The sequence below is a fragment of the Neisseria sp. genome (assembly GCF_030523955.1).
Taxonomy (GTDB): domain Bacteria; phylum Pseudomonadota; class Gammaproteobacteria; order Burkholderiales; family Neisseriaceae; genus Neisseria.
On record NZ_JAUNHL010000001.1, the window covers coordinates 1 to 115343 of the forward strand.

Genomic DNA, 115343 nt, shown 5'->3' on the forward strand with positions numbered 1-115343 from the left:
TCTGCTGGTAAGGGGGGGGGAGTAAAGTTTGGAATTCTTATTTTAACTCACTATAGTACAATTGAAGCTAGGCATAATGAAACCGCAACACCCCAAAAAATTTTCCAAACCAAGTTCTCATTCATATTTAATTTCCTTCGATTTTTGATTTAAAACATCACTCCCCAAACAACCCCTCCACATACCCCACCGACCGATCCCGCTCCAACAACTTCGGCTGGCAAACTTCCACCAGCGAGCAGGCTTTGCAGCGTTTGCCGTACACCGGCGGCGGGGTTTGCCCGCTTGCCAACAGTTCGTGCACTTGGGCGATAACGGCCAGCGTTTGCGCTCTAAGGCCGTCTGAAAACACCACCGGCACGCGGTGGCGGGTTTGCATATACCACAGCGCGCCTTCGCTGATGGTTTGTCCGGTCATCTCCTCCAAACACAGCGCCTGCGCGCAAAGCTGGATTTCGTCGAACGGCTCAGGTTTGGGCTTGCCGCGTTTGTATTCCACCGGTTTCAGACGGCCTGTCTGAATATCGTGCTCCACCATATCAACAATGCCGCTGATGCCCAGCCGCTGCGCCGACACATGCACGCTGCGCTCGAAGCGCACACCTTTGCGCGTTTCCGGCTCGCCCGAATCCACCCGCTCGTGCAGCGAACGCCCCTGCGCGGTCAGATAGTTCTCCGCCCACGCCTGCTCGTTGTGAATCAACGCGCATTGGCGCGGGCAGAAGGCATAGTGTTGCAGGGCGGAGAGGGAAACAGTGGGCAAATCCCGCTCCCCCGCGCCTGCAAGCGGTGGGTTTGCTGCGGAATTTTGTAAATTTCCCGCCATTTAGAAGCCGTCAATCTCGGTAGGAACCAAGCCGTCAAAATTATTCAATTCATAGCTACCGTCAGCATTGACTTTCAGGCTGCCGTGCACTTTGGCGGACGAGTATTGCCCTGCTTTGCAGTTGTGTTCCCACCAAATCAGTTTCAACACCTGCATGCTGCCTTCAGGGCGGGCGGATGAGGCATCGCCTTCAAACAATTTGGTTAGCACGGTTTTAATTGTTTCGGCATCGGCGTCGGAAAAGCCGGTACGTTCGGCGAGTTGCGGCGACATGGCGCCGAAGGCGACGTAAATGCCTTTATCTATACGGTATTTCATACCCATTCTTGCTTTTTTTCCTTCAGCATCATCGCTATCAACACTTTTCACAATTTGATTATCAATGATGCGTATTGGTTGAACACTAAAAGCAGATTGAATAGTAACCGGCCCTCGAATAGGAATAGAGACACCATCTTCATTCTGACCTTTCCCAAACGCAAATACCTGCCCAAAGGCTCGCACATCAAACCATTTTGCACATGCTGCACTTTTCGTTTGATCCTTTTTCTTATTCTTATCTTTATCACCTTTTTTAAATTCAAAAGCACTCTTACCTAAACCAAATTCTTCTGATTCAGCACGATTTTTTAAGCTCGTCATACCGTCAGTTTTCTTTTCATCTGATTGTACGAAAATAACTTCCCCATTTTCTTGCAAGCGATCACGAATTTTTCTCTTCAGGCAAACATCTGTTATCTCACCGATATTAAAAAAATCGGCACGCGGGCGGTTGCCGTTTAAAGGATCTCCGTTGGGATTGGCATTTTGTACACCGATAATTAAGGCGAAATCAATTTTTTTGGTTAAGCTCATGTTGTTTTCCTTTCAATGTTAAGTTATTCAGCAGTTTCTGTTTTCTTTTGTTTAGCAGCTCTTCGTGCGGCAATTTGGCGGTCGATTTCCATTTTTTGGCAATGATAACCAAGCAGAAATTCACCGCTTAATTTATCATCGCACATAAAGTCATCGTTTTCGAATAGATCCATAATTTCTCCAATGTCTTGTTTATAAAAATCTTTTCCCAAATTGGTCAAGTAGTTTTTATACGGCACAAGTTTGACACTTTCAATATTTAGCCATGTGCTATAAGGGCGCTGCGCAAATTGTTGAAAATAGCGCTCTGCATTGGTTGCTCGAGTAGGTACTTTTTTGCCATTTTGCAAATATAAGGCATACCACTCCAAATTTTCTGCTTGTGCAAGTAAGCGCCCATATAAATAGTCGCGCGCCTGATTTGTTTTTTCTAAACTCATAGAGTAAGTTCTCCTTTCTGATAAATCTAAATCGTGATGACGGGCGCGCCAGCCTTTGTATAAAGCGCAAGCGACGCCAATATTGCGTTGCCAATTAGCTTCACGAATTTTTTCCCCATCTTCTGGGCGGTGGTTTGCATAAGGATTGCAGGCCGTCTGAAAACTTTTTTGCACCAAATCATAAGGAATCGGCACATTTTTTCCGCCGGCAATTACGGGAAGTAAACGGGCGTAGAGTTGTTTTTTTGCTTTCTTACTCTTATCCTCCAATTCAGATTTGCTAAGAATTGTATCTGCAATACGCTCTATGGATGGGGCTACAAATAACCAAGGTTTACCTTCTTTAGGCTTATAACGTTGATACCAAGAAAAATCGTCTATCCAAGCATCCAGATTGGCAAAATAATCATCAGGTAAGCACTCTTGATAGTAAGTTAATGCAGCACGCCCCTTCCCTGGGCTTGTTCCATCTAGAACAAGTAAGGATATCTGCTGATTGGCTTTCAATTTTGCTCTATAACCATGAAGCCTTTTCTTCATGATCTTTGCTGCATCAAAACCAAAATCAGCAGCTTCATTAATATTATCCTCGGCAAATAATGCAGCATAAATATCTGTTTCAGCCCGATACGGCAAAGACAAGACTTTATCCTCATCAGCATTCGCAAATCTGGTTGCCCATACGACAGTTACTTGGTTATCATTGCGTATACCTTGACGTTCGATTAACCAGCGTAATGCAGCATGCGCCTTATGTGAAACTTCGGCAGATATGGCAACTGCTTGATTAGCCTCTTCAAAACGACCTAAATAAGTAAAACCTGTTTTGTCATTAGAAGAAATCAGTTTCGCTTTATCGCCTGAATAAGTTAACTTAGCAGGGTGGCTCTCGCGGATTTTCTGTTCTTTACCAGTTACTGAACAAAATCGACTGATCAGAGTATCTTGATAATATTCGCTCCAACTTTGTTGAACCTCTTTATCTTTCCAAGTTTCAGAAACCAAATCATGTGTTTGCACCGACCAAATAACTAAAGCTTTGCGAATTTCGGGATTTTGTCCCAACACATCCAATAATTTAGGTTTATCTTGTATATCGCCGTCTTTCTTACTCCAAGATTCCAAAAGTTTTCCACCGCTGTCTATCGGCACCACTTTTTCTTTAATCAAATCCGCTAAAACCGTTCCTTTATGTACATATTTCTGTATAGCCAGAACTTTAGAATTACTTGTATAAGCACACCACTTATCCAGTTGTTCAGAATAGAGATTAAAAATAAGATCTTCCTTTTTCTCTTTAACTATTTTCTTTTTGCCGTTTTTCCCTTCTACTTCCCGCACTATTTCTGCTGTATAGGTAAGCGCCAAATCCTTAGCGATATATTGCAAACTATCTGCTAAAGCGTGTGGAGCCAAGCCGCTTGTACGCCCTTCAGAATCCTCCGTTACAGGCAGCATCACTATTGTTTTGTCTGGCAATACTTCAGCGGAAATAAAATCACCATCACCACTCAAAACAATTTTAATATGCGCGGTTTGCGGACTATGCCATAGTGGTGCAAGAGTTTCTTTATCTAAGTCTAATAAATCAGCACTTTTTTCAACTTCGTTATATGTCTGATACAATTTCTGCATCCAACTCATAATCCCAACTCCTTGGCTTCGTCTTCCACCGGCTTCACGTTTTCGCCGCGCTTAAACGGCTTTTCAGGCTGCATTTCGCGGATAAAGCGGGTTTTCAGACGGCCTGCCTCATCGTTTACACTTGGGAATTCAATTACGCCGTGTTGCATCTTGGCTTGCCAAAAACGGCTAACCAGCTCGTGTTTGCCCGTTTCTTCGGGATAGCCGAAGCTGTGGAACATCAGTCCGAAATCGAGATTGTCGATGTCATCGTAAAAACCTGTTTTTCCATCCCGGCTTAAACTGCCGAACTCACATGGCTCCACATAGCCCTGACAATCGCGCGTGCCCAAGAAAATATCCTGCCGTCCGCCGCGATCCAACATCCGACGGGCAATCGCCATATGTTTGCCCAGATTGCGGTCGTCTTTGAGTTCTTGCCAGTATTCGTTCCAAGTAAAATGTGCTTGGACTTGGTATTCCACATCTTGCAGAAAGGTGTAAATCGCCAGCGTATGATCGATACCTTTTGGTGATTCCCATTGTCTTGGTTTGGTGGATTTACTTTGTGTGCGAATCGGCTTCATGACACGGATTTTGTCGATGTGCCAAATCAATGTGGGTTTCCAGTAAATGCTTTTTAAAATGCCTTTTATCGCTTCATACGTCGGCACTTGGTAGCTGAATTTTTCGCCACCGATTTTGGTAACTGGGTCGGTAAACAACGCCTGCCGTCCCCATACGCGGAAAGTGATTGTGCTGTTCATATTGCTCCTTTTATGAGTCGTAAAACGTCATACCACCGGTTTCATCCACCGACAAACCGTATTCATCGGTGTAATGTCCGTCTTTCAAATAATAAATGCCCGAACCTGCCTGCACCTCTTGCAGGGCTTGCTTTTCTTGCAGTTGTTTCCACTCATTTGGAAACACATTCACACTGTAGCGCTGCGCTTTGGCCAGCGTGCGGTACATTTCTTTCGGGTTCCATTCGCCGCAAAGCGAAGCAATCAAATCCCTGCCTTCGCCATACGGCACAATTACGGCACGGGTCGGCGCGTCAATGGCTTGGAAAGCCCGTCCCGCACTTTTGAATGACTGCATTAATAAAGGATAAAAATCATATTCTCTTAAAATATTATTTTTTAACCTACCGCTTTTTTTATCTGATGCACCTTTATTGCGACAATTATCACTTAATAAATTCAATAAATGATCTTCCCCCTTTGTTCCTATTTGATAAACCATTTCATCTCTACGGTTATAAAAATACAATTCAAAATACCGCTCCATTGCTTTAGGCTGCAATACACTCTCCCCCGCATGCTCATAAAAGACTTCCCCTGCTTTATCTTTACCTATCGCAATATCAGGTAACGTTTTTTTGAGATTATTTGATTCTTGCAGATTAAGCACATAAACATTCCCTTTTTTACCTTTCCCTTTTTCGCCATTCCGATTACAACGTCCTGCAGCCTGGGCAATGGAATCCAATCCCCCCAAAGCGCGGATCACACACGCCATCGAAATATCCACACCGGCTTCGATTAACTGGGTGCTGATGCAAATCACCGGCTGTTTGTTTTTCAGACGGCCTTTGATCGCGTCAAAAATGGCTTTGCGGTGCGCCGAACATTGGTTGGTGCTGAGATGAAACAGGGCTTCAGGCGGCACGTTTTGCTTTTGGCAGTATTGGTACAAATCACGTGCCCATTTTTTGGTATTCACGATAAACAGGCAGCTTGATGCCGTCTGAAACTGCGTCAATAAAAATTCACCCGCTGCGGCCAGCGACCAGCCGCCGGCTTTGGGTTGATAGTGGATTTCCACGCGCGACAAGTCATCGAACAGCTTGTTTAATTGATCGTTTTTACCCATGATTTCGGCATTTTCTGCCAATTTCAATTCGCCGAATTCCGATTTGGGAAGCTTATCCAATAGCGGTTGGGTAGCGGTACACAATACCGCGCTGGACTTGCCGAATTGGGTTAACCAATTTAATGTGTTACAGAACAAATGCACGCATTTCACCGGCAAGGTCTGGATTTCGTCAAAAATCAGCACGCTGCGGGTCATCGGGTGAATATGCCGCGCACCGCGTGTGCCGCCGCCGAACCAGGCATCGAGAAATTGCACCATGGTGGTAAACACAATCGGCTTATCCCAGTTTTCGGAAAGCAGCTTGTCTTGCCAGTTTTGTTTTTCGGGGTCGAGGTTGGAATGGTGTTCCAGCACCCAGTCTTCGCCGAGAATCTTGCGTACCGCTTCGGCATTCTGATCGATGATAGATGTGTAGGGAATGATATAGATAATGCGGTCAAGGTTATGCTTTTGCGCATGATGCAAAGCATAGCGCAGGCTCGCCAAAGTTTTACCGCCGCCGGTCGGCACGGTAAGCGTATAAATGCCTTGCGCATCGGCGGCACGTTTCAGACAGGCATCAGATATCTCGCGGCGGATTTGGTCAATCGGGTAACGGATTTCAAAATCGGCCAAATGGGTTTCCAGCTTATCGATCGCTTCCTGCCAATTGGGCTTTTGGGTCAAGCGACGCAAATCCTTTTGCGCTTCGCGTTCAAAATCCGCACTATTGATGCGGTCGGCATCAATCAGGCAACTGAATAAAAATCGGGTTAGACAGCCGAGATAAAATTCTTCAATTTTATGAGAGGTTTTAATTTTTCCTGCTGAACGTTCTTTCTGAAAAGAGTCAGCCATTGGACGCACAATGGGCTTGAGTGCATTCACAAGCTGGTCGATCAAAGCCTTATCTGCCAAACCTTCCGCCTGCCGCTTGACCACTTCGTCGGCATTTTGCTCACACTCTGCCAAATGCGTCAGCGCGTCATCTTTTGAAAAGCGTGTCCGCCACACCGCTTCTCCTTCGGAATTTAAGCAGTCAATCAACCCCGCCCCATGGTGTGAAGCAATACACAAACCCAATATTTGCCCGACCAATTCGCCGATGCCGTTTTGCGCGCCAAACTTTTTCAGACGGCCATACACCCATTGTGCGCCCGCCGTGGAGTGGTCTGGCTTGTTGCCTAAACCTCCATCATCGTCCGTACCAACATCTTCATCGTAGTCATAAAACTCCAAACCGTTATTCTCATAAATTCTTTTTTGAAATTTCTTTGAATATTTGCCAAAGTCGTGCATCAAGCCAAGCAATTCGCCTGCTGCGGACAAATCCAGCTTGGCCGCCAATTCTCTGGCAATCGCGGCGGTTTCGGTTAAATGGGTGGCAACAGATTGTTCCGATTTATCCGCTTGGCGGACATGCGCAATAAAATTCGTCATGTTTATCCATCCGTTTCATTACACACAGCCGCCCGAAGGCGGCTGATTTTTAAACGATGATCACTCACCAATCTTAGTTTCAACACACGCACGCCCGCAGGCGCGCGACACAACAACCGTTTTTCAGACGGCCTTTTTCTCAAATCTTAAAAAATCCTCCAGTCTTTTTGCTTCATCGACTTCATCGTGGGCAATCAGCAGATATTTCCACGGTTTGCCGCCGTGCTGCGCGGCATAGTCTGCTGCCTGTTTGCACCAAGCCGCTGCCGCTTCGGCTTTAGCCAGCACTTCAGGGCTTTGCATATCGGCACGGGATTTGGTTTCTGCCATCAGGATAAAATCATCGCCTTCCACTACAAAATCGGGAATATATTCTTTCTGATCGGCGCCTTGTTTGTAATAAATCTGAAATTGCCCTTTGGCCGGTTTGAACCATTTCTGTGCATCACGCTCCAGAATCACAGCAAAGCGGCGCTCGGTGTCGGAATCGAATTTTTGCAGCGGATACAGGCACTTTTTAAACCCGCCGAACAGCATTTGCTTGATGCGCGAAACATCTTGCACCGTTTCGCGCACCGAATGCACCGGCTCGTTTGCCGAAGCGGTGTAGTGGCAGGGTTTGAGCGCGGTAAATCCGCGGCTGACATGCGCTTCATAATGCGTGGCTTTTTCCCAGAAATGCGCCGTCATCTGCGCATGAATTTCCCGTGCAATCAGGCGGCGGTTTTTATCCAATACATCCAGTGCTTCGGCTTCGGAAAGATAACTGCGCAAATGCCGCACCATCTGCCCGGCCAGGTCATACAAAAGCTCGGCTTGGGTGAAGTAATCAATATCGTCAAAATCAATCAGCGCGTGCACGATATAGTCTTCGGGGCGTTTTTCCACCAAGCCCAACTCGGCGGACAGGCTGCTTTGCTCATCGGTATGCAGGTTGTGAATCAGAATCTCGCGCGCACCCGGCTGCAAATGCAAATTACTCACATCCAAAGTAAAGGGGTGAAACCCCGTGCTGACTTCCCCACCCGGCATTACGGTGATGCGCGGAATATCAATGGTTTGCGCCACCAACACTTGCGTGGTTTTCGCCACGATTTCCGCCACATCGGGCAACTCGTCCGCCAATAATTCACCCTGCGCACCCTGCAACTGCTGTTTCACCTCTTCGGTGATTTTTGCCTGAATATCCGCCTGCAACAAGGCTTGCGAAGTCGGCGCTTGTTGCGGACAGGCTTCGTATTTGGCTGCCACCTCCATTACCTTGCGGGCAATTTGTTTCTCCGCCTCATTGGTAAATACCGGCTGATCCGCTTCTGCCGAATACGCGCCAACTGTTTCAGACGGCCTATCCGCCAGCCCCAAACGGCTTTCTGCGCCGCTGGGCACGGTAACGCTCACTTTTTGCTCGTCCGCCCCGGCAGGTTCCAAAATCACCTGTTGCAGGCGCAGTACCGAATCGCCTTTGTTGGCTTCGTCAATAATTTCCTGAAAACGGTCGTGCGCCACAATATTGAGCCTGTCCACCACTTCCACGCCGGTGCGCTTGCCATAAGGCAGGCGCAAGCCGCGCCCGATGCTTTGCTCAATCAAAGTGCGCGCATGGGCGGCGCGCAAAGGCACAATGGTATAAAGATTGGTGACGTCCCAGCCTTCTTTAAGCATATTGACGTGAATCACGATTTCGGTCGGCTCGTCCACGCTTTCCACCGCCAAGAGCCGCGCAATCATCTCTTCTTCGTCTTTGCCCGATTTACTGGAATCCACCTGAATCACCTTGTCCGCATAGCGCCCGCCGTAAAAGGCATCGGATTCCAACAATGAAAGCAGCCCTGCCGCATGCGTGGTATCGCGGGCAATCACCAGCATAAAGGGTTTGACTGCCGGCACGCCGTTTTCCCGCGCAAAGGTTTGCAGCTCCACCTTGGTGTTTTCATGCAAGCGCACACCGTCTTCCAGCTTGATTTTTTCAATTTCCTCGGGCGTGTAATTTTTCGCATCAAAATTGCGCTGCGTTACCACCGCAGGCATTTTCACAAAACCATCTTCCATCGCCCGCGCCAAAGGGTAATCCATCACCACGTTTTTAAACGGAATCGGCGCTTTGGCAGATTCCACAAACGGCGTGGCGGTCAGCTCCAAACCCAACAGCGGATTCAATTCATTAATCGCCCGCATCCCCGCCTGCGCCCGATAACGGTGCGATTCGTCCATCAGCAGCACCAAATCGGGCAAGTTAGCCAGATAATTGAAATAACTGTCTCCCAATACTTCGCGCATCCGCTTGATACGCGGCTCCTTGCCGCCGCGCACTTCGGAATTGATTTTGGAAATATTGAAAATATTGATGCGCACCTCGGTAAAGAAATCCGCCATGCCGATGCTTTGCTGCTCGTAGTTATCGCCGGTAATCACGCGCGGCGGGTTCACGGCAAATTCGCCAATGCCTTTGAACACATATTTCGGCGTATTGGGTGAAAAATCGCCAATCAGCTTGTTGTAAATGGTCAGGTTCGGCGCCAGCACAAAAAAGTTGTTGATACCGTGCGCCAAGTGCAGATAGGCGATAAACGCCCCCATCAAACGGGTTTTGCCCACCCCCGTTGCCAAGGCAAAACACAACGACGGAAAATCGCGTTCAAACTCCTGCAAGGTGGGAAATTCAACCTTCAGCGTTTCGAGTACCGCCGCGACATCGCGCTTATGTTTCAGCATCTCGGGCGCGGCATCCAGCGCTTGTTTTAATTTCGCCAGACTTTGTGCCTGCGGCGCGCGTAAAGATAAACGCCCGTTGATATGGTTTTGAATTCTTGTGGTCATGCTTTTATCTCTTGTCTTTATTTGAACTATCCGGAAATTCCGGAAACTTGCCCGTCTTCATCCTGCCAATCCGACAATTCGCTTTCCAGCTGTTCCACCGTCGGCAAATTGGCTACCAACGGTTCCGGCAAGGCTCGCACCAATTCATATTCGGCAATGCCTATCGGTTTATCGATACCTGACAAAGCATATTCGGCCACCAAACGGTTTTGTGTTTTGCACAACAACAAACCAATGGTGGGGTGATCATCAGGGGCTTTAACTTGCGCATCCACCGCCGCCAAATAAAAATTCAACTGCCCAGCATGCTCGGGCTTAAATGCCGTGGCTTTTAATTCCACCACCACATAGCATTTCAAACGTGTATGGTAAAACAGCAAATCAATAAAAAATTCATCGCCGTTTACCTCCAAACGATATTGCCGCCCCACAAAAGCAAAACCACTGCCCAATTCCAGCAAAAACCGGGTAATATGCTGCACCAATGCCTGCTCAATATCGCGCTCATGCGCTTCTTCCCCCAAACCCAAAAAATCAAACAAATAAGGGTCTTTCAAGATTTCTTGTGCCAAAGCAGAAGTTGGCGCAGGTAAGCGGTTGGTAAAATTGGTAACTGCCTGCCCTTGCCGTTCATGCAAGCGGTTTTTGATATGGATTTCCAAAGTGGCGCGTGACCAAGCCTGTGCTATAGCCTGCTGTAAATACCACTCTCTTTGTTGTGGTATTTTCACCTTATCAATCAAAGTACAAAGATGGAACCACGGCAATTGTGCAGCAGCCTGCTGCACAATTTCAAAATCCGGCCAAGCCTCGGCAAACGCACGCATATATTTTAGATTGCGGGTAGAAAACCCCTTCATTTCCGGAAACGCTTCACGCAAATCTCGCCCCAAGCGGTCAATCACCTTGCTGCCCCAGCCTTGTGCCGCTTGTCGCTCCAGAATATCCCGCCCGATATGCCAATAAAGGGAAACCAGCTCGGCATTTGCCGCCAAAGCCGCTTTTTGCCGCGCCGCCAGCACCCGCCCTTTGATTTCGGTAAGCCATTGCCCGTAATCGGCGGGCAACAACGGAGTTTCTTTACGCATCGCCCGCATCCCCCGCAAACAAATCCTCCTGATTGTCGGCCGCACTTTTGCCTTTTGCCGCTTTGGCGCGGCTTTCAGGTAGCTTTTCAGACAGGCATTCAGGCTCCGCTATCGGCAGGTTGGCGACGTTCAAACAGTAATCGTCATGCCCCCATTCACAGCGCGCCAGCACCATTTTCGGGATTTTTTTCAAAGAAAGATTCGGGAAACGCTCCGCCGCCTGCGGCGCGCGCAAAGACAAACGCCCATTGATATGGTTTTGAATGCTTGTGGTCATGATCCGTTTTCCTTATCCGTTTGTTTTAACAGGCGGTCAAAATCGCTTTCAAACAAGCGGTCTTGCACAATGCGGTATTTTTCAAATTCAGTTTCAGCGTGTACCTTAGCAATTTCCGCCGTTACTTTTCCCGCATCCTGCAATACTTCCCGATTGGCTGCCTCAATAAACCGGTTCAAGCGCACCTCCCAATCCTGCATGGTCATCGGGATGTGGCGCATAGCCATATCCTCGGCGATATCCAGGTAGGCATTGACCAAGCGAGAAAGCTGTGCCATTTCGTTTTCGCTCAGATAATTTTTGGCGACCGCCACATCAAATTTCTGAACCTTGCCATGCGGTGCATCCTTCCAAGACTGCAAACCCATATGCGGCTTTTCGGCATCAGCCCTGTGATAAATGACCTCTGCCGCCGTCTGCCCGTGAATCGCCCAATGCAGCTTGTTTTGTACCGTAGCGAAAAAGCGCTTAGTAGCTTGCGCCGTTACGTCATAATCCACCGCCGTGGCATAAATATCGGTAATTTTCTGATAAAACTTCCGTTCGGACAGGCGGATTTCCCGTACCCGCTGCAACTGCTCTTCAAAATATTCCCGGGTAAATATCGAGCCGCCGTTTTTCAAACGCTCGTCATCCATCACATAAGCTTTGATGGTAAAACTTTCCACAATTTCGGTTGCCCATTTGCGAAACTGCACCGCCCGTTCGGAATTGACCTTATAGCCCACAGCAATAATGGCAGACAAATTATAGTGTTTGGTGTGGTAGTTTTTGCCGTCGGCGGCAGTTATCCGAAAATTTCGGATAACTGAATCTGCTTGCAACTCACTGTCGGAAAAAATTTTTCCCAAATGATAGTTCACCGTGCGGACATCCACATCATAAAGCGCCGCCATCATCTTCTGCGTCAACCAAACATTCTCATCGGCATACACCGCCTGCACACCGCCTTCCTTATTAGCCGCCACAAAGGTCAGATATTCCGCTGCCGATGAACGGGTGATGGAAATATCCCGTTTTTTTGCCGCTTTACTCATCCCCCGCTTCCCCTGCAAACAAATCCTCCTGATTGTCGGCCGCACTTTTGCCTTTTGCCGCTTTGGCGCGGTTTTCAGGCAGCCTTTCAGACGGCATCGGTTCAGGTTCCGCCATCGGCAGGTTGGCGACATTCAAACTGTAATCGTCATGCCCCCATTCGCAGCGCGCCAGCACCATTTTCGGGATTTTTTTCAAAGAAAGATTCGGGAAACGCTCCGCTGCCTGTGCCGCTGTAATGCCGCGCCATGCCGCACAACAGACGAGCAAGCTTTGGTTTTCGCCCACCTCGTCCGACAGCGCCTGCAACTGCTCGGCAGACAAGGTTTGCGTGGTTACATAAATAAAATCGCGCTCGCTGGAATAGCCATGCTGCCACCACAAGGTTTCAGACGGCCTATAAGTAAAACCCTCCAGCTTGGCAAGCGCTTCGGCAAGCATTTCGGGATTGTATTCAGGGTTAATAATCGGATTGCCCCACGCATCGTTCACAATCAGGGTCGGCGCCAAACGGTAATAACGGAAACCGCCGCCGCCCTGCCAGTTCACCGCCTTGGAAGTCCCGCCCTGATCCGTGCCGTCAATCACCTTTTGCAGACGCGGAATAATATGCGTATGGCAATGCTCGCCCAGCTCCACCATAATCCAGCGCCGCCCCATTTTATGGGCAACCGCGCCTGTGGTGCCGGAACCGGCGAAAGAGTCTAGGACTAGATCGCCGGGGTTGGTGGCTAGATGGATAATACGTTGCAATAGTTTTTCAGGTTTTGGAGTATCGAATACATCTTTGGAATTAAATTGCTTAACCTCTTTTTTAGCGTCTTGATTATTTCCAACGTCAGTATGTAACCATACCGTTAAAGGAACCAACCCCTGTTTTACTTCACTCAAAAAAGTTTTAATTCTTGGTACATTTCCACCATTTTTGCCAAACCAAATTCTATTATCTGATACTAATTCATCAAATTTTTCTTTGGATATTGACCAACATCTACTTTCAGCAGGGCGAACAACTTTTCCAGATGGTGTTGTAATAGGGTAATCCGTGCTTTCAGAATAAGTTCTTACACTCATATCAGAAGAAGCCCACACGCCCCTAGGATCATCATCAGGATTAGAATACCTACTATCTGTTGAATCACTTCTAGCTAATAAATTAGGTCGCCAAATTTCTTTATTTTTAGAATACACTAAAATATGATCATGATTGTCAGACAGCCATTTCGCATCATTTTGTGGTGAGAACTTTTTTTGCCAAATCGCATTGGAAATAAAATTCCCCCGCCCAAACACTTCATCGCACAACACTTTTAAATAGTGCGCTTCATTGTCATCAATAGTAATCCACAGCGAACCGTCATCCGCCAGCAAGCGCTTGATAATCTCCAAACGGTCGCGCATCAGCCCCAGCCAAATCGAATGCTCCAGCCCGTCATCATAATGGGCAAACGCACTGCCGGTGTTATACGGCGGATCGATAAACACACACTTCACCTTGCCAGCAAACTCCTGCTCTAACGCCTTAAGGGCTAGCAAGTTATCGCCAAAAATCAACCGATTATCAAAAATCGCCTGCTCCGAACGGGTGGGCGCATGATACGACTTCGCCGCATCCTCCAACAAAATCCGCGCCTCCAACTTAGGGCGCTTGTCCTTGCCTATCCAAGTGAGTTCTAGTTTTTGGTTTTTCATTACGATACATCCGCTTTTAAATCATTAATTACCACAGGCACGATACAAATACTAACGGACACGCCCATTAATTGAAGTCGGTTATAGCAACTTCTCAAATTTATTTTACTAAATAGTGGCAAATCCAACGCTGTCGTTTTCGTATCATTACTTGCAATCACATATACCACTTCAAATTCATTTGCTTTTGGTTTTTCATTTTTAGCGGGTAATTTATGCGTTTTCGGTAATTTCTTATTAACCAATGCGCGGAAATTGCCATCCGACAGAATCAGTTGAGTAGAAACTAAGCCTTGAGAGAACAAATGACTTAATACGCTTGATCCGCCATATCTTTTAACATGAATAAGTTTTTTATCGTTTGTATAAATATCGCAAAGCTCGATCCTACTACTTCCCCCTCCATAAGATATGTTTTTCTTATCCATTAATACAAATCTATTGCCGTCACTATTTACAACTTTTTCATTATATTTATCTTCGGATTTTTCAGAATACTCAGGCAAAGATATTTCTGATGCGGGGATATTTCGAATACCCTCATCTAAGTTTTCCAAAAAATCACCATCAATTTTATACCACTTCCCATTTGTTAAAGAGTACATCTCCTCATTAAGTTCAAGTTCACAATAAATACATTGATAAATTTTCCATGAATATGCTGGCTGGTCATTTGCAGCATTAATGCAATAAATATACTGCTCTCTCATTTTTTTGATAGAGAGTTCTTCGCTATTCTCTCTCACATAAACCAAATAACCTTCCCAACTTATATCATCATGAAGCTCTCCCCTTTTGGCTTTTTGGTATCTAAAACCTGAAACATTTTCCCAGTTAATAACTTCAGGAATAGAAAGCCATGTTTTTGAAAAGTCATTTTTAGTAATTTTCTCAATCAGCTTTGTGTCTAATCCATTTTTAATAGATGCATTTCTAACTTCCGACAATCTATCTATCCAAGGAAAGCTTTGCTTGTAAGATTCAGAATCAAACAAATTTATCGCTTTATCTAAAAGCACAGGAAGATCTTGCAACTCAAATGGCAAAGAAACTTTAAGCGCATCTTTTCCAGAAAGGGTTTTGCAAAACTCTTTATCTTTTGGAGATCCTGTTGCTGCATACATTAAATCTTGCTCAACATCCAAACCAAAATCAGCGAAACTTGTGGAAGTGCTAGCCTGGTTTCTCTTATGAACCGGTATAGATTCCAACGTATGAACATCAACACTTCTTAGCTTTTCCGGATCTACTGCATTCACAACCACTCGTAGTCCAAAATTTTCTTCAAAGCAATCTGGATTAAGAAGATGGCGACCATATCCAAATGTGAGAGCAAAATATCTACTACCTCTTTTCATTAAGAGAACTGCCGCGCAACCGGAATTTGATAAATGGCTTAAATCATCATGCGTATGAGGCGTAAATATATTTACCCATGATGGTGGATGCGCAAGATTCTGTTTGGAATACAAATCTAACTCTTGTTCATCATCTAATTTCAAGACAGTTTTCTTTAAATTGCCTATGCCCTGAATAATCTGATCTTCCTGTGTTATAGACTCTTTTAATAAAATAACTGAAAGGCTATGCGTTTTCTTTTTCATCACACCATCTCCCACTCAATAAAAAACAATTCTTCTTCATCCACCTCTTGTTTCAACTGCTCTTCCAGCTCTTCAATCAATCGGTTGCGTTGGTTTTCAATTTCATCCTGTTTGTCAAACAGTTCGCGCCGCTGTTTGCTGCGTTTGTTTTCCAGTTCGCGCTGCTTTTTCTGCCAAGCCAGCTTTTCTTCCAGCGTGACGGCGGTGGCTGCGGTGCGGCGGGCTTCTTTGATTTCGCGGTCGGTTTCTTTGATGTCTTGCTCCAAGCCGTGCTTGAAGTCGTCCATCCAGTCGTCGAGTTTTTGTACTTCTTGCTCAAAGTAGCCCAGATTGCGGTTTGTTGCGTCGTTTTGCAGTTGTTGGCGGCGGCGGTCGATATCGGCGGATAAGGCCGTCTGAATGTTTGTTTGTGTGCTTGCATCGAGCACTCGGGCGGGCAGTTTTAAGAGTTTTTCGGGGTCGTCGGCTGCCAAGGCTTCGCCGCTGTCGGTAACGGCGGCAATCAGCAGATGCTGTTCGGTGTCGTTTAATGCGCTGATGCTGATGAGTTTGGCGGCAAGCTGCCCGCTTTGGCCGCGATAGGCTTCCAGCGTGCTGATGCGGCTGCCGTGTGCCTGATAGTCAAATTGCAGGCGCACGCTTGGGCAGGCGCGGTTTTTGGCTTGGGTGATGATGGCTTGCGCCAAGGGGTGGTTGATGCGGTAGAGATGGGCTTCTCCGTTTTTGCGCGGCAGCTCGTAACGCCCCAATGCAACGGTGCCTAGGCCGTCTGAAAGGTTTTCAGGCAGGCTTTTGAGCGTAAACCCTTCTGCATCAAAATCGGCGTGTTCTGCCAATTCGCTTTGGGTTAAATCCAGCAGGATACGTTCGTATTTTTTGAGTGCATCACGGCTTTGTTGGTCGCGGATGTGCAATTTGTCGCGCACTTCTTCGTCGAAGTTTTCCATCAGGGTTTGGCGGGCTTTGACCATGTTTTGGTTGATTTCGCCTGCCAGCTCGCGTTGCAGTTCGTTAAAGGCGGCTTTGATATCTTCAGGCTGCCTGCAATGCCGGTAAATATCGGCAATGCGCCGCTCGATGTCCACGCCGGAGCCGATGGCACCCAATACTTCGTCGCTGGCGCCGAATACGCCGTTAAAGAGTTGGAATTTTTGCTCCAAGAGTTCGTACACGCGGGCGTCGGCTTCGTTGCTTTCATCCACAAAATTGACCACCACCACATCGTGCTTTTGTCCGTAACGATGACAACGTCCGATGCGCTGTTCGATGCGTTGCGGGTTCCACGGCAAATCGTAGTTGATGATGAGCGAGCAAAATTGCAGGTTGATGCCTTCTGCGCCCGCTTCGGTGGCGATCATAATCGTGCCTTGCTCTTTGAAATATTCCACCAGCGCGGCGCGGGTGTCGGCGGTTTTGGAGCCGGTGATTTTGTCGCTACCCTCGTGGCGTTTGAGCCAGTTTTTATAGATTTTTTGCGCTTTTTCATCGCTGTTGGTGCCGTTGAACAAAACGATACCTTCGCCGTTTTCGCCTGCGTAAGGCGTTTCAGACAGGCATTGCAGCAGATAATCTTGCGTGCGCTTGGATTCGGTAAAGATGATGGCTTTTTGTGCGGCGCCCAAACGGGAAAGTTCGGCAAAGGCGCGCTCAAGCGCGGTTAATAAGGCACGGCTTTTGGCGTCTTCGCGGATATTTTCGGCGAGGTGTTTGAAGTGTTTGAGTTCTTCGATTTCATCGGCAATGGCTTGGTATTCGTCTTTGCTCAGGATGTTCGGCTCGGTTTCTTCTTCCCATTCTTCGGCGGTTTCATCGAGGCTTTCATAGTCTTCATCGAGGATTTCCACCAAATCTTGTGGCTTGGATTCGTCCAACACGCCTTGCAAGCGCTTGCTCATGGTATCCAAGGCACCTGCAATGGCGCGGCTGCTGGAAGCAAGCAGTTTCCACAACACCAAGGAAATCAGCTGCCGCTGACCCTCGGGCATGGCTTGCAGATTCGGGCGGCGCAGATAGTCGGCAACCAATGAAGAGAAGGCTTGCTCCTGATCGGATGGCGTGAATCTTTGCACGATGGCAAGGCGTTGGGTATAGGGCACGTAGGCCTGAACCTGCCGACGCAAGGTACGTTTGCACACGGGATTTAAGCGCTGGCGCAGGATTGCCAGGGTTTGCTCGGTGGCTCTGGCGCCGAACTGGCTGCGGAAGCTCTCCACATCGCCGAAAATGCGCCCGTCAATCATGCTGACCAAGCCGTAAAGCTCAAGCAGGGAGTTTTGCAAGGGTGTGGCTGTGAGCAGCACTTTGCTGGATACGTTTTCCAAGGCTTCTTTTAGGGTTTTACCAATGACGTTGTTTTTCTTATAGACGTTGCGCAGGCGGTGCGCTTCGTCCATCACCACCAAATGCCAACCGATTGCCTTGATGTCTTCCGCCTTGGCTTTGGCAAATTGGTAGGAACAGATAACCGGCACATTTTGGCGGAAAGGGTTGCCGCCTTCTTTTTTCAGGGCGTTATAGCTTTTGGCTTCCAAAATCATGCCTTGCAGACCGAATTTTTCCTGCAATTCTTGATGCCACTGTTTGCGTAGATTGGCGGGGGTGATGATCAGAATATGGCGCTTGCGCTCTGCCCAGCGTTGCAAAATCACCAAGCCTGCCTCAATGGTTTTGCCCAAGCCGACCTCATCCGCCAAAATCACGCCCTTCGATAAAGGATTCTGGCAGGCAAACAAGGCGGCATCGACCTGATGCGGATTCAGATCCACTTGCGAATCGACCAACGTGCCCGCCAGCGAATCCATGCTACCGCTTTGTGCCTGACGGGTGAGCAGCCAAGCGTAATATTGGGATTGGTGAGGGGTGAGTTGGGGCAAGTGCTTCATGCTGCTCTGCTATTTCCTTATTTGAGATGTGTTCATGGTAAGCATCACTACGGTTGAAATCAAATTTTATTTTTATAGGTGATATTAAAAAAATATAGAACTGTGTTCCCCCTTCATAAACCCTTCATCCTTTCAAGAGACCCCCGCCACTTTGTCATACCAATCCAGCCCAATCAGGCTGTAGAACTGTTTGCTGAAAGTGTATTCGTTGATGGCTTTAATGCGCCGGGCTTTCAGCAAGGCGTCCAGCGCGCTGGCGGGGATTTGTACGGTGCGGGCTGGAGAGTTTGTTGTCAGTTGCAAGGCGTTTAAATCGGGATGGCCGCCGCGTTGTATGGTGTTTTTTTCAACGGAACGGGAAACATAAAAGGCCTCGGTATCGAGAAAATCGGCATCCACCAAGCAGGAATACAGCATGCAGGTGAAGAAGGCATAGGAAAACCATTTTGATGGGCATCGGCCTTCAAAGGCGGTGCGGGCAGCTTTTCTGGCAGGGCGATTTCTTGCTGCCAAACGGGGGCAAGACCGGGAATGTCTTTGCCGAAGGACAAGGCAAGGCGTTGCGCCAAGGTGCGGCGGTTATCGCCCTCGCCGTTACCGTTGGCCAAGCCGGCATGGTGGCCGGCAATGCAGAAGGCCATCAGCTTGCCTGCCTTGTCGCCGAACCGTTCTACCGCAATTTTGGCGCCCGCGGTGGCGTGGTCGACTGATTTTCCACCGCGTAAACGTGCAGCAAATTCAGGCGTGTATTTGCCCAAATCGTGCAACAGGCCGGTATGGCGTGCGGCTTCCTCCGCACCAAAAAAACCGGCAAACCCCGCCGCCATCTCTCCGACTTGAGCAAGATGGCTGTGCAGGGTTTGCCATTGAGATTCGGGCTGGTTTTCGACGGAATGGGCGTGATAGATGAGGTGAGTATCGGTAGCCACCGTTCATTCTCCGTAATATTTGTAATATTTGTTTAGATTGTTATGATATTTTTCTTTACTATACCACGATTTTTTATTGGTTTCACCTGACATAAAAATGCCTGTCTGAAAAGTTTCAGACAGGCATTTTTATGTATAAGGCAAGATCAGATGACGGCGTTGATATAGCTCAAACCGACCAGTTGCTTTTCGGGATCCACCTCGGTAACAGCAAGTTTTACGGTGGTTTTCGCTGGTAAATCCATCGGGATGCCGGTGGCGCGCGCGACCAGCGGCAGGCCGTTGAGCCGCACCAACTCTTCGCGCAGAATCACTGCATTCACTTCGCGGAGGTTTTCCTGCTGCATATAAACCAGTGACCAATAGCCTTCCAACTCCCGCTGGAAATCGTTGTACGCGCTGTAGGTAGTATCAAAATCGCGCAGGGCAGCAAACAGCATGGCATCGCCGCTGGCAAAGCGCGGCTCGCCGATGCCAATCAGGCCGGCGAGCTGTTTTTGGTTGATGTAATCGGCGGCGCGACGCAACGGTGAGGTAAACCAACCATAGTGGGCGACGCCCATGCCGATATGCGGCTCGGATTGGGTGCTCATGCGCACTTTTCCGGCCGGTTGGACGCGGAACAGGCCGGGTAGCCCGGCTTCGTGCAGCATCTGCGCCCAAGTGCTGTTGGCCAGTATCATCATTTCGCTAACCAGCGTGTCGATAGGCGAGCCGCGCTCGCGGATGCTGATGCGTACTTTACCGTCGGGCTCGAATTCGATACCGTAATCATACGCTGGCGCGGCATCTTCAAGGTATTTGCCGCGCTGTTTTTGCAAAGCAATCGCTAATTGGTAAAACCAGATCAGTTCGCGGTGGTGGGAGAACATCGTTTCACCTTCGGCATCCAACCCGGTTTTGGCATTGAAATGCGGTTCGATGGTACCGATACGCAGGTTTTCGGCAATTTTTACGCGCTCGACGCGGGTTTGCGGATTACTGACTTGAAACTGTTCGTTCACATCGAAATAAATACTCATGGCCAAGCGCTCGCTGCCGGCATCGAGGCTGAAAGCGCCGATCCAGTTTTCCGGCAGCATGGTAATTTTGCCTCCGGGATAATAGGCTGTGCTTTGGCGTTGAAAAATCTGTTGTTCAATGCTGCTGCCGGGCTCGATTGCCAGCGCAGGAGCGGCGATGTGGATACCGATGCGCTTATTGCCGCCGCCCAAGTCCTGCAAAGAGAGGGCATCGTCCACTTCGGTGGTGCTTTCGTCGTCTATGGAAAAAGCGCTGACGCCTTCGGCCAGCGGCCATTCTTCAAACGGCGGAACCGGCAGATCGGGAAAACCGATACCTTTGGGAAAGTGCTTCAACTCGAAGCCGTCCAACATAAAAGCGGCCATCGAGGAAACACCGCCCACCCGTTTCGCCAATTCGTAAGCGGATATTTTGCGGCCATCGGCGGCTTTGTTGAAGGCTTTATAGGTCAAGGCTTGTTTGTCGGGCGCATGCAGAATCTGTTTCAGATCGGCAGCGATTTCCGGCGGCAAACGGTCTTGCTGCAATTCCTCCACCCACGCTTCGATTTGCGCTTCCTGCTGTTTTTTGCGCTCAATGGCGGCCAGCGCTTGTTTCAAAGTTTCTTCCGGCGCAGCTTTGAAAATACCTTTGGCCTTTTTATAGAAATACATCGGCGCGGCATAAAGCGCGATCAGGGTAGCGGCCAGCTCCGTGCCAGTGGGTTTGTGGCCGTAATATTCTTCGGCAATTGCTTCGGCGCTGAATTCTTCTTGGCCGCAGGTTTCCCACAATAAATCGGTATCGATTTCGCCCGCTTCGGTTTGCGCGGCGTTGAAAAATTGGTCCAGCGGCTCGGTGAATTCGGCGAATACGTTGTTGGCTTTGACTTTGGTACGTTTGCCGTGTTGGGTATCCACTTGGTAGGTGCTGTCGTTCTTCTGCACGATGGTGGCTACTTTGAACTGGCCGCTTTCTTCGTAAAATATATTCATTTTATATACCGTATTATCTGGCTGCTTGTGTTCCGATGGTGGGATAAAATGCCTGTCTGAAAAGGACGGACTTTTCAGACAGGCATAGACGGCGGAAAACTTTATTTCTGCCAATGCGTTGCTGTGACAAATTCCAAGAGGCCGATTTTGCCACCTCCGCCGTGGTAGCCTGGTGGTACAAGGGAATTTTCCCGCCATATCTGGAGCGGACAACGGGATTCGAACCCGCACAAAAGGCTTGGGAAGCCGTTATGCTACCGTTACATCATGTCCGCCAACCGTTCACACTTTTTTCACGAATTCGGATTTCAAATTCATCGCGCTGCCCTCGATTTTGCAGGCGATATTATGATCACTATCCGGCTGCAAGCGGATACCTTTGACTTTTGTGCCTTGTTTGATGACTTGCGAGCTGCCTTTGATTTTCAAGTCTTTGATCAGCAAAACGGTATCGCCGTCAGCCAATACGACACCATTGGCATCGACAACTTGATCAACGCTGCCGCTTTCTTCCTCATGCCAAGTATGACCGCACTCGGGGCAGGCGAGGCTGTTGCCATCGTGATAGCCGTAAGTAGAGCTGCATTCGGGGCAAATGTATTCCATGTATTTCTTTCTGATGGTAGATGCCAGACAAGAATGCCTGTCTGAAAAATATCTGCAAAGCCTTGCTATCGGCCTTTTGTTTAAGCACGCCGGATGGCTTTGTCTGCAATATCCCTGCGGTATTGCATGCCGTCGAAACGGATTTTTTCCAGAGCCTGGTAGGCTTTCGCCTTGGCTGCTGCGGTGTCGTCACCCAAACCGACCACACAGAGTACACGACCACCATTGGTAAGGATTTCGCCGTTACCGCCCGCGTTTGTACCGGCATGGAATACCTTACCAATGTTATCCGCTTCTTCCAAGCCGCTGATAATATCACCTTTTTTCGGGTTATCCGGATAGTTTTCAGCCGCCAGCACCACGCCGACCGCGGTTTGCGGATTCCATTCGGCGCTAACACCGTCCAACTTGCCATCCAATGCCGCCTGTACCAATACGGCCAAATCACTGTCGAGACGACTCATAATCGGTTGGGTTTCGGGATCGCCGAAGCGGCAGTTAAACTCAATAGTATACGGCGCTCCATGCTGATCAATCATCAAGCCTGCATAAAGAAAGCCGGTAAACTCATTGCCGTCGGCCTTCATACCGCGCACGGTGGGCAAAATAATCTCGTTCATCGCGCGCTCGTATACTTCCGGCGTTACCACAGGGGCAGGGCTATACGCCCCCATACCGCCCGTATTCGGGCCCTGATCGCCGTCTAACAGCCGTTTATGATCTTGGCTGGTGGCCATAGGCAATACGTGCTCTCCATCCACCATCACGATAAAGCTGGCTTCTTCGCCCTGCAAAAAGTCTTCAATTACCACACGCGCACCGGCATTGCCCATCTTATTGCCCAACAGCATATCATCGATGGCATCGTGCGCCTCCTTCAAAGTCATCGCTACAATTACGCCTTTTCCGGCTGCCAAACCATCCGCCTTAATCACGATCGGCGCGCCTTTTTCATCTACATAATCATGTGCTGATTTGGCATCCTCAAAGGTTTGGTATTGCGCAGTAGGAATGCCGTGTCTTTTCATAAAAGCTTTGGCAAAATCTTTCGAACTCTCCAGTTGCGCCGCCGCACGGGTAGGGCCGAAAACCGGCAACCCCGCCGCACGGAAGTCATCAACAATACCCGCAGCCAATGGCGCTTCCGGGCCGATAACGGTAAACGCCATATTTTCGGCACGACAAAACTCGATCAAATCCTGATGATCCGTTTTTGCCAAATTCGTTAACTTAGCTTCCCGCTCGGTACCTGCATTACCAGGAGCGACAAAAACGGTCTCCACCATAGGGGATTGCGCCAATTTCCAAGCCAGGGCATGTTCGCGACCGCCGCTGCCAACCACTAGTAATTTCATTTCACATTCCTTTTTTTGGCAGGGGAGGGATTAATATTCAAACAGTTATAAGATCCCGTTTAATCCGATGTCGCCCCTGCTAATATCCTATCAAACAACCCTTCAAACGCCAGTGCAGAAAGGCCATAAGGCGTTAATTATAACGGATAATACGATGCCTGTCTGAAACAATCTTTCAGACAGGCATCGTGCGCCTACTCCTCGTCCTGAGAAATCGCTTCTTCCATTATTGTTATCGCCCGTGTTTCCGCCCAGGCTGCTAAGCACTCTTGATAACGCGCCAGCGGAATACGGATATAAAGCAAGCAATCCAACTGCAAATCCTGCCGGATAATATCCGCCTCATGTGTTTTTGCTATTCGGATGGCATCACTCAGCGCCGGATAATCGCAACGCAAGCATACCGCTTTCTCAATATTTTTTTCCACCACCTCTGCTATAGCCAGCGCTTCAGCAGTAGCGCTTTTATAAGCATGAATCAAACCCGGCACCCCCAATAGTGTACCGCCGAAATAGCGCACCACTACTACCAAAACGTCGGTAAGGTTCGCCGAGTCAATCTGACCTAGAATCGGCCTCCCGGCACTACCCGAAGGTTCGCCGTCGTCATTGGCGCGAAACTGATTGCCATCTACGCCCAAACGGTAGGCATAGCACCAATGGCGCGCCTTATGATGCTCTTGCCTCAGTGCATCCACATAAGGCTTCACTTCCGACACACTGCGGATAGGGTAGGCAAAAGCAATAAAACGGCTCCCTTTTTCTTTAAACTCAGAGGATACCGGTTGGCTAAGCGTACGAAACGTAGTCGCTTTAGCCGGCACAATTTTCCACCTCTTTCCGTATGGACTGCAACAAAGCATCCACATCTTGTTCGCGCGTATCAAAGCTGCACATTAAGCGTACCGTACCCTCAGTATCCCAATCGTAAAAAGAAGTATGTTCCCTTACTTTATCGGCCACACCGGCAGGCAAACGTACAAACACACCATTTGCTTGCGGCGGATACATTAACGAGACGCCCTTCATGTTTTCCAATCCTTGCACCAGCCGCGCCGCCATTGCATTGGCTTGCCGCGCCGATCTCAACCATAAATCACCCTCCAACAAAGCAATAAACTGTGCAGAAAGAAAACGCATTTTAGAAGCCAATTGCAAATTCATCTTGCGCAGATATTTCATGCCGTCGGAAACCTTTTCCGAATTGAGCACCACCACACACTCACCAAACAGCAAACCATTTTTAGTACCGCCGAACGACAAAATATCCACACCAACATCGGTAGTCATTTCACACAATGTGACATCCAACGCAGCCGCCGCATTAGCCAAACGTGCGCCGTCCATATGCAATATGATATTGTTTTCACGGCAGTACCGTGAAATTGCTCGAATCTCATCTACCGTATAAAGTGTACCCAACTCCGTACTTTGCGTAATACTGACCACCAAAGGCTGGGCTCTGTGCTCAAAACCATATCCATGCGCTTCGCGGTTAATTAATTCGGGGGTTAGTTTGCCGTCTTCAGTCGGAATAACCCATAACTTGAAACCGCCAACCGCCTGCGGAGCTGTACTTTCATCTACATTAATATGTGCCGTTTCCGCACAAATGACTGCACCCCAGCGAGGCAATACCGACTGCAAAGCCAGTACGTTGGCACCGGTTCCATTCCAAACCGGCCACGCATGTGCCTGCTCACCAAAATGTTGTTTGATTACTTCCTGCAAGCGCTCGGTATAAGGGTCATTCCCATAAGCGCCAACATGTCCTCCGTTTGCAGCAGCTAGCGCAGCCAGAACCTCAGAATGGGCGCCGGAGTAATTATCAGAAGCAAATGAAATTTTTTCTAATGGGTGTAGGGGTTCCATAAGATTTCTTTCAATAGGGAAGGCCGTCTGAAAATTTCAGACGGCCTGTTTCACGTGAAACATTTAGTTTTTCAGCGCAGTAGTTAATTGGGGAACGATTTCAAATAAATCACCTACCAAGCCATAGTCGGCAATATTAAAAATCGGGGCATCCGGATCTTTATTGATAGCCACAATAACTTTGCTGTCTTGCATACCTGCAATATGTTGAATCGCGCCGGAAATACCAACGGCGATATACAACTCAGGTGCAACTACTTTACCGGTTTGCCCAACCTGATAATCATTCGGCGCATACTCCGCATCTACCGCAGCCCTAGATGCACCTATAGCAGCACCCAAAGCGTCTGCTAAAGGTGTTAATACCGCATCAAACTGCTCAGCTCCACCCAAAGCCCGGCCTCCGGCAACCACCACACGTGCTTGCGTTAATTCAGGGCGATCCGATTGAACCAGCTCACGTCTCACCAAACGGCTCAAGCCTTGTTCTGCCGCCGGAGCAATATCAACCACATCCGCATTGCCGCCTTGTGCTGCAACAGCATCAAATGCGGTAGCCCGGAAGGTTAATACCAGTCTGGGCTCATCACTGCTAACCGTAACAAATGCATTACCGGCATAAATGGGGCGGATAAAAGTATTTTCATTCACAATCTCAGTCAAATCGGAGATCTGCGAACAATCGAGCAAGGCAGCAATACGCGGCATCAAATTCTTACCTGCGGCCGAGGCAGTCGCGGCAATATAGCGATAATCTGCCGCCAACGACACCACCAACGGCGCCAGTTCTTCAGCCAAACCACCGGCATAATAGGAGGCGTCGGCAGATAAAACTTTGGTCACTCCCTCTACCTGACGGGCTTGGTTAACCACCTCAGCAGCATTATCCCCCGCCACCAACAAATGAACCTCTCCCAAACGACAAGCCGCCCCAACAGCATGCAGCGTCGCCGGATTTAAGGTCTGATTATTATGTTCTGCAATCACCAATGTTGTCATTATTCCACTCCTCAAATCGCTTTAACCGCTTTGAGTTTTTCAACCAACTCTACCACACTCGCTACTTTCACCCCACCGCTGCGTTCGGCCGGCTCAGCATAACCCTTAACGTGCAAGCGCGGCGTTACTTCTATCGCCAACTCTTGCGGCGTCAGCTTTTCCAGCGGTTTTTTCTTGGCCTGCATCAAATTAGGCAACTTAACAAAACGCGGCTCATTTAAGCGCAAATCAGCACTGATAACCGCTGGCAATTTCAACGCCACTTCTTCTACGCCGCCATCAATTTCCCGAACAACCCGCACCTCTTCAACATCCAAATCCACCTTACTGGCAAACGTACCTTGCGGTGCATTCAGCAATGCCGCCAGCATTTGGGCAGTTTGGTTGGCATCATCATCAATTGCCTGCTTTCCCAGAAAAATTAATTGCGGCTGCTCTTTTTCAGCTATTGCTTTCAACAACTTGGCTACCGCCAGCGGCTCCAACACCGCCTCGGTTTCAACATGCACAGCGCGATCAGCACCCATTGCCAATGCGGTACGCAGAGTATCTTCGCTTTTCTTACCCCCCAGTGAAACCGCAACAATCTCACTGATTTTACCGGACTCTTTCAATCGTACCGCTTCTTCCACCGCAATTTCATCAAACGGGTTCATTGACATTTTCACATTGCCGGTATCGACATCCGAACCATCGCTTTTTACCCGAACTTTAACGTTGTAGTCCACCACGCGCTTTACCGCAACCAGTGCCTTCATAACCATACTCCCTGCCCGAATCGGGCAACATTAAATTTCAATAGATTTATCGAATCCAGTAACATGCCGCGCGACAAATTTTTCAATTATATTACTTATTCAGCCGCCGCCATATTCGACAACAATTGCCGATACACCACCTCGACATCGGGCATCTGCCCAACTCCGCCTACATTACTGGCCCAATCGGAAACCTGTACGCCGGTTTTTTCCGGATCCGTATCGGTATAAATTCCCACCAGCGGCTTATTCAGAGCATTAGCCAAATGCAGCAAACCGGTATCTACTCCGATTATCCCCGCCGCACCTTGTAGCAAATAAGCAGCCTGCGATAAAGTCAGCTTTTCGCATACATGAGCAAACGGCAGTTCAGCCGCCATTTCCTGCGCCCGTACCAGTTCCTCCGGATTTCCCCAAGGCAAATAGATGTGTGCACCATCGCGCTCATGCAATTTCTGCATCAAACCTAACCAATTTTGCTGCCGCCATAACTTACTATCCCGGCTGGTAGCATGCAACGCTACATAATAAGGAGAACACAGATCCTGCAACACCCCATCAGCCGGTACTTGCACGCCAAATCTCAAATCGGCCGGCAATTCATAATCAAAAACCTGAGAAAACAACAACCGGTTGCGCAATACCGCATCCAAGCCTTTTTGTACTGTAAATTTTTGCTGATAAAACCAACTGGCTCCCGCCTCACGGGCGCTAGCCGAATCCAAGCCCTTTACCGGAGCACCTGACAACCGCGCAAACAAGGCACTCTTAAACAATCCCTGGCTATCCAACACAAAATCAAATTGCTGACGGCGTAACACCTCTTTTAAATCTTTCAACGCATACCAAGTGTCCGCATGAGTAAGTTGCTTACGCCATTGCCGCCAACGCAGTACATGAACCTTACGCACAAACGGATGCAGGCGCGCAATATCTGCAAAACCAGCCTCACACAACCATTGTAGCTCTACCTGCGGGCACGTACGCGCCAAATCTTCCACTGCCGGCAGCGTATGAATCAAATCTCCCATGCTGGAGAGGCGTACGAGCAGGACTTTCATATTTCTAACTCTTAAACAAGCATTCAAATTAGCCGGAAATTATTTTCAGACAGGCATTCCCGCAGATGTTTCACGTGAAACATAAAGCAAATAAAATTTAAGTTATTGATTTTAAATATTTCTGTACCTCATTGGCATTTTCTAAAATAACCACATTGGCCTGACGCATTTCCTCCCAAGCCGCCTCCACGGTTTGCGGAGCGATGCCGCGGCAGGCAGCAGCATTCACCACCACACGCCAACTACCGCCGGCTGCCAGCTGCAATACGGTATGCTTTACGCAGTAATCAGTAGCCAACCCGCCCACCAATACGACTTTGGTTTGTTTAGCCGTCAGCCATTCCAGCAAACCAGTGCTCAAACGCTGTTCAATATCGTGATAACATGCGCCGTAAGGGTGCAATTCAGGGTCTACCCCCTTCCACACACAATAGTCATATCCCGAAATATCCGGCAGACCGTCCAGCAATTCAAACCCTTTAGTGCCCACTATTGCGTGCAACACCCAAGTTAAATCGGCGTTTTTCAGGCCGGTTTTTTGCAGCATATCCACAGGATTATCCACAAGCCATTTGGCGGCCGGACTGTGCGCATCTTTGGTCATCACCCGCAAATCGGCCAGTGCAGCCTGTGCATTCAATTCGGCGGCAATCTGATCGCCGTCTTCGACCGGCAACTCTTGCGGACAAAGCGGCGTAAAGGTTTTTTGTGCATCCACATCAATCGAAACGATCATCGTGCTTCCTAGGCTTTCGGCTGCAAAGCCGCATTATAACAAAAGCCGCCACCGGTCGTGCTACAATTCCCACAACTTTTCAACATAGTTATCCACAATGTCATATACCATTCGCAACATAGGCCGAATTAGCTCTCCTTATCGCCAAAAATTCGGTGTGGCCCGCCAACCCGGCTTGGTACCGGCCGCTGAAATCTGCATCACACTAGATGATGACTTCAACGCAGACTGTGTGCGCGGGCTGGAAGGATTCGGCTATATCTGGGTGCATTTTATCTTCCACGGCGTGTTGGGAGAAGGCTGGTCGCCGCTGGTACGCCCGCCGCGCTTGGGCGGCAAACATAAAATGGGGGTATTCGCCACCCGCAGCCCGCACCGGCCCAATCATTTAGGTTTGTCGCTATTAAAGCTGGAACGGATAGACAGTGGCCAACCGGTACGTATCTGGTGCAGCGGCGCCGATTTGATGGACGGCACGCCGGTTATCGACATCAAACCGTATATTCCCTTTGTGGAAGCCAAACCCGACGCGGCCAGCGGTTTTGTCAGCGGCGAGCCGGAACGTCTGGATGTTTGCTGGCAAGCGGGAGTAGGCGACAATCTGCCGAAAAGCTTGATCGATCTCATCGAACAAAGCATTGCGCAAGACCCGCGCCCGGCATATCAGGATTTACCCGAGCGGGTGTATGTGATGGCGGTAGACGCTTATCAAGTGCATTTTTCGGTAAACGGCCGCCAAGCGCAGGTGCTGGCGGTAAAAGCGGGTCATACGGCGCCAAGCCGATAACAGGCGCAAATTTTCCGTTTTATGAAATATCGCTTTGTTTTCAGACAGGCATTTGCCTAAACAGTCGGCTCAAATACCGGCAATATCCAATCATCTGTATGCTCGAATAGTATACAAATTTACATTCAATGTTTTTTCAGACAGGCATACGAGAAACCCCAATGCCTGTCTGAAAAATAATTCTTACCCAAACAGCAGATATTAATCCGCTAATTCCTGCGCCAACCATTGCAAAGCAAACGCCACCGCCTGTGCGCGCACCGCATCGCGGTCGCCGGTAAAATGCATGCGGCGGGCGAAGCTGGTTTGGCGGGTAGCCAATCCAAAGCAGACGGTGCCGACCGGCTTTTGCGCGCTGCCGCCATCCGGGCCGGCAATTCCGGATATCGATAGGGCATAATCGGCATTGGCCAACCGGAGGGCACCGTCGGCCATTTCGCGCACCGTCTCTTCGCTTACCGCACCGTGCGTTTCCAAGGTATGCGGCAGTACGCCGAGCAAACGCTGTTTAGCCTCGTTGCTGTACGTTACCCAGCTCATATGAAACCAAGCGGAGCTGCCCGGCAGGCGGGTAAATTCCGCCGCCAGCAATCCGCCGGTACAAGATTCGGCACAGCTTACGCTTTTACCCGTCGCCATCAGCCGTTCGGCGATGTTCTGTAAGTTCATCATCCATCCTCTCACGGAAATTAAGGGGTAATCGGATCGTTTTTTAACAGGCGGTATTGGATACGCAGAAATTCATCGAGCACCAATTGCTGGATTTCCAAACGTTTGGCCACCGGCGAAGCAAAGCGTACCACCAATAAATAAAGTTTATCATCATGCGGTACACGGCTGATACGCGGGCGGGCGGCCGGCGTGATAAACAGTTTTTGCACCTGAACCACCTCGTGATATTTCTCGATGGCCTGAATGTACGGCGCACATTTTTTCTGCAATACCGCATCCAACGGGGGCACGATGGCATCGGAATCAAGATGGATGGGAACGGGTATTTCGAAAGTATGCACCACAAAACTGCCCAGAATATTGTCGCGCTGCACCGTTTGGCTGAGCAGCAGGCTGTTGGGAAACGAAATGGTTTTGCCGGAAAGCTGGCCGATCAAATCATTAGGCCCGACCTGCATCATCAACGTATTGAGCAGATTGATATCGACCACCCGCCCGCGCATATGGCCGACTTCGATATAATCACCCACCGAATACTGTTTGGTTACCGCACGCAACAAGCTGCCGGACAAACACATAATCAGCTCTTTAGTCGCCAAAACCGTGGCCGCCGCTACCGCCACCATCGAGAGGGCGAAGGTCTGAATCTGGCTCGCCCACACCGCAAACAAGCAAATTATGCAGGCGATAAACGCCAGATTGCGGCTTACCACCACCGCCCGCCGTTTGTCTTCAATTTCCATCTCGGGATGACGGCGGAAATTCAGCTGCAACAATATCTGGCGGATAATCAGCACCGCCAACACCAGCAGCACGGAATAAATCCATTGGAGGCGAATGGGGCTGTTTTCCAACAATGAGACGAGGTAGTTGAAAAGGTCGGTCATGTAAGCTCTCGTGGAGAAAGAATAGGGCGGCGGAGGTGATTGCCGAATTGTACAATGCCTATGCCCTCGGATAAATGCCTGTCTGAAAACTTCGGCCTTTGTTTTCAGACAGGCATTTGTTAATCAAACCGCAATCTTTGCAAAACGCCTAACCGGCTGTTTACCCCGCCGTATGAAAAAACGCTCTGCCAACCGGCAAAGCGTTTTTATACGGATAACCCGAAAAGATGAACTTATTTTGCAGTTTTCGCACCGCCGGTAAGCTGGTCGAACACACCGCCGTCGCCGAAATATTTCGGCATGATTTCATCCCAAGAGCCGAATACATCGGTCGGACGGAAGGTTTCCACCGGTGGCAACTCTTTGGCGTGTGCCGCCAAAACCTCTTTATCGGCCGGGCGCAAATACAGTTTGGCACCCAATTCCTGCGCCGGTTTGCTCCACAGATATTTCAGGTATTCGGTCGCTTCTTTACGGGTGCCTTTTTTATCGACCACGCTATCGACCACAGCCACCGGACTTTCCATGCGTACCGAGTAAGGCGGGTACACCAGTTCGAATTGGCCGGCACCGAATTGTTTGGCCGCCAGATTGGCTTCGTTTTCAAAAGTCACCAACACATCGCCGATGCTGCGCTGCACAAAAGTAGTGGTCGCCGCGCGGCCGCCGTTTTCAAATACCGGCACGTTTTTCAGCACTTTGCCGACAAATTCGCGGGCTTTGGCATCATCGCCGTTATTAGCTTTGAGCGCATAACCGTAAGCACCGAGGAAGGAATAGCGGCCGTTGCCGGTGGTTTTCGGATTGGAAATCACCACTTGCAGATTCTCTTGCGCCAAATCGCCCCAATCTTTAATGTTTTTCGGATTGCCTTTGCGCACCAAAAATACGGTGGTACTGGTAAACGGAACCGCATTATCCGGGAAAGCTTGTTCCCAGCCGGCTTTCACCAAACCTTTTTTCACCAGCAAATCGATATCCGAGCCCTGGTTCATGGTCACCACATCGGCCGCCAAACCATTGGCCACCGCCAATGCCTGCTTGCTGGAGCCACCGTGCGACTGCTGGATGGAAATCTCCGCCCCGCCGTTGTCTTTCTTAAACTGCTCGACAAACATCGGGTTGTAATCTTTATAAAAATCGCGCGCCACATCGTAAGACACATTCAGCAGCTTCACGCCGTTGCCGCCTTCAGCGACCGTACCGGAAGCACCGGAGGCGGCAGGAACCGCAGCCTGTTCGGTTTTCGGTGAGCAACCGGCCAAAGCGGCCAGCGCAAACAGAGCGGCAAAAGTAGTAACAGTTTTCATTGGTTTTCCTTATATAAAAAATTTCAGACAGGCATTGTAATATGCCTGTCTGAAAAAGAGAAATAATGCTTTATTTGTTGCTAATACTATTTACTTATATATTTACTGTTTACACCTGATTCCACATGGTGAAATACAGAATAATCACGATGCCCAACACGATGCGGTACCAACCGAAAACTTTAAAGTCGTGCTTTTTAATATAGGTCATCAGAAATTTGATGGCGATGATGCTGACCAAAAAGCTGGAAATCAGGCCTACGCCCATTACCGCCAACTCTTCACTGGTAAAGTCCAAGCCATGTTTGGCGATTTTCAGCGCGCTGGCGCCAAACATCACCGGAACCGCCAGAAAGAAGGTAAATTCGGCGGCCACTTCGCGGCGCAACCCCATCACCATACCGCCCAAAATGGTAGAGCCGGAGCGGCTGGTACCAGGGAAAACCGCAGCAACCACCTGGAACATACCAATCCAAAACGCATCTTTATACGTGATTTCCTCCAACGAGTTCACCCGCGGCGTTACTTTTTTATTGTGGTTTTCGATACCGATAAAACCGATACCGAACAAAATCAGCATAATCGCCACCGTCCAAGGATTGAAGAACAGCGCTTCGATATAATCGTCAAATAACAAGCCGATAACCGCAGCCGGCATACAAGCGGCAAAAATTTTATACCACAACACTTTTTTTTCCGGCAGCAGGCTCATGCCCGCGCCAAACGGCCAGATTTTATTAAAATACAGCAATACCACCGCCATAATCGCACCCAGCTGAATCACCACCAGGAACATATTGACAAAAGAAGGCGACATATTCAGCTGCATAAACTCTTCGAGCAGAATCAAGTGGCCGGTCGAACTGATAGGCAGCCACTCGGTGATGCCCTCCACGATGCCGAAAAGCACCGCTTTTAAAATTTCACTCATGGGAAAATCTCTTAAATTTAAACAGATAATTGTAATACGGAAAAAAATCAAACCGCAGATTTTACCTGATTGGGCCTAAACATTCCTGCAAAAAAAGATAAACGGGCAAAATGATGCCGTGCTGGTGATTTCATGCGAAAACATGATAAGCGATAAAAAACATCCGCTTGCATTTGAATGATTAAAAAACAGGCAATCTTGCTGCCTGTTTTGCATGATATAGTCGATTCAAATAAAATGTCTGGTAGAGTGCGGACGTTTTCGTCCGCTTTTCATGTATGATTCTGGATATTTTGCGGACAAGGACGTCCGCGCTCCAATCTCGGAGTTTTATTTTAAATCCACTATAGATGCCTGTCTGAAACCGGTTTTGCCGTACGGCAAAACAGAATTCATCCAAACACTTTAATAATAACCGGTCGTTTTCTACATACATTTTTTCAGACAGGCACACGCCTGTCTGAAAAAACCTAATGGCTGAAACCCGGCTTAATCACCCATTACCTTGCCTTCGCGGCGCGGATCGGCGCCGCCTTGCAAGCCCTCAGGCGTAATCACAATGCCTTGCACGCCCGAATTCAAATCGCGCACTTCGGTTTTATAACCGATGCCCGCCAAGCTGCCGGCAAAATTGGCCGCCGGTGTGTTTTGCTCCAGTTCGTAGGTACCGAAACGGTTAATTAAATTGGGATAGCTGATCGCCTGCTGGATGTCCATGCCCCAATCGATGTGCGCCACCAGCGTTTTGGCCACATAGCCGATGATGCGGCTGCCGCCGGGCGAACCGACCGCCAGATAAGGTTTGCCATCTTTCAGCACAATGGTCGGCGCCATTGAAGAGCGCGGCCGTTTGCCGCCCTCCACCCGGTTGGCTACCGGTACGCCGTTTTTCTCCGCTTCGAACGAAAAATCGGTTAATTCGTTGTTGAGCAGATAACCGTTGGCCATCAACGTGGAGCCGAAAGCATTTTCGATTGATGTGGTCATCGAGAGCACATTACCCGCTGCATCCACCACCACGATATGGCTGGTAGACGGCAGCTCGATGGCCGAGGCCGAAGCGGTTTTGATACCGGCCACTTCGCCGGCCGACACTTCAGCTAAAGCCTGATCCGTTTGTTTCAACAAGGCGGCGCGCTGTTTCAGATAGGCATTGGATAACAAGGCTTGAGCCGGCACTTTAACAAAATCCGGATCGGCGGCATAACGGTCGCGGTCGGCAAACGCCAGACGCGAGGCATCACCGAGCAGGCGCAAGGTTTGCAACTGATCGGCTTTCAATTGTTCCGGCGCAAACTGGTTGAGTATGCCGACAATCTGGCCGACCGCAATACCGCCCGAGCTGGAGCCGCCCATGCCGCACACTTCAAATTCGCGGTAAGCACCGCACACCGGCGTGCGCTCAATCACGCGGTAGCCGGCAAAATCGGCGGCCGAGAGTTTGCCCGGATTGTCTGCGGCGCCGTTAACCGCTTTCACAATATTGCGCATCGGTTCGCCACGGTAAAACGCCCTGCTGCCTTGTTCGGCCAACAGTTTTACCGAGGCGGCGTAAGCCGGGTTTTTCAATAAATGTCCTGCCGCCAGCGGCTCGCCGCCGGGCAGGAAATAAGCCGCCGTTTCCGGATAACGCTTAAGCGGCTCCTGATTGGCCTTCACCGATTCGGCCATGCGCGGCGATACGGCGAAGCCCTCTGTTGCCAACTGCTCGGCACGGGCAAACAAACCTTTCCACGGCAGCTTGCCGTAGCGTTTGTGCATGTCTTCCAACAACAGGGGCACGCCGGGCGTGCCCACTGAGCGGCCGCCGACCACCGCCGTCATGAATTCCAGCGGTTTGCCGTTTGCATCCATAAACAATTGCGGCGTAGCCGACTTGGGGGCGGTTTCGCGTGCATCGAAAGTCGTCAACTTTTTGGCCTGGTTGTCCCAATACACCACATAAGCGCCGCCGCCCAAACCGGAAGACTGCGGCTCCACCAAACCCAATACCGTTTGAATCGCAATCATCGCATCCACCGCGCTGCCGCCTTGTTTCAACACCTCATAGCCCGCTTCGGTGGCCAGCGGATTGGCCGAAGCCGCCATAAAACGCGAAGCACGGATCAGTTCTTGACGGGTTAAGCCGCTGCCGCGCTCCGGTGCCGTGGCATCGGCGCCCTGCGGCGCAGCCGGCGTGCCCGTATCGCTGCTTTTCGGGGTAGAACAGGCTGCCAAAAACGCGGCGGCCAACAAAATGGCAGGATGTTTCATAACGACTCTCTTTCTCTCTATCGGGGGTGTTTTCGGATGTTCGCGCAACTTGGCGATAACCGAAAGTTAACCTTTTTTGACCCGAATGAAAAGAGAATAAACTCAGCCAATGCCCGCCGAATGCAAAACCTGTGCCCGAAGCCTCACGATTGAGTTTATCAATCACGACTATTCAGTCCGGCAGATTTGCTTTATCATTTCCAAGGTAAGCATTTCGGCAAAATCTGCCGCATCCTGTTTTTTTTCAAACCCATCAAGGAGAACTCCATGGCCGTATTGGTAGATAAAAAAGCCCCGTTTTTCCACGACGACAAAACCTTCTCAGCCGTTTTGGGCGACGGCAGCATTGTTGAGAACTTCAGTTTCCAAAACGCGGCAAAAGGCAAATACGCGGTCGTATTCTTCTACCCGCTGGACTTTACCTTCGTATGCCCGTCTGAAATCATCGCCTTCAACAACCGTTTGGAAGAATTCCAAAAACGCAATGTCGAAGTAATCGCCGTTTCCATCGACAGCCACTTCACCCATGCCGCATGGCGCAACACTCCGGTGAACCAAGGCGGTATCGGTCCGGTCGGTTTCCCGATGGTGGCCGACATCAGCCACGAAATCGCCAAAGCCTACGACGTTGAAAGCAGCGGCGGCGTGGCTTTCCGCGGCTCCTTCCTGATCGACAAAGACGGCGTGGTGCAACACCAAGTGGTTAACAACCTGCCGTTGGGCCGCAACGTAGACGAGATGCTGCGCATGGTAGACGCGCTGCAATTCTTCGAAGAAAACGGCGAAGTTTGCCCGGCCGGCTGGCACAAAGGCGAAAAAGGCATGAAAGCCGACGCCGCCGGCGTTGCCGCTTATCTGGCCGAACAAGCCGACAAACTGTAATTTCGGTTTGCTATAGCGAAAAAGTTAAGTTAACCCGCTATAGCAAAACTTAAATGCCTGTCTGAAACATTTTTCAGACAGGCATTTTGTTTCGGATTCGATAATCATAAAAAACGGGCAAACCGAAAAAATTTGAGACCTTTGCAAAAAATTTTTTAATCCTGAATTTATTGGTATCTCGTCATACTCGGGCTTGACCCGAGTATCTGCTTTTTCTTCTCGAACAAACAGATGCTCGGGTCAAGCCCGAGCATGACGGAACAGTTACGATATTGCTTAACGCGACAAATCGTCGGTCAACTTCTGCAAAAACGCCAACCGCTCCAGCCTGAGCGTACCGTTTTCCGCCGCCGCCTTCACCGCGCAACCGGGCTCTTGGCGGTGGCTGCAATTATGAAAACGGCACTGCCCCACCAAATGGCGCATATCCGGGAAATAATGCAGCAAATCCGCTGCCTGCAAATGATGCAGGCCGAATTCCTGCAAACCCGGCGAATCAATCAGGCGGGTTTCGCCGTCCAAATCATAAAGGCGGGCATGAGTGGTGGTGTGTTTGCCAGAATCGAGCGCGGTAGAGATTTCGCCCACCCGCGCCACTTCGCCGCCCAGCAGCGCATTGGTCAGCGTCGATTTTCCCATCCCCGACTGGCCGAGAAAAATATTGGTTTCGCCCTGCAAAACCGGTCGCAACGCCGAAACATCGTGCAACGCACTCACTTCCACCAGCGGATAGCCCAGCGTTTGATAAAACGCCAGTTTCTCGCGCCATTGCGCCGTTTGCGGCAAATCCGCCTTGTTCAATACAATAACCGCGCGGATATCCGCCGCCTCCGCCGCCAGCAGCGCCCGTTGCAGCAACCATTCGTTAGGAGAAGGCACCGCCGCCAACACGATTAATAACTGGCTGACATTGGCCGCAATCAGCTTGGATTTCCAAGCATCTTGCCGGTAGAGCAGGCTTGTGCGCGGCAAATAATCCTCAATCACCGCCTGCTCTTGGTTCACTTCATGAATGTGCACAAAATCACCGCAAGCAAAATCCACCCGTTTTTTACGGGTGGTGGCATCAAAACAGCGACCCTCGGCGGTACGCACGGTAAAGCGGCGGCCGTAGCTGGCGATAATTTGGGCGGTGTCGGTCATGGTAGTGCAGAAAAGGAAAATGTCATTGTACCCGCGCTAAGCCTTTTGTTGTACAAAACTTGGCAATGCAAGAGGAATGCCTGTCTGAAAAAACATAACCTACTATTTTTTATGATTTTTTAAGTTCCGTTTTGAGGTTTAAAAATTTTTCCAACAGCATAAAATTCTTAAATTTTTATTTTTTATGCAATTTTCTTAAAAGAAATCAATATGCTTTCATTTGTTATTTCTTTTTTTTAAAGATTCAGATTTCCTTCCCGCTGCCGCTTTATTTGCTTATTTTAATATCATAAAATATATAAATGTCATTATTTTTTAAATAACAAATCGCGGTTTGATCAGAAAAATGTAACGTTTCCATTCATCATAATCAAGGGGTTATGCCGGCTGGGGTTTTGTGCCGGAATCTACCAAACAGGTGAAGAAAAGAGGAACTATCATGAGCTGGATGATTGATCGTGGAGAATATCTCACCACGAAACTGCAATATAGCAATACCCATAGTGCCCAATGGTTTATCGAAGGCAATCTTTTAAACAATACGGTGTTATCCGACCCCGCCGAAAGTGTGCGGATTATTTCTTATTCCGTTAACGGCTATGTACCGGGCAATTATTCTTTTTTAAACTACCCCGCTCGGGGCGTCGATGTAGTGGTTAGAGAAGACGGCAGTTTTTGGGCCAGAACAGGAAACGACTGGACCGCCCCTTTGGTTATCGATTATGTGATACAGCAAGGCAGCAGCACTTTGGCCTCCCAAGCCGTAATTACCAGCGGGAAGTTAGCGCAAACGCCCGGCGTATTAGCACCGGTACAATTTGTCGGCAACAACGAAAAAGGTATTTCCGGCCGCGCTTGGGAAGATATGCAAGCCGATAAAACACTGCTTGCCTTCTCGGTTAAAACAGCCGACGGCGAAACCTTCGGCCATGAAGCCGGCAGCACCGTCGAACTGGCCGACGGTATTGGCACGCTCGCAATGAATAGCGACGGTTCTTTCGTCTTTACGCCAAAAAACGGCTTTACCGGCAAGGTACCCGTTATCACCACCACCGCTCAGGACAACGCCACCGGTGAAATATTTACCGGCACAATCAATCTGACACAGCAATCGGCCCTGCCCAACGACGGTGAGCGCTCGGTGCTCACGGCCGAACCGCAAGACGGTGTGGGCGCTTTTTATACCGAAAGCATATTCATGGAAACCGGCAATGTGTTGGCCGAAGCCAAGAGTACGCTTGACGGTAATCCGTTCGGCAAACTGGAAGTTACCGAATTCACCTTCAAAGGCAAAACCTATCAGGTAGGGGAAACTGCCAGCGACAACTCCGATTTGGTAGAAGACTTCACCATCCTGCGCGACGGCACCTATATTTATTACACCACCGGCCACGGTGTCGGCACCCATTTTGTCGACTTCACCTTCAACAACGGCAGAAAAACCGGAGTATCCACGCTGGATATCGGTATATTCGAACAGCGCGACGACCGCAGGGTCGCCCCGGACTATGTGGAACCGTCTTGGGACGATTCGATTTACCCCACCTTCCCGGATGCCGATGAAAGCTTCGAGGTCACCAGCAGTTATACCTATGGCATGTTGTTGGAGAAACCCTATGGCTTAGTTTTGGACAGACAATCCAAACTAACCGATTTCTCTATCAACGGCATAAAATATAAATTCGATGAAGAGGCAGCCATCTACGGCCTCGGTACCTTCACGGTAAACCGCAACGGTTATTTCCGTTTGAATCTGGAAGGCCAGCAGATAGCCGGCACCAAAATGCCGGATGTGCATTACACCGTTGAAATTAATTCGGAAACCGGCATCAAAACCGATACCTCGGTGGCACGCTTCAATCTGGCCGAGGGCTTAAAGGCGACGCCTTATGCCGAAGCCAACAGCAAAGCCAATGCCCAGGCCAAACTTACCCGCACCCATGCACTGGAACACCAGCTGGAAAAAGGTAATCTGCTTGATCAATACGATGCGGCCGATAAGCCTTATATCGCCGGTTTCCGCATAGGCAAAACCTATTATGCAAGCAACCAAACCGTTGAGATCGATAATGTTGGCCTGTTTACCTTAAACCGCGACGGCAGTTATTACATTAATGCACGCGAATTGCCCAACTTTAAGCGCGGCTGGTCGATTCCGGAAATATCGTTTACCGTATCCAACGGTTATAAAGCATCTTCTTCTTCGCTGTTTTTACAGGCCGGTAACAAACTGAAAGCCGCCGAGCTGGTACCTTACGATGATAGCGATACGCTGACCTACTACGGCAATTACGCGCAAACCTATCTCTTTGACGACAAATCGTTCAAGGTTACCTCGTTTACCCTCAACGGCAAAACCTACCACGCCGGCCAAACCGTTCAAACCGATATCGGCAGCTTCGTTATCCACAGCGACGGCCTGCTGAAAGTCAACGGCGCGGCCGCAGCCGAAGAAGCTTACCGCTATCAGGCCAGCTACACGCTCAGCCGCGGCGGCAAAACCGGCACTTCCATCCTCGATTTCACACTGGATAACAGTCAGAACGATACCGTACGCGATAATCCTGCCAAGCTCGCCACCTTCAGCGACGGCGACGAAACCTGGCAGGCAGTCAACAACGGTTTAGGCTCGGTATTCACCAATACCGAAAACACGCTCAACGGCAAAGCACTTGCCGGCGATTTGTCGGTAACCGGCTTCGTGGTTGACGGCGTGCATTACGCCCCCGATTCAGTGGTTACGCTCAATACCGGCACATTCGAGCTGAAGTCCACCGGCCAGTTCAGCTTTGTCAGCAACCACACCAACCAATATTATCAGGGCGACATCACTTATACCGTAAGCAACGGCGAACAAACCGATACTTCGGTGCTGAAGTTAACCTACGACGGCTTTGAATATTCTTACGGCAGCCTGCAAGCGGAAAACAGCGCCACCCTGCGCGGCAACGATAACACCGCCGTAATGATAGGCGATGTTAACCAAGACCGCTCCGGCGACAGCGTCTTATCCGCCGAAACCTTGGGCGTTAATATCGGCAAAGTCGTGTTGATCGGCGACCATTTATATGTGGATGACTTATGGGGCAGCGATAGCAACAGAATCCCCTTCGACGGCGAACAATACATCAACAGCCTCGAAGCTGTACGCGACAGCTTGCGTTATGGAGGTAAAAGCTATACCGATGCCGATATGGCTGCCTTTATCCAAAACTATAGCTCTTGGGATCTGGCAAAAACCGCTCCGCAAGGCGGTAACGACACCTTAACCGGTGCCGGCGGCAACGATATCCTGATCGGCGGCAGCGGCAACGACATCCTCACCGGCAAAGGCGGCCAAGATACCTTTATTTTCGGCAACAACAGCGGCCATGATGTCATCACCGACTTCACCAAAGGAGAAGACACCATCACGCTGAACAACCTGCTGGATAACGCCCCGATCGAATGGGATGCCGCTAGCGGCGTACTGACTTTCACCACTTCCGTGAATCAAACGAATGGTTACACCCCTACCTATAAAAACAGCGTTACCATCCAAAATGCCTCACCGGATTTAACATTGGATGATTTGTTAAACGGCGTACCTTCGGTTTAAACGCTACATAGGCAAATGCCTGTCTGAAAGATTTCAGACAGGCATTTGAGCGTATTAAGCATTGCATTAAATCGCAAAATCGATCAACTCGCTCTGGCCGAATACATAAACCTGTTTCGGGCTCAGCAACAATTCGCCACCGACTTTCAACCCCAACTTGGAAGCTTCGCTGGTGGCGAAGCTGACACGGATAGGTTCGCCTTTTGGCAGTGGCTGCACGACAAGATGGGTGAGTGCACCGGAAATCTGGATATCGCTAATGCTGGTCTCCAGCATCGGTTTGTCACTGTTACCGCTCAAGCGCCATTCGTGCGGGCGCACATAACCGACGGCGGCCTGTTCCTGCCAGCGTCCCTGCTGATCAAGCGGCCAGGTGAAATCCTGATAATGCCAAGCACCTTTTTCGATGCGGCCTTCGAAGGCATTGGTTTCGCCGAGGAATTCCGCCACAAAAGCGTTTTTCGGCCGGCGGTAAAGCACGTCGGCATCACCGGTCTGCTCGATTTTGCCGTGGTTCATCACCACGATTTCATCGGAAACTTCCAGCGCCTCTTCCTGATCGTGGGTCACCAGAATACTGGTTACGCCCAATTCATGATGGATTTCGCGCAGCCAAGTACGCAACTCTTTACGCACCTTGGCATCCAATGCGCCGAAAGGCTCGTCCAACAACAGCAGTTTGGGATTGACCGCCAGCGCGCGCGCCAGCGCAATCCGTTGGCGCTGGCCGCCGGAGAGCTGGTGCGGATAGGATTTGGCCAGATGTTCCAGCTGCACCAGTTTCAACAGATTCATCACTTTTTCGGTGATTTCCCCCTTGCCCGGCCGCTCGCCGCGCGGCAGCACGGTAAGGCCGAAGGCCACGTTGTCGAACACGTTCATGTGGCGGAACAGGGCGTAGTGCTGGAACACGAAACCGACTTTGCGGTCGCGCACATGCTCGCGGGTAACGTCGCGGCCGTCGAACAGAATGCGGCCGTTATCGGCGTTTTCCAGCCCGGCGATGATGCGCAGCAGAGTGGTTTTGCCGCAGCCGGAAGGCCCCAACAGCGAAGTGAGCTTGCCGGTGGGCACGTTGAGGTTGATATTGTTCAAAGCCTGAAAACTGCCGAAATGCTTGTTCAGGTTTTCAATGGTGATGCTCATGCGTCTTTCCTTTCGGCAGCGGCCAGTTTGCGCGCCTGGATGCGGGTTACGATGTCTTGCAGTACCAGCGTGGCAATCGCCAGCAACGCCAGAATACTGGAGAGGGCGAACGCGCCGACAAATTGATATTCGTTATACAAAATTTCCACCAATAGCGGGATGGTATTGGTTTCGCCTCTGATGTGGCCGGAAACCACGCTCACCGCACCGAATTCGCCCATCGCGCGGGCATTGGTGAGGATGATGCCGTAAATCAGCGCCCATTTGATGTTGGGCAGCGTCACCCGCCAAAACATCTGCCAGCCCGAAGCGCCCAAAATCAGCGCCGCCTGCTCTTCGCTGTCGCCTTGCGACTGCATCAGCGGAATCAGCTCGCGTGCCACAAACGGGAAGGTAACGAACAGCGTCGCCAGAATAATGCCGGGCACCGCGAAAATAATCTGAATGCCCTGGCTTTCCAGCCAGCCGCCCAAAGCGGTGTGCGCACCGAACAGCAGCACAAACATCAAACCGGCCACCACCGGCGACACCGAAAACGGCAAATCGAGCAAAGTGGTAAGCATTTGTTTGCCACGGAAATCGAAGCGGGTCAGCAGCCAGGCCATTGCGATGCCGAGAACGGCATTAACCGGCACCACAATCGCAGCGGTAATCAGGGTCAGGCGGATGGCCGACTGCGCTTCGGCATCGACCAAAGAGGCGACGTACAATTCCCAGCCGCCTTTGAGCGCCTCGAAAAACACCGCCGCCAAAGGAATCACCAGCATCACCAGCAGAAACAGCAAGGCCACACCGATCAGCAGCCATTGCAGCGAACGCGGTTCGGTAATATTCGGATTGGTTTTCATGCTCATGCTTTCGCCCCCGCACGCTTGCTCAGCGCCCATTGGCTGACATTGAGCACAAACAGAATCACAAAGGAAATCATCAGCATAAACAAGGCAACCGCCGATGCGCCCTGCACGTCATACTGCTCCAACTTGCCAGTGATAATCAGCGGCAAAATTTCCGAAACCATCGGAATATTGCCCGCAATAAAAATCACCGAACCGAATTCGCCGGTAGCGCGGGCAAACATCATACCGGCGCCGGTTAACAGCGCCGGCAAAATTTCCGGCAGCAAAACGCGGCGGAACGTGGTCAAGCGGTTTGCCCCCAAAGTGGCCGCCGCCTCTTCGTATTCGCCCGATAACTCCTCCAACACCGGCTGCACCGCCCGCACGATAAACGGCAGGCTCACAAACACCAGCGCAATCCAGATGCCGATCGGCGTAAACGCGATTTTGAAAGGAGCGAACCATTGGCCCAGCCAGCCGTTGGGCGCATACAGCGTCGCCAAGGCAATACCGGTAACCGCCGTGGGCAATGCAAAGGGCAGGTCTACCAGCGCGTTTACCAGGTTTTTAAACGGAAACTGATAGCGTACCAATACCCAGGCCACCAGCGTGCCGAAGAAAATATTGGTGAGCATGGCAAAAAACGACATCCGCAGGCTCAGCCACACCGCCGCCAACACACGCGGCTCGGTAATGGTTTGCCAAAACGCCGAGAGTCCCATCTGCGCGGCGCTGACTGCCATCATGGCAAACGGCAACACCACCAGAAGCGACAGGCAAAGCACGGTAATGCCCAGGCTCAGTCCGAAGCCGGGCAACACGCTGGGAGTTTTTAACAGACGCATGGAGAAAATTCAGAGGGATTTTTGATGGCGCTACTTTAAAATGCCTGTCTGAAAAAGGGAAAGAATGGTTGGTTGTTTGTTAAGACAGTTTGGTTATATATCGTTGATGGAATGAGGGTTGGATGTTTTCAGACAGGCATTATTTAAACCAAGGGTATGGTATATGAGTCCTCGGCACGCACACGTTGTTTGAACCTCAACCAAGCGCGTGCGTGCGTACCACACATACCTTAGGTTTGCTTATTGTCATTTCTTTTTATTGACAATGCAACAGAGCCCAATACTATCGTCATATAGTAAAATAAAACTATATAGATAAAAAAATTAATATATGCCGACCTCTTATATTCCATTAAAAACCGTGTGGAATCTGAAGAATTTATATTCATGGATACGCAATATATAAAAAATATTAAGTAGAATATAAATTTAATGTAGGCGGGATTCCCATTAAACTTAAAAACATTATTTATCTTCTCAAAAGTAGTACCTGCAGCTTTTTTGAAAAAGATGGATATATGTAAGTTTATAAAAAGTAATATTGAAGAAATGTAGATTATGTCAAATAGCCATTTATTTCTATAGCTTGATTCCATTGTTTTTGAACTTTTAGTTAATCCCATAAAGCTTTCAGGGACAAAAAATAAACTAATGAATATTAAAACGGGAATACCGATAACCATAATTTTCGGAAAATACATGGCATTTGCTAAACCTGCCCATAATTTAGATAAAGAAGAATTTGATGTTTTTATCATATCTCAAATCCTTTACTGAGATATATTATAGAGTTTGATGCTATTTGGGCTTTTTATGCTAAAAAGCCAGCGTAACCTGACCGTAGGGTGTATGCCCCGGCTCGATGCTCCGGCTCGCACGCGTTGTTTAAACCTCAACCAACCCCGCACACATCCACCCCTCAAGCCAGCGCCACATATTTGCCGTAAAACTCAGCCGTCAGCACCTCGCCGTACCACAACTCACTCACCAATTCGATTTTGCCCTTGCCGTGGCGGCGCAGCATCTCGCAGCACTTGTCCCAAGCCGCTTCCTCGGGCGCGCGGCTGACCACCCGCAAATCGCCCGTACCGGGTTTCAGATAACGCATCCGGCTCTCTTGAATCACAATATTGCCCGCTGCTTCAGGACAGCGCACATGCACCATCGCCCAGCCGCACAAAGTCGCCGCCAGTGCCATACTGCCGCCGAAAGTGGTGTTTTTATGATTGTGGTTTTGCGCAAACGGCATCAGCATTTCCACCGCCTGCGGGCTGCAAGCCGTTACCTCGATACGCAAAGCCGCACTGGCGGCAATGCCCTGATGCAGAAACGCTTGAAGTTGTTCCGCGTTCATGGTGATGTCTCTCAAAAAAGCAAAGTACCCGGATTATAACGCAGAGTAAGCCTATCCTCGGAATGCCTGTCTGAAAACGAGCGCAGCGAGTTTCTGCGGAGCTAAAACGAGCGTAGCGGGTTTCTGCGAAGTTCGCGGTTGCGCCATACTCGGGTTTGACCCGAGTATCTTTGTCTTTTAAAGAAAACCGGCCGGAAATATTGTGAAGATTTTGAACGCGCGCCAAGCTTCCCGCCAATATTTCAGACAGGCCTATCCACCATCCCGCCGCCCGCCGTTTCGCGCTATACTCTGCCGCAAACACTCAACCCGAAAAGGATACCGCCATGGCTGCTCCCTGGTTATACTGGGCACTCGCTTCCGCCTTTTTCGCCGCCTTAACCGCGATTTTCGCCAAAGCCGGCTTGCAGGGCATAGATTCTGATTTTGCTACGTTCATCCGTACGCTGGTGATCATCGCCGCGCTGGCACTGTTTCTCAGCTACACCGGAAAATGGCAGGGCATCGGCAGTTTCACCGCCAGAAACTGGCTGTTCCTGATCCTCTCCGGCCTCGCCACCGGTGCTTCCTGGCTGGCTTATTTCAAAGCATTGCAATTGGGCGAAGCCTATCAAGTGGCGCCGGTCGACAAACTCAGCTTGGTACTGGTCGCCTTACTGGCGGTGGTGTTCCTCGGCGAACGGCCGAATCTGCGCGAGTGGCTGGGTTTGGCCATGATCAGCGGCGGCGTTCTGGTGCTGGCGATTAAACGTTAAATATATAATTAAGGGGAAAAAATGAACGTCAACAAAGTTTGGTTTTATATCGCGCTGTTAAGCGTTATCGTTGCCGGTGTATGGATATCGGTACCCGATGAAAAAGCGCAACAACAAATGAAAGAAGCGGCGGCGCGTAAAAAAGCGGCGCAGTTGCAGAAACAACAGGAAGCAGGCAAAACCCGGGCGGCTTCGGGTGTACCGCAATAAATAGCCGAAAGCCTGAGACCTTTGTAATAAAGCCGTTATTCCTAAATTGATTAATTTTTCGTCATACTCGGGCTTGACCCGAGTATCTGTTATTTCTTCTTAAACGACCAGATGCTCGGATCAAGCCCGAGCATGACGCACGTGTTTGAACGTATCAAAAAGAATTTTGCAAAGGCCTCAGCCTGTCTGAAAAAGCTTCAGACAGGCATTTTAATCCATTATTGCCGCACGCCCGTTCAAGAATAATGGAACACAAATTCCTGCACCAAATCTTTGCCCAAACTTTGTGCAACCGGGCAGGCGCGGGCGGTGGCTTCCAACAATTGGCGCAACGCTTCGTCTGCCGGCACGCTGAGATAGAAATCAACTTTCACCTTGGCCACCCGGCGCGGATTGGCCGCCATTTCCTTACTTACCTCGGCGCGCGCACCGGTAAGCGCTATGCCCATGCCGTCGGCTTTCATTGCCATAATGGTCAGTGCGCAGGCGGCGAGGGAAGTCGCCAACAGATCGGTAGGCGAAAAAGCTTCTCCCTTGCCGTTGTTATCGATCGGCGCATCGGTCGCAATCCGGCTGCCGCTTTGCAGGTGGGTTAATTCGCAATGCAGATCGCCTGTATACTGAACGATTGAAGTTGTCATAAGTAAAGCCCTCCTTGATCGTTAAAAAGATTATATATAGCCAATCAAGCGAATAAAAAGTGCGTACGTCATACTCACGCTTCATTCGGCTATCCGTTTTTTCCTTCTAAACCAAAAGATGTCTGTGCCTGTCTGAAAAGTTTTCAGACAGGCATTTTTTCATTAAACCTTATCTTGCACGAAATATTATTTTTACCATCAGGCAGCAAACCCGAACCGGAATTAATTTAAGTTAATTCACCGTATTTGCATACAAGCGCAAAACAAAATGCCTGTCTGAAAAAGTTTTCAGACAGGCATTTTCCATTAAGCAATCAGACGTTTATTTGCTGATCAGTTGGCCGAAGTAGTGCAGGGTGCGTACCAACTGGCAGGTGTAAGACATTTCGTTGTCGTACCAAGCCACGGTTTTCACCAGCTGTTTGTCGCCAACCGTCATCACGCGGGTTTGGGTGGCATCGAAGAGCGAACCAAATTCCATGCCGATGATGTCGGAAGAAACCAAAGGCTCTTCGGTATAGCCGTAAGACTGATTGGTCGCGGCTTTCATCGCTGCGTTTACTTCTTCTTTGCTCACCACTTTTTCCAACACGGTAACCAATTCGGTCAGCGAACCGGTGGCAACCGGTACGCGCTGGGCAGAGCCGTCCAATTTGCCATTCAGTTCCGGAATCACCAAGCCGATGGCTTTGGCAGCGCCGGTGCTGTTGGGCACAATATTTTGCGCGGCGGCGCGGGCACGGCGGAAATCGCCTTTGCGGTGCGGCGCATCCAAGGTGTTTTGGTCGCCGGTGTAGGCATGGATGGTGGTCATCAGGCCTTCGACTACACCGAATTCTTTTTGCAATACGGCAGCCATCGGCGCCAAGCAGTTGGTGGTGCAGGAAGCGCCGGAAATCACGGTTTCACTGCCGTCCAGAATATCTTGGTTCACGCCGAATACCACGGTTTTCACATCACCGTCGGCAGGGGCGGAAATCACCACTTTCTTAGCGCCGGCTTTAATGTGCAATTCGGCTTTGTCTTTCTTGGTAAAAAAGCCGGTACACTCCAATACCACGTCGATGCCCAATTCGCCCCACGGCAATTCTTCCGGATTGGCGTTGGCAAACATTTTGACGGCTTTTCCGTTTACCACCATACCGTCATCCTTCAGCTCTACCTCGCCTTGGAAACGGCCTTGAGTGGTGTCGTATTTAAACAGATGCACCAACATATCGGGCGGGGTCAAATCGTTTACCGCTACTACTTCGATGCCGTCGGTTTTCAAAATTTGGCGCAAAGCCAAGCGGCCGATGCGGCCGAAACCGTTAATCGCTACTTTAATACTCATGGTGTATCTCCTATTAACAATAAAGGAATTGTTTGTTTAAGGCATTAATCTGTATGCGCTATTTTTACCATATTTTCGAAAAACTACCTAAAGCTACAATAGTTTGATTGGGTAAATCTTTGCGCTTCCATGAAAAAAACATACTTTTATATAATTAAAAAAAAGATAATGATAAAAGAAGATGAATACTTTTTTATCTGTGGATAACCCAAAATTATATAGGATAATCAGTAATTAGTCCTGTCTGAAACCCTCCGGATAAGCATAGGCGAAAGCTGTTGGAAAGCGTATTTTGCGGCAGGGGATAATTGGGGATAAAAAAAGAAATCTTTTTTCTTTATGTGGAAAAAACTAGTTTATCCATAGTCAAATACTATATAGCCCCCGGCGGTTTTGCCGTATGATGAAAACGGTTTTGAGAAGGATAACATCATGTTTCAACGTACTTTAGCCCGATCCATTCACGTAACCGGCGTCGGCCTGCATTCGGGCGAGCGGGTGGCGCTGACCTTGCATCCGGCCGCGGAAAACAGCGGTATTTCGTTCCGCCGTACCGATTTGCCCGGCAAACAGGGCGAGCCGATTGCGCTTTCTCCTTATTTGATTAACGATACGCGCCTCTCTTCCACCATCGTTACCGAAGAAGGCGTACGGGTCGGCACCATCGAGCACATTATGTCGGCCTTGTCGGCTTACGGCGTCGACAACGCTCTTATCGAACTGAACGCCCCTGAAATTCCGATTATGGACGGCTCGAGCCTGCCGTTTATTTATCTGTTGCAAGATGCCGGCATCGTCGATCAAAAGGCACAGAAACGCTTTTTGCGGATATTGAAAGAAGTAAAAGTAGAAGAACCCACAAAATGGGTGAAATTTACACCTTATGAAGGCTTTAAAGTAACGCTGACCATCGAATTCGACCATCCGGTATTCAACCGCAGCAACCCCACTTTCGAAATCGATTTCGCCGGCAAAAATTATGTAGACGAAATCGCCCGCGCCCGCACTTTCGGCTTTATGCAGGAAGTGGAAATGATGCGCGCGCACAATCTGGGCTTGGGCGGCAATCTTTCCAACGCCATCGTCATCGACGACACCGACGTGCTCAATCCCGAAGGCCTGCGTTATCCCGATGAATTCGTGCGCCATAAAATCCTTGATGCCATCGGCGATCTTTATATCCTCGGCCATCCGATTATCGGCGCTTTCGAAGGTTATAAATCCGGTCATGCGATTAACAATGCCTTATTACGCGCAGTGTTGGCCGATCCTGAAGCGTATGAGTGGGTGGAATTTAAAAACGAAGGCGAACAGCCGCCGGCTTTCCACCATTTGCCGGATAATGCGGCTTGAAACGCTAAACGATGCCTGTCTGAAAAAAGAAAAACCGGCGAAAACATGTGGGCAAGCTCTCTTTTATCCACAAAACAGCAGCAGCATAAAGAAATATCCACAATTGTCCACTGTAGCAAACCCGAGTTACCCATCCGTTTTCAGACAGGCTATCTTTTTCATTTAAAAATAAAAAGATAAATTATCCACAAAAAACCATCCCTTCTTCTTTATCATCTTTTTTATAAATAATAAAAAGATAAACTGTTTTAAAAAACCGGCTTTTCACGCAATAAGAGATTCAAATGGAGTAAAAAAGAAAGTTTTATGGCGGAAATGTTGTCGGGCTTAAACATGATAAGGTAAAGTAACGACTTTTCCGAAATTCTTCATTATTTCTATCAAATACCGTTTCCGAAAGAAAAGAAACGGATTCACGATCACAAGCAAGAACTTTCAATAGATTAAGGACAGCAAATGAAAGGTGACATCGGCGTAATCGGTTTGGCCGTAATGGGCCAGAACCTGATTCTCAACATGAACGATAAAGGCTTCAAAGTAGTGGCCTACAACCGTACCGTTTCCAAAGTAGACGATTTTCTGGCGGGCCCTGCCAAAGATACTCAAATCATGGGCGCGCACAGCCTGGAAGAGTTGGTCGGTAAGCTGGAAAGCCCGCGTATCGTGATGCTGATGGTGCGTGCCGGCAGCGTAGTAGACGATTTCATCGATCAATTGGTACCGCTTTTGGATAAAGGCGACATCATTATCGACGGCGGCAATGCCAATTTCCCCGATTCCACCCGCCGTACCCAAGCTTTAGCCGAAAAAGGCATTTTGTTTGTCGGTTCCGGCGTATCCGGCGGCGAAGAAGGCGCCCGTCACGGTCCTTCGATTATGCCCGGCGGTAACGAAGCCGCTTGGCCACGCGTGAAACCGATTTTGCAAGCGATTGCCGCCAAAACCAAAGAAGGCGAACCTTGCTGCGATTGGGTCGGCCGTGACGGTGCCGGCCATTTTGTGAAAATGGTGCACAACGGCATCGAGTACGGCGATATGCAGTTGATCTGCGAAGCCTATCAGTTTATGAAAGACGGCTTGGGCATGAACGACGAAGAAATGCACCAAACCTTCTCTGCTTGGAACCAAACCGAGTTAAACAGCTATCTGATTGAAATTACTGCCGATATCATGGGCTTTAAAGATGAAAACGGCGAGCCGTTGGTTGAAAAAATCCTCGATACCGCCGGCCAGAAAGGTACCGGCAAATGGACCGGCATTAATGCGCTTGATTTAGGCATCCCGCTTACCCTGATCAGCGAAGCGGTATTCGCCCGCTGCGTTTCTTCGTTTAAAGAACAGCGTGTAGCCGCCAGCAAACTGTTCGGCCACAGCGTTAGCCAAATCGAGGGCGACCGCGCAGAATGGCTGGAAGCCTTGCGGCTGGCCTTGTTGGCTTCCAAAATCATTTCTTATGCCCAAGGCTTTATGCTGATTCGCGAAGCCAGCGAAACCCACAACTGGCAACTGAATTACGGCCAAACCGCTTTATTGTGGCGCGAAGGCTGCATTATCCGCAGCGCCTTCCTCGGCAATATCCGCGATGCTTATGAGAAAAATCCCGATTTGGTGTTCTTAGGCAGCGACGACTATTTCCGCAACATTTTGCAAAACGCCTTACCCTCTTGGCGCAAGGTAGTAGCAAAGTCCGTGGAAGCAGGTCTTCCCATGCCGTGCATGGCTTCGGCCCTTACCTTCCTCGACGGCTACACCACCGAACGCTTGCCTGCCAATCTCTTGCAGGCGCAACGCGACTACTTCGGTGCGCACACTTACGAACGTATCGACCAACCGCGCGGCCAGTTCTTCCACACCAATTGGACCGGCACCGGCGGCAACACCGCATCGACTACCTACGATGTTTAACAACCGTATCGTAATGTTTTGATAAAAATGCCTGTCTGAAAACTTTTTCAGACAGGCATTTTATTATAATGAATCAATTGAACAGAAGTACGAATGTCATACCCGGTATTGAACCGGGTATCTTGAATTCAGCCCACAAAAAGGAAATTGCTTATCATGCCCCATTATGCCTTATTGCTGCACGGCGTACATATGCATGCCTGGAGCATGTTGCCGCTGGCACGGCTCTTGAAAGCAAACGGAATCGAAGCCTCGGTATTCGGTTATTACAGTGTTACCCGCAGCATAGATACCCATTGCCGGGCGTTGGCTGCGAAGGTTGAAGCACATTACCGACGGCATAACGAGCCGCTGCATTTGGTCGGCCACAGTTTGGGCGGGCTGGTGTTGCGCCACTTCGCCGAGCGTTATCCCGAGCTGGTACGCGGGCGGGTGGTAACATTGGGTACGCCGCACCAAGGCAGTTGCATTGCCCACCGTTTGCACAAATTCGCGCCGTTTGCATTGGGTAAATCCTATCCCGAAGCGCTCAACGGCTCCGCCCCGCCGATTGCTCCGTCCACATCGTGGGGCAGCTTGGCCGGCTGCCGGCCGCTGGGCTTGGGCAGGGTATTTCCTTTGAACGGGGATAACGACGGCACCGTATTACTGGCGGAAACCTATACCGAAAACCTGGCCGACCACATTATTTTACCGGTATCGCATACCGGCATGATAATGGATAAGGCCGTGGCCGCGCAGGTGGCTTATTTTCTGCAAAACGGCTGTTTTAAACACCAATAAGTCATATAAATAATAAATGCCTGTCTGAAAACGATTTTCAGACAGGCATTGGTTTTAATAAAGAAATTAACGGTCGTCAATCAGGGCATCGACAAAAGCGCGCGCATTGAACGGGCGCAAATCGTCTATGCTCTCGCCCACGCCGATATAACGCACCGGAATCGGCCGGTTGGAGGCCAAAGCCGCCAGTACGCCGCCTTTGGCAGTACCGTCGAGCTTGGTAACGATCAGGCCGGTAACGCCCAGCGCATCGTCAAACGCAATCACTTGGTTTACTGCGTTTTGGCCGATGTTGGCGTCCAGCACCACAATCACTTCATGCGGCGCATCGGGCATGGCTTTGCTCAATACCCGTTTCACTTTTTTGATTTCTTCCATCAGATGCAATTGGGTAGGCAGACGGCCGGCGGTATCGGCCAGCACGATATCGATGTTTTTCGCTTTGGCTGAGGAAACGGCATCAAAACAGACCGCGGCGGAATCGCCGGTACTTTGCGAAATCACCGTTACCCCGTTGCGGGCACCCCATTCTTGCAACTGTTCGCGGGCGGCGGCGCGGAAGGTATCACCGGCCGCCAGAATCACCGACTTGCCCTGCGATTGGAAATATTTCGCCAATTTGCCGATGGAAGTGGTTTTACCGGCACCGTTGATGCCCGCCATCATGATTACGAAAGGTTGGCCGTTATCCGGAATTTCCAAAGGTTGCTCTAAAGGCTTGAGCAAATCGTAAATCGCATCTTTCAAGGCTTGGCGTAGTTCCGAGCCGTCTTTCAAACCTTTGAGCGACACGCGTTTGCGTACATCGTTCATCAGGAATTCGGTGGCTTCGATGCCCATATCGCTGGTTAGCAAAACGGTTTCCAGCTCTTCATACAAATCTTCGTCAATCTGGCCGCCGCCGAATACCCCGGCTAAAGACTTGGCCATCTGGTTGCGTGATTTGGCCAAACCCATTTTTAGGCGTGCCGCCCAGCCGGTTTTTTCTTCTGCAACTTCTTCCTGCACAGCCGGCGCTTTTAACGGATGTTGCTGCGGTTTTTCTTCGATAGGCTCAAGAAGCGTTTCTGCTGCGGTTTCGGGCAAAGCGGTTTCTTGCAAAGCGTTTTCGGGAGGCGCATCAATATGAGTCTCGCTAAGTGGCTTGGCTACGGGTTCTGCATTTTCGGCGGCAACAGTTTCGGAAACAGCCGTTTCAGACGCATCGGTATTTGCATCATGGCTAAGCGTTTGTTCGACAGGGGGCTGTTTCGGTTCGGGTTGTTCGGCTGCAGGCTCAGGCTCCGGGTCGCCGGTTGTAGCTGGCAGGTTGGTTTCTTCAGCGGTTTCGACCACCGCCGGTTCTTCAGGCTTTTTCTTGCGCTTGAAAAAATTGAACATGGCTCTCTCTTTGGCTCGTTCGGTGTGGGAATAATGATTCATGCAGAGGGCATGAAAAGGAAAAAGGCTGCTGTTTAATTACAAAAAAAATTTAAAATACAGTTAGATGTATAGCGGATTTAATTAACTTTCGCTACCAGGCAGCAAGCCGTAGACAGTACACACGTACGGAACCGACTCTATTGCTTCAGCGGCTGACAAAATCGTTCTCTTTGAGCTTTGGCGCAGCAGAGCCTTCGCGAAAGTTAAGTTAATCCGCTATGTTTTTCAGCGGGTAACCGCAAGTAAAGGCAGCGCTTGGCTTATTGTAGCCTAAGTAAACTGAGCCTGACACCATTCTGTAAAAATTATATTTTGATACGGATTTTTCGGAAGGAAATAAAAATACCGGCAAAACAAGTTTTCCGGTGTGATTAATGAGAACAAATGAATATAGTGACTTAAATTCAGAATGGGACAAGGCGCCGAGCCGAAGACAGTGCAGATATAGCGGATTAACTTAACTTTCGCGTTGGTGAGACAACGCTGTTATTCTGAATTTAAGCCACTATAAGCTTAGGTGAGCGTAGTCAGAAGGATTGTGAAGCGGATTTTAACCAAAAATACCGCCGTAATGCTTTCTGACTAAACGCTTTAATACCGCAATCGAATGAATCGGATTGCGGAAAAATCGAAGAGCCGGGAATCAGATTTCGATGGAGCGCATTTGTGCTGCGGTCATCGGTTTGGCATCAAAGCGTACCGATTGACGCAAATCGCTGTCGTCAAAATCTAAGTCGAAATTATTCGTTTTGGTATAAACCGGTTTGGATTCAATGCTTTGTTTAGCAATTTGAGCTTGTTGCTCAGCAGCTTTGCGCTTGCTGAAGAATTTGAAGAACATGTTGATTATCCCTATAAGTGCCATCTGCTTAAAGCAAATGTTTTTTATTTGACCGAATATCTGTTTCGATAAACCGTCTATTTTTTAATATTGACATACTGGATTAAAGTATGTCTAAAAGATTAGAGCGGATTCTAACCGACTTTATTTCTTTTGTAGACGGTTGGTAATGTAAACAAAAGAAAAAATTTTGCAATGCATAATGAATGAATTGAGCATTTCAAATGCCTGTCTGAACACCATAATGTTTCAGACAGGCATTTTATATATAGCAGATTTAATTACTTCGATACAAGGCAGAGCAAGCCGCAGACAGTACAAGTAGTACGGCAAGGCGCAGCAACGCCGTAGCGAAAGTTAAGTTAATCTGCTATAGCGGTTTAACTTATTCCTGCCAGCGTTTAAATACCAGAGAAGTGTTTACGCCGCCGAAGGCGAAGTTGTTGTTGACCACATAATCGGTATGAATTTCGCGCCCTTCGCCGCGGATGTAATCCAAATCCCCGCACAAGGGGTCGATATTATCGAGGTTAAGGGTGGGCGCAAACCAGCCGCTGTTCATCATTTCGATGGAAAACCATGATTCGAGCGCGCCGCAGGCGCCGAGGGTGTGGCCGAAGTAGCTTTTCTGCGAGCTCATGGGTACGCGGCCGAACAAGGCGGCGGTGGCTTGGGTTTCGGCGATGTCGCCTTTTTCGGTGGCGGTGCCGTGGCCGTTAACGTAGCCGACTTGGTCGGGCGTGATGTTTGCGTCTTTGAGCGCCATTTCCATACAGCGCTGCATGGTGGCTTGTTGCGGTTGGGTGATGTGGGCACCGTCGCTGTTGGCACCGTAGCCGACGATTTCGGCGTAGATTTTGGCGCCGCGCGCAAGGGCGTGTTGCAGCTCTTCCAACACCAGTATGCCTGCGCCTTCGCCGATCACCAGCCCGTCGCGGGCGGTGTCATAGGGGCGCGGTGTCAGGCCGGGTTCGTGATTGCGGCGGCTGGCGGCGTAGAGTGAGTCGAACACATAAACTTCCGAGGGGCAGAATTCTTCGCTGCCGCCGGCGAGCATCATGTCGATCAGGCCGTATTTGATGGCTTCGTAGGCGTAGCCTATGCCTTGGCTGCCGGAGGAGCAGGCGCTGGAGGTGGGGATGATGCGGCCGGTGAGGCCGAAAAAGATGCCGATGTTGGCAGCGATGGTGTGCGGCATCATGCGTACATAAGTATTGGCGTTGAACTGGCGCGAATTGCCGTGCAACACCAAGTCGCCCATCACGCCGACATCGGCGGTGCTGCCCACTGAGGATCCTGCGGCCACGCCCATGCGGCCGTCGCGGATTTTTTCGTTGCCAAGCAAGCCGGCATCGGCCAGCGCCTGTTCGGCGGCATCGACGGCCATTTGCGAACCGCGCCCCATGCTGCGCAGTTGTTTGCGCGTCCAGTGTTCGGGCGGGCGGTAACCGGCAACCGGTGCGCCCAAGCAGGCTTCCAGCTCGGGAAAACGCTCTTGCCAATCCATTTTCACGACGGCGTTTTTGCCTTGCCGAAAGCCTGTCTGAACCGCTTTCCAGTCTCGGCCGAAGGCGGTAATGGCACCTATGCCGGTGATGACGACTCTTCTCAACACAAACCTCCGTTTACTGCAATCACCTGCCGCGTGATGTAGGCGGCTTTTTCGTCCATCAGAAAGCGTACCGCATGCGCCACTTCTTCGGGCGTGCCCATGCGTGCGGCGGGGATGGCTTTTAAGATCTCTTCCACCGGCACGTTGTCATCCACAATCTCGGTATCGATCAGGCCGGGCGCCACGCAGTTGACGGTGATTTTGCGTTTGGCAAGCTCCACAGCCAGCGCTTTGGCCGCGCCGATAACGCCGGCTTTCGAGGCACTGTAGTTCACTTGGCCGCGGTTGCCGTTGAGGCCGGAAACGGAGGCCATGCACACGATGCGGCCGGCCTTGCGGCGGCGTATCATCGGCATCACCAACGGGTGCAGCACGTTGTAGAAGCCGTCGAGATTGGTGCGCAGCACGGTGTCCCAATCGTCGTCTTCAAAGGCGGGAAAGGCGTTGTCGCGGGTGAGGCCGGCGTTGAGCACCACGCCGTAATAGGCGCCGTGTTGTTCTATATCGGCAATCAGCGCTTCGCGGCAGGCGGCGCGGTCGGCAATATCGAACTGCAAGACGCGCGCTTGGCGGCCCTGCGCGCGGACGGCTTCGGCCACGGCTTCGGCTTCGCTGCGGCGGCTGCGGCAGTGCACCACGATGTCGTAGCCGTCGGCCGCCAGCGCCAGCGCGACGGCTTTGCCGATGCCGCGGTTGGAGCCGGTAATTAAGATGGTTTCGTTCATGGCGGTTCCTGAAAATGCGTGATTTCACTATGCCTGTCTGAAAACCTTTTTCAGACAGGCTTTGGGGTTTCGTTCTGCGGGCTGTAAACGTTTAAGGCCGCTTGTATCAGCAGGCCGTTGGCGGGCAATAGGTGGCGTTGGTTGTCGGGGGCGTCGGTCCAATGTAAGGAGCAGTCGAACACGCCGAAGCCGGTGTTGTCCATCATCGATTCCTGTACCCGTACCGACAAACGGGTGTGCAAAGGTATCGAGTCGGCAAACAGGTTGAGCTTGCGGGTGCCGAGTAGAAAACCGAGGCGGATGGGGCGGCCGGCGTTAATCGAATGGCAGCCGGTAAGCGCGGCGATGCCTTGCGCCATGATTTCCATGCCGAGCATGCAGGGCAGGCGGCCGTTTTGCAGCAGGATGTGGTTTTCGCCTACGCTTGCGGTGGCGGTGAGGTGGTGCTCGCCGTAATCGGTAATGCTGTCGAGCAGTACCATGCGGCCGCTGTGGGGTAACAGTGGGGCGATATCGGTAATCGGGCAGGTGAGCGGCGTATTCATTTTAATGGTTTTGACAAAAGGTTATTCGCCGATAATCAGTACCGCATTGCTGCCGCCGAAGGCGAAAGACGAGCTGGCACCGATGCGGCGCGGATGCGGCCAGCGGCTGCCGGCTTGGGTGAGTTGGATCGGCGGCAGGCCGGTGTCGCGCTTGCCGTCCCAAACTTGCGGCGGCAGACGGCCTTCCGGGTTGCAGCGGCGGCTGACCATGCCCCATAACAGCGCGGCTTCCAGCGCACCGGCGGCACCCAGCGTGTGGCCGGTGAGCGGTTTGGTCGAAGTTGAGGGCGTTTCGTTACCGAACACGGCGGCTACTGCGGCACTTTCCATGCTGTCGTTGAGAAGCGTGCCGGTGCCGTGCAGGTTGATCCAGCCGATATCGCCCGCCGTCAGGCCGGCGTGTTGCAAAGCGGCTTCAAAGGCGGCGGCTGCGCCCAAACCGTCTGGCCGCGGGGATGACATATGATAAGCATCGCTGCTGGCGCCATAGCCCAAAAGAGGCAGGGTTTCGCCGAAATCCGCTTCGCGGGTGAGCAGGAAAGCCGCCGTCGCCTCGCCGATGTTGATGCCGTTTCGGTTGGCGGAAAACGGATTGGCAATGCCGTCGGACAATACTTCCAGCGCAGCAAAACCGTTAATGGTTAAAGGCGAGAGCGTATCCACGCCGCCACATATCACGGCGTCGCACAAACCGGCGCGCAGCAGGCGGGCGGCGCTCATCAGTGCGCGTGCGCCTGAAGTGCAGGCGGTAGAGATGCCGTAACAAAGGCCGTGCAAACCATAAACTTCGGCGACAAAATCGGCAGGCGCGCTCATCAGTTGCTGCGCTTGTTTGAGCGGTATCCCCGCCCAACTGCCTTGCCCGGCCACCCAGCGGAACAACGCCATATTTTCGTCGGCACCACTGGTGGAAGTGCCCATCACCACCGCAATGCGTTCGGCGCCGAAACGCCGTTTCGCTTGGGCGATATCGTCTTCTATCTGCGCCAAAGCATGCCACAGCAATTGGTTGTTGCGGCTGCGGAGAGATTCAGACAGGCCTTCCGGAAACCGGCGCAAGGGCTGGTTTACTGCGCCGAAAACCAAGCTTTTTCCGGCAACCCATTGGTCGGAAACACTCAGCGGCGTTTCAGCCGGGGGATTGAGCAGGCGCTCGATGTGGGCGGGCAAGCCTTCTCCCAGAGCGCTGATAACAGCTGGGCGGGTGAGGTGGAAAGAAGTGTTCATAGCAGGTTCCGGATACGGCGGCAGGGTAGGGATGGCAAATTATATAGCGAAACGCAAGCCCGATACGTTTTCAGACAGGCCTGTCTGAATTATTCGATTTCCTTCACCAACCAGCGGCTGCCGTCGGGAAAATAAATCAGATAACGTTCTTCTGATTGCTGCACCCGCCACATTTCACGCCCCTGCCAAGAAAATACCGTGGCATGGCCGGCGGATTGGGATTGCTTGAAATCGGGGTAAATCTGCGCCGTTTTATCGGTGGCCATAATCGGCAGCAGCGCGGCAAACAGGCGGCGCGATTCGGCGTTAGGCGCGATAAAGCCGTCGTTCGCCCAACTTTTGGCACTCAACTGCTGGCGGGCAATCGGCGCCCCCAAAGCGTTGGTTTGCACAAAGCGCAGGCTCTCGGCACCGCTTTCCACCGCCAAGAGGCTGGCTTCGCCGCCCGCATTGCCCGTTTCCGGCAGTTTTTCCACCTGAAACCAGCGGGTGCTGCCGGCGGGTTGCACCACCGCCAAATCGGCCGGCTGCGGCCAGGAAGACAGGGAAGAACAAGCGGCCAGCAGCAATGCGGCGCAAACGGATAAGGTTTTTTTCATCGGCTCGCTCCTTTCAGATTTAAAGCCTGGCCGGGCCAACGGTATCCGCCAGCGCGTTTAAACGGCGTTCGGATTTTTCCACATAAGGGTTTTCGGTATCCCAAGCATAGCCCGCCAGAATCGACGACAGCATCCGGCTGATGTCGGCATTGCGGTTTTCGGCGTAAATCACATCTTGGAAGCGGCCGTCATACCAACCGGTAACATAAGTGCGGAACGTATCCACGCCCTGCATCAGCGGTTCGGCAAACTCGCGCTGCCAGTCGGCTTCGCCGCCTCTCAGCTGTTTGGCCAGCAGGTCGGCCGCCAGTTTGGCCGAGTGCATGGCGATGGTTACGCCCGACGAAAACACCGGATCGAGAAACTCGGAAGCATTGCCCAACAGCGCAAAACGCTTGCCGTATAAAGATTTCACGTTGGCCGAATAGCCTTGTATGCTGCGGAACGGGAATTCGTTTTCCCACACCGCGTTTTCCAGCACTTCGGCCAGCATCGGGCATTCGAGCGCAAATTTTTTCAGCACGGTTTCCGAATCGCCGGCCAGTTTGTCGGGCGTGCCGACCACGCCGATGGAGCAGCGGTTGTCGCCGAACGGAATCGTCCACAACCACACGTCGCGGTGCTGCGGGTGGGTGGTGATCAGGATCTTGTTGCGGTCGAATTTCGGATTGGTGATGTTGTCTTCGATGTGGGTGAAGTGGGCGATGCGCGGCGGCAGGTCTGAAGGGGTTTCCAAGTCCAACAAGCGCGGCAGCACGCGGCCGTAGCCGCTGGCATCGAGCACGAAACGGGTGCTCAGGCGATAGGTTTCGCCGCCGTCGGTTTCCACGCTCAACACCGCCTCTTCGCCGCTGTCGTCAAACGCGGTGACGCCGTGACCGAAACGCACTTCCACCCCCTGTTTGGCCGCTTCGTCGATCAGAATCTTGTCAAACAACGCGCGGCGTACTTGAAACGTGGTGCCCGGGCCGTCTGAAAACTTATCGGTGAAATCGAAATAAGTGTAGCGGCTGCCCCAAGTGAACGCCGCGCCGTTTTTAAACTGAAACGACGGCTCTGCTTGCACCGCTGCTAAAAAGCCCGCTTCTTCAAGCATTTCCATACAGTGCGGCAACAGGCTCTCGCCGATAACGAAGCGCGGAAAATGCTGCTTTTCCAGCACGCACACTTTGAAGCCTTTTTTGTTGAGCAAGGCCGCCGCCACCGAGCCGGAAGGGCCTGCGCCGATCACGGCGATATCGAATTGATGATTCATTTTGATTTCCGGTTAACAATACAATATTCTAATTTTTAATATGTTTTTCAGTTTGGTCTTCCAACAGCCAAGCCGCCAGCCACAGGTTCATCACCGTGCCCACCGCCACGGTGATGCCGAAGGCCGCCACGGCGGGCGTGCTGCTCATGCCCAGCAATACGAACGAAATGCCGGTAGTGAGCGCCGCCAGCAGCATACCGCCCAAGCGCGCGGGGGCGCTGTGTTTGGCGGCGACGGCATACACGGCGTAATCGACGCCGATGGCGGAAACCAGCAGCAGGCCGAACATGGCGAACAGGCTGACGGGAATGCCCGCCCAGCCCAATACCGCTACCGTGGCCACGGCGGCGGTCAGCGGCACCGCTAGTATTTGAACCCCGCGTTTCATACCGAATATGCCCCACAGCAGCAGCCCGGCCAAAAGATAAGAGGCCAGCTTCAGCCAAGCGGCCTGATTGCGGATATGGCGGAACAATTCGTTCAGATGGCTGCGTTTGTCCGCCCAGTGCACCCCCGCCAGATACTTAATGCCTGTCTGAACCGCCGCCGCATCTTGCAAACCGTTTAAACGGATAATCGAAGCATAACGCCCCGGCGCGACCTGCCCCAGATAGAGTGGCCGCCAAGCTTCGGCCAACATGGGCTTCAAGCCCTCCGACAGCGTGAGTACCCGCGTATCGGCGGCCAGGTTCAAGGCATTGCGTACCGTATTGCGCGGTACGCCGATTTGATTCATCGGCTGCCAAGTTTCTGGCAGCTTCGCCAATTCGCGCAGGCGGTTTTGTAGTTTCTGCTGCTCTGCCGCCGGCAGCAGCCATTGGTCGAGCGATTGAATGCCCGCCAGCTTTTGTCGGGCGATTAAGGGCTGCAAAGTGCGGTTGACTTCGGCGTTTTTCTGCAACAATTCATCTTCGCTGCCGGCTTCCACCACCAGATAACGGCTACTAAAATCGGTGCCGGAAAGCTCGCCGATTTTCTGCGCTTGTTCCAGCATCGCCGGCGGCATGTTCACCCATTGGCGGATATCGTCGTGCCAGTCGCTGCGCCACAGCCCCACCAGCAGGTAAATGCCGCCGATTACCCACCAGCCGCGCCGTTGCAGCCGCCGTTTAACGCGGCCGGAAAAATCAAACAAACGCTCTGTGCGCCCTGCAAACGGTACGTTTCGGGCTTGGTAACGGGCAAACAGCGCCGGCAGCCACAACAGCGTGGCGCCAAATGCGCCCAATAGTGCAAAACCGGAAAATACGGCGGTTTGGCGCAAAACCGGCAGCGGCGTAAACCATAAAAACGCATAGCCGCTTGCCGTAATCAACAGACTGATCAAAAAAGTAGGGCGTACTTGCCGCATTGCCGTTTCGGCCTGCCAAGAATGCCTGTCTGAAAACGCCGTATCGACGAGGGCTTGCGCCGGTAAAAATTTTTGCAACCAGCCTGCCGGTGCGGCAGTTTGGCTGCGCTTGGTTTGATGTTTGAACACCGAAGGCGCCAGCCAATGCAGCGGAAAATCCACCAACATCCCCACCAAACTGGTGCCGATTACGATGGTGAGGATATGTACTTCGCCGAATATTAATAAAGCCGCCGCCAGCCCGGCGAGCATACCCGCCGCCAGCGGCAGCGCCAGCCAAAACACGCGCACGCTGCGGAACACCCACCACAACAGCGCAAAGGTAAGCAGCAAACCGGCCGCACTCATCAACCGGCTTTCGCGCTCGGCGGCCGCTTTCGAGGCGGCGGCAAACACCGCCCCGCCCGCGCTTAACGTTTCCACACCGTTTTTCGCAGCCAGACCGCGGCTTTGCTGCAACAGCGGCAACAGGTTATCGCTGCCGTTGGCGAGATTGTTGGTTTCGGGCAGTTTGCCGCGCAGCCACACCCAGGTTTTGCCGCTATCGTCTTCGGTGAACAGCATGCTGTTGTCGGCGTTCCACTGCAAACGGCTTTGCGGTTGGGCGCGTTCGGTGACGAAACGGCCGAAACCCAGCCAATCCTGCTCCAGCGGCAAAGGCGAAGGGGCGGCAAACGGGTTGACCGCCGCTTCGGCGCGCTCCTGAAAGTAACGTTTCGGCTCTTCAAACAACAGCCGCCGCTGCTCGGGCGGCAGCACCGCCAGCCCCAAACGCCGCACGTCGGCGCGCACCGCTTCCAAATCGGGCGAAACGCTGCTGTCCACCGCGGCAAACACTTGGCTTTTGCGCCATAAAGCGGCGATTTCCGAGGCCGTCTGAAACGCTTTTTCCGCATCGGCGCTGCCCGCGAGCAACACCACCTGCGTATTCAACTGCGCCTCCACCGCCCTATCCGCCGCCTGCAACAACACATCCGGCCGCTCTTCCTGCGGCAGCAGGGCGGTGAGGTCGGTTTGCAGCCATTGCGTGGCGGCCACGCTGTAAACCGCAAAACCAAGCAGTAATACCATCAATGCGGTGTAAATACGGCGTATGGTAAGGTGCATGGGCTTCCTCCTGTTTTCAGACGGCCTCAAGCCGTTGCAGCCAATCGGCAACGCCTTGCCAGTATGTGCTGTTTGCGCCCGGGGTTTGCGTGATGTTTAACGGGTCGGCAAACCCTTGTTGCCCCTGCCCGCGGGCATATTCCAACAAAACCCATATGCTGCCCTCCCAGCCGCTCTGCCCTTTGGGCTGTTCGTAACACCAGCCCACGGCAATCCGGCGCTCCGCGTGCAGGCTGGCGGCGGCAAGTCGCAGAATCTGCGTCCATGATTCGGGGCGGTTGTCTGCCGCCAGCACCAGCGATGCGCCGCGGCTGCCGAGCGCCTGGGCGGCGTGGAAAGCGGGAGCGTTATGCAGGTTGGCAATAAAATCGAACGGCATGGCGGCATGGTGGTTGAGCACGTTATCGGTCATTTTTTCAAACAGCGAAGGCGACGAAAACGGCGTAGCCACATAAACCGCACAGTCTTCGCACACGGCGGCACGGCTGCGCAGGTTGCAGGCACCGAGCGCGGCGAGCAGGCTTAAGCGGCTGAAACGGCGGCCATCGATGCCGGTTTGCTGCTGCAAGGCTTGTTTGAGCGTTTTGCCGCTAACCGACGGATCGCTGTCGAAACGGGCGGCGGCGGTGATGTTTATATTGCGGGTTACCGTGTCCATTGCCATACCATGGCGGTGTTGCTGCCGCCGAAGCCGAAGTGGTTGCTTAAATAAAGGCCGTCTGAAAACCCAATGCGCCGCCCGTTGCTGTCTGCGCCTTCACCCTTATGCAGGGCTTCGGCCAGCAAGGCGGTTTCGATTGCGGCGGCCGCGCCAAGGGTGTGGCCGGTTTGAGGTTTGAACGCCAACAGGGGCGGCGGGGTGCCGAACACATTATGCAGGGCTTGCCATTCGGCCGCGTCGCTGTCGGCGGTGCCGATGCCGTGGGTTTTGACGGCGCGCACGGCGGCGGCATCGGTTTGCGCGGCAGCCAACACCCGCCGGATCAGCGCTTCCTGCGCTTCGCCGTCGCTCTGCACCAAACTGCCGCTGCCGGTGTTGGCGGCGCAGGAGCGCAGGCGCAGGTTGGAACCGGCGGGCTTGTCGGCACACAACGCCAGCGCGGCCATGCCTTCGCCCAAAATCAGGCCGTTGCCGCCGAAGGGCCGGTAGTGTTCGGCAAACAGGTTCAGGCTGTGAAAATGCAGCAGGGTGAGGCGGTTGAGGCTTTCCAAGCCGAGCACGAACGCGCGCCGAGAGCCGGGCGCCGAGAGTTGGTTATGCGCCTGAATCAGGGCGTGCGCCGACGATGTGCAGGCGGTGGCGATGCTGAAAATATCGGGGTTGCCGCTGCGCGCCTGCAAATCGCGGGCAAGATAAAGTAAGTGGTGTTCCGGCAGACTTTTTTGCGGGTAATGCCGCTCGTATTCGGAAATCAAATACGAACTCGAGCCGATAAACACCGGCGCATGGTGCCAGCTTTCAGACGGCCAGCCGGCGCTCTCTGCGGCGCGGCGCAAATGTGCTTCGGCCAGATCGGCAACGGCGGCGCGGCTCAGGCTGGTTTCGGCAAAGGCGCGGTAATATTTCGCCTGCTGCGCCTGATGCAGAAAGGTGAAGCCAAGCGTTTCGGGCTGTTGCCGCGCGCAGCCGCTTTGCGGGTTGAGCGCGCACGTAACCGCCTGCCCGCAAAGATAAGTCATGCGCCGTGCTCCGAACGCACGAAGGCGGCCAAATCACGCACCGTCGTCATGTGTTTGCGCACCATGCGGTCGCCCTGAAGCCGCACTTGGAAATACTGCTGCAAGGCCACGGCGATTTGCAGCGCATCGAGCGAATCCAAGCCGACTGGGCTGCCGTCGCCGAACAAAACCGCATCGTCGGCAAAATCGGCCAAGTCGATTTCGTCCGCTTTGCCCGAGGTTTCCAAAATCAGCTTTTTCAATTCGGTTTCCAGCGCTTCGGGCGCCAGCGTAAAGGTGTACGACATAATGTTTTCCGTTTTTTAGAGCCTGTCTGAAAACATACTGCGCCTGTTTTCAGACGGCCTTTTTAGTTTAAAACCGCACCTGCGTCTGCAACTGCCGCCTATACAGCCACACCGCCAACAGCAGCGTTGCGGCGGCAAACCCCGCCAATAATTGCAGATAAAGCGCGATGCCGTTTAAACCGCTGCGGTTGAGCAGCAGTTCCTGAAAGGCTTTCAGCCCCCACGACATCGGCGAAAACCAGGTAGCCTGCTGCATAACCTCCGGCATCACATGGGCGGGCACCATAATGCCGCCGACGGCCGCCATCAGAATCACGCCGCCGCCGCCCAGCACCACGGCGTGTTCGGTGGATTTCGCCGCCACGCTCACCAACAGCGCATAGCCCAAAGCAGCGGCGCTCACGGCGGCGGAAAGCAGCGCGTAAAGCGGCCAGCTGCCGTTTAACAGCAGCGCCGGCACGCCGATTTCGGGCAACAGGTAGCGGCCGAGCAGCAGCATGCCGGCAAACTGCAACTGGTTAATCAAAAAATAAGGCAGCAGTTTGGCGGCCACCAAGCCCGCCGCACCGGCACGGGCAAGGCGCAGGCGGGTGATGGTGTTGGTCTGCCGCTCCAGCGCCATCACGTTCGACAACGGTATCATAATGAAAAACATACCGAAAATCAGCCAGGCCGGCACACTGTGCTGCACGGCGTTCGGTTTGGCCACCGCCGCGCCCGCCGCGCTCAGATAATGCTCCCGCAGCATGGTCTGCTTCAAAAAGGCCGACACGGCATCGAACTGCCCGGCGTTTTTTTCATCGACTTTTTTCTGAATATCGTCGCGGACCCGTTTAGGCAACTGCTTGTTGTCGATGCTGATGCCGCCGTTGCCGTCGAAATAGGCGTTCAGGCGCGTTTCGGTGTAGTGCTGTCGCAGCACGCCTTTTACCGCCGCCAGCCAAGAAGGCTCGGTATCGGGCGGCACATAAATATCCAGCGGCAGGCTTTCGGCTAGTTTGCCGCCCGCCTGATTGGGGTTGTGCAGCACCAGCTGGAAACGCTTTTCATGCAGCCCTTGCTGCGCTTCTTTGAGTTTTTCAGACGGCATCAGGCTCACTGTCATCCGCTCTTTTTGCAGCGCAGCGGCAAAAGCGGTGTTGACGCTGTCGCCCGCTTTGCCCACCAGCGCGATGCGGCTGCCGCTTTGCGGGTCTTCGTCGCGGCTCAACGCCATCGACATAATCAGCATAAAGGCGATGGGCATCACAAACAACACCGCCAAGCCGTGCAGATCACGGCTTAACAGCTTGATTTCTTTCAGCAGCGAGGCGGCGATCATGCGGCCTCCCGGCGCAAAAAGTCGAGATAAAAGGCTTCCAGCGTGCCGTGCCCCTGTTGGAAATAACGGATCTGCACACCGCTTCGCTGCAACGCGGCATACACCTCGGCCGCATCGAGTGCGGTTTCCATCATGCCGTGGCCGTCGGCCGGCTGTGCCTGCAACGCGGCCAGCTGCTCGGGCGGCAGCATGGGATCGGTGATAAAGCGCACACGCTGCGTTTGCGAGGCCAAAAGTTCGCCCAAACCGCCCTGATAAACCAACCGCCCCTGCTGCAACAGGGCGATTTTGCTGCAAAGCTGCTCGATTTCGGGCAGGTAGTGCGAGGTGTAAACCACGGTAACGCCGCTGCGGGTGAGCATTTCCACGCTGTCGAGAATGAAGCGGCGCGACTGCGGGTCGATGCCTACGGTGATTTCGTCGAGAAACACCAATTCGGGCGCGTTAATCAGGCCGATGGCGAAATTCAGGCGGCGCTTCAGTCCGCCGGAAAGGTGTTTGGCGGCTTTGTGTTTGTGTGCGGTTAAATCGGTTTGCGCCAGCAAGGCGTTCAGGCGGCCTTTATCGCGCATTTTGTAGAGCGAGGCGAAAAACAGCAGGTTGTCCCACACACTCAGCTGCGGATAAAACGCAAAATCCTGCGGCACGAGGCCGATTTTCTGCCGCTCGGTGCGGCTCATGCGCCGCATGGGCTTGCCGTTAAACAGAATATTGCCGTGCTGCACTTCCTGCAAACCGGCCAACAGCGACATCAGCGTGGTTTTGCCCGCGCCGTTATGCCCGAGCAGCCCCCAGCATTCGCCTTTTCCGATATCGAGCGACACGCTGCTTAACGCATCGGTGTCTGCGCCGGGGTAGCGGTGGGAGAGTGATTGGATTTGAATCATGGTTTCAGACAGCCTTCAAACTTTTCCACAGTGCTTCTTCCTTATCGGCAATCGTGCGCAAAAAGGCGGCGATTTCGCGGCAGCCGTTTTCAGACGGCTGTTTGCACTGTTTCACGCACAGGCTGGCGAAGGTGCGCCATTCGTCGCCGATGGCGGTCATTTGTTCGGAGGCCGTCTGAAAGCGCGGTTCGCGGCAGATTTCGGCGGCCTGTTCGAGAAAATAGGCGTAGATATAGCGGAAGCCCGCGCCGCCGGTGCCGATTTCTTCCTGCATGCGCACCAAATGGCCGAGAAACAGTTTCTGATATTTGGCGGATTGCTTTTCGGGCAGCGATTCGATTTTCGCCGCCACCGTGCGTATGCCTTTCACGCCCGCGAAAAACACCGGCGCGAGCATATGTTTGGCGTTTTTGCGTACGGCGGTGCGGATGAGGGCGGGCAGTTCGAAGGCAATGCTTTCAGACGGCCTGTTGCCCGAGAGCGTGTACATCATGCCTTTGGCCGCCAGCGCGCCTTTGGCAAAGCGCGCCCGCTGCAAATCTTCAGCGGCGCAACGCTGCACGGTTTCAAACACCGGGTCGCTGAGCAGATAATCGCCGCCTTCTTTGCCGTACACCACCAGATTGTGGGCATTGAAATGAAAGCGCATATGCGGCGGAAAATAAGGCAGCCAAAACACCGAAGCCTGCAAGCCTGCGGGGCGGCCCTCGGCAATCGCTTTATCCAGCGCCGCCTGCCCCGAATGCTCGTCGGCGAATTTGCGGATATCGAGTTTCAGGCCGAGCGTTTTGCAGGTGTTTTTGATGATGCCGCGCGGCGCAATGCGGTAAGACACCAACGGCATACCGGCGAGCTTGATTAGCGGCATATACACAAAAGTCAGCCCGCGGGCGAGCCCGAAAATCAGCGCTTCGTTGAGCGCGTGGCCGTGGTAGTTCAGCAGGGCGGACATCACGCCGCTTTCGCAATGGGCGGTGTGCTGGTGGGGAAAATCGTTCATGATATTTGTTAAGACCTTGAGGCCTGTCTGAAAGCGGAATATTGCGTTAAACCGTTGTTTACCGGTTTTCAGACGGCCTGTTTGTTATTCTTCAATCGGCGAGCCGGCATCGGTGCGCTTGAGTTCGTCTATGCTGATGCGCAGCGCACCGGCGTATTTCTGCAAGGTTTTTTCGGGCAGCTTGGCGAATATTTCGGGGCGCAGGTGGCGGCGCAGCTGCCATTTCCACACGCCGGCGGCCATTGCCAGGCTGGTTTCGTCGTGGCGGAAGCGGAACATATGGTAATACAGCGGCGAATAAGCGCCGGCGGCCACGGCTTCGCGGGCGGCGCGGGTTTGCCCGTCAAGCTCGGCCACGGCCATTTCGGTGGCGTAGGATTCGTCTTGCCAGCCGGTGCTGGTGGCGGCTTCGTAATGCCCGTCGCGCGTGCCGTAGATGATTTTGCGCTGCCCGTGGTAAGACTTGCTGTTGTCTTGCGGAATGTCTTTTACGTCCATTTTTCAGACGGCCTCTACTGCTTCCAAAAGCATAAAACAAGTGGAAAAACGCCCGCTCTCGGGAATGTAACACAAGATTTTCTGGCCGTTTTCCAGCTTAAACGTGCGCATAAACTCTTCCAAAATAATATAAATCGATGCCGAGCCGGTGTTGCCTTTGCTGGCCAGATTGGTAAACCATTTTTCCTGCCCGATACCGAAACCGATGTTCTCCAGCCCTGCGGCCAGCTTGTCGCGGAAAAAACCCGATGAATAATGCGGCAGAAACCAATCGATATCCTCTGCTTTCAAGCCGTGTTTGGCGGCGATTTGCGCAAGCGGTTTTTCCACCGTGTAGTGCACAATGTTTTCGTTGAGCAGCTTCACGTCCTGCTTCACCGCCATCAGGCTGTGCCGGCGGCAATAGTCGCTATCAAACGTTTTCCAGCCCTTAAAGAGGCCGTCTGAAATTTCGGCGCCGGCATACATGCAGGCAGGCATTTCGTGGGCATAGGAAAGCAGCTCGATCCAATGAATTTTCAAACTCACGCCGCTTTCGTTGGGCCGGTTGCTCAAATGCACCGCGCCCGCGCCGTCGGAAAGCATCCAGCGCAAAAAGTCTTTTTCAAAACCGATTTCGGGTTTGGCATCAGCCAGCTTTTGATAGTCGGTTTCGCTTTGGAACACTTCGCCGCGCATAATGGCCGACGCGGCTTCAGAAGCAGCGGCCACGGCATGGGCGTGCTCACCCGTGCGCACGGCATTGTAGGCGTGTTTCATCGCCGCCATGCCCGCCACGCACACGCCCGCAGCGCTCACCACTTCGCAGGCGCCCGTTTCTTGCAACAGGCCGTGCACCATCACGCCGTGGCTGGGCATGGTTTGGTCGGGATAAGAAGTCGCGCAGGCCAAACTGCCCACTCGGGCGGGATCGGTGCCTTGCGCAAACAACTGTCTCACCGCCTCCGCCGCCAGCTCCGCGCAACTGTGCGTGGCTTCGCGCGTAACCGGGTCGATGGCGTAATGGCGCGTTTCGATGGCGTTGGAACGCAAAATCATTTTTCGCACGCGCGAAGGCAGCCCACCGGCCATGCCGAGCACGGCTTCCATATCGTCGTTGCCTACCGCTGCGTTGGGCAGAAAGGCAGCGGCACGGTTGATATAAACGTTTCGCAGTGTGTGGTTTGGATTCATATTTTATCTTTAAAATCAATATGGTTTCAGACAGGCCAGAGACCTTTGCAAAAGAGTCAGATGCGGATGCAGTTCAAGGCGTAGCAGCGCAGCGAGCGCAGACATAACATGGAGTTAGGCAAGCGAGCGAGCAGTACCCTAAAGGGCATAAACACACAACGCAGAAATGCGCCGCAGATGGCTTTTTTGCAAAGGTTTCATTCTCCCGAAGGCAAGCTGTAATACCGTTTCTGCCTGCTCAACCAGCCGCGCAACCACGGTTTGAGTAATTGTTTGATAACGGCGCTCACGGGTATCACGGTTAAAATCAGCGTAATCAGAAAAACGATGTAAAACGCCAGCAGTGCACGGCGCAGCAGCGGCGACACCCGCCCGGCCGCCATCAGCAGTTTGCCCCACAGGTAAAAACTGCGCCCGGCCGCTTTTTCGCTGAAAATCAGTTTTTCGTTTACCTTGGCGGCACCCATATTCTGAAACACGGTTTCGTCTAAGGTTTGGCCCGAAACCAGCGCATCACGCAGCTTTGCACCGAAACGTGCACCGTCGGCCAATTCTTCGGGGGCAATGCCCGCCGCAGGCAAAGCGCGGAAATATTGTTTGTTGCCCGTTAACAGCCATGCCGGCGTGGTGATAAAGCTGGCCGCGCTGTTACAGGCGTCGATTTTCACGATATTGCCGATCAGTTTGGCGCCGTTTTGCGCCAGCAGGGTTTTCATTTTTTCCTGCGCCATCAGCCACATATTGCGGCAGCCGATTAAAGTGACCACGGATTTGCCGTCCAACAATTGTTTCGTTTCGGCCCGCTGCAAAAAGGCGGTAACCGGCTGCGCGGGCGACAGAAACCACACGGTATAGGCAATCACCACCGCATCGTAATCTTCACTAGGAATTTCCGGCACTTCGATAGGCTCGGGCCGCAAGTGCACGGTTTCGGGAAATGTGTTGAAAAACCGCCAAAACGGCCACGGAAACGGATAAGGCCGCTGCGGCCGGAGATTAACGCAGTCCAAACGGACGCCCGCGCTTTGCCGCAACGGCTCGGCAAAATATTGCGCCAAGCGGCCCAGTTGGCCGGTTTGCGAATAATACACCAGCAAAACTTTTTTCACGTCGGCTTCCATCTCAACTTTTTTCAGGCATTTTCTTAGCGTATAGTCAGAAAGCTTGCGAAGCGGTTGTTTGAGGGAAAATCCGCAGATGCAAGGCAAAAAGCACAGCAAGATTGGACATCTTGCGAGCATTTTTAACGCAGCAGTTGCGGGTTTTAACCAAAAACACCGCCGCAACGCTTTCTGACTACACGCTCTAAAATTTAGAAACTTATTTTAACCGAATTAACGCAATCATGCCGTCTGAAAAGCTATTTTTTCAGACGGCATCCGACAATGGCAAAACAACATTTTCACATTTCAATAATCAGAAAAACCAACGGCGCGGTGTTGCCGACCGCTTCACAGCGCCTGCTTGGCAAACGCATCCAACTCTTGGCCTGTTTGAACCTGGTTGAAGCGCATCACGGTGCGGTCGCCCTGTTTTTCGCTCAATTCGATGCGGCGTACCACGCTGTCGCCGCTGATGTCGATGTGGTTGAAAATCTGCTTCATCAGCGCGGTTTTCGGGTTCAGGCGCAGCGTCCATTTTTGCGGGCTGCCGGAGAGCTGCAAGTCAAACTGCTTTTCCAAGCCCTGCGTATTGCCGCCGAGCAGGTCGAGAAACAGGCTGATTTGGCGGTTTTGGCCGCTCATTTTGCTCTGGTTGGGCTGAACCCAGCTTTTGCCGTTCCACTGCATAATGCCGTCGGCACGCACGCGCAGGCGGTTGTCGAACGGTTTCTGCATATGCCACAACAGCCCTTTTTTGGGCACCAGCACGAATTGGCCGGCGGTGGTCATCGGCTTGGCAAGCGATTTCAGATGGCGCTCTTGGGTGAACGCGCCCTGCACGTTGGCGGGTTTTTGCAGGGTTTGCGACAACTCGGCGGTGGAAAACGCCCACAAAAGCGGGCTGGATAAGGTTAAAGCAGCGGTAAACAGCAGTTTTTTCATCGGTTGCCTTTTCACTAAAACGGTTGAATTTCAGAAACGGTTGAATTTCTCGGTAGATTTCTTCAAACGGCAGGAAACATTCTTCAAATCATGCCGCCGCCCGAATGCTTTTTCAGACGGCCTCAAACGTGGGATGGCGTTGCACGGCGGAGAGCCAGCTTTCCGGCGTTTGAAACTGCATTTCGCCGTTTTCGAGCGACACCGCCACTTGGGTGGTGGAGGCTTTGGTGAGCTTCGCGCCGCTTTCGATATCTGTAATGGTGTAGTCGATACGCAGGCAGCTTTCGATTTCCACCACCGCCGCTTCTACGCGGATATGCTGGCCGAAGCGGGCGGGCTTCACATATTTCAGGTTCATCTGCACCACCGGCCAGCTGAAACCCTGCCGGCCCATTTCGTTATAGTCGTAGCCGATGGCGCTCAAGAAGGCGCAGCGCGCCACTTCGAGGTATTTCACATAATGGCCGTGCCACACGATGTGCATCGCGTCAACATCGAAAAAAGGCACTTCCAATTCTATACTGTGGCGGCAATAAATATGTTTAGCCATTGTTTGCGTCGTTCCAAAAATCGTAAAAATTAAACCATTGCAGCGGGTTTCGCGCGCATTCCTGCGCCAAAACATCGGCAAAACGCTGTGCGGCGGCGGCCACGGCGGCGTTGCGCCCGCCCCGCTTCCAGTCGGTTGCGTCTAAAAAACGGCTCAGTTTCAGATGGTAGCGGCCGTTTTGCTTGATGCAGAACAGCGTGTGTACGCGGGTTTTCAGCAGCCCCGCCAAGAGCCAGGCGCCCTGCGGCATATCGGCGGGGCTGCCGAGAAAGGATACCGGCACGGTTTTTTCGCCGCGCACCGGCACGCGGTCGGCGGCCACCGCCAGCCATTCGCCCGCATCGATGCGGCGGTGCAACTCCATCATCAGCGCCGCGTCCAAATCGGTTACCTGTATCGTCTGGATGCGGTCGGCACCGGCTTTTTGCAGCGCTTCGTTAAAGGCTTCGGCATGGCGGCTGTGCACCAGCACGTTGAGCTTGAAGCCCTGATGGTGCGACACCAGCGCGCGGCACACTTCCACATTGCCCACGTGCGAGCAAACGAAAATCTGCCCGCGCAGGCTGCGGTCGCCAATCAGCGCATACACATTATCCGGGTCTTCCAACACCAAATCTTCGTAGCGGATTTTGCGCTGCCACACGGCAAAGCGGTCGCACACCGCCCCGCCGAACGCCACAAACTGTTTGAACACGGGCAGCCGCTGCGGCAGCACGGCATCGGGAAAGGCCGTCTGAAGCCTTGCCTGATAGCGCGCGATATTGCGCCGCTGCTTGGGCGCAGTGGCGTAAAAATACAGCACCACAAACCAGATGCACGGGTTCATCAGCCACGCGGGCAGGTGGCGCACCATCAGCGTGGTGATGCCCAAAAACAAACGGTTGCCGCGTTCGTTTTGCGCCGCCCAGTGTTCGGAATCGGAAGTCGGTTTATTCATGGTTTTCAGACGGCCTTTTGCCGAAAGTGCGCCGCCACACCATTTCGCAAAACAGGCGGGCATGCATTTTGCTGATTAACACATTGTCTTCAAAAGCGCGGAAATGCGACACGCCGCCCTCGGCGTATTGCACCGGCGTTTTCACCCACACCGGTTTCACCCCGCGCCAATAGAGGCGGATTAAGATTTCGGTGTCGAAATCCATACGCTCGCCCACATGCTCTTCGCGCACCACGGCCAGCGCGGCGGCGAGCGGATAGAGGCGGAAACCGCACATGCCGTCTTTGATGTCGGTTGACCAAGTGTGCACCATATTCCAAAAATCGGTGATTTTGCGGCCGTAAAGCCGTGCTTTGGGCGCATCGGCGCCGTATTGCGGCCAGCCGCACACCACCGCTTCGGGGTTTTGCGCGGCGGCGGCCAGCAGCTTGGCGGTGTCGTCCAAACAATGCTGCGCATCGGCATCCACCTGCAACACATGGGTGTAGCCGTGTTGTTCGGCATAAGCCAAACCGTCTTTCACCGCCGCCCCCTTACCGCCGTTGGCCGCGCGGTACAGCACCGCCACGCCTTGCCGCCGCGCCGTTTCTTCCAACACCGGCCTGCAGTCCGCCCGCGAGCCGTCGTCAACGATTAAAACGTCCAAACCGAAAGCGCGCACCGCTTCGGCCACCCGGGCGATGGTGGCCGGGTGGTTGTAGTGGGGGATAAGGGCTAGGGTTTTCACAAGTTTATCCAGCAATAAAATTTATCATTTTCCTATAATTAAAATTTATTCTTCTAATATTTCTTTCAATAATTGAGATGCCCGATCTTGAGATAAAATATCTGCATGACTACCTATTTGGGTACTATATTTCTCACCCAGCTCCTTTTCTGGAGAGATGAGAAATTCTAAGGAACATGAAGCAAGCATTTTTCGTAATTGCTCACTAGGGTAAGTACGGTCTGTCTTATCAATCGTCCCAAATAGATATTTATTTTTGCTTAAGGGAATAACGATTGACTTTAATTTATCACCTTTTTCATAAAAAGGCCTCCATCTTCCCTCTGAATTTACAAAAACAACAATAGAATCCCCTAAAAATAATTTATCTTTAATTTCTACAATTTTAAAGCTTAACTTAGAAAAAATAGCTATTTTTTCATCAGGAGCAATTGTCTGTTTTAAAGCTTTAATATGTCCTTCTTTTATTTTTTTAATTAAGTAATCATCAGAAAATTCCTGCCTTAATCGTTTGGCCATATCTATTAATAAATCCTTAGGGAGATTTTGAATGATTAAATCTGGATTTCTTTTAATTATTTCTATCCACATTTTTTTTTGATGATTTGGAATCATACCATATGAATTTATTTGTTCTGCTATAAAATTATTATCATTGATAATTTGATTTCTTAAATAAGTAAAAAAATTTTTTTCATCTTCAAAAAAAATACGAGAAATTTGTTGTACCATATTTTTAATTCCCTGAAGATAATTCATTCTTAGGTGCCTAGTTCTTATCTCAAAGTGAGCTACTATTTTAGCTGCTGATTCACTAGGCAAAACTTCCCCATTTAGACAAGTCCGAAAGTCATTAATAATTGGTGCAATTAAATTTTCTTCTTCAGTAATCAAATCGTCAACAAGTACATCTTCTCCTTCTGTATAAAAATATCCTTCAACACCAATATCTTGAATATTAGATAAGTAAGCTGCCTTTCCAGCCCGTATCACAAAAGCTTTTTTCTTATCGCCTTCAATGGCAAAGCCACGTTGCAAAAATTGTGGAATATAGTGCTGCCTTTTCCCTGCCATGTGCATTCCTTCCATTTCAATAAGATATACGAGATATTATTCAGCGTTGTAGGTTGGGTTAGCCGTAGGCGTAACCCAACAACATATCCGAACTGTTCAACAGGCCGTCTGAAAAACGGATTGTTGGGTTACGCCTACGGCTAACCCAACCTACCACTAACCTTTCAGACGGCCTCAAACGTCCCAAACACAATCCGTCCCGAAGCGCATGCCGCTTCGCCGTTTTCCAGCTTAAACGTCAATTTGCCTTTGTCGGCATCGTATTTCAGCTCGGCAGACACGGTGTCGTTCGGGCGCACGAACTGCTGGTATTTCAGGTTTTCCACGCGCACGATGCTGCGGCGGCCCCAGTCGAAGCGCGCGGCCAAATCGCGCACCCATTGCAATTCGATTACGCCGGGCACCAGCGGAAAATTGGCGAAGTGGCCGCCGAAATATGCCAAGTCCAGCGGCACGCGGCCTTCGAAGCGGTAAACAGCGGGGGGTTCAGACAGGCATTCCCGCCATTCGGGTGCGGTTTGTGCCTGCGTGAAGGCCGTCTGAAAATCGGCGGCGGTAATTTTCGATTGCGCGTTGCGCGGCAGCTCGGCGGCAAACCGCCAGTAGCGCGGCAGGGCAACGGTGTCCTGCGTGGCGGCCAAGTGCGTTTTCAGCGCGGCGGCCACCTGCGCCCGGCCCTTGTCCCGCAAGGCTTCGATGCCTGCGGCATTCAGCGCCGCCCACACAGCCACCCGCTTGTGCTGCGGGTGCGGGGCGCAGAAAGCATCGGCCACCCATTCGTGGGCGAGCAGGTCGTTTTCGATTTGGTTGAGCGACACGCGTTTGTCTTCGAATTTGATGATACGGTCGCGGCGGCCGAGCAATAAAAAGCCCTCTGCCTGCGGCTCGATTAAGTCGGCGGTTTGGAAGCGGCCCGCCGTCCACGGCGATTCGGCCCACAAGGCTCCCTCTTCGCTTTGGCCGACGGCAACGGCGGCAAACGGCTGCCATGCCCGCCCCAACCGGCGCGAGGCGATCACGCCGGTTTCGGTGCTGCCGTAGATTTCAAAAGGCCGCACGGCGTGTTGTTCCAATAAATCGGCAGTGGCTTCGGGCAGCACGCCGCCGGCCGACACGATGCCCGCAACTCTGCCCTGCAAGGCCTGCCAGTTGCGCGCTTCGCCCAAACGGTTCAGCACCGCCGGGCTGGCGATCCACAGCGTTTTTTCATAAGCGGCGGCCGCGGCCAGCAGGGTTTCGGGATACACATTCTGCGGCCTATCGAGCGTCCAGCCCATCGTGAGCGGCAGCGCGAAACGGAAGGTGAAGCCATACATATGCTGCGGGCTGACGCTGCCGACAACAACGGGGTTTTCGCGCGCAAACGGCACGGCTTCGGCCAATGCCGTCGCTTCGGCCTCCATCTGCGCGGCGGTTTTCACCATAATCTGCGCTTCGCCGCTGGAGCCGGAGGTTTTCAGACAGGCTTCCGAATCTGCAGCAATCTGCCAATCTGCCGGCGTTTCGGCTTCGGGCGGCACGGCTTCCAACAAGGTGCGGATATCCCAAACCTGGTTTTCGAGGCCGTCTGAAAACGCTTTTTCATGCGGCGCATCGGTCAGCCAGATATCCGCAGTGCCGCCCCAAGCCGCGTTTTCCCGCGCCAGATTCGGCGGCAGCAACACCCGCGCCCCCGCATGCCACGCAGCCAGCATCGCGCAGGCGAATAGCGCGGCGTCTTCAAACCACAAGGTGGCGCTTCGGATGTTTTGTGTTTGCAGGCGGCGGGAAATAATGAAGACGGCACGGTTGAAATCGGCACGCGTCCAATTCGGATGGGCGGCGATCAGGTGTGCTTGCGGAAGATCGGGCGAGAGAATGTGGGTGAGACGCATGGTTTAAACTTTTTATCAGCCGGTTAAAACGGGAACCAAACAGGAAAATGGTTTCATTGCTTGGAAAATATATTAAAACATTTTGTTTGCCAATGGGATAAATGCCTGTCTGAAAACCCGTTTGTTATATTCTGCGGCTAACCCACTTCAGAATAATGACATATATTATCTCCGAGTCAGGCACGGGTATGACGGAACGGTTATCGTGGTTGGCAATAAGCGTTTCAGACAGGCCTCAAATCTTCAATACCGCTTTGCGGTAAACCCACTCCCCCGCAAACAGCACGCCCATCAATATATACGAAACAATACCGGTATAAATCGCCCACCATTCGTGCTTGCCCGACCATGCCAGCAGCGCGGCGGCGGCGGCGTTGAAGATAAAAAAGCCGCACCAGATTCGGGTAACGAGGCGGGTATAGCGCACGCCTTCGGGCGGCAGGTCGGGGTGTTGCAGGCGGGCGAGGCGTTCGATCAGGGTTTGTTCGGCAAACAGGCTGGCGCCGAACACGGCGAGCATCAGCAGGGAAACGGCCACGGGATACCAATACATGGAATCGGGTTGGCGCAACAGGATCACGGCGGCGAAGAAAGCGGCCAGCAATAATGAAACCGTTTTTTGGGCGCGGGTTTTCTGCAAAGCGGCGCGTATCAGCCACAGGCCGCACATGGCGGCGGCCAGCCAGAAAAAGATGCCTTGTTCGCGGCCGTAATACCACAACAGCGGATAAGAGAGGCTGAGCAGAACCAGTAGGATTTGGCCGATGGGTTTGAGCATGGGATCAATCGAAAGGAAAAGCCCGGCGGTTTGCCGGACTGCTGTTTTTCAGATTCAAAGCCGTTTGAACAAAGCGGGGATACAACTGAGCTGCGGATTTATTCGCCGTCTATCCGCAGCACGGCTTGTACCACGTCGTCCACCGTGCGCACATTGCGGAAATCGTCGGCTTTCAGTTTGCGGCCGGTTTCGCGTTTGATGTGGTCGATGAGGTCGATGGCATCGATGCTGTCGATTTCCAGATCTTCATAAAGATTGGTTTCGGGTTTGATGCGCTCGGGTTCGATTTCAAACAGGTTCACCAAGGCATCGGTAAGGATTTTGCGGATTTCTTGTTCGGTCATCGTCATTCCTTTCAGGCTTGGCGGCTGCGCACGAAATCGGCCAGAGTTTTCACGCTGGTGAAATGCTCGCGCAATTTGTCTTTTTCGCCGTCGAGCTGGAGCTTGAAGGTTTTTTGTACCGCCAAGCCCAGCTCCAGCGCGTCTACCGAATCCAGCCCCAGGCCGTCGTCGCCGAACAGGGGGGCATCGGTTTCGATATCTTCGGCAGTGATGTCTTCCAAGCCGAGGCTGTCGATAATCATTTGTTTGATTTGTGTTTCCAGGGTCATGTTGTTTCTCGCATGAAATAGTTTTGTAAATAAGCGTTCAAACGCCGGGCGGCGATGGGCAGCGGTTTTTCGGCCAGCCAATCCTGCGGATGGATGTCTTCGCCGACGGTGATTTCGTAATGGATGGTGCGTGCCGGAATTTTATACCAAGGCTGGCCTTTTTTGAAATTGGGCGGATTCATTTTGATGACTACCGGGGTAATCACCCGGGCGCTGCGCAGGCCTAATGAAACCGCACCCCGGTGCAGGCGGATTTCGCCGTCCCAGCCGGTACGCGTACCTTCGGGGAATACCAGCAGGCTCTGCCCGCTTTTGAGCACGGCATCGACTTCCTCCATCATTTCCATCGATTCGTCGTTGGCAATATAGCCGTTGGCGATAATCTGGCTTTTCATCGAAGGGTTTTTCAGCAAATCTTTTTTTACGATGCAGTTTAACTCGGGCACTTGGCCGATCAGCAACACCACGTCAATCAAAGAAGGATGGTTGGACAATACCAGCTGCCCCGGGCGGCCGAGTTTTTCCAAGCCGTTGAAGCGTACGGTGAGAATGCCCGACCAAATCATATAATGGGTAAACCATTTCCATACGCCGCCGATCAGCCGCCGTGCCTGCATTTGGTGCGCCGCATCGTTGCGCTTGGGGTTCAGGGTATAGGGCAGCAACACGATTTTCAGTAATACGCCGACTACGCCGAATAAGACGAAGGCAAAAGTCGTGGCGATAAAGCGGCGGTAATAGTTCAATGATTTCATGGGTTTTTCTGCCACAACCAGCGGCGTTTGCTGCCGTATCTTTCCCATTGATGCCTGTCTGAAAGCATAAAACGTATCCATTCGAGTGCGCCCCAATACGGGCTGCGCGGCGGATTTTCTTTTTCGGCATCCGGTTTCAGCAGGCTGATGCGGTAATCGTCGCCCGCTTCCAACACCATCGCCAGTGCATGGGCAAACGGCGCGCGCTCGGCGGCAACGGCATATTCTCGGTGCAAAGGCTCGTCTGCCAGCACCACCCAAACCTTGTCCGCCCCTTCCTGTAACAGCGCATAAGCTTCGGCCAGCGCGCTCTCCAAGCTGTCTTCATCCGCTGCCAGCGCGGTGTTTTCGCTCATATCTTGCCGCAGCATAGACCACTGCCCGGCCAATGCGTTGTGCACCGACAAACCGAACGAGGCGGGCGACACCGTTTGCTCGCGCAACAGCGACAGCCACAATTCGAAGCTGCGGTTGATTTCGCCGTCGTGCGAGGCGAATACCAGCGGGCAGTTCGGAAACGCCTCGGCCAGCGGCCAAGCCGCATCAAACATCAAACGGGCGGAGGACGACAGGCGGCGGCGCTGCATGGCCGGCAGAAAAGCCAGCCCGGGCTGGTGTGCGGCGGCCGTATCTATTTGGCCATCGGCAGCCCAACGCCGCCATTGTTCGGAATCGCTGAAATAAGGGCAAGAAGCGCGCCAGGCGGCGAGCTTGAAAGAAAAAGCGGTCATCATCAAAACAGGGAAAGACAAGTGGTTTTATTATATAGGGAAATGCTCATCACTTCTTTATAATCGACCGCAAAACAGGATAAGCCATGACAAATACAACTTTCTTACCACTCTGGCTGGCCGGTTCCGACAGCGCCGCGCATTATCAGCCGCAAGCTTTGGACGAGGGCGACCGGCAGCGCCTCAACAAACATCCGGCCTTGGCGCAACGGGCGGATTGGCAGGTGAGCCGCTTTTTAAAACAACAGGCCGCCGCACCGGTTTTATCGTTGTCGCACAGCCGCGGCGCCGCCTTATTGGCCGCAGGCAGCGGCTTGGGCGCGGTGGGGGTGGACATCGAATACCTCAAGCCGCGCGATTTTGCCGCATTGGCGCAATGGTGTTGCAGCCCGCAAGAGCGGCAATGGCTGTCGGCATTCGGTTGGCAGGCCGAAGCTTATTACCGTTTGTGGTGCTTGAAAGAAGCAATGATTAAAGCCGCCGGCCTCTCTTTTCCCGCCGATTTGCCCCAAGCCGGTTTGAGGTGGCAGGCAAACGGCGGCATCGGCCTCTATGCCGCAGGGCAAGCGTGGCAGGGCGTTTCTGCACGTTGCGGCGATTGGGTGCTGGCGGCGGTTTGGCAGGCGGAAAAGAATTTGCAGCCGCAATGGAATTGTTTGGGTCGTTGGCCAGAACCGGAAGGGATAACGTTTTTTCCCATGGATAACGATATGGCTGGAAAGTTTTTTTCAGACAGGCATTGAATGCTGGAGGCCTGTCTGAATACAAAATGCAACAAAGCCGCCAAAGCCCGTACCATCATCTTTTGCGGCTGATTTGTCTATCAGAAAACCGTTTTTCGTTGGCTTGAAAAAATCAAAAACTAGCATAAATTTGTTTCTTTCTGCCTTTCTACTTATAATAGCCGCCATATTTAATCTATTTACTGCAAAGAAAGGAGCACATCATGATTCGCATTCAATCTCCCCGCTCACACGCTCTTTGCAGCCCGCGCGTTTAAGGCGCTCACTTCATTTCTGTGTCGCCCGCATCGGGCTGCTTTCATCCTGCTTAATATAAAGACGATGTCATTAATGGCGCGTTTAACCGTGCTATTAGCGGAAAATTTTTATTTCTGCCGCGGCGTTGCTAGGCCTTTCGGTACGGCTTGTCCTGTCTGCGGCTTGCTGCCTGGTGGCAAAAATAAGTTTTCCCGCCATACCTGACAGCGTTTGAAGAGAAAGTTTTTCCCATGGGCACAGAAACCAATTTTTCCAAACCCCTGATTATCGCCAACAGCGATACCTGGTTGGAGGGCAATGCCATCCGACAACTCGAAACCACCGCCCGGCTGCCGCATATGCGCCAAGTAGCCGGCATGCCCGATTTGCACGCCGGGCGCGGTTATCCGGTAGGCGCCGCATTTTTCAGCAGCGGCCATTTCTATCCCGCTTTAATCGGCAACGACATCGGCTGTGGCATGGCCTTCTGGCAGACCGGTTTGCCGCTCAACAAAGCCAAACCGGCCAAATTGGCCAAGACGCTCGGCCAAATCGACGAATCCTTGGACGGAAGCTGGCTGCCGCGCATCCGCGAATTGCTGCCGTCCGATGCGTTGGCCGATAGTACAGGCGCACTGGGCACCATAGGCGGCGGCAATCATTTTGCCGAACTGCAAATGTTGGACAGCGTATACCGCAGCGATCTGTTGCCGCCCGCTTTGCAAGCGGACAAGTTGCAATTGCTGGTACACAGCGGTTCGCGCGGCTTGGGCCAGCAGATTTTGCAAAACCATATCGCCCGTTTCGGCCACCAAGGCCTGTCTGAAAACAGCGCCGAAGCCGTCGCTTATCTGGCCGAACATCAGGCCGCGCTCGATTTTGCCGCCGCCAACCGCCGCCTGATTGCCGAGCGCATGTTCTCGCGTTGGGGTACCGAAGGCAATATGCTGCTGGACGTTCACCACAACTTTTTGCAGGCCGCCGAAATCGGCGGTGTGCAGGGCTGGCTGCACCGCAAAGGCGCTACGCCCGCCGACTGCGGTTTGGTGATGATTCCCGGCTCGAGGGGCGATTACAGCTATCTGGTGCAACCGGCCGCCGACACCGAAAGCGCGCTGCGTTCGCTGGCGTACGGAGCCGGCCGAAAATGGCAGCGCAGCGAATGCAAAGGCCGGCTGTCGCACAAATATTCCGCCGACAGCTTGCGCCGCACGGCGTTCGGCAGCATCGTTATCTGCCAAGACAAAGCGCTGGTGTACGAAGAGGCGCCGCAAGCTTATAAGAATATTGACAGCATTATCCGCGCATTATCCGATGCCGGTTTAATCAGCGTGGTGGCGCGCTTCAAACCGGTGCTGACTTATAAAACCGGCGGCAGTTGCGGAGGTGAGGCATGAACCGCGTACGTTTACTGATTTCCACCGCGCAAGGCCCTGCCGAATGCCGGCTGTTTGCCCGTTTTGTGCTGCAAAAACTGTTGGCCGAAGCGGCAGAGCAGGGCGTGCATGCCGAAATACTGGATGAAACGTCGGATAAATACGGCATTTTTTCGGCCAGCCTGCTGTTGAGCGGCGGGCAGGCCGAATGCCTGTCTGAATGCTGGCTGGGCACGCTGCAATGGATAAGCGAAAGCCCGTTGCGTCCCAAGCACCCGCGCAAAAACTGGTATATCGGCGTGTTCCGCCTGCCTGAGCCTGCCGGGTTGCCGCAAGAGAGCGGCATTGTGTTCCAAACCTGCCGCGCCGGCGGCAAGGGCGGCCAGTATGTCAACAAAACCGAGAGTGCCGTGCGCGCCGTCCACAGCGCCAGCGGTTTGTCGGTGCGGGTGGAGAGCGAACGCAGCCAGCATGCCAATAAGAAGCGTGCGCGGGAGCTGTTGATGCAAAAACTCGCCGAACAATGTGCTAAAGAGGCGGCCGAAGCGGCAGCCAGCCAGCACGCTGAGCTTTATCGGGTGGAGCGCGGCAACCCGCGCCGCGTGTTCGCCGGTCGGGATTTTCAGGAGCGTTAAATCCACCGGTTTGGCCGCACTCAAATGCCTGTCTGAAAACGCTAGTGGCTTAAATTCAGAATAATGCAGCGTTGCCTTGCCCTATTCTGAATTTAAGCCACTATATTTAATCGTTTCAGACAGGCATTTCTTAGCCGATGTGGCCAAACAGTTATAAAGAAGGAAGTAAAAAGTATTTATTTATCTTATAGCCGGCTTGTTATATTGCGGAAAATTTCAAATCAGGAGCGTGTGTGATGAAAATTATCCGTAAATTCGGTTTGTCGCTTTCGGTGGCATTATTGTTGGCCGCTTGCGGCCAAGACGGTGCCAGCCAAGGCAGTGGTGCGGCCAAAGAAAAAGTAAGCTTGATGAATGTTTCCTACGATCCGACCCGCGAGCTTTATCAGGAATACAACCAGAGCTTCCAAAAATACTGGCAGCAGAAAACCGGCCAGGAAGTGGCGATCCAGCAATCCAACGGCGGCTCGGGCAAGCAGGCCTTGGCGGTGCGCAACGGCTTGAAAGCCGATGTGGTTACGTTGGCTTTGGCGGCGGATATCGATTCGCTCAACCGCGACGGCAAGCAGTTAATCAAACCGGATTGGCAAAAGGCGCTGCCGCACAACAGCACGCCTTATACTTCGACCATCGTGTTCTTGGTGCGCAAGGGTAACCCGAAAAACATCAAAGATTGGGGCGATTTGGTAAAAGGCGACGTGCAGGTGATTACGCCCAATCCGAAAACTTCCGGCGGCGCACGCTGGAACTTCCTGGCGGCCTGGGCTTGGGCGAAAAGCCAGCCCGGCGGCAGCGATGAAACCGCGCGCGCGTTTGTCAGCGAATTGTACAAGCGGGTGCCGGTGATGGACGCAGGCGCGCGCGCCTCTACCATTTCGTTTACCCAGCGCAATCTGGGCGACGTGTTGCTGGCGTGGGAAAACGAAGCGCATCTGTCGCTGAAAGAAGCCAACGGCGAATATGAAATCGTTACCCCCAGCTTATCGATTTTGTGCGAACCGCCGGTGGCGGTGGTGGATTCGGTGGTCGATGGCAAAGGTACCCGCGAAGTGGCGACCGAATACCTGAAACATCTGTATAGCGAAGATGCGCAGCGTATGATTGCGAAAAACTTTTTCCGGCCGGCCGATGAAAAAGTGAAAGCCGAATTTAAAAACCAGTTTCCGGATTTGAAACTGGTAACCATCGGCCAAGAATTCGGCGGCTGGCAAGAGGCGCAGAAACGCTTCTTTGACGACGGCGGCCTGTTCGACCAGATTTATACGCCGCAAAAATAAACAATAAGCCCGAAGCCCCAAGCTGCAAGCAAGCGGCTTGGGGTTTTCAGACAGGCATAGCGTCATATTCGGGCTTGGCCCGAATATCTCCAAATCTGCTGAAATTCGTCATATTCGGAGACCTTTGCAAAACCCTCAGATGTGGATGCAGTTCAAGGCGTAGCAGCGCAGCGAGCGCAGACATAACATGGGGTTAGGCAAGCGAGCGAGCAGCACACAACGCAGAAATGCGCCACAGATGGGGGTTTTGCAAAGGTCTCATTCGGTTCAAACCCGAGCATGACGAATGTACATTTCTTAAATTCACCATAAACCCCTTCCGCCGCCTGATGTTATAATTGCAGGCCTTAAATATCCGTCCAACCTTTGAATTTCAACACAGGAAACCGAAATGATTAACTCCATCGCCGCCCTTTCCCCGCTGGACGGGCGTTACGCCAAATCCGTCGAAGCACTGCGCCCGATTTTTTCCGAATACGGCCTGATGAAGGCGCGGGTGAAAGTGGAGCTGGGCTGGCTCAAAGCGTTGGCGGCCGAGCCGAAAATCACCGAAGTACCCGCCTTCAGCGACTTTACCCTCGATGAAATCGACGAAGTGATCGCCCATTTTTCCTTGGAGGACGCCGCCGCAGTCAAAGCGATTGAAGCGACCACCAACCACGATGTAAAAGCCATCGAATACTGGCTCAAAGAACGTTTCGCCGGCGTGCCGGAAGTGCTGGCGGTAAGCGAGTTTATCCATTTTGCCTGCACCAGCGAAGACATCAACAACCTATCGCACGCCTTGATGCTGCAAGAAGCGCGCGAAACCGTATTATTGCCGCAATTGGCCGAAATTACCGTCAAATTGCAGCAAATGGCACACGATTTGGCCGCCGTACCGATGATGAGCCGCACCCACGGCCAACCGGCTACCCCCACCACCTTAGGCAAAGAAGTGGCCAACGTATTGTTCCGTTTGCAACGCCAAATCAAGCAATTGGAAGCGCAACAGTTTCTCGGCAAAATCAACGGCGCCGTCGGCAACTACAACGCCCATATGGTAGCCTACCCGGATGTAGATTGGGAAAGCCACTGCCGCCGTTTCGTAGAAAGCGGCTTAGGGCTGAGCTTCAACCCCTATACCATCCAGATCGAGCCGCACGACTATATGGCCGAATTTTTCCAAACCCTCAGCCGCATCAACACCATCCTGATTGATTTCAACCGCGATGTGTGGGGCTATATCTCTTTGGGTTACTTCAAACAAAAAGTAAAAGCCGGCGAAGTCGGCTCTTCCACCATGCCGCATAAAGTCAACCCGATTGATTTTGAAAACTCCGAAGGCAACCTGGGCATGGCCAACGCCGTATTGGGCTTTTTGGCGGAAAAACTGCCGGTTTCCCGCTGGCAGCGCGACCTCACCGACAGCACCGTATTGCGCAATATGGGCGTAGGCGCGGGCTACACCGTATTGGGCTGGGTCGCCCACTTGCGCGGCTTGAACAAACTCGAAGCCAACCCCGCCGCACTGGCCGCCGATTTGGACGCCACTTGGGAACTGCTGGCCGAACCGATCCAAACCGTGATGCGCCGCTACGGTATCGCCAACCCGTATGAAAAACTGAAAGACCTTACCCGCGGCAAAGACGGCATCACGCCGGAAGTGCTGAAGCTCTTTATCGAAGATTTGGCGATTCCCGCCGCAGCCAAACAGCAGCTTTTGGCCTTAACCCCGGCCTTGTATGTAGGCAAAGCGGAAGAGCTGGCCAAACGGATTTAAGGCTTGCCTTTTCCGATACCAACAACCATGCCTGTCTGAAAAATTCTTTCAGACAGGCATTTTGTATCAAGCAGCGCTTATTTTAAATTTAATATATATAGCGGATTAACTTAACTTTCGCAAAGGCTTGCCGCCTTGTAGCAAAGTCATTGAATCCGCTATACATATTATGGAGGTGTTAAGAATGCCTGTCTGAAAACCCTGTTGGTTGCCTGAAGGCGACAGAGGCAGCAAGGTTTTCAGACAGGCATTTTATATTTTTATTAAACGGGATGAAGACGCAGCAGCGCAACGAAAGTGAAATGAAACCATGATAGGCTGAATTCGGCGTATTCGATGGCCGGATTTTATTCAATGGTTCAAATTTTTTAAAAATGCTATTTAAATTTAATTTTTATCAACAATGCCTACCTGAATGATGTTTTCAGACAGGCGTTGTTGCGGGAAAAGTGATTTTTATAACGTTTCTGTACGATAAATAACTAAAGGCATTGTTTTCTTAAAAATATTTGATTAAAAATCCAAAGGTTGTTATATTGCATAAACAAATTGCATAAAATGAAAGTGATTTTGAGAAGATTACATGATTGGTTGGCGGAGGATATAAAAAGTATAGCAGACCTGAAAAATCTGCTGCATCTCGATTGTGGGATAAAAACATTCGGCCTTGAAAACTGCGATTATTATTTTTTTAGAATTGATTAGTTTATGAAATATGATGATTTGTTTCTTAGAGGTGGTTTTATTAATCTGCTGATTAAGTATGATGTAAGGGTAAAAAAATTTGCATTAAGACAAATTTCTATACTTACTTTGTTTATATTTGTTGGGTTTTTTATATTTTTTTTAGCTCGTGATTGTCATGTAAGTAATAAGTGGAACCTGTTGCTTACTATTTTTAGCGGTTTAGCAGGAGGATGCTTGTTAAGTTTGGATCTATTTCATCATTTGGGAAAAAATAAAAATTCATTTCTGAGAGAAATTTTTCCTATGGAACTTACTTCTGCTGCGATACCGACTATTGTTTACTTTATTAATAAGGGAATGATATGGGTTTATTTGTTTTGGCTATGGTTTTTGATTATGTCTAGCCTCTCACACGTAATTAATTATCCAAATGTATATATGCTGATATTTACACATGCTTCTATTTATTATTGTTGGATCATGAGTAATTTTTTTCTTATTATCTATTTGTTTTATAAAAAAAATTCTTAATTTTAAATTGTTTGGGAGCTGATTATGACAATAACTTTTAAATCAAAAGATGCGCAAGCAGTGGTAAACGATGAAAGCTTTTCTGGCATTTTTCTCAATGGAACTGGTGCAGCGAGTACTATGTATCAGGAGTATAACCAGCGGAAATATACTATTGAGAGTAAAAAATATGCAAATGAAGCGGACAGATTGGCGGCTAAATCTGCGTTATTTAGAGAGCAAGCCTAGAAAGCCCAAACTGCCTACAATCAAGCCCTAACGCAAGCCTCACAGAAATTTCCTGCTGGGTCAGCACAGGATGCTTTTATAAGGAACGCTCAAAGCAGTTTGCAAAAACAAATTAATGCGAATAAGTTTAATGATGCGACTTATGCTCGAAATGCAGTAAAAGTACTTGATAAAGCGGAAAATGCTAAAGGATTGGCGGATCAAGCGGGAAAATTTGGTAATGGTGCAACGGCAGCACTGGGTGCTCTAACGATGGGTAGTGCTTGGGCGAAGGCAATTGAACAGAATGATCAAGCTTCATGGGATAAAGTTGGTGAAAGCTCATCATCTTTTCTTGGAGGTTTAGCTGGGGGCTGGGCTGGTGGGCATGTTGGATTTGGAGCGGGTGTGCTCTTTGGTGTATTGACAGGGGGAGTAGGCTGGCTTCCACTTGTAGGAGCAGCAGCAGTTGGCGCATTAGGTGGATGGGGTGGATCAAAATTAGGAGAATGGGGCTGGGAGGGCTTTAGAGATTGGCTTGATCAAAACCGCGATGGCAAATTTCATATCCCCAAAGACCCGCTGGTACTCGACCTGGATGGTGACGGTATCGAAACCGTTCAGACCAACGGCTACCAAGGCGCGATGTTTGATCATGATAAAGACGGTATCCAAGTTGCCACCGGCTGGGTGGCGCCTGATGATGGTTTGCTGGTAATCGATAAAAACGGCGACGGTTTAATCAATAACGGCGGCGAATTGTTTGGCGATAACCAAGTATTAAAAGACGGTACGCTGGCGACCACCGGCTATGCGGCGCTGGCGGATTACGACAGCAATGGCGATAAAGTAATTGATAGCAAAGATGCGGAATTTGCCGACTTGAGCGTTTGGCGCGATCTGAATCAAGACGGTACCAGCCAAAGCAATGAATGGTTTACTTTGGCGCAATTAAATATCCAATCTTTAGATTTGGAACATCAAAACGTTGATAAACATTTGGGCAACGGCAAAGATAATACAAAGAATGCCTGTCTGAAAACCCTGTTGGTTGCCTGAAGGCGACAGAGGCAGCAAGGTTTTCAGACAGGCATTTTATATTTTTATTAAACGGGATGAAGACGCAGCAGCGCAACGAAAGTGAAATGAAACCATGATAGGCTGAATTCGGCGTATTCGATGGCCGGGTTTTATTCAACGGTTCAAATTTTTTGAAAATGCTATTTAAAGTTAATTTTTATCAACAATACCTGCCTGAATGATGTTTTTAGGCAGGCATTGTTGTAGGAAAAGTGATTTTTATAACGTTTCTGTACGACAAATAACTAAAGGCATTGTTTTCTTAAAAATATTTGATTAAAAATCCAATGGTTGTTATATTGCATAATTATATAGCATAGTGAGTTGTGTCAGGGTTAATGGTTTGGGGTGGTATTTTAGATGGGATAAAAGTGATATCTACTGTTGTTGTGTTGCTTTAAAAAAACGCTAAGGAGTCTTGAAATGGCTACAGGCGCAGCGGGAGCAGATGATTACGATATATTTAATTTGAAATATGGATTGATTTTAAGGTAATAAATTTAGGATTAGATAGTTATTTTGTTTGGATAAGTAATAATCATTGGGGATGTTTATATGGAAAAATCCACCTATATTTTGTTGAATATTTTTCTACTTATTTTGTGGGCATTAATAGCGTTACTTTCTCCTTCTTATTTAACTCCTATACAGCAAAAATATATAAAAGCAGAAAATGTTCAATTGCATTACTTTGGAGGAAAAAGATCGAGAATTTCCTTTGAATATGAAAAGAAACAATATATCGCATTCTGTAGAAACCTTGTGGATTATAGAGGTAAGGAATTTTGTGAAAATAAATTTCCGATAAAGGTGAATAAACTTGAAATGGATAAAGTTTTGAGTGGCTTATATCGTAACTCAGAAAATATTGTTATTGTTAAACATATGGTTTGGAGAGATGTTCAAGAAAATGTTAGCGAATTTCAATTGGGTAAGCAGGAGTATTTGAGTGAGTTTAGATTATTGAAATATGATCAATATTTTATAAGATTATTTTTGGTGATGTCCTTTGTTGCTGTTTTTTGTGTTTATTTTTATAAAAATAAAGATAAATTTAAGTGAGAAGTGGATTTGGTCTCTTTGAGTGGTAATAGTTTTGTTTTTTCTTTTGATAATGAAATAGGAGCTTAATTATGGCTGGAGCAGGTCGAGCGGTTTTTACATACGGAGTTAATAGTGCTACAAGTCTTGCAGGGGCTACAGGGCAGTCCGTCTCTTATGCTACTAATAACCAATCTACAGGATCAACTATTGTAGGAGCAACTTCCGTAGCTGTAAGTTACGCAGAAGGGGTTGCAAATTCAGCAAGTTATGCACAATCAGGGACCGCTTACTCTGGGAAGCTGGCTGGCATGGGGACATTTCTAGGATTGGCTCAAGTTGGAGTCAATATTTATCAGAATGAGGGTGATACATCTAAATTGACTGCTGGTGATTTATTAAATATAGCAGGAGCAATGGCTATGTTTGTACCTGGTGGGCAAGTTATTGGTGCGGCTATTGCTATTGGTGGGGCGGTATATTCAGTTTATGAAGGAAAATATGGGCCCGTTACAGTGAGGGATATTGGGGATTATTGGTATGATAAATTTAATGGTTCTTTGGGAGAGTATACAGATTTCAACCGCGACGGCAAATTCCAACTACCCAAAGACCCGCTGGTACTCGACCTAGACGGCGACGGCATTGAAACGGTAAAGACCGATGGCTACAAGGGCGCGATGTTTGATCATGATAAAGACGGTATCCAAGTTGCTACCGGCTGGGTGGCGCCTGATGACGGTTTGCTGGTAATCGATAAAAACGGCGACGGTTTAATCAATAACGGCGGCGAATTGTTTGGCGATAACCAAGTATTAAAAGACGGTACGCTGGCGACCACCGGCTATGCGGCGCTGGCGGATTACGACAGCAACGGCGATAAGGTAATTGATAGCAAAGATGCGGAGTTTGCCGACTTGCGCGTTTGGCGCGATCTGAATCAAGACGGTACCAGCCAAAGCAATGAATTGTTTACTTTGGCGCAATTAAATATCCAATCTTTAGATCTGGAGCATCAAAACGTTGACAAACATCTGGGCAACGGCAACAGCATGGCGCGTGAGGGCAGCTATACCACTACAGATGGTAAAACCCAGAAAATGGCCGATTTGCTGCTGGCGGAACACCGGATGTACAGCCGTTACAGCGATAGCGTGAAAATAACTGAAGAGCAAGCGCTAGCGCCGAATCTGCAAGGGGTAGGTATGCTGCGCGATTTGCGCGAAGCCGCAGCGCTTACTCCGGCGCTGGCAACCGAATTAAAGGCCTATGCTGCTGCGGAAACCCGCGAAGCGCAAAAAGCGCTGCTCGACAATTTGATAACCAACTGGGCAAAAACCAGCCCGCAGTTTGCCTCTGGTATTAAGTTTCTGCCGCCTTTTATCCAAACAGAAGATGAAGGTACCGTGCTGACTCAGGCGCAGGCTGAAGAAGCCCAGCGTTTGGTTATTCCGCAAGAATATCTTGATAAAATTAACACCGTATTAAATAAAATCGCGGTATTAGACGCTTTCTCGGCCGAAAAATCCAATACGATTTATGTAACCTCCGCTTTGGAAGTGTTGAATTTCTATGAGGTGGTCACCAAAACCTACAATAAACTAGCTGAAGATGTTTATCAGGGTTTGCTGTTTCAAACCCGCTTAAAGCCGTATCTGAATGAAATTGGCTTTACTCTTGAAAACAATGAATTCAAGCTGGACTACACCGGTGTGAACAAGGCATTTCAAGAGGTGTATGCAAAAAATCCGGAAAAAGCGGTGGTAGATTTGGCGGAGTTTGTTGCATACAGCGATGGCGCAGATCCCGGCATTGCCGGGCTGGCGGAATTGTTCACGCAATATATGGAGGGTATTGAGGCCGCCGGTACCTTGAGTCATTACGAAAAGCTTATCGGGCAGGATTCGTTGGATAAGCTGGGCGTACGCATCGGTACGGATAAAGACGATCAATTAAACGGCAACGATTTCCACAATTATCTGAGCGGCGGCGCGGGTAATGATACGCTGAATGGTGGTGGGGGTAATGATTTGATCAATGGTGGAGCAGGTAACGACACACTGGCCGGCGGCGACCACGGCAAAGACCGTTACGTATTCCAAAAAGGTCATGGTCAGGATGTGGTCAAAGACCAAAGCTACCAATGGCATCCGGAGCATATCAATGATGTGATGTTCGAAGGTGCGAAATCCACCGATGCCCAGTTCCTGCGTATCGGCAACGATCTGGTCATCAAAGCCTACGGCACCGAAGATTCGGTGGCCTTCAGCAATTACTTCGACCGCAATTATGACTACTCCCGTTGGTATAACTTTAACTTTGACGATAAGAAGTTGGAGCAAAAGGATATTGCCGCCAAATCATTCAGCCTCGGCGGTACCGATACCGACGATACGCTTTATGGTTGGAACAGCAAAGATACGCTGAACGGCGGTTTGGGCAACGATACCATTTACGGCGGTAGCAATGACGACACTCTTGAAGGCGCTGCCGGAAACGATACCTTACACGGGGAAGCAGGCAAGGATACGCTGAACGGCGGAGCCGGTGACGATACGCTGAACGGCAACGAAGGCGACGACATCTTGAAAGGCGCAGAAGGCAACGATACGCTGACCGGCGGCGACGGTTATGATACGCTGACCGGCGGAGCAGGTAACGACACACTGGCCGGCGGCGACCACGGCAAAGACCGTTACGTATTCCAAAAAGGTCATGGTCAGGATGTGGTCAAAGACCAAAGCTACCAATGGCATCCGGAGCATATCAATGATGTGATGTTCGAAGGTGCGAAATCCACCGATGCCCAGTTCCTGCGTATCGGCAACGATCTGGTCATCAAAGCCTACGGCACCGAAGATTCGGTGGCCTTCAGCAATTACTTCGACCGCAATTATGACTACTCCCGTTGGTATAACTTTAACTTTGACGATAAGAAGTTGGAGCAAAAGGATATTGCCGCCAAATCATTCAGCCTCGGCGGTACCGATACCGACGATACGCTTTATGGTTGGAACAGCAAAGATACGCTGAACGGCGGTTTGGGCAACGATACTTTGATCGGTGGCGCTAATTCCGATACTTATGTATTCGCCAAAGGCCATGGGCAAGATGTGGTGCAGGATGGTTCGGATAAATTGGAAAACGCGGATATTTTGAGCTTTGCCGATGTGAAGTTATCCGATGTTGTGTTCACCCAATCCGGTTCCGATTTGCAGATTAAGGCGTTTGGCGGGGAAGATCAGGTATCGGTACAAAGTTACTTTACCAGCCAGCATAGCCATACGCAGCTTGCATTTAAAGATCAAACAATTTCATCGGAGCAGGTGGCGGCGATTCTTTGATGATGTTATCGGCTTGAAGTAAGAAATGCCTGTCTGAAAGAATTTTTTCAGACAGGCATTTTGTTTGTGCGAGCAAAACGCTTAAGCCTGTGCTTCGGCCTGTTGGATGGCTTCGCGGCTGGGTTTCAGCAGGTTGGCCATCATCACCAGTTGCTGCCACAACACGCTGCTTTGTTCGTTGTGGCCGTCGGCGGCCAATTCCTGCAATTGTTCCAGTTGGTGTTGCAGGGTTTCGTATTCTTGCCGGAAGGCTTCTTCATCCGGGATGTCGGCTGTTTCCAGCAAATCGGTTAAGCTGTAGGCGGCGGCGAAAAACAGGTCGAGGAATCCGGCGTCGTCTTCGCTTTGTTTCATTTGGCTGCGGTAGGCGCCGAGCGCCGAGATGTAGCCCATCATTGAGTAATTGATTTTCAGCAGGCTGAAACCGGTTTGCAGTTTGCTGCCGTATTTGTCGGGTTCGCTCGACATATCGGAAACGGTACTGGAGAGCGCGGCTGCGGATTCGTGGGCTTTGCGGCGGGAGGAACGGTAGCCGACATCGTCAATCTTGCCGTTTTCCAGTTGCTTGAGGATGCTGCGCAGATAGCCGGCTTCGCTTTTAATTGCTTTGGCTCCGGTTTGGTTGAGCGCCAGATAGTGCCAGTCCGGCCATAGGTAAGAAACTGCCGCCCACGCTAAGGCGCAGCCGATGATGGTGTCGACCACCCGCCAGGGCAGGGCGGCGGCGGTATCCATGCCGGCGATGGAAAAGCTGGTGAGCGCTTGGATGGTAATGAAGAAGGTGGAGAAACTGTATTTATTGGTGCGGAAGAAGTAAAACAGTGTGGTCGCCAGCACGACTACGATCAGCTTGGTTTCCAGCGAAGGGGTGAAATAGGGCAGCAGCGAGCCGACGAATACGCCCAATACGGTGCCGACAATCCGCTGTTTCAAGCGGCTTTGGGTGGCCGAGTAGTTGGGCTGGCAGACAAACAGGGCGGTCAGCCAAATCCAGTAGCCCAGCGAAAGATTGAAGCCTTCGACTATGGCACAGCATACTAAGGTAATGATCGCCATCCGCACCGCATGGCGGAAAATGGCGGATTCGAGGGTGAGCTGGCTGCGGATACTGCGGATGATGTTGGCCAGGCCGCTGGTTTCGGTATTGGCGATGCGGGTGGCTTCGCTGTCGTGTTCTTGATCTAGCCCGCTTTCCAAATGGCTGAGCTGGTAGTTTACGCCGCGCAGATTGGCGGCCAGCCGTTGCAGTGCGTGCACGTCTACTCCGCCGGGATGGGTGGCGGCATAGTATTCGATGGATTGTTTTAGCCCTTTGTTGGCGCGGGCCAGGCGCTCGTCGTATACATAAGGTTCATTGTCGCGCAGGCTGGCGGCAATATTGCGGCAGGCTTGTGCTTGCAACTCGAGCAGGCGCTGGTAGCGGTAAATCAAATCGCTGTTTTTCAGTTTTTCGACCATATCCTGATATTGGATGTGGCTGGAGCTGGCGCGCTCGTGGATGTCTTGTGCGGCGAAATAATAGCGCAACATGCGGCTGGTGCGCGGATGGCGGTGTTGGCCGCGCATACGGTAAAACAAGGCGCTGCGGCATAGGTTGAACACGGCTATCAATTTGTGGTTGCTCATGGCCAGCCGGATTTGCTGCTGTTCGAATTGGCCGACTTCGTCGGGATCGAAAAAGCCTGCTTTGGCATCGAGATAATCGCCGAGCGCGGCATAAGCGTTGGCCATGTTTTCTTGTACCGGCCGGTGCGGGAATACAATGTGGCACAACACCGCCAATACGCTGTACATCGAGGTGCCGATCAAAATCATTAATGTGCTGGTATACCAGTTTTCGCCCGGATGATGGCTTAAGGTGGTGTATACCGCTACCGCCAGCGTGCCGAAAGAAATGGTGCGGTAACGCAGGCCAACTGTGCCGAGCACGGTAAACAGAAAGGCCAAAAGCGTCATGGTGGCGGCAAAGGTTACCGGTTGGCCGTAAGTGAGTTTTACCGAAATTGAGGAAATGCTGAAGGCGAGCAGGGTGAAGAACAGGTTTTTCAGGCGGCCGGTGAGGCGGTTGTCCAAATCGACCAAGCCGCCGGCGATGATGCCGAGCACCAAGGGGATCGCTTCTTGGGTAAGATGGAAATGGCGGATCAGCAACGCGGCCAGGCAGACGCTGAGAAATACCGGTAGCGTGGCGATGACTTTGGGGTTGACGGGCGGCGTTTTCACGACAGATTCCGGTAATAGAGAGGTGGGAAAGAAAAGGTAATTTTAACAGATTCCATGCCGCTTCAATAAGCCTTGTATCTTGGGGGGGCGGCGAAGAGCAGATAAGTGTGAAATGCCTGTCTGAAAAATATCAGGCTTCCTTCAACCGCTCTTGCACCGCTTCGCTGATTAATTCTGCCATTCGGGCGCTGGCGCCGCGGTGGCGGCGGACAAAGGAGGAAGCGGCATCGGCGTATTGTTGCCGCTCCTGTTTGTCGGCCAGCCAGAAGCGGGTCATGGTCAGCCATTCTTCCGCCGAACCGATTTGCTTGGCGGCGCCGGCGGCTACAGCGCTGCGGCAGACTTCGGCGAAATTATAGGTAGACGGGCCGAACAGGGTCGGCACGTTGCAGGCAATCGATTCGATTACATTCTGGCAACCGGCATCGACCAAGCTGCCGCCGATAAAGGCAATGTCGGCGGCGAGAAAATAAGCAAACAATTCGCCCATGCTGTCGCCTACCCAAACCTGAGTGGACTTGTCTACCGCTTCGCGGTCGCTGCGTTTTTGCACTTTAAAGCCCAGCGATTGAGCCGTATCGTAAACTTCCTGAAAACGCTCGGGATGGCGCGGCACCACCACCAGTAAGGCATCTCCGCGGTAAGAGCGCCAGGCTTTCAGCAGCATTGCCGCTTCGTCTTCGCCTTTGTAAAAACGGGTGCTGCCGCATACCACCACCGGCCGGCTACCGATTTTTTCGCGAAATTCGGCCGCCCGGTTTTCCGCTTCCGGCGGCGGGGTAACATCGTATTTGGTATTGCCGCACACGTGCACGTTGGAAGCGCCGATTAAGTGCAGTCGTTCGGCATCTTCTGCCGTTTGCGCGTAGCAGCCGCTTAAGGTCTGCATCGCGGGCTCCACCAGCGTGCGGATGTGCAGATAGCCTTTTTGCGATTTTTCAGACAGGCGTGCATTAGCCAGAAACAGCGGCACACCTTGCGCACGGCAACCATGCATCAGGTTCGGCCAGATTTCGGTTTCCATCAGAACGCCGAAAACCGGGCGGTGTTCTTCGAGGAATTGTTTGATGTATTCCGGTTTGTCGTAGGGCAGATAGCGGCATTGCACATCGGGGAAGAGGGCGCGGGCCGTTTCCCGTCCGGTCGGCGTCATCTGAGTCATCAGAATCGGTGTTTCCGGAAAAAAACGGCGCAGTTCGCGCACCAACGGCAGTGCGGCGCGGGTTTCACCCACTGATACCGCATGTATCCAAATCGGGTTTTGTACCGCACCGGAAAAGGATGAGCCGAAGCGCTCGTCCCAATGGGCAAGGTATGCCGGATTTTTCTTTGCCCGTTTGCGCAGATAGCGCCGGATGAGAAACGGTGCCACGCTCCACAAACGGGTATACAGCCAGGGAAGATTCATAAGCAACCAAATTAAACAATAACGGTTTACAGGCCGGGTAATACTACTGTTGCTCCGGTAGGCAGCCGGGCTTTTTTGAGACCGTTTGAGAATAAGCGGCGGGAAAACATACCCTGCCGATGGCCTGTTTCCCCCACATTGTATGCCTTTCTGCATAAAAAGAAATGCCTGTCTGAAAAATAAGCTTCGCCCGATTGGGTAAAACTTCTGTTTTTCAGACAGGCATTCATTTTAAATTCAAATGTTTATTGGCCGTCGCGTAGGATTCTGCGAATGGCTGACAATTGGCGGCGGCTCACCGGCAACGGCTCGGCCACATCCAATACTTGAGCGCCCCAGCTGGCGTTGCCCTCGTCATCGTCATTATCCAAGCGGATCAGGCAGTCAAGCGTGTGGCGGAACACCAAAGCATTACGGTGTACACGAATCACCTTGTCGTTCAATACTTCTTCCCAGTGCACCAACGTTTTGGGCAGCTCATAGCTTTTACCGTCGCCGGTAAACAGGAACACGGTTTTGTGTTCGGCCAACAAATAGCGCGCTTGTTGCCAAGGAATTTCCACCATCCGGTCGCGATTGAATACTTTGAAGTGGGTGAAGCTGTCGGCATTCTCTTCATCTTTTTCGCCCACCCTGTCCAGCGCCGCCTGCAAACGCGCCAGTTTAATCGGTTTCAACAGATAATCGGCAGCAGCCAGCTCAAACGCACGCAGCGCATGTTCTTCATACGCCGTGGTGAAAATCACATGGGGCTGCTTTTTGGCCACGCGTTTGATACGTTCCACAAATTCCAAGCCGTTCATTTCCGGCAAACCGATATCGGCAAACACAATATCAACTTCATGTACGCTCAGCCAATCCAGTGCAGGTTGGGCATGATGGAACGTTTTCAGCAATACGACTTGGCATTCTTCCAAAAGCACCCGTAATCGCTCGGAAGCTAATACCTCGTCTTCAACAATAATTGCGCTCGGCATAGTCGTTAGCTTATAGTAGTTGTATAAAAGTATATCGTATCGCGATAAACGGTATATATCAATCCCCAAGTGTATGACAAATAGCAATAAACCTTAAAAAGATTAAATTATTGCCACTTTTTGCAACAATAGTGGTCAAATATTAACTGATGTAATCGATAATCAAGCAGCAGAATAATTTTATGCATTAGGAATTTTAAAGAAAAGAAAAGCGAAATAGCAAAATAAATAAAAAACACCGCCATTTGGCGGTGTTTTTAAATATTGGTTGCGGGGGCAGGATTCGAACCTACGACCTTCGGGTTATGAGCCCGACGAGCTACCATGCTGCTCCACCCCGCGTCTGAGAAGAATGTAACTATATTCTGATTTTATTCGGTTGTCAAATTTTTATTCTGAAAAATTTGAGATTTTGCCGGAATGCCTGTCTGAAAACTTTCAGACAGGCATTCTGCTATAATCTTATCCTCTTTGTTTTAGCAGAACTTTCTATCCCTTTCCATGCACCCCGATTTATCCCAAACCCTCGCCAAAGACCGCCATTTCCTGCAAACCGCCTTCAAAAATCCGAAAAAATTCGGCGGCTTGCCCAAAGTCGAAGAAAAATACCGCAAATCGCACGAAATCTATTTAAAACGCCAAGCCGCGCTGCCCAAACCGCAGTATGACGGCACGCTGCCGGTGCACGAGCGTTTGAGCGACATCAAAGCCGCCATCGCCAACCACCAAGTCACCATCATCTGCGGCGAAACCGGCTCGGGCAAAACCACCCAACTGCCGAAAATCTGCTTGGAACTCGGGCGCGGCGCCGCAGGCTTAATCGGCCACACCCAACCGCGCCGCCTGGCCGCGCGTTCCGTTGCCGAGCGGATTGCCGAAGAATTGGGCAGCAACATCGGCGAAACCGTCGGCTACAAAGTGCGCTTTAACGACAATACCTCGCGCGATGCCTATGTGAAACTGATGACCGACGGCATTTTGCTCGCCGAAACGCAAACCGACCGCTACCTCACCGCCTACGACACCATCATCATCGACGAAGCGCACGAGCGCAGCCTGAACATCGATTTTCTGCTGGGCTACCTGAAACAACTGCTGCCGCGCCGCCCCGATTTAAAAATCATCATCACCTCGGCCACCATCGATGCCGAGCGTTTTTCCAAGCATTTCGACAACGCCCCCGTGCTGGAAGTGAGCGGGCGCACCTATCCCGTCGAAATCCTCTACCGGCCGCTGCACGCGGCAGACGAAGACGAAGCGGAAATCGAAATCGCCGATGCCATCGTCGATGCCGCCGACGAGCTGGCGCAATTGGGCGGCGGCGATATTTTAGTGTTCCTGCCCGGCGAACGCGAAATCCGCGAAGCCGCCGAAGCCCTGCGCAAATCGCCGCTGCGCCGCCACGACGAAATCCTGCCGCTGTTCGCCCGTTTGTCGAACGCCGAACAGCACAAAATCTTCCACCCCAACGGCAGCAAACGCCGCATCGTGCTGGCCACCAACGTTGCCGAAACCTCGCTTACCGTGCCGGGCATCAAATATGTGATCGACACCGGCCTGGCGCGGGTGAAACGCTATTCCGCCCGCGCCAAAGTCGAGCAGCTGCATGTGGAAAAAATCTCCCAAGCCGCCGCCCGCCAGCGTTCCGGCCGCTGCGGCCGCGTCTCCGCCGGCGTGTGTATCCGCTTGTATTCGGAAGAAGATTTTGAACAACGCAGCGCGTTTACCGACCCCGAAATCATCCGCAGCAATCTGGCGGCAGTAATCCTGCGCATGGCCGCGCTGAATCTGGGCGATGTGGCGGCGTTCCCGTTTCTCGAAGCACCCGACCAGCGGTATATCAATGACGGGTTTCAGGTGTTGTTGGAACTGGGGGCGGTGGAGGAGGCCGTCTGAAAAATGCCTGTCTGAAAACGCGTAGGTCGGACATTTATGCCCGACTAAAAACCGATAAACGACCACACAACAACTATGCCATTAATCCGACTCAAACACCGAATCCATCAATCCCGCGCCGGTCAAATACATTATTGGCTCAGCGAAGAGATTAACCCTCAGCTGCCTTGGTTGGTGTGGCTTCCCGGCTTAACCGCTGATCACCGGCTATTTCTGCCGCAGCTGGAATATTTTCAAGATCAGGCAAATCTGTTTGTCTGGGATCCGCCGGCACACGGAAAGTCCAAACCTTATGATTTGGCTGAATTCACTGTGGATGGCTTGAGCCGCCGGCTACATGATATTTTGCAGACCGAGGACATTGAAAAACCGATACTGGTTGGGCTCTCATATGGCGGTTATGTCATCCAAGGCTATTTGCACAACTACCCTCAGGCTGCCGGCGGTGTCATTATTATGGATTCCGCACCACTTAAAAAACACTATTTCAAGCGATACGAACTATGGGCGCTGGCCAACACCCATACCTTGCTCAAGCTGATGCCTTGGCGATTACTGGTTAAGTCCGGGGTTAAAGCTGCTGCCTGCACTGCGGCAGGACAGCAACTGATGCGTACCTGGATGGAAGAAACCGATCGGGAAGCGTATATCGCATTAACTGTGCGAGGCTATAAAGCTTTGGGGGATGCCATTAATCTGGATTTGCCTTATGAGATGAACGTACCGGCTTTAATTATCTGTGGTGAACTGGATAAAGCAGGGTCGGCCAAAACATTAAGCAAAAAATGGGCGGCTACGGAAAAACTGCCAATCGTTTGGGTGCCCAAAGCCGGACATTTGTCTACGATAGATAATCCGGATGCCGTAAATACTGCCATCAATGAGTTTTTGAAAAAATTTAAAGAAAGCTAACCGTAGGTCGGGCATTATTTATGCCCGACTAAATCAAGCGGTGCAAAATAATTGTCGGGCATCAATGCCCGACCTACGAATTATGCAAAACATGAACAGCAATACAAAAATGCCGTCTGAACCCTTTTCAGACGGCCTGAAAACATCTGCCAAACCCCGCTACCGCCTAACCAAACTCGGCGAACAAATGGCGCGGTTGCCCATTGATCCGAAAATCGCCCGCATTTTGTTGGCGGCGAAAAAGCACGACTGTATGGCGGAAATCTTGGTGATTGCCTCCGCCCTCTCCATTCAAGACCCGCGCGAGCGGCCGCTTGAGGCGCGCGAAGCGGCTGCCAAGGCGCACGAGCGGTTTACCGACAAGCAGTCCGACTTTCTGGCCTATCTGAATATTTGGGACAGCTTCCAGCGCGAGCGCGACAAAGGCTTGTCGAACAAACAGTTGGTGCAGTGGTGCCACCAATATTTCTTATCGCACCTGCGGATGCGCGAATGGCGCGAGCTGCACCGCCAATTGGCCGAAATCGCCATTGAAATGGGTTTGACCAGCAAAGAGCAGGCATTCAGACGGCCGCCCGTGCAAGAGCAATTAAGGCCGTCTGAACAGGCAGGCGACCAAGATTTATCCGCCAAACTCAAACAAAAACAACTGGATAAAAAGCAGCACCGCGCCCAAATCCGTGCCGCCAAAGAAGCGGGCTACGAACAAATCCACCGCGCCCTGCTCACCGGCCTGATCGCCAACGTGGGCATGAAATCGCCCGACGGCCACGATTACACCGGCGCGCGCGGTTCGCACTTTCATTTATTCCCCGCTTCCGCGCTGTTCAAATCCAAGCCCAAATGGGTGATGGCCGCCGAACTCACCGAAACCACGCGGCTGTATGCCCGCGATGTGGCCGCCATCCAGCCCGAATGGATCGAGCAGGAAGCGCCGCATTTGGTGAAATATCATTATTTCGAACCGCATTGGGAGCAGAAGCGCGGCGAAGTGGTGGCCAGCGAGCGGGTAACCCTTTACGGTTTAACGGTTTTGCCGCGCCGCCCCGTCGCCTACGGCCGCGTCGCGCCCGAAGAAGCGCGCGAAATCTTTATCCGCGGCGCGCTGGTGGCGCAGGAATGCGATTTGAAAGCCGATTTTTTTGTCCACAACAAAAAGCTGATCCGCGAAATCGCCGAGCTGGAACACAAATCGCGTAAGCAGGATGTGTTGGTGGACGAAGAAGCGCTGTTTGATTTTTATAATCAACGGCTGCCTGAAATGTATAGGCCGTCTGAAAACAATGTAGGTCGGGCATTCATGCCCGACACCGCCAACGCAAGCGCACAAACCCCGTCGGGCATAAATACCCGACCTACGGTTTCAGACGGCCTGAACCGACAATGCCTGTCTGACCCCCCAAAACCCCTTGCCGATATCCGCACCTTCCAAAGCTGGTTGAAACAAGCCGAGCAGGAAAACCCGCGCCTGTTGTTTCTCAGCAAAGAAGACCTGATGCAGCACGCCGCCGCACACATCACCGAAGAACAATTCCCTAAGTTCTACAAAACAGACGACGGCAAATTCAAACTGGCCTACCGCTTCGAGCCGCACCACCCGCTCGACGGCGTAACCCTTACCGTGCCGCTTACCGTGCTCAACCGCCTCTCCGCCCCCGCGCTCGAATGGCTGGTGCCCGGCATGCTGCGCGAAAAACTGCAACTGCTGATCAAAGCCCTGCCCAAACAAATCCGCCGCATCTGCGTGCCTGTGCCCGAATTCATCACCAAATTTTTAGAAAGCAGCCCCAACCGCCAAGAGCCGGTTATCCCCCAGCTTGCCCGCTTTATCGCCAAAACCGCCGGCGATATGCGCCTGCTCGAACAAATCAATCTCGACGACTGGCAAGCCTTCAAGCTGCCCGATCACTGCTATTTCAACCTGCGCATCATCGACGACGGCGGGCAGGAGCTGGCCATAGGCCGCAACCTGGCCGGGCTGCAACAAGAGTTAGGCCAAGCCGCCGCCGTAACCTTCCGCGACAACACCCAAGAATTCGAGCGCGACAACGTAACGGCGTGGGACATCGGCACCCTGCCCGAATCCATCAAATTCGCCCGCGGCAAACAGCAGCTCACCGGCTTTTTGGGTTTGCAAAAAGAAAAAAACGGCAACATCGCCCTGCGCCTGTTTGACACAGCCGAAGCAGCCCAAGCCGCCCACCGCCAAGGCATCATCGCCCTGATGCAGCTCCAGCTCAAAGAGCATATGAAAGACCTCAACAAAGGCATTCCAGGCTTCACCCAAGCTGCCATGCTGCTCAAACACATCAGCGCCGACACCTTGCGCGACGACCTCACCACCGCCATCTGCGACCGCGCCTTTATCGGCGACGACGAATTGCCGCGCAGCGAAAAAGCCTTTAAAGAACAAATCAAACGCGCCCGCAGCCGCCTGCCCGCCGTCAAAGAAGCCGTCAGCCGCTACCTGCAAGACACCGCCGCCGCCTACGCCGAACTCAACGCCAAACTCGGCAACGGCAAACACCCGCTCGCCGCTCTCTTGCGCAGCCGTATGCAAACCCTGCTTGCCGCCGGTTTCGCCCAACGCACCCCCTGGAGCCAATGGCCGCGCCTGCCCGTTTACCTCAAAGCCATGACCCTGCGCATGGAAAAATACAGCGGCAACCCCGCCCGCGACACCGCACGCGAAGCCGATATTCAAGCGCTGGAACAGATGTGGCAGGAAAAAGCTGATGCCATGCAAAAACAAAACCAACCGCTTTCAGACGGCCTGAAGATGTTTCAATGGCAGCTGGAAGAGTTGCGCGTGTCGCTGTTTGCGCAGGAGTTGAAAACGCCGTATCCGGTGTCGGTGAAGCGGTTGATGAAGGAGTGGGAGGGTTTGAAGTAGGTCGGGCATTGATGCCCGACACCACAGGATACCGCATGCTTATTTTTATCGGACATAAATATCCGGCCTGCGGCTGAAAACCATGTTACACTTATCCGAAGTATCTACAAGGAGCGTATACCATGACCCAAGCCACTATTTTTAAAAACAATCAAACCCAAGCCGTGCGCCTGCCAAAAGCCGTTGCCTTTCCCGATGACGTGAAAAAAGTTTCCGTTGTCGTGATCGGCAAATCCCGCCTGCTCACGCCGAGCGAAAACCTGTGGGATAGCTGGTTCGACCAACTGCCGCAAGCTGATTTTCCCGATCGCGAAGCTACCTTCCAAGCCGAGCGGGAGAGCTTCTAACCATGCTGCGCTATATGCTCGACACCAATATCTGCATTTACACCATCAAAAACAAACCCGCCGCCGTGCGCGCGCAGTTTCAAAAACACCAAGACCATATGTGCATCAGCAGTATCGTCTTAACAGAATTGCTATATGGCGCAGAAAAATCCGAAAATCCGACCAAGTCATTGGCCGTGGTCGAAGGTATGGCCGCACGTTTGGAAGTATTGGATTTTGACGCGCACGCTGCCGCCCATGCCGCCGAAATCCGCGCCGAGCTGGCCAAACAAGGCACACCCATCGGACATTATGATGTGTTGATTGCCGGACACGCCCGCAGCCGCGGGCTGGTGTTGGTCAGCAATAATTTAAGGGAGTTTGAGCGGGTGGATGGGCTGCGGCTGGAAAATTGGGCAATTTAACAGTTTGTAAGGATAGGGAAACACTTCGCGTGCGAAGCCGATATTCAAGAGCTGGAACAAATGTGGCAGGAAAAAGTGGATGCGTTAACCAAACAAAACCAACCGCTTTCAGACGGCTTGAAAATGTTTCAATGGCAACAGGAAGAACTACACCTATCTCTGTTTGAGCAGGAGTTGAAAACGCCGTATCCGGTGTTGGTGAAGAGATTGCGGAAAAAGTGGGAGGGTTGAAGTAGTTGATTTTTGTCGGGCATTTATACCCGACAAAAATCAATATACTGCTTGCTTTAAATATGTTAGCATTCAAATGCTCATTTTGTTTTAGAAAAATGAGGCCGTCAGCAGACTGTCAAGGTCAATGAAAGCTTGGAAGCTTGCCATAGACCATGACAGAATTATCCACAGGAAACGAATGGCATAGTTCATTGTCATGTTTAAATCCTTTGTAATTATATCTGTTTGATTATAATTCATCTTTAGCACATTAGCGGCCTACATAAAGTTGTTATCATGCGATGATATGTAAAATGGTGCTCTTGTAGAGTGCTCGGCTATACTAAGAGCTGTTAGCTTCTGTTAAAGTAGCTAGGGATCGCCGCAATCCTAAGCTCTTAGTTTTGCTACCTATACTAAAAATAAATATTATATGGATAAATCTTGGTTTAAAATTCGAGGATATTTGCATTTCGATACTCCAATCAGTCTAGAAAATGCGACTAAACTCGTCTCCTCTCCCCAGCTCATCTCAACTCATAGTTTTTATCCGTTCATTTCGTGTACTTTATCAACACCAAAATTAAAGAAAAATGAGAATGGCGAGTTAACCCGAGAATTCAAAAACAGAACAATATCTTATGCTGCCCATAAAGATAGCCACATCTTTAGCTATTATGCATATATCCTAGGCGAAAAGTATGAAAATTTAATAACCAATAAATATGATAATATTAATCAATCAGTCTTAGCTTTTCGAAAACTAGGAAGAAATAATATTGACTTTGCCAAACAAGCATTTAGCTATATTAAAAAGATAAAAAATTGCTCAGTCATTGCATTGGATATATCGGATTTTTTTGGCAACCTAAATCATAAGATTTTAAAGAAAAAATGGTGTGAGGTATTAGGAGTATCAACATTACCTGCCGATCATTTTGCTGTATTTAAAGCCATTACTCAATACACGATAATACCAAAAGATTTTTTGTTCAAAGAATTTAAAATATCCCCTCATACCTCAAGAAGTAATAATAGAAAAAGAATTTGTACTCCAAATGAATTTAGGAATCTTAGAAGGAAATATAAATTATCTTTACCATTCCAAAACGAAAACTTTTTTATTTCAAATAAGGAAAAAGGAGTGCCTCAAGGTTCTCCAATCAGTGCTTTATTATCTAATGTTTACATGATAGATTTTGATGTTTTTTTAAATGATGAAATTAAAAAAATAGATGGTTTATATTTAAGATACTGTGATGATATTTTATGTATAATTCCAACCTCAGAAGTAGATAATATTAAAGAATTAATCAACCAGGAAATTGAAAAATTAAAATTGCAAATAAATAATAATAAAACAGAGATTATTAACTTTATTTATGATGCTAATAAAAAGAAAATTCTTAATGAGAGAAAACTTCAGTATTTGGGATTTATTTTAAAGGATGAATCTATTACTATTCGCCCAGCAGCATTTACAAAATATTCAAAAAAGATGAAACGGGGAGTTAGTTTAGCTAAGCAAACTCAAAGGAAATATAATTCCATCCGTGCAAGAAAATGCATACCGAATAAAAAGTTATACACGAAAAAATTATATTCAGCCTATTCTCACTTTGGCAAAAGAAATTTTGTTTCTTATGGAAAAAGAGCAGCTGTAATTATGGGTTCTTCACCAATTAAAAAACAATTAAAACCCTTGTGGAAAAAGCTTCAATGCAGAATTAAGGCAGATTATTAAATTAATAGAAACGTAAGTTGGACTACAAACCCAACATTCTATTACATGCCGTCTGAAATCCTGCCAAGCAGTTTTTCAGACGGCCTTTTTTCGTCCATTCAACCTTAACCGGTATTGCGCAAGCCTTGTGCCATACCGTTGATGGTGAGGTGCACCATTTACAACAGCCAGCGTAGCCCGCATGTGTAGGGTGTGCGCCCTTGGCGCGCACGCGTTGTTTGAGTTTCCATCTACCGCGTGCGTGGCTTACGCCACACACCCTACCGCTCACAATACGAACCAAACCGCAAACCCGACAAGGCCGAGACCTTTGCAAAATTCATTTAGGCCGTCTGAAATATTCAACCATCGTCATTCCCGCGTAGGCGGGAATCTAGTCGTTTTTCGTAAACTATTGAAATAAAATACTTAATGGTTTAAAGGCTGGATTCCCGCCTACGCGGGAATGACGGAGTTCAGATTTTTTAGATAGCAATTTGAATTTTGCAAAGGTCTCAGCCTTTTTTCACTCAGCCAACCTTAACCGGTATTGCGCAAGCCTTGTGTCACGCCGTTGAGGGTGGGGTGTGCCATTTGCTGCGGGTGGGCGTTGCCGCGTGTTTGCGCGGGCGTTTGGGCAGATTTATATCGGTATAGCGGTTTACAGCCCGCCCGAACCGGTTTACCCTACTGTTTTATTTCAGAATGTGTACAGGTGATTATGATGGCCAAACCGGTTTTATGTTTCCAGCTTCGCGTGCATCTGGCGGGTTCCGAACCTGAGATATGGCGGCGGTTGTTGGTGCCTGCCGAGGCAACGCTTTATGATTTGCACTGGATTTTGCAAGCCGCTTTCGGTTGGGAGGCTTGCCATTTGTATCAATTCGGTATGGAAAACGGCGGTGCTGCCGGGCGGGTTTATCCGGATTTTGAAGACTTTGATTTTGACGACCCTGAAGATTGCGAGCGCCGGGCTATGGAAACGGCACCTAAGTTGCGTGATGTTTTGCCGGTGGGCGAACGCATGATCTATACCTATGATATGGGCGATGATTGGGAGCATGTGATTCTGTGCGAAGCATTGATGATCAAGCCGCCGCGCCTGCGCCTGCCTGCTTGCACCAATGGGGCAATGAACCATGCGCTGGAGGATGTGGGCGGCATTTGGGGCTACCAAGAGATTGTGGATGTAATTGCCAACCAGCACCAGCCGGATTACCAACAGGCCGTGGCCGATTTGCAGGAATCTTTCGGCAAGCGGATTTTAAAATACGATGCTGCGGCTTTTGATCCGAAGAAAATCAAATTTCCCCGCGCGTAGCTATAAAATTCGGGCATAAATGCCCGACCTACGGTTGCTATCAGGCTATTTCGGTTTGTTGGTTAACCGCCGCTGCGTTTACTCAATGCTTCAAAAAATGCCTGTCTGAAAAGTTTTCAGACAGGCAAATATTTTTGCAAAAAGGCGTTTATACGGATTTAATGAGTTTTTGCGAAGGAACTGCTGCGCTAAAGCGTGAAGAGAGCGGTTTTGTCGGCCACTGAAGCGCTACCCGTATTGTCTGCGGCTTGCTGTTTTATATCGAAGTCATTAAATCCGCTATAAAATTCGGGCATAAATGCCCAACCTACGGTTGCTATCTCTTTACCGCGTGCACGGCTTTATCTCCGCCAACCTTGCCGCCAAAACCGGCTTTTCCGACGAAGATTTGGCCAAACTCTGGCAAGCCCTGCAACTGATGTTCGAGCACGACCGCTCCGCCGCCCGCGGCGAAATGGCGGCGCGCAAGCTCATCGTGTTCAAACACGACACCGCCCTCGGCAGTTTGCCCGCGCACAAACTGTTCGACGCCGTTAAAGTCGAGCGCGTGGGCGGCGAAAGCGGCACGCCGGCATCGGGTTTTGCCGACTATCAAATTCGTGTCGATTCAGACGGCCTCAACGGCGTGAGCGTGGAAGAATTGCTGTAATGCCCGATGTGCAAAACACCGCAGCAAACCCACCGCTAGCAGGCGCAGGGGAACAGGATTTGCCCACTGTTTCCCTCTCCGCCCTGCAACACTATGCCTTCTGCCCGCGCCAATGCGCGTTGATTCACAACGAGCAGGCGTGGGCGGAGAACTATCTGACCGCGCAGGGGCGTTCGCTGCACGAGCGGGTGGATTCGGGCGAGCCGGAAACGCGCAAAGGTGTGCGCTTCGAGCGCAGCGTGCATGTGTCGGCGCAGCGGCTGGGCATCAGCGGCATTGTTGATATGGTGGAGCACGATATTCAGACAGGCCGTCTGAAACCGGTGGAATACAAACGCGGCAAGCCCAAACCTGAGCCGTTCGACGAAATCCAGCTTTGCGCGCAGGCGCTGTGTTTGGAGGAGATGACCGGATCAACCATAGCCGAAGGCGCGCTGTGGTATATGCAAACCCGCCACCGTGTGCCGGTGGTGTTTTCAGACGGCCTTAGGGCGCAAACGCTGGCAGTTATCGCCCAAGTGCGCGAACTCTTGGCAAGCGGGCAAACTCCGCCGCCGGTGTACGGCAAACGCTGCAAAGCCTGCTCGCTGGTGGAGGTTTGCCAGCCGAAGTTGTTGGAGAAGGATCGGTCGGTGGGGTATGTGGCAGGGTTGTTTGGGGAATAAATAACATTTTTTATAATAGTGAGTTAAAGATGAAATGTTTTTTGTGCGAAAAAGATAACGTTGAAATGTCATTAGAACATTCCATTCCACAGTTTCTTGGTGGAAAGAAGAGTGATGATAAATTTAAAAAATTAAACTTATGTCGAGCATGTAATAGTGGATTAGGCACTCATGTGGATGCAAGATTTGCTCGCTCGTTCATAAATGCAATGGAGTTAAATGAGATTAATGATGAAGTATTTTTTTGTCGATTTACATCTATAGTTTTTGAAGACGATGATGAAATTCATGACCTAATATCTGAAAATAGCCATATAGAAATGATGAGTAATGATAAGTCGTTTGCATTTTGGGTTAAGGAAAATACTGAAGAATTTCTTGGCTTGGTAGGAGGTCATGCCCCCTTAAGCAAGAGCAAAAAATCCCAGTTATTTTTATTTTTAACAAAAGAGCTAGACAAGGAAGAAATCCAGCAGTTATTAAAAAATATTATAATAAAATTTAAAGATTATAAGAAATTAGAGATTTTACTTTGTATTGATTTTTTATGTGATTCAATTTCTGGTGAAAAGCAATTGGTTCTATATCGCGAGCAAATCAAAAATGAATTGGGTGTTAGAAATTTAAAGTTTATTTGGGAGTTTACTGAACAAGAAGCAAAAATAAAAGAAAGATTAAGTCCTTCGGCTGCAAAAAATTCTAATGGGTTTAAGTCAAGTTTATTGATTGATTTAAATGATTATGTGCGTTTTTTGTCTAAACTTTATTTGGGTGTTTTATGTGGCTTTTTGGGGAGTAAGTTCGTTCATCATAATATTTCTACTAAGTTAATAGAGATTATTAGAACATATTCTTCAAAATCAGTTTTACCTGATTATGATATGGGTCGATTCAAAATGCGTTTGAAGTCGGGAGAAAATAGTTTTTTCTTGTCAGAAAACAATGCAATTGTAATTGCTATTTTTCAAATAGAAAAAGATGTAATGGGCTACTTAAGTATTAATTGTAGCGAATTTGTATTAAAGATATGTGAACATAAAGACTTACCAGAAGAAGCAAGGCAACGCTTATATATTGGTTCTGCTTGTTGCAAAATACCTGAAGGAGTGGGTTTAATATTAAAATCAGATGCTGAAAAATATGAAGAGTTTGATGTAAAAAAATTTCTTTTGAGTAAAACCATAAAAGAAAAATTTCCTCATATCTCTGAAGAACAAAAAAAGGAAATTTTTAAGTGTGTTAGTGGTCAGTTGGAAAATGTGGGCTTTGTCTAACGTAATCTGCGGTAAAACCTTTTTCAGACAGGCATTGTCTATTTAATGCCTGTCTGAAAACAAGATGTTATTTTTCAGACGGCCTAAACAACAAGCCGTTCCAAAACAAAAGTGCGGTCAAAATCAAGGGAGTTTTTCAACCATGCGCAAGCTGCAAAACACGCTGTATATCACCACGCAGGGCAGTTATCTGCATAAGGAGCGGGAAACGCTGGTGGTGGAGCAGGAGCGCAAAAAGGTGGCGCAGTTGCCGGTGCATTCCATCGGGCATATTTTCTGTTTCGGCAATGTGCTGGTGTCGCCGTTTTTGATGGGGTTTTGCGGCGAAAACAATGTGAATCTGGCGTTTTTTACCGAAAACGGGCGTTTTTTGGGGCGCTTGCAGGGGCGGCAGAGTGGCAATGTGTTGTTGCGGCGGGCGCAATACCGGCTGTCGGAGCACAATCCGGTGCCGATTGCGCGGCATATTATTGCGGCGAAGATTCAGTCGGGCAAGCGGGTGTTGCAGCGGCGGCTGCGCAATCACGGCGATCAGGAGGAGGTGCAGGCGGCGGTGTCGGCGCTGAATTTTAGTTTGCAGCAGTTGAAGCGGGCGGAAAGTTTGGAGCTAATCCGCGGGATTGAGGGCGATGCGGCGGCGCGTTATTTCGGTGTGTTCCGCCATTTGCTGCGCGAAAACAGCGGTTTTGCCTTCGACGGCCGCAACCGCCGCCCGCCGCGCGATGGGGTGAATGCGCTGCTGTCGTTTGTGTACAGCATTTTGGGCAAGGACATCAGCGGTGCGCTGCAAGGCGTGGGGTTGGATCCGCAGGTGGGTTTTCTGCACGCCGACCGCCCGGGGCGCGACAGTTTGGCGCAGGATATTCTGGAGGAATTCCGCGCGTGGTGGGCGGACAGGCTGGTGCTGTCGCTGATTAACCGCGGGCAGATTAAGCCGCAGGATTTTGTTACCGAGGCGGGCGGGGCGGTGAATATCAAGCCGGAGGCGCGCAAGCTGCTGTTTCAAACCTTGCAGGCGAAAAAGCAGGAAAAGATTGTGCATCCGTTTTTGCAGGAAGAAGTGGCCGTCGGCCTGCTGCCGCATATTCAGGCCATGCTGCTGGCGCGGCATCTGCGCGGCGATTTGGCGGAATATCCGCCGTTTTTGATGCGTTGATTTTTTCAGGCAGCCATTCAGGCGGCCTTAATGCCTGTCTGAAAAATAAACAAGGGGAAATACTGTGTTGATGCTGATTACTTACGATATTGCTTTGGACGACCCGCAAGGCCAAGCGCGCCTGCGCCGTATCGCCAAACATTGCCAGGACTACGGCGTGCGCGTGCAATATTCGGTGTTCGAGTGCGATATTGCGCCAGACCAATGGGTTGTGTTGAAAGAAAAATTGTTGAAAACCTATAACCCCGAAACCGACAGCCTGCGTTTTTACCACTTGGGCAGCAAATGGCGGCGCAAGGTGGAACACCATGGCGCAAAAGCGGCGGTGGACGTGTTCCAAGACACGCTGATTGTGTGAGTCGCTAACCTGCGGTGCTCATCAAAATGCGGGCAGGTTGGCGAAACGGGAAGGTTCTTTAACAATCAGGAACTTAGCAAAGCATGTATGGCGGGAAAAGGCTGTGCTATACTCGCTTTGCGCCTTTTTCGGCGACTTTGGCGATTTAGGGCTGTAGAAGCCTTGAGTAGCAAGAGTTTCCGAGGAGGCTTCAGCCGCCTTCGGGCGGCTGCGTGTTGAAACTACATTGCTTGGAGCGGGCACACATACTCAGGGAATCAGCCGCCTTCGGGCGGCTGCGTGTTGAAACGGTGCTTTTTCGTTCGTGGTGACGCTTAAATCACTTTCAGCCGCCTTCGGGCGGCTGCGTGTTGAAACAATACTGATGGTGAATGCCCTGCGCCTAAGCAAGTTCAGCCGCCTTCGGGCGGCTGCGTGTTGAAACAAATTTGAGTGGCATCAAAGAATGACGGGCAACCGTTCAGCCGCCTTCGGGCGGCTGCGTGTTGAAACGCGCGGCAAGATGCCGCCGGGAGCCGTAGGAAATTCAGCCGCCTTCGGGCGGCTGCGTGTTGAAACGATGAGGCATGCTATTGTTGGTACGCGGATAATTCTCAGCCGCCTTCGGGCGGCTGCGTGTTGAAACAAGCCAGACAATTTCACAATTAAAATTTTTTGAGCTCAGCCGCCTTCGGGCGGCTGCGTGTTGAAACATGAAATCCACGCGCGGCCTTGTAATAACATCCGAATCAGCCGCCTTCGGGCGGCTGCGTGTTGAAACGGAGTATGCCCACCGCCGCGCCGCGTCTATTTTCCTCAGCCGCCTTCGGGCGGCTGCGTGTTGAAACTAGAGTTTATTGAGGAGGTTCTGCCGGGAGCGTCGTCAGCCGCCTTCGGGCGGCTGCGTGTTGAAACCCGGAGTTTGCGGCCGCCGTGGAGGCTGGCGATATTCAGCCGCCTTCGGGCGGCTGCGTGTTGAAACTATCTCAAAGTGAAATCGTCTTTAGTAAAAGAGTTCAGCCGCCTTCGGGCGGCTGCGTGTTGAAACACGCGTCGGCCTTTAATGTTTTGGCTAAGGCTGGTTCAGCCGCCTTCGGGCGGCTGTGTGTTGAGACTAAGTTATCAAGAAAATATTTACAGCGACTCTAGGTAGTGTAGCCACAATATCTAACACGGCTAAGCTCTGCACTCATGTAAACCCGGCCGCCAATCTGGCCACAATCTGCGCCGCCGAACCCGTGCGCGCCAACGGAGCGTTTTGCCCCGCCCAGAAGGTGCTGAAATCATCCGAATCTTTTGCTTCGGCGGCTACTTTCAGAAAGCCGATGGCGGCGCCTGCTAAGGGAAAGGGTAATGCGGCGGGGTGGACAGCGCCTATTTCGTCTATCAGCCGGTTGGGGATGCCGCGCGCCATGCCGCCGCTCAACAGATTGGTGACCACGGTTGCTTCGGCGCGCGGGCTTTGCAGGGCGGTCCGGTGGGCGGGGCGGGTGTCGGCTTCGTCGGCCAGCAGAAAAGCAGTACCGGCTTGTACCGCGGCGGCGCCCAGTGCCATTGCGGCGCGTACGCCGGCGACATCGCTGATGCCGCCGGCGGCGATAACCGGTATATCGACCGCCCCCGCCGCTTGCGGCAGTAAGGCGAAGGTGCCGGTTTGGCGGGCGGCATCGTGGTTGAGGAACCAGCCGCGGTGCCCGCCTGCTTCCCAGCCTTGCGCAATCACCGCGTCGGCACCGTGGGCCGCCAGCCAGCGTGCTTCGGCCACGGTGGTGGCGCTCGACCACACTTGTGCGCCCGTTGCTTTTACCGCTTGCAAAAGTTTAGCCTCCGGCAGGCCGAAGTGGAAACTGATGACCGCCGGCCGATACGTTTCCACTACTTGCAAAGCGGCTTCGTCAAACGGCTGGCGCCCGCTGTTTTGCGCAATATCGGCCGGGTTGATGCCCAATTCGTCGAAATAGGGCTGCAACAAGGATAGCCAGGCGGCTTGCTGTTCGGCGGAAACGGCGGGAGTGCGGTGGGCGAAGAAGTTGACGTTGTACGGCGCACCGCCGCTTTCGGCATGCAAAGCAGCCAGCGAGCCGGCCAGTTGATCGGCAGACAACATCGCTGCCGGTAATGAACCGAGTGCTCCGGCACGGCACACTGCCGCCGCCAGCCGAACGCCCTGTACTCCGGCCATCGGCGCTTGGATAATCGGATGTTTCAAATCGGATAATACGTCAATCATGCGGCGGCTCCTCGATGGGGGAAATGGTGTTTCAGACAGGCATTGCATGGGTAGGGCTTGGTTAGCCAAACCGTGTTAAATGTTTTTCAGACAGGCATTTCATACAATATGCCTGTCTGAAAAGCAAACGGCGGCGTTTATTCCGGGCTTATTCCGACATTTTCAATACGCTCAAGCCGGGCAGGTCGGCAAAGCCGCGTTCGCGCACGATTTGGCAGAAATTATCGAGATAGGTTTTATCGGTATCCTCGCTGCGCATGGCCGCGTAAAGCTCGCTTTGCAGGCCTTGGCCGGTAATCGGCCGCGAAATCACATAATCTTTTTCCAGATAAGGCATTACCGTCCAATAGGGCAGGGCGGCGATACCGCGGCGGCTGGCCACCAGTTGGATAATAGCGATGGTCAATTCACTATGGCGGCGCGGCGGATTGATGCCGGCAGGCAGCAGGATTTTGCGCAGTAAGTCCAGCATATCGTCGGGAACAGGATAGGTAATCAGCGTTTCATCGGCAAAATCCTGCGCCTCCCAAACGGTTTTAACGGCCAGCGGATGGTCTTTGGCGCAAATACCCACCATTTCATAGGCAAACAGCGGTTGGTAGGTGATTCCGGCTTGTGGTACGGCTTCGGAAACAATCGCCAGATCTGCCCGGTGGGTCAGCAGCAGGCCGACCGGATCGGCCTGAAATCCGGAAACGATGTCGAGTTCCACCTGCGGCCACAACGGACGGAACTCGCCCATTGCCGGCATCAGCCAGTCAAAACAGGTATGGCATTCCACCGCCAGCCGCAACTCGCCGGCCTCGCCTTCGATAATCTGCGCCAAATCGCGCTCGGCCGCCGATACCTGCGGCAGCAGATCGCGCGCCAGCCGTAGCAGTCGTTCGCCGGCGGGGGTAAAGCGCAACGGGCTGGATTTGCGCTCGAACAGCGGCGTGCCGTAATAGTTTTCCAAGGCGCGGATTTGGTGCGACAGCGCCGACTGGGTGAGAAACACGCGTTTGGCGGCCAGCGAAACGCTGCCGGTTTCTTCCAGAGCCAGCAGGGTTTTTAAGTGGCGCAATTCGATGATGGATTCCATAGCTGATTCCGGCCGCAGGCATTGCGGGATTAAAGATAAATGTGATTATAAAGGAAGCGCGGCACGGCCAAAACAGCAGGGGCAACCGTCGGCTAGAGACCTTTGCAAAATACCCATCTGCGGCGAATTTCTTCGTTGCGCGTTGCTCGCTCGTTTGCCTATCTATCTGATATGTCTGCACTCGCTGTGCTGCTACGCCTCGAACCTCATCCACATCTGGGTATTTTGCAAAGGTCTCGGCTATTTTGCCGCCCAATCCGTACTACTTATTAAGCATATTTTTATTAAATTCAACAAAATCAAAACTTTAATTCTGTGTTATAATGCTATCTTTCTCTAACATAATTTCGGAACACATTTACATTCGAATTGCATAACCGCAGCATCGCATCACCCCGGAAAACCGACATGACACTCGCAAATAACCAAAAAAGGAGCCAACATTGTCTGCAAACCGTTCTAACTCTTCTTCGCGGCCGACAGAAAACACCGCCGCTTATTCACCGTTAACCAAACGCCCCGCCACCACCTACCGGCACTTGGGGATGTTTGATTCCGATAAAAATTTCAAGCAGCACACTTCCGATACCCCCGATACCCGTATCGACAAATTCACCTTTTTCGGTACGCTGTTTATCTTGGTAGCCGTTACCCTGCCCTTGGTGGCCTTTCCTGAACAAGGCGCCGATTGGGTGGCCGCTACCAAAGCGTTCGTTACCAACAA

The 115343-nt window shown here is 51.3% G+C and carries 99 protein-coding genes, 2 tRNA genes, 4 pseudogenes and 1 CRISPR repeat array (1 of these 106 running past the window's edge); of the genes and pseudogenes, 32 read left to right on the top strand and 73 right to left on the bottom strand.

Features of this window, described 5'->3' with window-relative positions; genetic code table 11:
* Positions 1 to 157: 157 nt before the first annotated feature.
* The 24 genes and pseudogenes from cas4 (Q4C79_RS00005) to Q4C79_RS00120 form a co-directional block, all read right to left on the bottom strand.
* Complete coding sequence (gene cas4 / locus Q4C79_RS00005) at positions 158 to 763, bottom strand: CRISPR-associated protein Cas4 (RefSeq protein ID WP_303089073.1); 606 nt, start codon at positions 761 to 763, stop codon at positions 158 to 160.
* A 63-nt stretch (positions 764 to 826) separates the two neighbouring features.
* On the bottom strand, positions 827 to 1681 hold the full coding sequence (cas7c, locus tag Q4C79_RS00010) for a type I-C CRISPR-associated protein Cas7/Csd2 (protein ID WP_303088980.1): 855 nt from the start codon (positions 1679 to 1681) through the stop codon (positions 827 to 829).
* A gap of 23 nt (positions 1682 to 1704) precedes the next feature.
* Positions 1705 to 3765, bottom strand: a complete 2061-nt coding sequence (gene cas8c / locus Q4C79_RS00015; protein WP_303088981.1) for a type I-C CRISPR-associated protein Cas8c/Csd1 — start codon at positions 3763 to 3765, stop codon at positions 1705 to 1707.
* Positions 3762 to 4511, bottom strand: a complete 750-nt coding sequence (gene cas5c / locus Q4C79_RS00020; protein WP_303088982.1) for a type I-C CRISPR-associated protein Cas5c — start codon at positions 4509 to 4511, stop codon at positions 3762 to 3764. The genes cas8c and cas5c overlap by 4 nt, the downstream gene beginning before the upstream one ends.
* 10 nt (positions 4512 to 4521) lie before the next feature.
* Positions 4522 to 7044 carry a CRISPR-associated helicase Cas3' gene (cas3, locus tag Q4C79_RS00025; RefSeq protein ID WP_303088983.1) on the bottom strand — a complete coding sequence of 841 codons (2523 nt, stop codon included), beginning with the start codon at positions 7042 to 7044 and terminating at the stop codon, positions 4522 to 4524.
* A 123-nt stretch (positions 7045 to 7167) separates the two neighbouring features.
* Positions 7168 to 9861 (bottom strand): DEAD/DEAH box helicase, encoded by a 2694-nt coding sequence (locus Q4C79_RS00030; protein WP_303088984.1) that lies wholly within the window; start codon positions 9859 to 9861, stop codon positions 7168 to 7170.
* Positions 9862 to 9887: 26 nt separating this feature from the next.
* Positions 9888 to 10949: a YhcG family protein gene (locus Q4C79_RS00035; protein WP_303088985.1), complete on the bottom strand. Its 1062-nt coding sequence runs from the start codon at positions 10947 to 10949 to the stop codon at positions 9888 to 9890.
* Complete coding sequence (locus tag Q4C79_RS00040; protein WP_303088986.1) at positions 10942 to 11226, bottom strand: hypothetical protein; 285 nt, start codon at positions 11224 to 11226, stop codon at positions 10942 to 10944. Before Q4C79_RS00040 ends, Q4C79_RS00035 begins: the two co-directional genes overlap by 8 nt.
* A complete protein-coding gene (locus Q4C79_RS00045; RefSeq protein ID WP_303088987.1) occupies positions 11223 to 12263 on the bottom strand; it encodes a virulence RhuM family protein in 1041 nt (346 codons plus the stop codon). The genes Q4C79_RS00040 and Q4C79_RS00045 overlap by 4 nt, the downstream gene beginning before the upstream one ends.
* On the bottom strand, positions 12256 to 13953 hold the full coding sequence (locus Q4C79_RS00050) for a site-specific DNA-methyltransferase (protein ID WP_303088988.1): 1698 nt from the start codon (positions 13951 to 13953) through the stop codon (positions 12256 to 12258). Before Q4C79_RS00050 ends, Q4C79_RS00045 begins: the two co-directional genes overlap by 8 nt.
* Entirely contained in the window at positions 13953 to 15557 is a 1605-nt protein-coding gene (locus Q4C79_RS00055; RefSeq protein ID WP_303088989.1) for a TIGR04141 family sporadically distributed protein, read from the bottom strand. The genes Q4C79_RS00050 and Q4C79_RS00055 overlap by 1 nt, the downstream gene beginning before the upstream one ends.
* Positions 15557 to 18439, bottom strand: coding sequence for an SNF2-related protein (locus tag Q4C79_RS00060; protein ID WP_303088990.1), 2883 nt, complete (start codon positions 18437 to 18439; stop codon positions 15557 to 15559). Before Q4C79_RS00060 ends, Q4C79_RS00055 begins: the two co-directional genes overlap by 1 nt.
* A gap of 132 nt (positions 18440 to 18571) precedes the next feature.
* Positions 18572 to 18742 (bottom strand): hypothetical protein, encoded by a 171-nt coding sequence (locus Q4C79_RS00065; RefSeq protein ID WP_303089079.1) that lies wholly within the window; start codon positions 18740 to 18742, stop codon positions 18572 to 18574.
* A pseudogene (locus tag Q4C79_RS00070) lies at positions 18737 to 19368 on the bottom strand (CRISPR-associated endonuclease Cas3''); the annotation flags it as partial. The gene Q4C79_RS00065 and the pseudogene Q4C79_RS00070, both read right to left, overlap by 6 nt.
* Positions 19369 to 19514: 146 nt before the next feature.
* On the bottom strand, positions 19515 to 21365 hold the full coding sequence (locus tag Q4C79_RS00075; protein WP_303088991.1) for a ribonuclease catalytic domain-containing protein: 1851 nt from the start codon (positions 21363 to 21365) through the stop codon (positions 19515 to 19517).
* Positions 21366 to 21566: 201 nt separating this feature from the next.
* A tRNA-Gly gene (locus Q4C79_RS00080) sits at positions 21567 to 21640 on the bottom strand.
* Between the two features lie 7 nt (positions 21641 to 21647).
* Positions 21648 to 21971, bottom strand: a complete 324-nt coding sequence (locus Q4C79_RS00085; RefSeq protein WP_303088992.1) for a zinc ribbon domain-containing protein YjdM — start codon at positions 21969 to 21971, stop codon at positions 21648 to 21650.
* An 80-nt stretch (positions 21972 to 22051) separates the two neighbouring features.
* A complete protein-coding gene (gene purD, locus Q4C79_RS00090; protein WP_303088993.1) occupies positions 22052 to 23326 on the bottom strand; it encodes a phosphoribosylamine--glycine ligase in 1275 nt (424 codons plus the stop codon).
* Positions 23327 to 23520: 194 nt separating this feature from the next.
* Complete coding sequence (locus Q4C79_RS00095; protein ID WP_303088994.1) at positions 23521 to 24150, bottom strand: YigZ family protein; 630 nt, start codon at positions 24148 to 24150, stop codon at positions 23521 to 23523.
* Positions 24140 to 25198 carry a low specificity L-threonine aldolase gene (locus Q4C79_RS00100; RefSeq protein WP_303088995.1) on the bottom strand — a complete coding sequence of 353 codons (1059 nt, stop codon included), beginning with the start codon at positions 25196 to 25198 and terminating at the stop codon, positions 24140 to 24142. The genes Q4C79_RS00095 and Q4C79_RS00100 overlap by 11 nt, the downstream gene beginning before the upstream one ends.
* A gap of 63 nt (positions 25199 to 25261) precedes the next feature.
* Positions 25262 to 26197, bottom strand: coding sequence for an electron transfer flavoprotein subunit alpha/FixB family protein (locus tag Q4C79_RS00105; RefSeq protein ID WP_303088996.1), 936 nt, complete (start codon positions 26195 to 26197; stop codon positions 25262 to 25264).
* A gap of 11 nt (positions 26198 to 26208) precedes the next feature.
* Positions 26209 to 26955, bottom strand: coding sequence for an electron transfer flavoprotein subunit beta/FixA family protein (locus Q4C79_RS00110; RefSeq protein WP_303088997.1), 747 nt, complete (start codon positions 26953 to 26955; stop codon positions 26209 to 26211).
* Between the two features lie 95 nt (positions 26956 to 27050).
* On the bottom strand, positions 27051 to 28016 hold the full coding sequence (gene waaC / locus Q4C79_RS00115) for a lipopolysaccharide heptosyltransferase I (protein WP_303088998.1): 966 nt from the start codon (positions 28014 to 28016) through the stop codon (positions 27051 to 27053).
* A gap of 97 nt (positions 28017 to 28113) precedes the next feature.
* Positions 28114 to 28752 carry an isochorismatase family protein gene (locus Q4C79_RS00120; RefSeq protein WP_303088999.1) on the bottom strand — a complete coding sequence of 213 codons (639 nt, stop codon included), beginning with the start codon at positions 28750 to 28752 and terminating at the stop codon, positions 28114 to 28116.
* A gap of 97 nt (positions 28753 to 28849) precedes the next feature.
* On the opposite strand from Q4C79_RS00120, the gene tsaA reads away from it, so the two are divergent.
* Complete coding sequence (gene tsaA / locus Q4C79_RS00125) at positions 28850 to 29539, top strand: tRNA (N6-threonylcarbamoyladenosine(37)-N6)-methyltransferase TrmO (RefSeq protein ID WP_303089000.1); 690 nt, start codon at positions 28850 to 28852, stop codon at positions 29537 to 29539.
* Positions 29540 to 29740: 201 nt separating this feature from the next.
* Here the strand turns inward: tsaA and Q4C79_RS00130 are convergent, their stop codons facing one another.
* The 5 genes from Q4C79_RS00130 to ggt all read right to left on the bottom strand — a co-directional run bounded on the left by Q4C79_RS00130 (position 29741) and on the right by ggt (position 35592).
* Positions 29741 to 30211 (bottom strand): CinA family protein, encoded by a 471-nt coding sequence (locus Q4C79_RS00130; RefSeq protein WP_303089001.1) that lies wholly within the window; start codon positions 30209 to 30211, stop codon positions 29741 to 29743.
* A 17-nt stretch (positions 30212 to 30228) separates the two neighbouring features.
* Positions 30229 to 31098, bottom strand: coding sequence for a mechanosensitive ion channel family protein (locus tag Q4C79_RS00135; RefSeq protein WP_303089002.1), 870 nt, complete (start codon positions 31096 to 31098; stop codon positions 30229 to 30231).
* A gap of 233 nt (positions 31099 to 31331) precedes the next feature.
* Positions 31332 to 32408, bottom strand: a complete 1077-nt coding sequence (locus Q4C79_RS00140) for a sulfate ABC transporter substrate-binding protein (protein WP_303089003.1) — start codon at positions 32406 to 32408, stop codon at positions 31332 to 31334.
* A gap of 109 nt (positions 32409 to 32517) precedes the next feature.
* Positions 32518 to 33339, bottom strand: coding sequence for an undecaprenyl-diphosphate phosphatase (locus Q4C79_RS00145; RefSeq protein ID WP_303089004.1), 822 nt, complete (start codon positions 33337 to 33339; stop codon positions 32518 to 32520).
* A gap of 489 nt (positions 33340 to 33828) precedes the next feature.
* Positions 33829 to 35592 carry a gamma-glutamyltransferase gene (gene ggt / locus Q4C79_RS00150; protein WP_303089005.1) on the bottom strand — a complete coding sequence of 588 codons (1764 nt, stop codon included), beginning with the start codon at positions 35590 to 35592 and terminating at the stop codon, positions 33829 to 33831.
* 267 nt (positions 35593 to 35859) lie between these two features.
* Between ggt and Q4C79_RS00155 the strand changes: the two genes are divergently transcribed.
* A complete protein-coding gene (locus Q4C79_RS00155; protein ID WP_303089006.1) occupies positions 35860 to 36474 on the top strand; it encodes a peroxiredoxin in 615 nt (204 codons plus the stop codon).
* Between the two features lie 276 nt (positions 36475 to 36750).
* On the opposite strand, the gene rsgA is transcribed toward Q4C79_RS00155, so the two are convergent.
* Complete coding sequence (gene rsgA, locus Q4C79_RS00160; RefSeq protein ID WP_303089007.1) at positions 36751 to 37617, bottom strand: ribosome small subunit-dependent GTPase A; 867 nt, start codon at positions 37615 to 37617, stop codon at positions 36751 to 36753.
* A gap of 439 nt (positions 37618 to 38056) precedes the next feature.
* Here rsgA and Q4C79_RS00165 point away from each other — a divergent pair, with 439 nt between their 5' ends.
* On the top strand, positions 38057 to 41215 hold the full coding sequence (locus tag Q4C79_RS00165) for a hypothetical protein (RefSeq protein WP_303089008.1): 3159 nt from the start codon (positions 38057 to 38059) through the stop codon (positions 41213 to 41215).
* A gap of 66 nt (positions 41216 to 41281) precedes the next feature.
* Here Q4C79_RS00165 and Q4C79_RS00170 read toward each other — a convergent pair whose 3' ends face one another.
* The 4 genes from Q4C79_RS00170 to Q4C79_RS00185 all read right to left on the bottom strand — a co-directional run bounded on the left by Q4C79_RS00170 (position 41282) and on the right by Q4C79_RS00185 (position 45396).
* Entirely contained in the window at positions 41282 to 42361 is a 1080-nt protein-coding gene (locus Q4C79_RS00170) for a sulfate/molybdate ABC transporter ATP-binding protein (RefSeq protein WP_303089009.1), read from the bottom strand.
* On the bottom strand, positions 42358 to 43209 hold the full coding sequence (gene cysW / locus Q4C79_RS00175; protein ID WP_303089074.1) for a sulfate ABC transporter permease subunit CysW: 852 nt from the start codon (positions 43207 to 43209) through the stop codon (positions 42358 to 42360). Before cysW ends, Q4C79_RS00170 begins: the two co-directional genes overlap by 4 nt.
* Positions 43210 to 43211: 2 nt before the next feature.
* Positions 43212 to 44042, bottom strand: coding sequence for a sulfate ABC transporter permease subunit CysT (cysT, locus tag Q4C79_RS00180; protein WP_303089010.1), 831 nt, complete (start codon positions 44040 to 44042; stop codon positions 43212 to 43214).
* Positions 44043 to 44961: 919 nt separating this feature from the next.
* Positions 44962 to 45396 carry a YiiD C-terminal domain-containing protein gene (locus tag Q4C79_RS00185; protein ID WP_303089011.1) on the bottom strand — a complete coding sequence of 145 codons (435 nt, stop codon included), beginning with the start codon at positions 45394 to 45396 and terminating at the stop codon, positions 44962 to 44964.
* Between the two features lie 326 nt (positions 45397 to 45722).
* On the opposite strand from Q4C79_RS00185, the gene Q4C79_RS00190 reads away from it, so the two are divergent.
* Both Q4C79_RS00190 and Q4C79_RS00195 read left to right on the top strand, forming a co-directional pair.
* Complete coding sequence (locus Q4C79_RS00190; protein ID WP_303089012.1) at positions 45723 to 46151, top strand: EamA family transporter; 429 nt, start codon at positions 45723 to 45725, stop codon at positions 46149 to 46151.
* A 21-nt stretch (positions 46152 to 46172) separates the two neighbouring features.
* A complete protein-coding gene (locus Q4C79_RS00195; protein WP_303089013.1) occupies positions 46173 to 46361 on the top strand; it encodes an MFS transporter in 189 nt (62 codons plus the stop codon).
* A 236-nt stretch (positions 46362 to 46597) separates the two neighbouring features.
* On the opposite strand, the gene Q4C79_RS00200 is transcribed toward Q4C79_RS00195, so the two are convergent.
* A complete protein-coding gene (locus tag Q4C79_RS00200; protein ID WP_303089014.1) occupies positions 46598 to 47002 on the bottom strand; it encodes an OsmC family protein in 405 nt (134 codons plus the stop codon).
* A 322-nt stretch (positions 47003 to 47324) separates the two neighbouring features.
* Positions 47325 to 48335 carry a type I glyceraldehyde-3-phosphate dehydrogenase gene (gene gap / locus Q4C79_RS00205; protein ID WP_303089015.1) on the bottom strand — a complete coding sequence of 337 codons (1011 nt, stop codon included), beginning with the start codon at positions 48333 to 48335 and terminating at the stop codon, positions 47325 to 47327.
* Between the two features lie 432 nt (positions 48336 to 48767).
* On the opposite strand from gap, the gene lpxC reads away from it, so the two are divergent.
* The 3 genes from lpxC to Q4C79_RS00220 all read left to right on the top strand — a co-directional run bounded on the left by lpxC (position 48768) and on the right by Q4C79_RS00220 (position 52376).
* The gene (gene lpxC, locus Q4C79_RS00210; protein ID WP_303089016.1) at positions 48768 to 49688 is read left to right on the top strand and encodes a UDP-3-O-acyl-N-acetylglucosamine deacetylase; all 921 of its coding nucleotides are present in this window, start codon (positions 48768 to 48770) and stop codon (positions 49686 to 49688) included.
* Between the two features lie 456 nt (positions 49689 to 50144).
* A complete protein-coding gene (gene gnd, locus Q4C79_RS00215) occupies positions 50145 to 51593 on the top strand; it encodes a decarboxylating NADP(+)-dependent phosphogluconate dehydrogenase (protein WP_303089017.1) in 1449 nt (482 codons plus the stop codon).
* A gap of 156 nt (positions 51594 to 51749) precedes the next feature.
* Positions 51750 to 52376 carry an alpha/beta fold hydrolase gene (locus tag Q4C79_RS00220; protein ID WP_303089018.1) on the top strand — a complete coding sequence of 209 codons (627 nt, stop codon included), beginning with the start codon at positions 51750 to 51752 and terminating at the stop codon, positions 52374 to 52376.
* 66 nt (positions 52377 to 52442) lie between these two features.
* On the opposite strand, the gene ftsY is transcribed toward Q4C79_RS00220, so the two are convergent.
* The 30 genes and pseudogenes from ftsY to Q4C79_RS00370 all read right to left on the bottom strand — a co-directional run bounded on the left by ftsY (position 52443) and on the right by Q4C79_RS00370 (position 79990).
* The gene (ftsY, locus tag Q4C79_RS00225; protein ID WP_303089019.1) at positions 52443 to 53756 is read right to left on the bottom strand and encodes a signal recognition particle-docking protein FtsY; all 1314 of its coding nucleotides are present in this window, start codon (positions 53754 to 53756) and stop codon (positions 52443 to 52445) included.
* Between the two features lie 685 nt (positions 53757 to 54441).
* A complete protein-coding gene (locus Q4C79_RS00230; RefSeq protein ID WP_303089020.1) occupies positions 54442 to 54639 on the bottom strand; it encodes a hypothetical protein in 198 nt (65 codons plus the stop codon).
* A 385-nt stretch (positions 54640 to 55024) separates the two neighbouring features.
* Positions 55025 to 56254 (bottom strand): beta-ketoacyl-ACP synthase, encoded by a 1230-nt coding sequence (locus tag Q4C79_RS00235; RefSeq protein WP_303089021.1) that lies wholly within the window; start codon positions 56252 to 56254, stop codon positions 55025 to 55027.
* Entirely contained in the window at positions 56248 to 56976 is a 729-nt protein-coding gene (gene fabG, locus Q4C79_RS00240) for a 3-oxoacyl-ACP reductase FabG (protein ID WP_303089022.1), read from the bottom strand. Before fabG ends, Q4C79_RS00235 begins: the two co-directional genes overlap by 7 nt.
* 50 nt (positions 56977 to 57026) lie before the next feature.
* Positions 57027 to 57521 carry a thioester dehydrase gene (locus tag Q4C79_RS00245; RefSeq protein ID WP_303089023.1) on the bottom strand — a complete coding sequence of 165 codons (495 nt, stop codon included), beginning with the start codon at positions 57519 to 57521 and terminating at the stop codon, positions 57027 to 57029.
* Positions 57522 to 57542: 21 nt separating this feature from the next.
* Positions 57543 to 58748, bottom strand: a complete 1206-nt coding sequence (locus tag Q4C79_RS00250; protein ID WP_303089024.1) for a beta-ketoacyl-ACP synthase — start codon at positions 58746 to 58748, stop codon at positions 57543 to 57545.
* Between the two features lie 89 nt (positions 58749 to 58837).
* Positions 58838 to 59347 carry a hypothetical protein gene (locus tag Q4C79_RS00255; RefSeq protein WP_303089025.1) on the bottom strand — a complete coding sequence of 170 codons (510 nt, stop codon included), beginning with the start codon at positions 59345 to 59347 and terminating at the stop codon, positions 58838 to 58840.
* A 19-nt stretch (positions 59348 to 59366) separates the two neighbouring features.
* The gene (locus Q4C79_RS00260; protein ID WP_303089026.1) at positions 59367 to 60602 is read right to left on the bottom strand and encodes an NAD(P)/FAD-dependent oxidoreductase; all 1236 of its coding nucleotides are present in this window, start codon (positions 60600 to 60602) and stop codon (positions 59367 to 59369) included.
* Between the two features lie 28 nt (positions 60603 to 60630).
* The gene (locus Q4C79_RS00265; protein WP_303089027.1) at positions 60631 to 63060 is read right to left on the bottom strand and encodes an MMPL family transporter; all 2430 of its coding nucleotides are present in this window, start codon (positions 63058 to 63060) and stop codon (positions 60631 to 60633) included.
* A 16-nt stretch (positions 63061 to 63076) separates the two neighbouring features.
* On the bottom strand, positions 63077 to 63724 hold the full coding sequence (locus tag Q4C79_RS00270; RefSeq protein ID WP_303089028.1) for a hypothetical protein: 648 nt from the start codon (positions 63722 to 63724) through the stop codon (positions 63077 to 63079).
* Positions 63706 to 64740 carry a beta-ketoacyl synthase N-terminal-like domain-containing protein gene (locus Q4C79_RS00275; RefSeq protein ID WP_303089029.1) on the bottom strand — a complete coding sequence of 345 codons (1035 nt, stop codon included), beginning with the start codon at positions 64738 to 64740 and terminating at the stop codon, positions 63706 to 63708. The genes Q4C79_RS00270 and Q4C79_RS00275 overlap by 19 nt, the downstream gene beginning before the upstream one ends.
* Positions 64737 to 65027, bottom strand: coding sequence for a phosphopantetheine-binding protein (locus Q4C79_RS00280; protein WP_085364779.1), 291 nt, complete (start codon positions 65025 to 65027; stop codon positions 64737 to 64739). Before Q4C79_RS00280 ends, Q4C79_RS00275 begins: the two co-directional genes overlap by 4 nt.
* A 67-nt stretch (positions 65028 to 65094) precedes the next feature.
* Positions 65095 to 66348 (bottom strand): ABC transporter permease, encoded by a 1254-nt coding sequence (locus tag Q4C79_RS00285; RefSeq protein ID WP_303089030.1) that lies wholly within the window; start codon positions 66346 to 66348, stop codon positions 65095 to 65097.
* On the bottom strand, positions 66345 to 67235 hold the full coding sequence (locus tag Q4C79_RS00290) for an ABC transporter ATP-binding protein (protein WP_303089031.1): 891 nt from the start codon (positions 67233 to 67235) through the stop codon (positions 66345 to 66347). Before Q4C79_RS00290 ends, Q4C79_RS00285 begins: the two co-directional genes overlap by 4 nt.
* A gap of 4 nt (positions 67236 to 67239) precedes the next feature.
* Positions 67240 to 68235, bottom strand: coding sequence for a BtrH N-terminal domain-containing protein (locus tag Q4C79_RS00295; protein ID WP_303089032.1), 996 nt, complete (start codon positions 68233 to 68235; stop codon positions 67240 to 67242).
* Positions 68236 to 68319: 84 nt separating this feature from the next.
* Complete coding sequence (locus Q4C79_RS00300; RefSeq protein ID WP_303089033.1) at positions 68320 to 68733, bottom strand: hypothetical protein; 414 nt, start codon at positions 68731 to 68733, stop codon at positions 68320 to 68322.
* 3 nt (positions 68734 to 68736) lie between these two features.
* Positions 68737 to 69906 carry a beta-ketoacyl-ACP synthase III gene (locus Q4C79_RS00305; RefSeq protein ID WP_303089034.1) on the bottom strand — a complete coding sequence of 390 codons (1170 nt, stop codon included), beginning with the start codon at positions 69904 to 69906 and terminating at the stop codon, positions 68737 to 68739.
* 15 nt (positions 69907 to 69921) lie between these two features.
* Positions 69922 to 70098: pseudogene (locus tag Q4C79_RS00310) on the bottom strand (lipoprotein signal peptidase).
* Positions 70099 to 70103: 5 nt separating this feature from the next.
* Positions 70104 to 71015, bottom strand: a complete 912-nt coding sequence (locus Q4C79_RS00315; RefSeq protein ID WP_303089035.1) for a dialkylrecorsinol condensing enzyme — start codon at positions 71013 to 71015, stop codon at positions 70104 to 70106.
* A 342-nt stretch (positions 71016 to 71357) separates the two neighbouring features.
* Positions 71358 to 71951 carry an outer membrane lipoprotein carrier protein LolA gene (locus Q4C79_RS00320; RefSeq protein WP_303089036.1) on the bottom strand — a complete coding sequence of 198 codons (594 nt, stop codon included), beginning with the start codon at positions 71949 to 71951 and terminating at the stop codon, positions 71358 to 71360.
* A 112-nt stretch (positions 71952 to 72063) separates the two neighbouring features.
* On the bottom strand, positions 72064 to 72501 hold the full coding sequence (locus tag Q4C79_RS00325) for a thioesterase family protein (RefSeq protein WP_303089037.1): 438 nt from the start codon (positions 72499 to 72501) through the stop codon (positions 72064 to 72066).
* Positions 72494 to 73438: a glycosyl transferase family 2 gene (locus Q4C79_RS00330; RefSeq protein WP_303089075.1), complete on the bottom strand. Its 945-nt coding sequence runs from the start codon at positions 73436 to 73438 to the stop codon at positions 72494 to 72496. The genes Q4C79_RS00325 and Q4C79_RS00330 overlap by 8 nt, the downstream gene beginning before the upstream one ends.
* The gene (locus tag Q4C79_RS00335; protein WP_303089038.1) at positions 73431 to 74165 is read right to left on the bottom strand and encodes a glycosyltransferase family 2 protein; all 735 of its coding nucleotides are present in this window, start codon (positions 74163 to 74165) and stop codon (positions 73431 to 73433) included. The genes Q4C79_RS00330 and Q4C79_RS00335 overlap by 8 nt, the downstream gene beginning before the upstream one ends.
* Before the next feature lie 45 nt (positions 74166 to 74210).
* Positions 74211 to 75239 (bottom strand): DUF4238 domain-containing protein, encoded by a 1029-nt coding sequence (locus tag Q4C79_RS00340; RefSeq protein WP_303089039.1) that lies wholly within the window; start codon positions 75237 to 75239, stop codon positions 74211 to 74213.
* Between the two features lie 164 nt (positions 75240 to 75403).
* Entirely contained in the window at positions 75404 to 77113 is a 1710-nt protein-coding gene (locus tag Q4C79_RS00345) for an AMP-binding protein (RefSeq protein WP_303089040.1), read from the bottom strand.
* Positions 77114 to 77348: 235 nt separating this feature from the next.
* Positions 77349 to 77891, bottom strand: a complete 543-nt coding sequence (locus Q4C79_RS00350) for a hypothetical protein (RefSeq protein ID WP_303089041.1) — start codon at positions 77889 to 77891, stop codon at positions 77349 to 77351.
* 98 nt (positions 77892 to 77989) lie between these two features.
* Positions 77990 to 78235 (bottom strand): acyl carrier protein, encoded by a 246-nt coding sequence (locus Q4C79_RS00355; RefSeq protein ID WP_303089042.1) that lies wholly within the window; start codon positions 78233 to 78235, stop codon positions 77990 to 77992.
* A gap of 11 nt (positions 78236 to 78246) precedes the next feature.
* Positions 78247 to 78504: a phosphopantetheine-binding protein gene (locus Q4C79_RS00360; protein ID WP_303089043.1), complete on the bottom strand. Its 258-nt coding sequence runs from the start codon at positions 78502 to 78504 to the stop codon at positions 78247 to 78249.
* Entirely contained in the window at positions 78501 to 79259 is a 759-nt protein-coding gene (locus Q4C79_RS00365) for a 1-acyl-sn-glycerol-3-phosphate acyltransferase (protein WP_303089044.1), read from the bottom strand. Before Q4C79_RS00365 ends, Q4C79_RS00360 begins: the two co-directional genes overlap by 4 nt.
* The gene (locus Q4C79_RS00370) at positions 79256 to 79990 is read right to left on the bottom strand and encodes a beta-ketoacyl synthase chain length factor (protein ID WP_303089076.1); all 735 of its coding nucleotides are present in this window, start codon (positions 79988 to 79990) and stop codon (positions 79256 to 79258) included. The genes Q4C79_RS00365 and Q4C79_RS00370 overlap by 4 nt, the downstream gene beginning before the upstream one ends.
* A gap of 86 nt (positions 79991 to 80076) precedes the next feature.
* Here Q4C79_RS00370 and Q4C79_RS00375 point away from each other — a divergent pair, with 86 nt between their 5' ends.
* From Q4C79_RS00375 to Q4C79_RS00390, 4 genes are all read left to right on the top strand, one after another.
* Positions 80077 to 80733 (top strand): 4'-phosphopantetheinyl transferase superfamily protein, encoded by a 657-nt coding sequence (locus Q4C79_RS00375; RefSeq protein ID WP_303089045.1) that lies wholly within the window; start codon positions 80077 to 80079, stop codon positions 80731 to 80733.
* A 488-nt stretch (positions 80734 to 81221) separates the two neighbouring features.
* On the top strand, positions 81222 to 82367 hold the full coding sequence (locus Q4C79_RS00380) for an RNA ligase RtcB family protein (protein WP_303089046.1): 1146 nt from the start codon (positions 81222 to 81224) through the stop codon (positions 82365 to 82367).
* On the top strand, positions 82364 to 82981 hold the full coding sequence (gene prfH / locus Q4C79_RS00385; protein ID WP_303089047.1) for a peptide chain release factor H: 618 nt from the start codon (positions 82364 to 82366) through the stop codon (positions 82979 to 82981). Before Q4C79_RS00380 ends, prfH begins: the two co-directional genes overlap by 4 nt.
* Before the next feature lie 236 nt (positions 82982 to 83217).
* Entirely contained in the window at positions 83218 to 84258 is a 1041-nt protein-coding gene (locus Q4C79_RS00390; RefSeq protein WP_303089048.1) for a sulfate ABC transporter substrate-binding protein, read from the top strand.
* Between the two features lie 46 nt (positions 84259 to 84304).
* Here the strand turns inward: Q4C79_RS00390 and Q4C79_RS00395 are convergent.
* Positions 84305 to 84511: pseudogene (locus tag Q4C79_RS00395) on the bottom strand (hypothetical protein).
* Between the two features lie 138 nt (positions 84512 to 84649).
* Between Q4C79_RS00395 and purB the strand changes: the two are divergent.
* The 6 genes from purB to Q4C79_RS00425 all read left to right on the top strand — a co-directional run bounded on the left by purB (position 84650) and on the right by Q4C79_RS00425 (position 92910).
* Positions 84650 to 86020: an adenylosuccinate lyase gene (gene purB, locus Q4C79_RS00400; protein WP_303089049.1), complete on the top strand. Its 1371-nt coding sequence runs from the start codon at positions 84650 to 84652 to the stop codon at positions 86018 to 86020.
* Positions 86021 to 86728: 708 nt separating this feature from the next.
* Positions 86729 to 87238 (top strand): hypothetical protein, encoded by a 510-nt coding sequence (locus Q4C79_RS00405; protein WP_303089050.1) that lies wholly within the window; start codon positions 86729 to 86731, stop codon positions 87236 to 87238.
* A gap of 24 nt (positions 87239 to 87262) precedes the next feature.
* Positions 87263 to 87466 carry a hypothetical protein gene (locus Q4C79_RS00410; RefSeq protein WP_303089051.1) on the top strand — a complete coding sequence of 68 codons (204 nt, stop codon included), beginning with the start codon at positions 87263 to 87265 and terminating at the stop codon, positions 87464 to 87466.
* A 99-nt stretch (positions 87467 to 87565) separates the two neighbouring features.
* Complete coding sequence (locus Q4C79_RS13160; protein WP_368492192.1) at positions 87566 to 88504, top strand: hypothetical protein; 939 nt, start codon at positions 87566 to 87568, stop codon at positions 88502 to 88504.
* A gap of 576 nt (positions 88505 to 89080) precedes the next feature.
* Positions 89081 to 89587, top strand: a complete 507-nt coding sequence (locus Q4C79_RS00420) for a hypothetical protein (protein WP_303089052.1) — start codon at positions 89081 to 89083, stop codon at positions 89585 to 89587.
* 539 nt (positions 89588 to 90126) lie between these two features.
* Entirely contained in the window at positions 90127 to 92910 is a 2784-nt protein-coding gene (locus tag Q4C79_RS00425) for a calcium-binding protein (protein WP_303089053.1), read from the top strand.
* A gap of 81 nt (positions 92911 to 92991) precedes the next feature.
* On the opposite strand, the gene yccS is transcribed toward Q4C79_RS00425, so the two are convergent.
* The 4 genes from yccS to Q4C79_RS00445 all read right to left on the bottom strand — a co-directional run bounded on the left by yccS (position 92992) and on the right by Q4C79_RS00445 (position 97860).
* Positions 92992 to 95133, bottom strand: coding sequence for a YccS family putative transporter (gene yccS / locus Q4C79_RS00430; protein WP_303089054.1), 2142 nt, complete (start codon positions 95131 to 95133; stop codon positions 92992 to 92994).
* 130 nt (positions 95134 to 95263) lie between these two features.
* A complete protein-coding gene (gene waaA / locus Q4C79_RS00435; RefSeq protein WP_303089055.1) occupies positions 95264 to 96541 on the bottom strand; it encodes a lipid IV(A) 3-deoxy-D-manno-octulosonic acid transferase in 1278 nt (425 codons plus the stop codon).
* Between the two features lie 245 nt (positions 96542 to 96786).
* Positions 96787 to 97518 carry a LytTR family DNA-binding domain-containing protein gene (locus Q4C79_RS00440; protein ID WP_303089056.1) on the bottom strand — a complete coding sequence of 244 codons (732 nt, stop codon included), beginning with the start codon at positions 97516 to 97518 and terminating at the stop codon, positions 96787 to 96789.
* 265 nt (positions 97519 to 97783) lie between these two features.
* Positions 97784 to 97860: transfer RNA gene (locus tag Q4C79_RS00445), tRNA-Met, on the bottom strand.
* A gap of 159 nt (positions 97861 to 98019) precedes the next feature.
* Here Q4C79_RS00445 and hrpA point away from each other — a divergent pair.
* The 13 genes and pseudogenes from hrpA (at position 98020) to cas2 (ending at position 111329) form a co-directional block, all read left to right on the top strand.
* Positions 98020 to 99414 (top strand): ATP-dependent RNA helicase HrpA, encoded by a 1395-nt coding sequence (gene hrpA / locus Q4C79_RS00450; RefSeq protein ID WP_303089057.1) that lies wholly within the window; start codon positions 98020 to 98022, stop codon positions 99412 to 99414.
* A gap of 174 nt (positions 99415 to 99588) precedes the next feature.
* Positions 99589 to 100326: an alpha/beta fold hydrolase gene (locus tag Q4C79_RS00455; RefSeq protein ID WP_303089058.1), complete on the top strand. Its 738-nt coding sequence runs from the start codon at positions 99589 to 99591 to the stop codon at positions 100324 to 100326.
* A gap of 109 nt (positions 100327 to 100435) precedes the next feature.
* A complete protein-coding gene (locus Q4C79_RS00460; RefSeq protein ID WP_303089059.1) occupies positions 100436 to 103219 on the top strand; it encodes a DUF3418 domain-containing protein in 2784 nt (927 codons plus the stop codon).
* Positions 103220 to 103341: 122 nt separating this feature from the next.
* A complete protein-coding gene (vapB, locus tag Q4C79_RS00465; protein WP_303089060.1) occupies positions 103342 to 103566 on the top strand; it encodes a type II toxin-antitoxin system VapB family antitoxin in 225 nt (74 codons plus the stop codon).
* Positions 103567 to 103568: 2 nt separating this feature from the next.
* Complete coding sequence (gene vapC / locus Q4C79_RS00470; protein WP_303089061.1) at positions 103569 to 103970, top strand: tRNA(fMet)-specific endonuclease VapC; 402 nt, start codon at positions 103569 to 103571, stop codon at positions 103968 to 103970.
* A gap of 42 nt (positions 103971 to 104012) precedes the next feature.
* Positions 104013 to 104201 carry a DUF3418 domain-containing protein gene (locus Q4C79_RS00475; RefSeq protein ID WP_303089077.1) on the top strand — a complete coding sequence of 63 codons (189 nt, stop codon included), beginning with the start codon at positions 104013 to 104015 and terminating at the stop codon, positions 104199 to 104201.
* Positions 104202 to 104616: 415 nt separating this feature from the next.
* Positions 104617 to 105927, top strand: a complete 1311-nt coding sequence (gene drt2, locus Q4C79_RS00480) for an antiviral reverse transcriptase Drt2 (protein WP_303089062.1) — start codon at positions 104617 to 104619, stop codon at positions 105925 to 105927.
* A 700-nt stretch (positions 105928 to 106627) separates the two neighbouring features.
* Positions 106628 to 107227, top strand: coding sequence for a plasmid pRiA4b ORF-3 family protein (locus Q4C79_RS00485; RefSeq protein ID WP_303089063.1), 600 nt, complete (start codon positions 106628 to 106630; stop codon positions 107225 to 107227).
* 319 nt (positions 107228 to 107546) lie between these two features.
* Positions 107547 to 107876 (top strand): annotated as a pseudogene (locus tag Q4C79_RS00490) (type I CRISPR-associated protein Cas7); the annotation flags it as partial.
* A 59-nt stretch (positions 107877 to 107935) separates the two neighbouring features.
* Positions 107936 to 108541 carry a CRISPR-associated protein Cas4 gene (gene cas4 / locus Q4C79_RS00495; RefSeq protein WP_303089078.1) on the top strand — a complete coding sequence of 202 codons (606 nt, stop codon included), beginning with the start codon at positions 107936 to 107938 and terminating at the stop codon, positions 108539 to 108541.
* Complete coding sequence (locus Q4C79_RS00500; RefSeq protein WP_303089064.1) at positions 108475 to 109815, top strand: HNH endonuclease; 1341 nt, start codon at positions 108475 to 108477, stop codon at positions 109813 to 109815. Before cas4 (Q4C79_RS00495) ends, Q4C79_RS00500 begins: the two co-directional genes overlap by 67 nt.
* 142 nt (positions 109816 to 109957) lie before the next feature.
* The gene (gene cas1c, locus Q4C79_RS00505) at positions 109958 to 110971 is read left to right on the top strand and encodes a type I-C CRISPR-associated endonuclease Cas1c (protein WP_303089065.1); all 1014 of its coding nucleotides are present in this window, start codon (positions 109958 to 109960) and stop codon (positions 110969 to 110971) included.
* A gap of 64 nt (positions 110972 to 111035) precedes the next feature.
* Positions 111036 to 111329, top strand: a complete 294-nt coding sequence (cas2, locus tag Q4C79_RS00510) for a CRISPR-associated endonuclease Cas2 (protein WP_303089066.1) — start codon at positions 111036 to 111038, stop codon at positions 111327 to 111329.
* Positions 111330 to 111519: 190 nt separating this feature from the next.
* A CRISPR array of direct repeats spans positions 111520 to 112423; the repeat unit is 32 nt; unit sequence TCAGCCGCCTTCGGGCGGCTGCGTGTTGAAAC.
* A gap of 74 nt (positions 112424 to 112497) precedes the next feature.
* Here the strand turns inward: cas2 and Q4C79_RS00515 are convergent.
* Positions 112498 to 113538: a nitronate monooxygenase family protein gene (locus Q4C79_RS00515; RefSeq protein ID WP_303089067.1), complete on the bottom strand. Its 1041-nt coding sequence runs from the start codon at positions 113536 to 113538 to the stop codon at positions 112498 to 112500.
* Between the two features lie 148 nt (positions 113539 to 113686).
* Positions 113687 to 114619 (bottom strand): LysR family transcriptional regulator, encoded by a 933-nt coding sequence (locus Q4C79_RS00520; RefSeq protein ID WP_303089068.1) that lies wholly within the window; start codon positions 114617 to 114619, stop codon positions 113687 to 113689.
* Positions 114620 to 115062: 443 nt separating this feature from the next.
* Between Q4C79_RS00520 and Q4C79_RS00530 the strand changes: the two genes are divergently transcribed.
* Positions 115063 to 115343, top strand: partial view of a BCCT family transporter gene (locus Q4C79_RS00530; RefSeq protein WP_303089070.1) — the 5' portion only. The gene runs 1564 nt beyond the window's last position; only the first 281 of its 1845 coding nucleotides appear in the window; it begins with the start codon at positions 115063 to 115065; its stop codon lies beyond the right edge, outside the window.

Excerpts from the sequence above, each read along its gene's own strand:
- Q4C79_RS00110 (WP_303088997.1), bottom strand. The coding sequence starts at position 26,955 with ATGAAGGCACTGGTTGCGGTAAAGCGCGTGGTGGACTACAACGTTAAA.
- vapB (WP_303089060.1), top strand. The coding sequence starts at position 103,342 with ATGACCCAAGCCACTATTTTTAAAAACAATCAAACCCAAGCCGTGCGC.
- Q4C79_RS00250 (WP_303089024.1), bottom strand. The coding sequence starts at position 58,748 with ATGAACACTTCTTTCCACCTCACCCGCCCAGCTGTTATCAGCGCTCTG.
- Q4C79_RS00365 (WP_303089044.1), bottom strand. The coding sequence starts at position 79,259 with ATGAAATCATTGAACTATTACCGCCGCTTTATCGCCACGACTTTTGCC.
- Q4C79_RS00140 (WP_303089003.1), bottom strand. The coding sequence starts at position 32,408 with ATGAAAACTGTTACTACTTTTGCCGCTCTGTTTGCGCTGGCCGCTTTG.
- Q4C79_RS00355 (WP_303089042.1), bottom strand. The coding sequence starts at position 78,235 with ATGACCGAACAAGAAATCCGCAAAATCCTTACCGATGCCTTGGTGAAC.
- Q4C79_RS00410 (WP_303089051.1), top strand. The coding sequence starts at position 87,263 with ATGACAATAACTTTTAAATCAAAAGATGCGCAAGCAGTGGTAAACGAT.
- cysW (WP_303089074.1), bottom strand. The coding sequence starts at position 43,209 with ATGAAAACCAATCCGAATATTACCGAACCGCGTTCGCTGCAATGGCTG.
- fabG (WP_303089022.1), bottom strand. The coding sequence starts at position 56,976 with ATGAACGAAACCATCTTAATTACCGGCTCCAACCGCGGCATCGGCAAA.
- drt2 (WP_303089062.1), top strand. The coding sequence starts at position 104,617 with ATGGATAAATCTTGGTTTAAAATTCGAGGATATTTGCATTTCGATACT.
- Q4C79_RS00420 (WP_303089052.1), top strand. The coding sequence starts at position 89,081 with ATGGAAAAATCCACCTATATTTTGTTGAATATTTTTCTACTTATTTTG.
- Q4C79_RS00285 (WP_303089030.1), bottom strand. The coding sequence starts at position 66,348 with ATGATCGCCGCCTCGCTGCTGAAAGAAATCAAGCTGTTAAGCCGTGAT.
- Q4C79_RS00245 (WP_303089023.1), bottom strand. The coding sequence starts at position 57,521 with ATGAATACGCCGCTCACCTGCCCGATTACCGATATCGCCCCACTGTTA.
- Q4C79_RS00325 (WP_303089037.1), bottom strand. The coding sequence starts at position 72,501 with ATGGCTAAACATATTTATTGCCGCCACAGTATAGAATTGGAAGTGCCT.
- Q4C79_RS00350 (WP_303089041.1), bottom strand. The coding sequence starts at position 77,891 with ATGCTCAAACCCATCGGCCAAATCCTACTGGTTCTGCTCAGCCTCTCT.
- Q4C79_RS00405 (WP_303089050.1), top strand. The coding sequence starts at position 86,729 with ATGAAATATGATGATTTGTTTCTTAGAGGTGGTTTTATTAATCTGCTG.
- cas5c (WP_303088982.1), bottom strand. The coding sequence starts at position 4,511 with ATGAACAGCACAATCACTTTCCGCGTATGGGGACGGCAGGCGTTGTTT.
- Q4C79_RS00030 (WP_303088984.1), bottom strand. The coding sequence starts at position 9,861 with ATGACCACAAGAATTCAAAACCATATCAACGGGCGTTTATCTTTACGC.
- Q4C79_RS00040 (WP_303088986.1), bottom strand. The coding sequence starts at position 11,226 with ATGACCACAAGCATTCAAAACCATATCAATGGGCGTTTGTCTTTGCGC.
- lpxC (WP_303089016.1), top strand. The coding sequence starts at position 48,768 with ATGTTTCAACGTACTTTAGCCCGATCCATTCACGTAACCGGCGTCGGC.
- hrpA (WP_303089057.1), top strand. The coding sequence starts at position 98,020 with ATGCACCCCGATTTATCCCAAACCCTCGCCAAAGACCGCCATTTCCTG.
- Q4C79_RS00100 (WP_303088995.1), bottom strand. The coding sequence starts at position 25,198 with ATGGAACCCCTACACCCATTAGAAAAAATTTCATTTGCTTCTGATAAT.
- Q4C79_RS00340 (WP_303089039.1), bottom strand. The coding sequence starts at position 75,239 with ATGGCAGGGAAAAGGCAGCACTATATTCCACAATTTTTGCAACGTGGC.
- Q4C79_RS00295 (WP_303089032.1), bottom strand. The coding sequence starts at position 68,235 with ATGAACGATTTTCCCCACCAGCACACCGCCCATTGCGAAAGCGGCGTG.
- Q4C79_RS00220 (WP_303089018.1), top strand. The coding sequence starts at position 51,750 with ATGCCCCATTATGCCTTATTGCTGCACGGCGTACATATGCATGCCTGG.
- Q4C79_RS00185 (WP_303089011.1), bottom strand. The coding sequence starts at position 45,396 with ATGAACGCGGAACAACTTCAAGCGTTTCTGCATCAGGGCATTGCCGCC.
- Q4C79_RS00265 (WP_303089027.1), bottom strand. The coding sequence starts at position 63,060 with ATGCACCTTACCATACGCCGTATTTACACCGCATTGATGGTATTACTG.
- purD (WP_303088993.1), bottom strand. The coding sequence starts at position 23,326 with ATGAAATTACTAGTGGTTGGCAGCGGCGGTCGCGAACATGCCCTGGCT.
- Q4C79_RS00260 (WP_303089026.1), bottom strand. The coding sequence starts at position 60,602 with ATGAATCATCAATTCGATATCGCCGTGATCGGCGCAGGCCCTTCCGGC.
- prfH (WP_303089047.1), top strand. The coding sequence starts at position 82,364 with ATGAACCGCGTACGTTTACTGATTTCCACCGCGCAAGGCCCTGCCGAA.
- gnd (WP_303089017.1), top strand. The coding sequence starts at position 50,145 with ATGAAAGGTGACATCGGCGTAATCGGTTTGGCCGTAATGGGCCAGAAC.
- cas7c (WP_303088980.1), bottom strand. The coding sequence starts at position 1,681 with ATGAGCTTAACCAAAAAAATTGATTTCGCCTTAATTATCGGTGTACAA.
- Q4C79_RS00190 (WP_303089012.1), top strand. The coding sequence starts at position 45,723 with ATGGCTGCTCCCTGGTTATACTGGGCACTCGCTTCCGCCTTTTTCGCC.
- Q4C79_RS00105 (WP_303088996.1), bottom strand. The coding sequence starts at position 26,197 with ATGACAACATTGGTGATTGCAGAACATAATAATCAGACCTTAAATCCG.
- ftsY (WP_303089019.1), bottom strand. The coding sequence starts at position 53,756 with ATGTTCAATTTTTTCAAGCGCAAGAAAAAGCCTGAAGAACCGGCGGTG.
- Q4C79_RS00130 (WP_303089001.1), bottom strand. The coding sequence starts at position 30,211 with ATGATGAACTTACAGAACATCGCCGAACGGCTGATGGCGACGGGTAAA.
- Q4C79_RS00170 (WP_303089009.1), bottom strand. The coding sequence starts at position 42,361 with ATGAGCATCACCATTGAAAACCTGAACAAGCATTTCGGCAGTTTTCAG.
- Q4C79_RS00045 (WP_303088987.1), bottom strand. The coding sequence starts at position 12,263 with ATGAGTAAAGCGGCAAAAAAACGGGATATTTCCATCACCCGTTCATCG.
- Q4C79_RS00360 (WP_303089043.1), bottom strand. The coding sequence starts at position 78,504 with ATGACCCTGGAAACACAAATCAAACAAATGATTATCGACAGCCTCGGC.
- Q4C79_RS00345 (WP_303089040.1), bottom strand. The coding sequence starts at position 77,113 with ATGCGTCTCACCCACATTCTCTCGCCCGATCTTCCGCAAGCACACCTG.
- Q4C79_RS00375 (WP_303089045.1), top strand. The coding sequence starts at position 80,077 with ATGACAAATACAACTTTCTTACCACTCTGGCTGGCCGGTTCCGACAGC.
- ggt (WP_303089005.1), bottom strand. The coding sequence starts at position 35,592 with ATGAAACATCCTGCCATTTTGTTGGCCGCCGCGTTTTTGGCAGCCTGT.
- Q4C79_RS00060 (WP_303088990.1), bottom strand. The coding sequence starts at position 18,439 with ATGAAGCACTTGCCCCAACTCACCCCTCACCAATCCCAATATTACGCT.
- Q4C79_RS00300 (WP_303089033.1), bottom strand. The coding sequence starts at position 68,733 with ATGGACGTAAAAGACATTCCGCAAGACAACAGCAAGTCTTACCACGGG.
- cas8c (WP_303088981.1), bottom strand. The coding sequence starts at position 3,765 with ATGAGTTGGATGCAGAAATTGTATCAGACATATAACGAAGTTGAAAAA.
- Q4C79_RS00440 (WP_303089056.1), bottom strand. The coding sequence starts at position 97,518 with ATGCCGAGCGCAATTATTGTTGAAGACGAGGTATTAGCTTCCGAGCGA.
- Q4C79_RS00380 (WP_303089046.1), top strand. The coding sequence starts at position 81,222 with ATGGGCACAGAAACCAATTTTTCCAAACCCCTGATTATCGCCAACAGC.
- Q4C79_RS00270 (WP_303089028.1), bottom strand. The coding sequence starts at position 63,724 with ATGGCAATGGACACGGTAACCCGCAATATAAACATCACCGCCGCCGCC.
- Q4C79_RS00280 (WP_085364779.1), bottom strand. The coding sequence starts at position 65,027 with ATGTCGTACACCTTTACGCTGGCGCCCGAAGCGCTGGAAACCGAATTG.
- Q4C79_RS00085 (WP_303088992.1), bottom strand. The coding sequence starts at position 21,971 with ATGGAATACATTTGCCCCGAATGCAGCTCTACTTACGGCTATCACGAT.
- Q4C79_RS00145 (WP_303089004.1), bottom strand. The coding sequence starts at position 33,339 with ATGAGTGAAATTTTAAAAGCGGTGCTTTTCGGCATCGTGGAGGGCATC.
- cysT (WP_303089010.1), bottom strand. The coding sequence starts at position 44,042 with ATGCGTCTGTTAAAAACTCCCAGCGTGTTGCCCGGCTTCGGACTGAGC.
- cas3 (WP_303088983.1), bottom strand. The coding sequence starts at position 7,044 with ATGACGAATTTTATTGCGCATGTCCGCCAAGCGGATAAATCGGAACAA.
- Q4C79_RS00515 (WP_303089067.1), bottom strand. The coding sequence starts at position 113,538 with ATGATTGACGTATTATCCGATTTGAAACATCCGATTATCCAAGCGCCG.
- Q4C79_RS00075 (WP_303088991.1), bottom strand. The coding sequence starts at position 21,365 with ATGAATATATTTTACGAAGAAAGCGGCCAGTTCAAAGTAGCCACCATC.
- tsaA (WP_303089000.1), top strand. The coding sequence starts at position 28,850 with ATGTCATATACCATTCGCAACATAGGCCGAATTAGCTCTCCTTATCGC.
- Q4C79_RS00520 (WP_303089068.1), bottom strand. The coding sequence starts at position 114,619 with ATGGAATCCATCATCGAATTGCGCCACTTAAAAACCCTGCTGGCTCTG.
- Q4C79_RS00485 (WP_303089063.1), top strand. The coding sequence starts at position 106,628 with ATGATGGCCAAACCGGTTTTATGTTTCCAGCTTCGCGTGCATCTGGCG.
- Q4C79_RS00330 (WP_303089075.1), bottom strand. The coding sequence starts at position 73,438 with ATGAATAAACCGACTTCCGATTCCGAACACTGGGCGGCGCAAAACGAA.
- Q4C79_RS00135 (WP_303089002.1), bottom strand. The coding sequence starts at position 31,098 with ATGACCGACCTTTTCAACTACCTCGTCTCATTGTTGGAAAACAGCCCC.
- Q4C79_RS00055 (WP_303088989.1), bottom strand. The coding sequence starts at position 15,557 with ATGAAAAAGAAAACGCATAGCCTTTCAGTTATTTTATTAAAAGAGTCT.
- Q4C79_RS00255 (WP_303089025.1), bottom strand. The coding sequence starts at position 59,347 with ATGAAAAAAACCTTATCCGTTTGCGCCGCATTGCTGCTGGCCGCTTGT.
- Q4C79_RS00195 (WP_303089013.1), top strand. The coding sequence starts at position 46,173 with ATGAACGTCAACAAAGTTTGGTTTTATATCGCGCTGTTAAGCGTTATC.
- Q4C79_RS00460 (WP_303089059.1), top strand. The coding sequence starts at position 100,436 with ATGCCGTCTGAACCCTTTTCAGACGGCCTGAAAACATCTGCCAAACCC.
- Q4C79_RS00120 (WP_303088999.1), bottom strand. The coding sequence starts at position 28,752 with ATGATCGTTTCGATTGATGTGGATGCACAAAAAACCTTTACGCCGCTT.
- Q4C79_RS00230 (WP_303089020.1), bottom strand. The coding sequence starts at position 54,639 with ATGTTCTTCAAATTCTTCAGCAAGCGCAAAGCTGCTGAGCAACAAGCT.
- purB (WP_303089049.1), top strand. The coding sequence starts at position 84,650 with ATGATTAACTCCATCGCCGCCCTTTCCCCGCTGGACGGGCGTTACGCC.
- Q4C79_RS00050 (WP_303088988.1), bottom strand. The coding sequence starts at position 13,953 with ATGAAAAACCAAAAACTAGAACTCACTTGGATAGGCAAGGACAAGCGC.
- Q4C79_RS00370 (WP_303089076.1), bottom strand. The coding sequence starts at position 79,990 with ATGACCGCTTTTTCTTTCAAGCTCGCCGCCTGGCGCGCTTCTTGCCCT.
- Q4C79_RS00320 (WP_303089036.1), bottom strand. The coding sequence starts at position 71,951 with ATGAAAAAACTGCTGTTTACCGCTGCTTTAACCTTATCCAGCCCGCTT.
- Q4C79_RS00305 (WP_303089034.1), bottom strand. The coding sequence starts at position 69,906 with ATGAATCCAAACCACACACTGCGAAACGTTTATATCAACCGTGCCGCT.
- waaC (WP_303088998.1), bottom strand. The coding sequence starts at position 28,016 with ATGAAAGTCCTGCTCGTACGCCTCTCCAGCATGGGAGATTTGATTCAT.
- gap (WP_303089015.1), bottom strand. The coding sequence starts at position 48,335 with ATGAGTATTAAAGTAGCGATTAACGGTTTCGGCCGCATCGGCCGCTTG.
- Q4C79_RS00275 (WP_303089029.1), bottom strand. The coding sequence starts at position 64,740 with ATGACTTATCTTTGCGGGCAGGCGGTTACGTGCGCGCTCAACCCGCAA.
- Q4C79_RS00165 (WP_303089008.1), top strand. The coding sequence starts at position 38,057 with ATGAGCTGGATGATTGATCGTGGAGAATATCTCACCACGAAACTGCAA.
- cas1c (WP_303089065.1), top strand. The coding sequence starts at position 109,958 with ATGCGCAAGCTGCAAAACACGCTGTATATCACCACGCAGGGCAGTTAT.
- Q4C79_RS00390 (WP_303089048.1), top strand. The coding sequence starts at position 83,218 with ATGAAAATTATCCGTAAATTCGGTTTGTCGCTTTCGGTGGCATTATTG.
- Q4C79_RS00200 (WP_303089014.1), bottom strand. The coding sequence starts at position 47,002 with ATGACAACTTCAATCGTTCAGTATACAGGCGATCTGCATTGCGAATTA.
- vapC (WP_303089061.1), top strand. The coding sequence starts at position 103,569 with ATGCTGCGCTATATGCTCGACACCAATATCTGCATTTACACCATCAAA.
- waaA (WP_303089055.1), bottom strand. The coding sequence starts at position 96,541 with ATGAATCTTCCCTGGCTGTATACCCGTTTGTGGAGCGTGGCACCGTTT.
- Q4C79_RS00155 (WP_303089006.1), top strand. The coding sequence starts at position 35,860 with ATGGCCGTATTGGTAGATAAAAAAGCCCCGTTTTTCCACGACGACAAA.
- rsgA (WP_303089007.1), bottom strand. The coding sequence starts at position 37,617 with ATGACCGACACCGCCCAAATTATCGCCAGCTACGGCCGCCGCTTTACC.
- Q4C79_RS00290 (WP_303089031.1), bottom strand. The coding sequence starts at position 67,235 with ATGATTCAAATCCAATCACTCTCCCACCGCTACCCCGGCGCAGACACC.
- Q4C79_RS00035 (WP_303088985.1), bottom strand. The coding sequence starts at position 10,949 with ATGCGTAAAGAAACTCCGTTGTTGCCCGCCGATTACGGGCAATGGCTT.